Origin of the sequence: Methanosarcina sp. Kolksee (genome assembly GCF_000969945.1) — an archaeon.
Classification (GTDB): Archaea; Halobacteriota; Methanosarcinia; order Methanosarcinales; family Methanosarcinaceae; genus Methanosarcina; species Methanosarcina vacuolata.
Map to the genome: position 1 here is coordinate 461,371 of NZ_CP009524.1, position 115,343 is coordinate 576,713.

Sequence of the window (115,343 nt, forward strand, 5' to 3'; positions counted from 1 at the left end):
CTTCAGCCTTATGTGTGTACAGCAGGTCTTCTTCATCATCTTCTGGATTATTTGTAGTTTCTTTTGGCAACGTATCTTTTTCTTTTGGCAACGTATCTTTTTCTTTTTTCAATTCCTTGTCTCCTTACTAATCAATTGTATTCTGTAAAAATGATATAATCGACATTAGAGATTCAGGTTTTAAAAACATGCATGATGAGTATCAAGAATAATTGATAGGTGTATAGTTGATAAATGTTAAAATGTCGGTTTAAGGAATCTCTCTGAAATCTCATATCAATCTTTTTTGATATTCAGCTCCCATGTTCTTATGAAGTAAGCTTCATATTGATTAGAAGATTCTATATTAATCCGAAGAACTGACTTCATTTTTGAGTAAAAATGTGGTCTTATAGTGGTAGCTCTCTGGAAAAATAATGGTTACATCTTAAGAAATTATATTCTATATAATAACAAGGGTGTGGAAATGCCTGGAAATCCGAATGAGATAAAACTTGTAAATAATGCTATGTCTAATGCCACCCGAAGGAAGATTATGAACTTTCTTGTAGATGGCGATAGAAGTACCGAAGAAGTCGCAGAAGCTGCAGGAAAGACAATGCTTGACTTCCATCTCAAGCTTCTTCAACAGGCAAGCCTGATTGAATTAACAGACGGAACAGTCAGATTAAGTGAATACGGCAGAAATTTTCTGAAGGGCAAGGAAGAAAAAGATACTCAAAAAAATGCCGATCTCTCTCAGGCAAAGCCTGTGGATATTGCAGAAATCCGGCAGCTTTTACCCTGTATAGCAGACTCCTCAAAATTCAGGGTAATTGCAAATATGACTCCCCCGCTTGGTGGAACCCTCAAAGTTCTTGAACCTCTCTTTCCCAGAGGCAGATACTCGGAAAAGATCAGCGCCCTGATATTGCAAAAAGGAGAAGTGCTTACAACGGTTTACGGTACTGGAAAAGTTACCATGACAATGATTAAAAACGAGGCAGAGGCCAGGGAAGCGCTTGAAAGTCTTAGAAGTACCATCAATGAGGCTATTGCAAAGGGTGTTGCTCCTGCTCCCCGGGAAAAGGTTAGGGTCGAACCCATGGAGCTTTACAAGTACCTGCCCCAGACCAATTGTGGTAAATGCGGCGAACAGAGCTGTTATACTTTTGCCATAAAACTCATGAGCGGAGAAGCTTCCCTTGATAAGTGTACATCGCTCAAGGAGCCGGAGTACGCAACTAACCAGGAACATTTGCAGGTTCTCAGTGCGTACATTTGAGCCTAATAATTTAAAGAATATTTCAGAGCCTATCGAAAAGTACGGTTCCCTGGTGTATCATTCCATGCTGAATGAAATACTAGCAAAGTAATTTCCAGGTTTCTGCAAAGTCTCTATCTACTAAATGGACAAAATTTCTTTGAGTAGGCAACTATAACAATTTTGTAGCTATCAACTTTGTAACTATACAGACTTTGTAATTCTAATGACTTTGTAGTTATATGACATTAGTTGTCAAAGACTTTACAGAATCCTCCTCTAACTCAGCAGGATCCAGGGTACAGGGGCCAGTGGTGCACTTTCCACAGCCATGTTGATTGAGTTCAGGGTAAGCTTTTATGTCTTCTTGAAGCTGCATAAAGCACTTCTCTTTATCAAACCCAGTTGAACTAAGAGCGCCGGATTGACATCTATCCACACATATAAGGCATTTTTCTCCTCTTTTGTGCCTGCAGAACTCTTCTTTTGGACGTGGAGTAGGGGGGATTTCGGCAGAAATCAGAAGAGATCCAATTCGACCTGCGCATCCGGCTTTTGTAATCAACATTTGGTTTACTCCGAAAGTTCCAATTCCGGCAGCATAAGCGGCGCTCTTGTGAGACCATGAAACATTAAAACCATTATTCTTATAATCGAAAATAATTTTAGGTACAATTGCTGTGATACCCTCTTTTGCCAGTTCAGTTTTAATTCTTTCATTGATTTCTCCGATAAGGTGAGAAGTATCTACACTAGCCTGAATAGATTCCTTTACCACGCCTGATTTCAAGTTCTGTTTCACAAGCTCTTTGTCAAATGGCAAGAAGAAAGAGACAACGGTCTTTGCTTCAGGAAAGATTTCTTTTGGATTTAAGTGATGAAAACCTACGATTTGTTTAATTTCCATAAAAATAGGATCGGTAGTAGAAGCAAAACCTATGATGGGTTCACGATATCTTGTTTTAGTATCTGAATTTGCTACAGTGTTCTTTATTATGGTCTCAATCTTGTTTTTTAGTTCCATATTAGGATCTCCTAAAATATATGAGAGACTTTTGCCTCAACTTAATAGTCGGGCAGATCTTCTTTAATTATAACCGTTTAAATGTTTACGTATCAATCTTTTTTGATATTTGGCTTTTGTGTTTTTATTGATATAACGTCATAACTAATTGTAGGAATAGCTTGAAAAAGTTAGGTTTTGCTTTTAGACATCTTTGCTGATACTGTTTAATTGATCTAAACGGAATTAAACTCCAATAGTACCTGAGAGGTGTAAAATGTCAGGAGGTTCGAGTGAAACAAAGTTGGTGAATTTTGCTATGGGCAATAAGACCCGAAGGAAAATAATAAACTTCCTTGCAAACGGCAATAGAAATGTTGAGGAAATTGAAGCTCTAGTCGGGAATAAAACGATTGATTTCCATCTGAAGATTTTACAAGATGCGGACCTTATTGAGTTAACAGAAAGAACTGCGAAAATCAGTGAACATGGCAAAAATTTCTTGAAAAGTGACAAAAAAAGCAACACTGAAGAACTTAAAGACCTTTCTCAGGCAAAGCCTGTGGAGATTGCGGAAGTTCGACAGCTTTTGCCCTGTATAGCGGATTCCACAAAGTTCAGAGTAATTGCAAATATGGCTCCTCCGCTGGGTGGGGTCTTAAAAATTCTTGAACCAATCTTTCCCAGAGGGAATTATTCAGATAAAAAAGATAGTCTCATAATTCAAAAAGGAGAAATCATTACAACTATTTATGGTAGCGGCAAAGTAGTCATGAGAATGGTTAAAAATGAGAATGAAGCTAAAGAAGAGCTCGAAAATCTAAAAAACACTATTAATGAAACTATCAAAAAAGGAATAGTTCCGCCTCCCAGAGAAAAAGTCAGGGTAGAACTTATGGACATATATAAACACCTGCCCCAGACAAACTGTCGAGACTGCGGTGAACAGGGCTGCTACAGCTTTGCCATAAGGCTAATGGCAGGACAGGTAAGTTTAGATCAGTGTACGCAACTTAAAGAGCCAGGTTATGAACCCAATCTCGAACGGCTACAGTTTCTGGCTGCGTATATTTAAGTCACAATCATTAACGTATCAATTAGTTGGAGGAAGCTTTGAAGACACTAACAATAGTTCTCACTGATGGTCCTTACATCTCTGAGTACGCTGACATTGCCTACAAACTCGCTGAGACTGCACTTGAAAATCATAAAGTAAACATGTTTCTGTACCTGGATGCGGTGCATATTCCAAAAAAAGGCCAGGAACCGTCCTTCTTTACCAATGCAGGACAACTGTTTTCCGGACTTGTGGAAAAAGGGGTCGTTATTCGAGCCTGTGCGCGATGTGCCGGTGCAAGAGGCTACATTCCAGAAGAAGAAATTATACAGGGAAGTAACTGCAGAGATTATCTCCCTGGAATAAGAATTACTAGCCTTTATGAACTGTCGGAAATGCTGGGTAAGAGTGATAGAGTAATTTCATTGTCAAGATAAGTTAGCAGAAACGAGGTCTAAACGATGAAATCAGTTTTCTATCTGCTGGATACAGCTCCATATGGCAGTGAAAAAGCATTTGGAGCGTTGAATGCAGCCGCAGTAAGCCTTAGCGAGATGGATGTGACTCTTGGCCTTTATGGTGATGGAGTTTATCTTGCAGTTGCAGGTCAAGATAGCCGAAAACTTGGATTACCAAACCTTGCAGATATTCTATATGCATACGGGGAGTTGAGAGTGCTTGTGCACGAGCCTTCGCTTGTAGAAAGAGGGCTTTTCGGGGAAACCTTCATCGAAACTCTGGAACTGACCGACGAAGAAGAATTTTTTGAAGCAATGGAAAGCTCGGACTGCGTTCTCTCATTTTAATACTGGTTGCTGATTAAGGATTTGGATGATAATATGAAAAAAGAACAATTGGATGTGTTTCTGCTGACAAAGCCTCCTTTCAGCCCGAGATCGGAGTTATGCCTCAAACTGGCTGCACGTTCCGGGAAGGTCAGAATCTACCTTGCAGGAGACGGAGTCTATCACCTGCTTACCAGGATAGAGGAACAGCCAGAGTTTAAAATTTATGCATGTAAAGAAGACCTCGAAGCCAGAGCCGTCAGGGCAGGAGACAAAGTGACAGTCCCGGATGACTTTTACCTGGATTTTATAGAGGATATAATGGAGCACTGCAGGCATGAGTATGCATTTTAAAATACTGGCCTTAAAAATGAGATTATACTTTTTGATTTACAGTTAAATGTTCCAGATTTTACTCTCTCATATTTTATTTTCCCAGATTTTGCTCTGCCGAATTTTACTTTTATACTTTCAATTGCTTCTTAAAATTACTGAAAATAAATGCTAACCGGGTTGAGTCCTATGGTCGAGAATATCCCGAGAGAAATAATAAAAGATCTGCAATCGGTATGCCAGTTGCATGAGGAGGCTGTCTGTAACCATGACAAATGTAGGGAGTTCAGCGAAAACTTGTCCGCACTTTTGATCCGGCTTGAAGATCTTAAGTTCTACCGGATGGCCGACAGACTGATGAGCATTCTCCTTAACTGCAAACCAAAAGAGGCTTCTCACTGTGAAAAAGCAAACCTTGTAGGAGAAATGATGAAAGAAATAACAAAAGAGGCAAAGAATGCAGGTGACAGCTCCCGCCAATGAATTGACGGGCACCTACGAAATTTCAACCGATGCCATACTGCCCCAGGGCAATTGTTATTCCGGTTCTCGCCATCAACGTTCAAACTTTTACTTACGGAACTACTCTGTAGAACCTTATAGTTTAAGTCCAGTAGCAAAGTTAAGCGGCTCTTGTAGCATTTCCAGCTTCCAAGACAAAACTTAATAAAATATATAAAACTTAATAAAATATATAAAACTTACCGATATATATAAAACTTAATAAAATATATAAAACTTAATAAAATATATAAAACTTAAGAATATTTATATATTATTAGAGTTAAAACCGTGATGTTGAGACAGATTATGCATTCATCCCACGTTTGAAAACGCGGGGATTCTACTTCGATGTTCTAAAGTGGCCTGCCCTATTTGCAGTACTAATTTACAGCTTCCGACCAGATCTCCCAGAGCAAGAGAAGCAATCCACAAAACTTTGAGGGTTCTGCTTCGGCTGTGGGATCAGATGAAGGGAAGCTCAAAATCTTCCGGCAGGTCAGAGATGAGATAAAAGACTGAATCTCTAGTGTTGAGTCAACAACAAAATGTCGTATTAAATCGATTGCAGTTATTCGGAATTATTGAATCCTTTATAATTGACTCGACACCAGGACATTTGGTAAAAATGCCAGGTTTTTGATTTGTCTGCACGGCATCATTCTGGTTCTTTCATTGATTGCTTTCACAATGCCAGCAGATTGGCAAGATATCCTGCAGTCACAGCTATGATAAAGATGGTCACTACGAAGGCTGACAATAATCTTTTCTTGAATATGGCTGAAAGAAGGGTCAGTTCTGGTATGCTAGCTCCTGCTCCGCCAATTATCAGTGCAAGTACTGCTCCCACGCTCATCCCTTTTCCAATTAGCGCCAGTCCTATAGGGATCATAGTCTCAGCCCGGATATAGAGAGGGATGCCAACAATTACAGCCACAGGAACTGCCAGAGGATTGCTCGGCCCTGCGAGGCGGGAGACAATGTCCGTTGGTACGAATCCGTGAATGAATGCACCAATGCCTGCTCCTAAGAGGAGATAGGGCATGAGCTGACGGAATAGGCTGAACGCGAATCCTGCAGATCTCTGTATCCTGGATTTTGCGTCCGTTGATTGCTGACAGTCACAGCTGTTTCGTACAACAGCGGCTGGCTTAACATATCTTGAGAAGCCCAGTCCATCAAGCAAAAGGCCGATGACAACTGCAGCTATGAAGACTACAACAAAGTAAAGAGCAGCCACCTTCCAGCCCAGTAAAATGACAAATAGAGATATTATCACCGGGTTTAGCAAAGGCGATGAGAACAGGAATGCCATTGCTGCAGCAAAAGGGGCACCAGCCTTGAGCATTCCAAGTAGAAGTGGTATGGTTGAACAGGAGCAGAAAGGAGTTAGAGCACCAAATCCTGCCCCAAGGATGCTTCCTATTATCTTGTTCCTCCCACCAAGTGCCTTTTTTATGGTCTCGTCTGGCACATACTCCTGAATCAGCCCCACGAGAAAGGTTATTCCTATAAATAAAACAGCAAGTTCGACTGCTATTTCAACGAAGTAATTAACCGCCACAGTTAAATTATTCCAGAACATTTCGATCTTCCTTCAAAATTTACTTTTTATTCAACCGTCGAAAGCTACAGCTATTGGAAATTTGAATACACAGTATTCTCTCCAGAACCCAACATTTTCGAAGCTTAAACCGTTTTTGAAGGGTCCAAATTTGTCCCTATATCCTACTTTCAAAAAGAGAACTTTACTGGAAGCTCACTTGTCATGAAGCAGCTTTGCCTGGTTAAGTATTTCAATAACCGCTCCATCCGAGAGACGAAAGTAAGACCATTTACCTTCTTTCCGTTCTTTGATAAGGCCCGCATTTTTCAATACTGAAAGATGATGAGAAACAGTCGATTGAGAATTGGAAAGGGCAATCGTTAGTTCGCAGGCACAGAGTTCTCCTTCCTTCAATAGTTTTAATATTTTCAGACGATTCGTATCGGCAAGAGCCTTAAAAACCCTTGTTTCCGAATTTAGTACTTCTTCGTCCAGCATATTTACCAGAGAACTGAGCTTTTGAGTTCTTACTTCTAACTGATCCCGATCAAAAATAAAACGCTTCAACCTTTCGATTTCCACTTCACTCTTTCTTTTATTCGTATCTGATTTCTTTTCGGTTCCCATGAATTACCTGCAGCAGCTACCTCCACCTTCTAAAGGGAGCAGCTTGTTTTTACTCTGTTCTTTTGACCAGCATTTCACACATAGTTTTATAGTTCCTAAGTCCACGTGATTGGCTCGGAGTAACGAATCTTCTTCTTTTCCGCAAATCGAGCACTTAAAATTCATTTCCAGGGCCTCATCACAAAATTCTCCTCATGATTGGCAATGTTTCATATTCATATGTATAAATATGATTATATTTTTTTCTTCTGCCAGTATGTTTCATATTCTTTCAACACTGCGACTTTGAATTTCTCCAGTTCTTCTTCAGAAATTTCATTTATCTTTGCAAGTTTTCGAGTAAGTTCTTCGCAGTCTATATTCTCTGGAGTCTTGCCTATATCATTCTGTTTTTCGAATTCTTCATCCAATCCGGCAATTTCCATTTCTTTATTGCCAACTTTTATCTTTCTGACACTTACAATAGAAGGCCCGCAACAGCAGCAACTTTTGTTATTTCCTGTGAGTTTCCCAAGTAAATTTTTTCCGAGTTTACTCATCTAAAAATGTCTCCTTTTATAATCCGCATATATATCAAAGAATATTGATATCTAGATTTGTCGATATGATATATAAGGGTGGCGACCATAATATACCGTGCCTCAAAATAACCATCGAAAGCGCCCGACAAAACGTGTACCCGAAAGATGTAACTGGCAGGTTTCAAGGTTGATCGCCAGATTGTAATTTCCAAATTAGGAATCAAAAAGAGCAAGAAAAGAAATGTCAAGGATTCAAAAGTGTAACTGAAATTTTTAGAAAGGCTATCAGATCATTCAATTCAAGTGTCTTCCTTTCTTCAGATCAGAAACAGTAGGTTCAACTTCTAGCCTTAGATAAATATATATAGTTTCACGGATTCAATGAATATTGATATGATTAATGAAGAAAATCTACAACTTTTCAAAGCCCTCAGTGAAGACACAAGGTATAGAATTATCAAGGCTCTAATCGAATCTGAGTGTAACTGCGGAGAACATAAGTACGGTAATAACGGAGAAATATGCGCCTGTGAAATTCCAGAAATCATTGGCAAAACGCAGTCCAATACCTCAATGCACCTTGCAAAATTACAGGATTGGGGGATAATAAAAGTAAGAAAAGAAGGGAAAAAGAGGCTATATTCTATACAAAACGAAAAAATTAGGAAAATTTTAGAAGTCCTTGAAGAATAATTTGTGCCATTACCTCAGTTAAAACTACAAACCTATCAAGTATGAATAACCATAATATTTACTCTTTAAGGCAGTTACTTATCTTTTTCAAGATTCGCTCTTTCTTGAAAGGTTAAAAAACCGTAGTGTTGATCTTTTAGAGCACAGATCAGGGTTTTAAGGTTGTTAAGGGCGTTTTCTCCAGTATTGAACTTGCAGTCCAGGCGTATAGATGTGTTTGACATATCCACAAATTCCCAGGGGTGGACAAAAATAACAGGAGATTCCCAGCGCTTGAGTAGCGGGATAAAAACTCCCGGAGGCAGCCTTATAAATGAAGAAGTAATCGTCGCAGGAATTCTTATTATTTTGCCTTCAACTCTGCTCCGGGGAAACGGAGGCTTATACGCTGCAATGGATGAATCATATCTGAAACCCTCATCTTCCAGAAGTCCAAGATAATTTTTCGGGAACTGCAGGTTTGGGGCCCTGAAAGAAACCAGTTTCCTTTCAAACTGCCTCAGAACTTTTCCAGCCTGTTTAAGAGCAGTTCTGGCTTCTTCTTTATCCATCCGGTCAAAACGCGTATGGGTATATCCATGGCATCCAAGTTCATGTCCTTCTTTCGGAATTCTGGATATAACGTCAGGATATTGCTCAGCCATCATCCCGGTAACAAAAAAGGTTGCTTTTATCCTTTCTTTTTTGAAAAGGTTCAGTAACTCAGGCAGTCCTTCTTCCATGCCTCTCGTACTTGTAAGCATAGGGGGACAGTCTTCTTCCACATCAACGGTTATTGTGATATTTTTCATAAATGACACTTGTATATACCTTGCTTGTCTGTTTACAGATCCGGTTCCAGTCATAATTTGAAAGACCTCTTAAAGCCTCCCTGGCAAAGGAAGTTCTCAGGGCCGGTTTTTCTATAAGGTCCTCGAGATAGTATGAAAATTCGGTAAGGCTGTCTGCAAGATAACCATTTACCCCGTTCCTGACAATATCCGAAACCCCACTATTATTCATTGCTACGACAGGAACTTCTTTTGACATTGCCTCCAGAATCGAAATTCCAAAAGCCTCATTACTCGAAGGAAGGGCAAAGATATCTGCCTGTTCCAGATATCCCAGCACTTTTTCTCTGGACACTTCCCCTGTAAAGTAGAAATTTCCGGATAAACCTGCCTCCTCCACTGTGTTTTCAAGCTTTTCCCTTAGCGGGCCGTCTCCTATCATTACAAACAGCAAATTTTCATGCTTTTCCAGAAGTGAAGGAGCTAGATCTACAATGTTTTGAACACCCTTTTTCTTTGTCATGCGTGCAACGGTGGCAATTATGAGTTTTCCTTCAGTATTTACAGGAAAAGGGACTGTGATGATTCTATCCTCAGAATCTACCCCATTGAAAATCCGGTAAATTGGTTTTTTTGTCATCAGCTTTGAGTCTTTTTCAACTGCCGAACTAACTGCAATTACAGCGTCGGCATTCTTTAAAAGCAATTTTCCTGCAAGATATAAAAGCGAACTATATGGCGTATCTCCTACCAGGGAGTGATTGGTGACTACTACGGGAATGCCGAGTTTTCTGGAAACAATAAGAGCAATCATACCTATGGGAGAATCCAGCCCATGGCAATTGACAATCTGATAATTCCCGTTTTTCAAAAGGCTGAATAGTTCTTTATATGCACCGGGCATGAGAAATCGACTCTGTCCGGGTAAAGGTTTACCTTTGACCCTTATTACTGATACTCCATCCCTTTTACTGTACTCGGGAACACCTGGGTAGCTCCTTGTAATAACGCTTACCTCATATCCATGCCTGCTCAGGGTTTTAGCAAGGGTGTGCATTGAATACTCGATTCCTCCTACCTTTGGAAAATACCAATCACTGATCATTGCAATTTTATATTTTTCCATATCTCAGATCCTCCGTAATAAAACAGGTATAGGAATCCTATCAGGCTGCTCAGTCCGAAAGAGATAAAACGTTCAAGAAAAACAAAACTTCCTGAAGAAGCAAGCGATAACCCAAAATATAGAAGCAGGGAGACCAGTCCTCCTTCAACTATTCCAAGACCTCCTGGAGTTATTGGCAGGAGTCCGAGCAGGAGATACAAGATTGAAACTGATGCGATAATGTACAGAGAAAGATTAAGATTTAGAGCCAGGGCGATCAGTTGAAGTCGCACTATGTCAAGAATCCAGACCCCGGAAGATAATAGGAGAGCAGGAATAAAAGATTTATGAAGTTTTTTCCAGTTTTGTTTTATATCTTTAAGAAGGACAGTAAATCTTTCCCGGAAAATCCATATGAGTATTCCGGTTGCAAGGGAGGCAAAGAGCAATAGATACGTTGAATTTAAGGTCAGGATATTTTTCTGAGGCAGGAATTTAATCTCTAGAGAAGGAACGAAATATAGCACATAGAATAAGAGCAGGATAATTGGAATCACTTCAACGAGCCTTTCAAAGAGGATCGTTATGAAAGCGTCGGTATAACTTATCCCGAAACGTTTGTTAACCCATAACATCCGCAGGGGTTCGCCTCCTGTCCTGTTCGCCGGAGTTAGATTATTCACAAAAATTGCTCCGAAAAGAATGGGAAGAAGGTCTGTGGCTTTAAGGTCGTGGCCAATGCTGGAAAGTACCTGTTGCCAGCGGACTGCAAATAAGTACACACTCAACAGGTAAACTAAGAACGCCAGAATGGCATATCGAATCCGTGTTTTGGTGAGCATTTTCAAGCTCTCTCCAAGAACAGATACAATCTCCGTCCAGTAGGCATGGACCAGAAATACTCCAACTGTAAGCAGTAAGAGGATCACAATGGCTTTCTTCAATATTCCCTGATTCAAAAATACACCTTCATAGGGATTCAGAGTGGAATTTCTGTGTATATTTTTTATAATTCAAATCTGTTCCGATCTGGATTTTCCATCCATTGAGATTGATCAAACTCTGGATTTTGTACTTTTCCAGATTGAAAAAGACATATTTAAAATATTCTTTTTTACGTATGTTTTATCCCAAAATTATTTTGCTTTTTAAATATCTTTTATTATATTTGTATATCGTGTACAGGTGACCATTATTTTACTCCAACTTTGAATTTGTTTCATATTACGTAATCATTCCACAATACCAGAATGGAATTGGAATTTATTCAACGTTTAACCTTTTGTGTCGCCTGCTGTTGTATTATGAATTAGACTTCCAAACGGGTTTGAGTCCGCTAAATCATTTCAGGATACAACATTTTTTACGTATCAAAGACCAAATCTCTACATGCCCGAAGCTATAACTCATTAAAAAGTATTTCTTATCTCCTACCCGGTCCCATTCTTATTTTTAGATTCTTTTTATATAATACCTGTCATCATCGTTTTTTCCAGATTCAACTCTATATTTTTAGTTTCAAATTGAAACCTAACATTTCTAATATAGTTTTCTATTACTATTTTTTTCTGAATTTATTCTTTTATCAAATTTCTTTTGCTGATTTATATTGTTCGTAGTCTCACAAAGTATCGTCTCCTACTCTGATGAAAAAGCAGTAAGAATTTCTTTCGGGGTGGATTTTCCTTTTAAAATAAAGGATAAATATATATGCTATATCGAAAACCTGGTCATAAAGGCAAACAGTGTCTCAGTATTTGGATTCGGCCCCATATTGCTTCCTACTCTTGGGTGACGACTCAAAAATTGATGAAGAAAAAGCTGTATATATGACTCGTTATACTATAGATCAGGGCGTCAGTTTTATCGATACTGCCTAGCGCGAAACAGAGATTATGAGCAAAGATTACTGAGCAGAGATTAATGAGCAAAGATTACCGAGCAGAGATTACCGAGCAGAGATTACTGAGCAGAGATTACTGAGCAGAGATTACTGAGCAGAGATTACTGAGCAGAGATTACTGAGCAGAGATTACTGAGCAGAGATTACTAAAAATTTTAAGCCCCGCAACAATGCTGAGATATTTGAGTAAGTAGAAGAAGAGAAGCTTTTATAAAGTGGCCTTAGAGGCATGGCTTCAAAATGTACGGAGTGCGGGCAATGTGAAAATAAATGCCCTCAGCAAACCCTATAAGGGATATGTTAAAAATATTGTAGATATTTTTGAGAAATAATTGTTACTTATCTCTCTAACTATCCCCTTGTTTACTTAATTCTTGCTTATACCGGCTGATTTCACTCATGAACTAAATTAATAAACCCTACTACCGTACATCTTTTTTAAATCTCTTTATATTTGCGTAGGTGACAAATTTTTCGGTGTTTAATTGGTTTTCCTGATGTGGATTTTTTATTTTGAATTTTTCCAACTTTTTTTGTTAAAATATATCGTTTTTACCTTACTACTACAGTAGTTTTTGCTTCTGGAACTCCTTCCAGGCTGAATGTGTAAGTCCCTGAATTTTCAAACGTATATGAAAAAGCTTTTCCGTAGTTAATAGTTTGTTTTTCCCACAAACCATCCTCACTTACAAGCACTGAGGATCCTTTTGGCTTTTTGTAGTTTACCCACGAAACCGTGCTTCCTTTTTCAATTTCCAGGAGACTTGGAGTAAGCGTCGTTGAATATATTGCTATCTTTTCTTCACGAGTGACGTTTTCTTTATTCGTGGTCTCTATAACTTTCACAGAGGACTCTGGTTTTGACTGAACCTGTGCTTTTTCTGCGGTGACTGTTGTTCCCACAGATTTTTCTGAATTTTCGTTTTGTGATTCACCAGCAAGTACGGTTACTGTTCCTTTTATGTCAGGATTATCTTTAAGAGTAAAAGAATAGGTTCCGGGGTTTTCAAAAGTAAAGGAAAAGGCTTTTCCATAGCCCAATGTTGTCTCTTTCCAAAGCTCGTCAGCGCTTGCAAGCACTACTGGGGCTTTTGGTTTCTTGAAGTTAATCCAGGTAACACTTTCACCGGAGTGGATCTCAATTTTCTCGGGTGAAAAGGCACTGAAAATGGCTACCCTGTTAGCAGTGGTATCAGCACTTTTTACAACTATTGTTGACTCTTTTGCCGCTGCAAAACCTGTCGACGTAATAAGAAGCGCTACTATTAGCAGGGCAAAGATTATAGATTTATTACGGTTTTCCATCTTAAAACCTCCAGTTTTCCAGCTTTGTATCTAACTCCTTTTTGGAATTGCCACTCTAAACTTTGATATGCATTTCATATAGCCAAAACGGTATGATTTTTATTCTTGTGGTGGGAATAATCCAGAAGCTTTTGCCAGACAAACCACTTTGGAATAAGCAAAAAGTCTTGGTTATTCTAACTGGCTATTCTAAACTGGCTATTCTAAACTGGCTATTCTAAACTGGCTATTCTAACTGGTTATTCAAAATGAACTGTAAATGTTGCCACCTTAACACTTTGATTATCTTTTTTATCTTAAAGATTATAAGTGAAAAAAGTTAGATTTCTGTTCCTTCTTCTTGAAAATAAGAATTTTTTTCATTGAATTTATATAGTCCCTTCATGTATTAATTAAGTAAGATGAAATCAAAAGCACATACCAGAGTAGAAACCAAATCTTCGCTTCTGGATACTATTTTCCTTTCTGAAAAGAGAAAGAATCTTCTTTTGCTCCTTAAAGAAGAAGGTTCAAAAAGTAGTGAGGATATCAAAGATGTGCTTGATTTTCCATGGAAATCAATCACCCCCCAAATTAAAAAATTAACTGATTGGGGCCTTGTTCTCGAAGATCATGGAATATACTCCCTCTCAGATATGGGTGTGGTGATTGCTTCAAATGCAGAGTTTTTCCTGAATACGCTTTCAGTCTATGAAGAAAATCTGGACTTCTGGTCTGACCATGATGTAAGCCCTATTCCTCCCCATATTCTTAATAAAATAGGAGAGCTTGGTCACGTTAAAATTATAGAACAGGATTTCTCAAACGTTTTCCGGCTTCCAGAAGAGATTATGACAAATTTAATGAGTTCCAGGAGTATAATGTCTTTTATTTCGATAGTTCATCCTTTTTCTCTTTTACTTCTTTTTGAGTATCTTCAAAAGGACATCGAAGCTACAACAATTGTTACAGGAAAAGTTCTAGAGGCTTTCCAGACTGAATATCATTCCGATATTCCACTTTTAAAAACAAGCAATCCCATCATTAACAAAGCTCTGATCGAATACAAAAAAGAAATAAAAAATGTCTTTCGCAGCAAAGTTTCTGATTTTCTTGTATACGAAGGTGACTTAAAACCCATATCATTGATTGTAACTGATAAGATCTTTTTCCTCTCTCTACTTGACAAAAAAGGGAGAGTGACTACACGATTTCTAATTGCCTTTGAGCCTCAGGCTTTAAAATGGGGAGAGGAACTTTTCATGTATTATAAGGAAAGGTCAAAGCCCGTACCTTCATCTTTGTCTACCTTATGAAATTTATCTATTTTTCAATTTATTCATGGGCCGTTTGGTTTTTGCACTTTCATTGTCATCTTCTTTCGTATCTCAACACAGAATTGACTATCCTGGACGAATTCTGAGAATACAAAGCAAGCATTGGAATCAGAAAATAAGAAACCTATTCCATGGACTTATTTGAACTAAAATCATTTGAGAGGAGAAAATACTCTCCTCCCTTCATATTGAATGGATCCCACCTGAGAGTCAGGCCGTAAACACTACATCAACTCTTTCGACATCCCATAAAGACCCCAGTTTTTCCATAACATCCTCTTTTATTGCTGGAGCAAACTGATGGTTTGCAGGCAGGTCTACAACCACTCTCACCACTCCATCTTCCACGCTCGTTTTCAGGATAAGGTTTGTACGAATTATGTCAAGGCCGGTCAGGGGGTTCATAACGTGCTTTAGCCTGCTCCTGACAATCTCTTCGGTGGTAGGCTCTTTCTCGGTTATAAGCCCGTGTTTTTCTTCATAGTCTTTGATTGCGGCCCGCAGGCCCTCAACTGCAAGTACTGAGCAGTGGGCTTTGATCGGAGGGAGCCCTCCAAGTTCTTCCGAAGCCTGTTTCCATGTTATTTTCTTTGCCTCATCAAGGGTCTTTCCTCTTGCGATATCTGTAATAACCGAGCCTGTAGCAATGTTTGAGGCGCAGCCATAAGATTCGAATTTTATATCTTCAATAATCTTGGTATCAGGATTGACCTTAATGTAAACCGCTACCATGTCTCCGCAAGCCGGGCTTCCTTCAAGACCTTTCCCATCAGGGTTCTCGATCTTTCCCACGTTGTGCGGGTTCTTGAAATGCTCCAGTACTTTTTGGCTGTAAGGAAACTTCATTATCTCACCTTATATTTTCTGACTATATTTTCTGACTATGTTTTCTGACTATGTTTTCTGACTATGTTTTCTGGCTGTGTTTTCTGGCTGTGTTTTCTGGTTGTGTTTTCTGGTTGTGTTTTCTGGTTGTGTTTTCTGACTGTATTCTCTGACTTGTATTCTCTGATTTACTTATGTGATCGCCTGGATTCTGCTTCACCTTGCTATTTTTTTACCTTTTTCCCATTCATTTCCTTGCAAGGGGGCTTATTTCCCGGAGCCTTGCCACTATCTCACTCATTGCTTCAATTGCTGCATCAGCATCCTCAATATGATTATAGCGCCCAAAGGTAAAACGCACTGAGCCATGCGCTCTCTCATGATCTCCTCCTATACCCCTGATTACATGGCTGGCTTCAAGGGAGCGGCTAAAACAGGCTGAACCCGTGCTTACTGCAAAACCCCTCATGTCCATATGCAGAGTTACGGATTCGCCTTCTACATAATGGAAAGTCAGGTTTGCATTCTGAGGCAGGCGTCTTTCCCGGCTGCCATTGAGTGTAACGTCCGGAATCTCGGAAAGTGCTTTATCAATTACGCGGTCTCTCATTGCTTTGAGCCTTCGGTTTTCCTCTTCAGTTACGAGCTCTACAGCTTTTGCAAAACCGACGGCTGATGGAATATTTTCTACTCCTGCCCTCAGGTTAAACTCCTGGAAACCTCCGTCCATGAGTTTGGTTATTGGGGTGTCTTTCCTGATGTAAAGCGCACCTATTCCTCTTGGGCCGTGGATGGTATGGGCGGACATTGTGATCAGGTCTACAGGCAGTTCCTTAACATTGAGAGGGAGCCGAGTAAAGCTATGAGTAGCATCCGTATGCAGGAGCACATCTTTTTCTTCACATATTTCCGAGATAGCTTTCAAATCCTGCACTGTTCCTATTTCCTGGTTCCCCTGTTGGATTGAGACAAGAAACGTTTCCTTTGTAATAGCGTTTTTAAGCCCTTCGAGATCTACAAACCCTTCAGCGTCAACATCCAGAAAAGTCGCATTAAACCCCTGTCTCTCGAGAGCTTTTGCTGTATTCAGCACAGGAAAATCTTCTATCTTCGAGACAACAAAATGTTTTCCTTTCTTTTCTTTAAGAGCCAGAGCAACGCCTTTAAGCGCTGTGTTGCTTGACTCAGTGGACCCTGAAGTAAAGATAACCTCCTCTGAATCTGCACCGAGCTTTGAAGCTATGCTTTCGCGGGACCTTTGGAGTGCTTCTTTTGCGTCAATACCCATGGAATAGCCAAATTCTGATGTTGCTACTGCATATATATCAAAAAAATATGGCTTCATTGCTTCAAGTACACGTTCATCCAATCGTGTGCATGCGGCATTGTCAAGGTATATTACATTCTCAAATATTTATTCTCCCCCCCATTTGAAATAATCAAATTTTAGATTTTACAGTTAAATTTTAGATTTTACAGTTAAATTTTAGATTTTACAGTTAAATTTTAGATTTTACAGTTAAATTTTAGATTTTACAGTTAAATTTTAGATTTTACAGTTAAATTTCAGATTCTCCAGTAAGTTCCTGGGCTTTTAATACGATAAATTCCTGGCAATAATCTCCTGGATACTAATAGTTGAATATCAAGCATCTAAATCAGGTAAGTATCTAAATCAGGTCAAATCCGGAAAATCCAAATTATTGTGACACTTTAAGCTCCAGTTCAAATTCTCAGATTTCTCCAGGCCTTAGATAAATAGGGTTACGTTTGCATTCCGTGCTTCTTGAATATATGAGCCTACAGCTCCCCATTCATCTATCCACTCCGTTCGGAGCTCCTCTTTACTCAAGCCCATAATTTCCATGGTCATCTCGCAGGCGATTATTTTTCCGCCAAGTTCCTTGAAATCATTCATCAGTCTTTCAAGTGAAGCAACATTGGCTTTGTTCATTCTTTGTTTAATCATCTGCCTGCCAAGCCCAAGCATATTCATCTTGGAGAGTGGCCCCTTATCAAGCTCTCCTTTCTTCAAGCGCATTAACCCCCAGAAGGTAAAGTATATGGATGCTTCCATACCCATTGCCAGAGCTCCGTTCGCAATTATAAGTGCACTGTATACCTTATCCATATCGCCACTATGCAGTATAATGACCGTCTTTTCCCCCATTTTCATTCCTCTTCCGGCTTATCTCTGGATTTTTATCTCCCACTCTTTTCCTCCTTCTTTATCTTCAATCTCCAGCACTTTGAGCCCCATTGCTTCACAGGCCATAGGAATTTCCTTTTTTGACGCTGGATGTGTCCCTTTCACAATAACAAGATCCCCTGGAGAGGCTTTCTTTAAGGCTTTTCTACACTCTACCAGCGGAACCGGACAAGTCTGCCCTCTAACATCGATTTCCATTTCTGCCATTATTCTTACCCCCCAAAGTAAGAGAAACGGAAGGATTTTGACAACAGTTCTGTTTGTTGTCTTTCCCCAAATCCATTAAATTTAAAAAAATATATTATCGAAAAATATATTATCGTTTCATATTGAAAACTCTATCTGGGAAATATTCTGTCTAGAAAATATTCTGTCTGGGAAATATTTTGTATGGGAATACTTCTGTCTAGAAAATATTCTGTCTGGGAAATATTTTGTATGGGAATACTTCTGTCTAGAAAATATTCTGTCTGGAAAATATTCTGTCTGGGAATACTTCTCTTGTTGTGAGAAGTCTTTCTTTTCAGAGCGCTCTCCTTATCTTTTCCGCAACTTCTTTTAAATTGGCAGTATCAGGCTCAGTCCATACTACGGATTTTATCCCTCTCCCGCCGTCTCCTTTTCTCCTGGGAATAACGTGTACATGTACATGGGGAACCTCCTGTCCGGCAACTTTTCCATCATTGATTCCTATGTTTGATCCTTCTGCCGAAAATGCCTTCTCAACTGCAGCCGTAATCTTCCTTGCAGCTTCAAAAAGCAAAGCGACACTTTCCGCATCCATATCCGTAAATCTGCTAAAATGTTTTTTTGGAGCTACTAGAGTATGCCCTTCGCTTGCCGGAAAAACATCCAAAAATGCAAAAACGGCAGCGTCTTCATATACCTTCTCCGAAGGAAGTTTTCCTTCTATTATTTTACAAAAAAGGCAATCTTCCATCATAACTATATCCCAGTAGAGTTTTAGGGAATACGCTTATATCAGGGTTATGTTTCTTCCGCAAATTTTATATGTGTATAAAAAAATTATTTAAGTAATCATTCCTTAATTGATTGATTGATTGATCCGAGAGTCTTAACCCTCTTAAGCTAAGCGAAAGGGCCCTGTTATCCCAATACGAAACTAGGGTTACAGAGCCCCAACTTTGACGAAAAGGGTATGGTTCTGTTGCTATTACATCGCAACTCCCAGAAAATTTCCTATTTTCTGTGATCCTTTAACGAAACTCTGGAAGTGAAACCCAATGATTGGTTATATCGCAGGTGCACTGACAACTGTAGCTTTTGCTCCACAGCTTCTAAGAGCTTTGACTACGAAGTCTACAAAAGATGTATCTCTTATGATGCTAATTTGCTCTACTTCAGGCATGCTTCTCTGGATGCTTCACGGTATCCTGGTAAATGATTCCGCCCTGATCGCTGCAAATAGTATTTCTTTCATACTTGCTTTCTTGCTGCTGGGGCTCAAGATTAAGAATGACTATTCGGGTTTTGTTCTTAATTTTTGTAGCAAGTATGGAGGATCTGGAAAGGACGTATTTTTATCTAAAAAACGCACATGAAATTCTCTAATCACAGGCACAAAGAAATGAAAGTACCTGAAAGAACTTTTATGCCACATAATAATGACTGTCCAGCTATATATTTATGAATAATTAAACCAATTTTGTTATAATAACCACAATTTGTACTTTCTTTACTGTGGAGGTGAGATAATAGCTAGAGTTTTGGGTGGAGCACTCATAGGCATGGTCTGTACTTTTGTCTTCTATTTTATTCCATTAGTAAATTCCATAGCTCCTTTTCTTGGAGGTTTTTTAGGTGGCTATTATGCAGATGGAGGTTCTAGAGGAGGACTTAAAGCCGGAGTTCTGATGACCGTTTTCATGATTATTCCGGGTTTTCTTCTTGGGGGATTTCTTGGATCGATACTCAGAGACATTCCTGTTCTTGGGGGACTTGTAGCTGCCTCTGCATTTATAATTACCATTGTCATCGTAGCTCATACTGCTGTGATAGGTATAATTGGCTCGGTAATTGGGGCTGTTCTAGCTGAAAAGGGAGAATTTTGATAGTAGGGTCTTGCTTGTGATATCTCCCGCCGGTAAAACGGCAGGCATCTATGGTATTTCAATCGGGGCTAACTTCCCCGGAGTTTGACAATAATATATAGCTGAAAGTAAAAAACCTAGATTCGGCAGGTCGATATTTCATATTCGATCATTTTTGTTGATATCGATTTTAAAATGATGATCCCTCATGTGTGCAGTTGTGAGGTTTGCATATGATCAAAACATAATTTCTCATACAGAACTTTACTGGAAAAATAATTCAGTGTTTATATGTGTCATGGGAGTTAAGCTACAAGTTAACCAGGTTTAAATTTAATGTAAACTTATCAAATGTTCAAAAACGATATCAATAAAAATATTCAAATTCCTTATGTCAACATGCCAAATATAGAAAAAAACATTATCAGTAAATCTATTCTGGTACATTCTAGACCCTGAGCCTCTGGCACATGCATAAAACATAAAGGACTTTCTGCTGGTGTTAATGTTTTTCATAAGAAAATGAGGTTTAATTGAAATAAAATTCTGAAGAAAAAGTTTTTCAAATCTTTTTCTTCATCACAAAGTACTCTACAAGAATTAAGAACAGAGGCAGAGAAATTGCCATAAGTATTTTGGCTTTTCCCATAGGATTTTTAATCATGCCATTTGTTTCTGCGCTTCCGTTGAAGGTACTTGTGTTTGTTTCACCGTTCCAGTCTCTCAACACTTCTTCTTCTGCTAGTCCACTGCCTCCCGCTATCTTTTCCGTATCTTTGGAATAACTGGTTATTGCAAAGCAGGAGAAGCCAGATGTTTTCGATTTAAAATAAACGTAATCCGTATCTTCTTTAACTTTTTCGGTTTCTAGCGGTTCCCAGCCTTCGTTATACCATTGAAGAATTATCTGGGACTGACTAATATTATTCTCTTCAAGCCATGACTTTTCAACTTTGAACTCTATAAACCCATTTTCAAAATAATTGGCGACTCCTGCTCCATAATTTCCTACCCAGATATTCACATATTTATATATCTTACCAGAAGGGGCTCCTGAGACAAAAGTAGATTTATCTTTGAGCATTTCTACAGTTGTAATTGTCTTCTTTAATGTCTTTAGTGGGTCAAATTCGATATATGTAATGCATGTGACACCTTCCAGAAAATCGAACTTGATATGATAACCACTTTGAACGTTCCCGGTGGCAAGCTCCTTTGCCTCTACATTGCTTACTGGTTCTTTAGAAAGACTGACGCCTCCTGAACTGCTACTGGAGGACCCTGAACTCTTACTTCCTGAGCTGCTGCTGGAGGACCCTGAACTTTCACTTCCTCCGTCATCGCTTGAAACTGTTTCTTTATATACGGTTGCTGTTTTTGTGAACTCATTATTGGTTTCATCGCTTTCAGATACAATGCTTCCTGAATCTGCGGTTGCTTTTATTTCAATTTGCCCTTCGTTTCCTGGAGTCCAGGAAAAAGTGCCTGTTCCGGTTTCACCTGCTGCAAGGGATGGTATCGATGCAACTCCAGTATAATTTTCATTGTTTCCCTTAATATCATACTTAATTTCACTGCTCTCAGCAGCGGCAGAACCATTATTCTTTACTGTTGCCGTAAAGGCTATATTCTCCCCAGGATGCGGTTCTTCAGGACTCAGAGAAATCGATTCTATTTTCAGGTCTGGAAGCTCACGTTTTACGTTTATGGTTTTTGACATTTCATTGTTGTCTTCATTACTTTCACTAATGATATTCCCAGAATCTGCGACCACTGTTACACTCAAGTTTTCTTCGTTTCCAGGGGTAAACGAAAATCCTGTAATTGTACTTTCTCCCGCTGAAAGTTCAGGGATAGAAATTTCTCCTTCTGAAGCTCCATTAAAACTATATTTTGCAGTACTACTATTGGCAGTTGCCTCTCCCTCGTTCTTTATTTTCAGGGTAAAGTTCAAAGTTTTTCCGGCTTCAGGCTGTGTTGATGATTCTGTGTCCAGGCTTTCAATTACCAGATCCGGAAGCGACCCTCCTTCTATTTTCACAGAAATTTCTTTCTCACTATTCTCTATATCTTCTAAAGCTGCCTTTATTGTTACAGTTCCTTCATTGTCAGGAGTTGTCCACGTGTGAGAAATCGGTTTATCTAATCCAGCCCCTATTGCAGGAACTTCTTCTTTTATTTCAGTTCCATCAATTGTATATATTATATTCGTTGGTTCTGAGGTTTTGGTTCCATCGTTCTTGACCAATGCTTTTATAGTGACTTCACTATTGGTTCCCGGGTTTTCAGGGTCAATGGAGAGACTTTCTATTTTGAGATCCGAAGATGTTTCTTTTGCCACTACTACTTTAATCGTTTTTTCGCGATCTTCCACTGCTGCCTTTACCGTCACTGTGCCTTCTTCTTCCGGAGTCCAGGTAAATGAGACTAACGAGCTATCTCCCGGATCTATTTCCGGTATTTTTACCGTTTTTGAGTCTGCATCCCCAATTTTGTACGTTAATTTTGTCTCCTCAGAGGATTCGGTTCCCGTGTTCTTGACTAATGCATTGACAGTTACCTCACTATCAGGTTCCGGATTTTCAGGGATTGCCGTGAGGCTTTCTATTACGAGATCTGCAGATTTTTCTTTTGCCACTGCGACTTCAATTGTTTTTGTACTATCTCCCAGCGTTGCCGTTATTTCCAATGTACCCTCTTCTTCCGGAGTCCAGGTAAATGAGACTATCAAGGTATTTCCCGGGGTTATTTCTATTATTGGTACATCTATCGGATCTTTATTTCCTATTTTGCACACTGCCTCTGTTTGCTCCGAGACTTCAGTTCCCCGGTTTAGTACTGCTATTCTAATGGTTGCAGCTCCTCCGAGTTCTGGATTCTCTGGACTACAAGAAATACTCTCAATTGTCAGATCACTGGTTGGATCTGTGGGGTTTGTGTTAGTTTCATCTGCAGCAGATGCCATGCCTGGGATCATCCCAGAAATTGTCATTATTATTAATAATACAGAAATTACAGAACTAAAAAAATCGGCTTTCATTTTCATAGGCCTCCACCCCTACATCTGTAAACCAAAATTTCCGGTACGTCAGTAGCTTATTGATTTGTAATCATACAATTCATAGAGACAAAATTCCTAATCTTTCATTTGGCATGAAAATTCTTTCAAGTACTTTCATTTTTTGTGTCTGCTATTTGGAAAATTTCATGTGCGTTTTCAGTGAGTGTTCCAATATAATGTTAGTAGGAATCAAGGACATTTTTGTTCCACATAAATTCTTTACGATGCCATTTTTTGATGATTTTATAAAAAGTTTAAGTTTTTTAATTTATGTTTTTCTCCAAAATTGCTATTAATAATTATAAATACCATTTAATCTAATTGTTCTCAAAATGCTTTTACCCAAAGTTTAAGATTTTTAATTTGTGTTTTCCCTAATATTACTATATAATTATATTCAAAATTTAATCTAATTGCTCTTTATATATTACAATTTATTCTTCAGACAAAAATCTCTATTTTTACCCCCTACGTCAGTTCCCTATAATTAGATTTCTATTTTTTTTCATGTATTCATTTTTATTTATAGTTACTTTATTCTTCATTTGTAGAATACTTACTATCTATTAACACGCGTAACTATCTAATTTGTTCTTAGATGTATTTGGGGAAACTATTATAAATGTTAATAATTGCAGTGAAGTCATCAAAACAGTAACAACTATTGAAATCTAAAACTTAAAAAAATTAGAAAATAATTAAAAAATATCTAAAAGCAATATCATGAATATTATAATATTAAACTTTCAAGAGTTTGCCTAACTTTAAAATAATATTTAAATCTCCAAAAATATAATACACGAAATGTTTAAACAATCAGGTATTTCTTGTCTTTGATTTGAGTTCTACTGTCAACACCAAGTATTCCGGCAATCTCAATACCTTCACTTCCGACCTCTGCCAGTAGGGTGTAGATTTCGGTCTTTGTTATGTATTTCTCAGTCCGTGTGCCATCAGCTTCTTCCATTTTGATGGTTATCTCTTCTTTATTGTGTCCTTTTGCCAGACATTCCTGAACGATTACTCCATACTGCTCTGCAATAACTTTCAGGCAATCGAAGATCTGATTAGTAGAAATAGCATCCTCTTCATCAAGGAGGACTTTTGAAAGGTTATAAGTGTGGATATTTGCCCTGAAATAATCCTTAACTTTTTCAGGAATTCTTGCCAGTTTTTCCATATCAATGAAATCCCCAAGCTCTTTATCCGAGGTGATTTCCTTATCATCTTCATATACAAAATACCTGTGCTCTCCGCCTTCAATCCTGAATTTCCGGTTTGCTTTTTTGTTTTCCAGGGCTATACGCACGTTTTTCTGAGTGTCATACTCCAGAAAAGTTACAAGAAATTCGGAAAGGTTCTGCATTTTTATTTTTTCTTCTTTTCTCAGGATGCCTGCCCGCGCCCATCCTGGCAGGCTTAAGTTTCCAAGTAGTTTTTCTACTGTCAGAGTCTCTTCTGTAAAAGTGAGTGTGTAATGATACTGCAAACCAGAGACCCAACCTTCCATTTCTCCTGAAATGCCATTTGTATTGCTGGAAAGTTCAAATCTCTTTTCAGCTCCGTAAACTCCTGTAATTAAAAACCTGCTAAGAACTTCAAGTATATTTTCTTCAATTTTTTTATATTCTTCGGGAGTCCCATTTTCTATTTTTGTATACTCGGCTTTGAGGATTTCTCTTCTTTTCCCGAGATTTTCACTGCAGGTTTGCAGGATTGCATTAGTACAGGGTATAATATCCTCTATATCAACTTCGTTTACTAATTTTCTGAGTAAAGTCTCAAGCTTCTCTTCAAAATAATTCATTCCTTCTATTTTACTCTTCAATTCATGAAGCGCTTCTTTCTGCTTGCACTTTATCTCTATTATGGAGTTTTCCAGAGGGATTACTCGGGAAGTTATATCTAAAAAAGTTCTCAGATCCTCAATGAAATCCCGCTGTACAGGCAGTTCCGTAGAGTCCTGGTAAATATATTTCATAAAAGCACCCTGAATAACTAGATGACCCTTTAAATATTCTATGATCTATAGCTATATAACGTTTTATCCAGAAGCTTCCTTAATTTCTAAAATAAGTCCCGTATTTTAAGCAACGAGTTTTACAGAACCTATATCTTATACTTTGGATATAGATTCTGTACTTATATTTTTCTATGAAGTGGCCGAGAAGAGCCCGGCCATACCATAATTTAAAGCAGAACTTTTCTGACAGTGTCAAGAATCTCATTTATATACTTTGCGGCTGAATTTTTCAGGTCCATTGGATGAACACTTTCTGCTACAAAAGCATTTTCCATTTCTTCGTAACTCATATATGTTATATTTCCACCGAATTTCTCAGGTCTCTCTATGACAACAGTTTCGTATCTCGGAAATATATGGTAGCGGAAAAGAGCGAGAATTGGGTTTTCTTCCGTGTCTCCTATCTTGCAGTAGGCTTTCTTAAGCTTTTTGTAGATCTCTTCTTCAGTGTCATCCACCGAAATAAAATTCTCCTTTGATGAAGCCATCTTGGTTCCATCTAATCCCAGAAGAATTGGGGTATGAATGCAGATCGGAGTTTCGAATCCGAGATTCTTTAGATTTTCACGGGCAAGCATATGGATTTTTCTCTGGTCAATACCTCCAACTGCGATGTCAACTCCGAGCATAGCGATATCAATAGCCTGCATCAGTGGATATACCATCTGAGAAACGGTTGGGTCATCCATAGCACGCCCGACTTCATCCATGCTCCTGCGAGCCCTGTTCAGAGTTACTGCCCTTGAAAGTTTGAGAACATTTAACATGTACTCTGCTCCAAGCTGATAGTCAGACCCATAAACAAAATTAGTTTTTTCTTTGTCAAGCCCGAGGGCAATAAAGCAGCGCTTGTTATAATCTGCAATCTTTCGGACTTCTTCAAGCGTGCCTTTCCGATTAAGATAAGCATGCACGTCCGCAAGCAGGACAGTAATTTCGAATCCGGCTTTTTGGAGATCAATTAGTTTATTTACTGTAAGAACGTGCCCCATGTGGATTTTTCCGCTAGGCTCGTATCCTACGTAGGCACGGGGAGCTTCTTTTTTGTTAAGAAGTTCTTCAAGTTCTCCTTCAGTTACGATTTCCTGAACATTTCTTTTTATAAGTTCGAGTCTGTCCATTGCCTCTACGTTCCTTTTATTTTCTTATTCTCAAAACCTTAATTCCTATTAATAAGTTTCTGTAAAAACGCCATACCTTCTTCGGATTTAAAATTCGGGGTTTCCCAGTTTTGAATGACCCTTCTACGCAAAGATTTTGTCTCCTTGTCAAGTACGGGATTAAAGCCCGAGATTTCGTATTCTTCTTTTGAAATAATGACTCCTCTCCTCTGCCATGGAGGAAGCGTTGCAAGATTGATTCCTCTCTCAAAAAGCATTTCATGGATTTCCCATTCTTTTTTTCCTCTGAGACATTTCGAAGCTTCAATCTTACTTATTCCTTCATTCCTCAACGTATAATATCCCCAGGCTGCCACAAAATTGCGCCAGGCTTCAAGTTGCCTCCAGTGAAAATACGCAGGAATCTCCTCTTTTTGAAGAACTACTATTCTAGAATCAAAAGCCACAGGTTTTTCAAGCTGCAAATTTATCGTAAGTGCACTTCCCAGAAAGCTTGCCGTGACAGAGTCAATTTTTTCTACTCTTCCCTCAAAGGGAAGTTCCATAAAGAGAAAACTAACTTCATCCGAAAAAGTGTAAGCAAAGAGAGGGCTTAAACCACTTTTCTTAATAAAAAGTTCAGCAGTATCCGCCATTGCCCTGGCGAAAGTTTGGTCATAGGGTTTTCCAAAGCCCAGGTCCGTAAGTGTATTTTTAAAATTCCTGCCGTCCGCGCGCACAACCACCGGAGGGATACAGCGCATCTCAGCATAAATTTCCCGGTCTTTCATGTACTTTTCAGATTAACTTAATCTTCTTTTCTCTTTTTGTATCTCTGGATAACATCTCTTACTATTATGATATCTGCTGCCGTTATAACCCATCGGTAAGGAATAATTACGCCCCTGGTAGTCAGGTCAAAAAGTTCCCTATTAATATCCGAAATAGCAAGTCCGGTAATTTTCTGATCTTCTATATCAATTACGAGATCCTGCAACTTCCCTACATAAACACCAGCGTTTGTGTATACGTTTAAACCAAAAAGTGATGTAAGTTCTGCGCGCATTATATCCCTGCTTTGTAAATTAATTTAAATCTTTATCCTAATCTTATATGAAAAACATACTTATATATCTTACAGTTTTGCCAACTTATATCATTGTCAGTTTTATCTCGCATTTTCAGGTAAAATGGAATCTAAGTCATTATTATAATAAATTCTCTTATTTAAACTAGCGAGAGATAAAAGTGGTCTCGTTAAATTCTTTGTCCAATGTTTGAACTAAGAAGAGGAAGTTCTAAAAGTGTTAAGCTGCTTTTACTCTTATAGACCCACAGCTTACTTACCTTTTTCCTGTAACTGTCCAGAATGAGAAGATACCTTTTTGAGAATTTTTCTGGTTCACAGGTAAATTTCTGAATTACCTGTGATCAGAACTCTTCAGTCTTTTATATAACCTTTCTTTTTATTCCGATTAATCATCTTTGAATCTCAGTTTATCTCTTATTCCAGATTTCTTTATACTTCTAGCTGTGAAATCACGTTTCGAATGGTTTCTGAGGATTTTCTGAGAATCTCGTACTGGCTTTCATCGAGCTTGAGTTCTAGGATTTCTTCTACTCCGGATGCCCCAAGCTTTACGGGTACACCGAAGTAAATACCTTCCTGTCCATACTGTCCTTCAAGGTAAGCCGAAGCAGGCAAAATTCGCTTTGTATTTTTAATCACGGCTTCCGCCATTGAGACAATAGCCGCGGAAGGTGCATAAAAAGCACTGCCCTGTTTAAGGAGCTCCACGATCTCGGCTCCTCCATTTACTGTCCTTTCTACCAGCCTGGCAATTCTATCTCCTGAAAGCAGGTCCGTTAGTGGAACTCCTGATACTGTTGTATATTGGGGAAGAGGAACCATCAGATCTCCATGCCCTCCTATAACCATTGCCTGCACATCTTTTTTAGAGCACTTCAGTTCTTCTGCAATAAAGCTTGCAAAGCGCCCTGAATCCAGAACTCCGCTCATTCCGAATACTTTCTTTGTCTCAAATCCTGTTGATTTCATAGCTATGTAAGTTATAATGTCAAGCGGATTTGTGACATTAATTACTATGGATTCTGGAGCATACTTTGCAATATTTCTGGAAACCTCTGCTATTATTTTAGAATTTGTTTTAATCAGATCTTCCCGGGTCATTCCGGGTTTTCTTGCAATCCCTGCTGTAATTATTACAAGATCGGAGTCCACGATATCTGCATAATCATTGGTCCCAATTATTGAAGTATCATAACCTGTTATTGCTCCTGCCTGCATAAGGTCAAGGGCTTTTCCTTGCGGTAGTCCTTCCACAATATCCGTCATGACAATTTCGCCAAGTTCAAGTTCAGCTAGTCGCTGGACTGTAGTTGCCCCTACGTTTCCTGCACCAATCACGGAAATTTTAGCCATTAACTGCACACCTGTATTAAGTAATTTATTTTGATAGTTTTGGAACTTCTATCTTTAAAAATTTATCTTGTAACGCGACTCTTTATTATCGGTCAGCTACTATTGTTATATTTATCTGTGTTCGCACTTTATACTATATCTAGTTCTTGAATTTGTTGTTTTTCTCTTTTGAACACTTTCAGCTTTCATGCAGTATTTTTATTAAATATTACCCCCAAATGGTTCAGGGGAAACATGCTGAATAATACATACATTCATATTCCAGGTGTAGGGAAGGGCCTTGAGCGAAAAATCTGGGCTCAAGGCATACATACATGGAAAGAATTTCTTGAAATGGAAGATCAAATCTCTATACCTTCATCACGAAAGGCCAGAATTTGCGAAGAGGTGAGAAAATCTTCTGAACATCTTGCAGCAAAAGATTATTGTTTTTTCTCACAATGTCTTCCGTCTGCCGAACACTGGAGGGCATATTCCTTATTTTCCGATTCTGCCGCATTTGTAGACATTGAAACAACGGGACTTTCTAAATCTCGGGATAAAATCACTATTGTGGGAATCTACAACGGAAAAGAATCAAAAACGTATATAAAAGATATTAACCTTGATGACATTGTAGAAGAGTTCTCAAAATACAGACTACTTGTATCCTTCAATGGTGCCCGTTTTGATTTACCGTTCATAAAATCAGAATTTCCAGAAATTGAATTCAATCAGCTTCATATCGATCTAATGTACCCCTTAAAGCGAATAGGGTACAATGGAGGTTTAAAGAGCATTGAAAAACTACTCGGGATCACCCGAAGCGACAGTACTGAGGGCATAACAGGTTTTGATGCTGTGAGACTCTGGTACAAATATGAAAAAGGAGATCGTGAAGCTCTGGATACACTTATTAAATACAACAGAGAAGATACAGTTAATCTGAAAACTATTATAGAGCTTACTTACCCTAAAATGGTTGAAAATGCTCTGAATGCCTGAGAGGTATATCTTTCAGGTTCCGAATGGTAAGATATAAAAAATCAGGCTGCAATAATATTTCCTTCAATTACTTTATTATACTTATATTGCTGTTTCTGATAGTCTACTCTGGTAATGTATTGGCACGTTTATAATAAATTCTTGTTTGTAATCTGAATATCATCTATATGCTCTGGTAGGAAAGGGGAACTCGATGGAAGTTACAATGAAGTTCGGGGATAAAGTCACTGTTGCAGATGTCCGAAAACTCCATGATATGGAAGATGTAGTGTTTGATAGGGAGTGGTTTGAAGAAACGGAGGTACGAAATCAGGATGTGTACTACATGTTCAGAGACCTTGCGAAAAGCGATTCTGAACTTGAAGCAATTAAAGCCCATCACCTGAGGTATGATATTACTGTAATTCCTCCAGCAATGCTTGGATCAGAATATATTAAAACCGTAGGTCACTATCACCCGCGTGTTCCAGGAACAAAAATCTACTATCCTGAAATTTATCAGGTACTCGAAGGTTCTGCTACCTATCTTCTACAAAAGGTAAAAAGTGGAGAGGAAGATTTTGTTATGGATGTCGTAGTCATAACAGCAGAAAAAGGAGATTTAGTACTTGTTCCTCCTGGATATGGGCATGTGACTATAAATGCTTCCGATAAAACTCTCGAAATGGCAAATTGGGTTTGCCGCGACTTTTCTTCGGTTTATGAGCCTATAAAAAGACTTTCCGGAGCTTCTTATTTCCTGCTTAAAGATGGTTATGTCAAAAATCCCCTTTACAGGAATATACCACCTATCCGCCACCTAAAACCCCTTACATACGATGATATAGGGCTCGGTTCCGGAGAATGTATGTATGAGCTTGTGCATAAAATTGAAAAACTGAGATTTTTAACAGCTCCACAGGATTTTACAGGATTCTTAACAGGAGTGCTCTGAGAAACAGGCTATTTTCCAGCTTAAACAGACTGGACTTTTATTTTTCCTTTTTAAGGTCGTTCTCTCAGAAAACTTCTACTCTTATTTCCTGCTCTATAGTAAGCTCGTTTCTATGGGCAGGTGAGAGCGCAAAAAATAAGTGATAAGGGTCAAAGCATATATTTATGGTTATTAGTACATAATTAGTACCTAGTACACATAACACATAACACATAACTTATAATAAGTATAAATACCTTCAACTACTGGAGGTTCGAAATGCAAAAAAATGGATACCGTGTTCAATTTACATCATCCAGAATAAAGGATCTTATGTACAGGACTACATTTGATCCTAAGAAAATGGATGGAGATATCATTCTTAATCTTTCACTTATTGATAAAAAAGATCTTGACGACGTGCTTGGGATCTTTAAAATGGTAATCTCAAGCGGGCTTTCTGTAACTCCATATGTTAAGATAATCTCCGAGGGAGAATCTATCGGAGATCTGACTATCGAAAAGGGAAAGGTAGGTATCGGGACAGTATGCAGCATTACGATTGACGGCGTACTTCTCAAGGCAGGAATTCCTGTAAACCCTAAACTTGGAGGAGTTGTTCAGATCCGAAATGGAGTTCCAGTTCGTTTCACTGATGTGCTGACCTATGTAAGTACGACTGTAGATCCGCTTGAAATCCTTATGTCACAGGGGATTACTTCTGTGTCGGAAATGCTCAGGACAGGCTCAGGTAAGGTTCTTGCAAATCTCAGGGAAGCTCCTATGGTTGCAAGAGATGAAATTGAAAGCTGCCTTTCTGACCTTCTGGATGCCGGCTTTAGTGGAATCTTGGAAGTTGGGGAACCAAACACACGGGTTCTGGATGTTCCAATAGAGAGAGACCATCTCGGAATAGTCGTCATAGGAGGGACAAACCCTATGGCTGTTGTACAGGAATATGGGATTGCTATAGATACCAGTGCAATGTCAAGACTAATTTCGTTCAAAGAGATGAGCAGGATTGAAGACCTGGTTTAAGGCTCAACAGTAAATCTTATTCTAAAATTTCTTATCCTAAAATTTCTTTGTTTTTATTTAGATTACTTACTACTCAGTTCAGTTTCTCAGAGTATGTTTCTCAGAGTATACTTCTGAAGGCTGGCTTCTTTACTTTGAATGTGCCTTTCTTTGTAGTTGTTCTCCTATAAACAGATCCAGTTTTCTTGCGAACTCTTCCTTTTTACCATTAGGAATAGTTGCTCCTGCTGCAATATCGTGCCCGCCGCCTGCACCTCCAACTTCCGACGAGATCATCGACATTGCTTCCGAAAGGTTAACTCCCCTGCGAATAAGGTCCTGTGTTCCCCTGGCTGAGACTTTAATCCCTCCTTCGGCTTTTGCAAAAGCAATAATGGGGAGATTTCTGTTTTCAACTAGTGTAGAACTCATGCCTGCAATAATCCCCACGATAGTTTCTTTTATCTCTGAGCCTGCATCGAAGTACTGGATATTTTCAAGTTGAATGACTCCATTTTCTTTAACATACATGAGCCCGTTAACAAGGTTCTGTCTATGTTCGGCAAGCAGTTTACGGGCATCTTCATACGCTTTCTCTCTATCTCCCATGCAAACTGCAAGTCCTATCTCAGCATGGTCATAACGTGCAGTGGCATTAAGAAGGGTGGAAAACTCTGAAGCATCTCTCATTTCCGTACCTTCTTTTTCTCCCAGAAGGACATAAACCTCACCTACCAGGCGCTCGATTTTATAAGAAGGTATGCCTGATTTCAGGCAATACTGAATGAGTCCTGAAACAATCTTCTGTTTTTCCGGGTTTTCAAGGTCAATCCAGCGCCTCCAGCGTTCTTCCTGGTTGAAGTGAATGTTGAGAGTATGAATAAACTCGATGCAAGCTTCTTCATTTCCTGTAAGTCCGGGAAGATAAGGGTCTGAGGAATATTGTATCAATTTATAAATCGGGCGGGTTTGCTTTCCAAATAGGGTCAGGTCCTTTTTGAACTGGAGAGTGCCTTCTTTAACTCCTTCTTCCAGAATTTCCCTGTTGATCCCAACAAGTTGCCCCATTTTCAGATGTTGCATGTCCCCAACTGCTCCTACTATGGCCAGCGAGGAAAGATCCTGATTTTTTCCAAGGGCTGAAGCCAGCAGGTAAGTACTTCCAGAGCCGCTCAGTTCATATGAGCCATTTGCTCCGAAAAGGTGAGGATTCAGGTGAAATTGATAGCTTCCCTGAGGCTGGTGGTGGTCTGAGATCACTGCATGAATGCCGTGGGATTTTATTTGTTCGCACATCCCGCTTCCTAGATCCGTAAAAATGACAATATTATGATTTTCATCTGCGATGGCATCAAGAGCCTTTTCATCAAGCTGCTTGACAAAACGTGTTGTATATTCAAAATTGCCACGTTCAAGGGCAGTACAGATAATCCCTGCAGAAGTCAGTCCATCAGCATCAATATGTGATACAACGTGGACTGATTTATGTTTTTTAATCTCTTCGGCACACTTTGTTGCCTCTTTATAAAGTATTTTCATTGTCTCAGACATTATTCTCTCCACGGTTTTCTACTTGCCTCAGTTTAAGCGTTTTTTCATACTTTATTTTCTTTCCCACTCCGTGGGGTCAACCCTATAATCTTTTCCTTGTCTTTTGATTTCTGGAAAATTCCGGATCTCCTGTAATGTAAGTTTGAGATCTTTATCAAAGTATTTTTTTGCGAGTTCATTCCAGGGAATCATGTATGCTTCTCTGCCGTGCCCGGGACCCAGGCGAAGCTCCACTGCAAGAAAGCCACGTCTTCCTGATTTGTTCAGGTAGTTCGAAATTCTTTCTATCTGATGAAGTCCATTTTTATCCACGGTAAAATGTTGAGAGAAGTAAAGTGCGTTTGCTCCCTTGTCCACTGAGATGCTCTTGCATTCAATTCCCAGGTATAGATCTGGATTAAGAGAGTCCACAAGTACATCAAGAAACTGCGGAGTAAATCTATGTTGCTTAAGCCTGTAAGAAATAGCTCTTATTCCGTTTTCTTCAATGTATGCATTAAATGAGTTTACAAGCATGTGTTCAAACTCGGTCATGAAATCCTGTTAAATCTTTTCGCTATTTTACTTAAGCTTTTTACTCAGGATGAAATTCTTTTTACTTGAGTGAACAGGAACAGATACGCCAGTCTGAATAAAATTTCAGAATCAGAGGACTGTATTCACGATCTTTGAAACTTCTATTGATCACCTAAAACTAAGCTCATTATCTTAAACTAATGTCCTGTCTCTGAAACTAACATTGATTCTTTATAACTACTGCTCAACTAACTGCTCAACTAACTGCTCAACTAACTGTTAAACTAACTGCTCAACTAACTGCTCAACTAACTGCTCAACTAACTGCTCAACTAACTGCTCAACTAACTGCTCAACTAACTGCTCAACTAACTGCTCAACTAACTGCTAAACTAACTGCCAAACTAACTGTAATGAGTCATACTCAGGTTTTTTGCTAGAGATCTGTAGAAGATAATGCTGGAGCCGATTATTTTGGAGTCCGGCAGGAAGGTACGAAAGTTATCTCTCAGAGAGGTTTCAGAGAAGTCCACTCAAAGGTCAAAAAAGTTTGAATAGAGTAATTGTTTTATCAGCGCGCTCAATTTGAGCAACGAATTCTATAAAAAACAGATGCCGATCAGAATCTGATCGGCTTATGTGGTTTTTTAGTTTGATATGATGAAACTTACAAAGTCGGGGCTGAGTCTTGTTTCCCTTACGAGTTTCTCAATAGTATCTTCGTCGGAAAGCCCTTCTTTCTTTAGTTCCTGTATGCGGTCGAAAACACGCTGGGAGATTTCGGAGTACTCATTAATATCTTTTCTGTGGCCCCACACATCGCCCTCAAGTAAAGCAATGTTCTGCATGGACAGATACATTTGCGCGGAACTGGAAATTGTTTTCTTGTATGAGCTCGGGATGTGGATCGCTTTCACTTCTGGACACTTCAGGATGAGTTTAAAAATATCCTTGTTAGATGGTCTGAATGCAAGATGGATAATTTCCTCATCAAGTTTTAAAGTGTCTATCTCTTCTTTTGAACTTACAACTCTAATTTTCATTTTTATCACCATTTATTTCAAGGCATTTTAAGGTGTTTTAGAGCCTTTTAGGGTTTCTTTAGGGTATTTAGGGTTTTTCCTTAGAGTCTCGCCAGAATTCTTCAAGATTGTTTAGAGTTCATTGAGCCTCTTCAGGGTTTCTTTAGGTTTCAGGGTTTCAGGAGTCCTTTCAGAACTTGTAGAATCTTCAGGTCTCCTTAATATTTTTACTTTTTATGGAACTTACTTTAAGTCTTTTGATTTTTATGTTTATCGAATTTACTCGATTATTTGTTTTTTAATTTTTGAATTCATCAGTTCTAAATTTCAGTTAGTTTTGTTTTAAAAACTCTTTGAAATTCTAGATTTTACAAATCGTTTTTCAAAACCTAACATTTAAACTTAAGGTTTTTCCTATGTTAGGAACATATAGTATTTAATTTTTTACTAACGTTTTTTATCTTCTTTCTAATTCCGAAATTTTATTTTAAAAAGTTGGTCTTGGAAAAAACTAACTTTTTTTCTTTCTGTTTTGTATAATCTGTTAACAAGTGCTTTTTTTCTTTAAACCTAATTTCTTCGGGAAATTTTGAAAAGCAGTTTAGTATGATAAGGCCTTTAATCTTACTAATTTTACATTATCATATTTTATATATATGAAAACAGATATATGATATTATACAATACTATTTAATATTTTTCTGTACTAAACTCTTTCAGTAATATCTTTTGTTTTATATAAATCTCTTTTAACCCTAAACTTGACCATTAAAATTTATTTTTCAGCTCAAGGTACCAGGTTATTAAATCTGAGACTTTCTCTTATACCACAGGTTTTGACAGTTTACTAAAGCTTTAAGTTGGTGACTCCAAGCATATTTTTAGTTGTATAATCTAATAATACACAACACTGGTTTCAGAATTTAAAGTTAAGTTAGTGACAAGATTCAGTTAGCGACAAAATTAAAATTAGTGACCTGCTTGGGGGCTGCAGGTCTTAATCTTTCAAAACCTTTGACATGTATACGTTATCAAGGACATACCCGAATTTTCTATAATACTCTCTGGCTCCTATCCCGCTGATAATGGCAAGTTTCCGGTATCCATTTTCACATGCTATCTTCTCTGCATATTCCAGAAGTTCCTTTCCATATCCTCTATGCTGCCACTCCTTTTGCTTTGCTTCTTTTCCTATGGGTACCATAGAACCGTAAACGTGCAGTTCTCTTATCAGGGCAGCATCCTGCAGTTCCGGGCGATGAGGTGCAGCAGGGAAGCGCAGACGGGTAAATCCTATTAAAACATCTGCGGCAAGGTCTTCAAATGCAATGAAATGCTCTGTGCCTCCACAAGCGTCATAACTCTCTACAGTCAGTTCGATGTCTTTTGGATTTATTTTTCTTCCTTTCAGGCTGGTATGTCCTACTTCCCTGCAGCGAATACAGTGGCACTTTCCTCCTCTTTTTCTCAGCTTTTCTTCTGCAAGCTGCCTCAGATTACTCTTTTTGACTCCGGCAATGATCTGGTAAGCTGGAATATCCCGCTGAATACGCTGGAGTCTTACCCATTTAGGCAGGATTTCTTTTATATCTGCAATTAGTTCAGCAGCTTCTTCGTCAGAAAGAGCATCGTAATCTCCTGATTCCCAAAGCCTGTAAAGAGGAGTTCCTTCAGTTACCAGGGTAGGATAAATTTTGAGGTAATCGGGCCTGAAGCGAGAATCTTCGAAGAGCTTTTTGAAACCTTTGAGATCCAGTTTTGAATCCGAGCCAGGCAGATGAGGCATCATATGGAACCCAACCTTGAATGCACTGTCCCTTAATACCTGATTAGCCCTGACAATTTCTGCAACTCCATGTCCTCTCTGCATGCGGGCAAGCACAAAATCATAAACGCTCTGAACCCCGAGCTCTACTTTAGTTCCTCCAAGTTTGAGGAATTCGTCCACATGTTTCTCTCCTGCCCAGTCAGGACGTGTTTCAAATGTGATTCCTACGTTTCGAATCTCAGCTTTTTCATTTGCTTTCTGCACTTCTTCAAGAGGAATATAAGGTAAAGTTTTTCCAATTCTCCAGGCGGTTTCTCTCCACTCTTTACCTGTGAAATCGTTCATTGCCTCAAGGCAGCGTTTAATAAACCATTCCTGGTAATCGAGACTACGTGCAGAAAACGTGCCTCCCATCACTATTAGTTCCACTTTCTCCACATCATGGCCGATCTCTTTAAGCTGGGAAAGCCTGGATTCAACCTGGGTATAAGGGTCAAATCCATGCTGGATCGCCCGCATAGCCGCAGGCTCCCTTCCCATATAACTCTGAGGTGATTTGAAAGTGGAGTTAGGTCCTCCAGGACAGGGAAGACAAACTCCGTGCGGGCATGGAGCTGGAGATGTCATTACAGCAATTACCGCAACTCCAGAAATCGTTCTTACAGGTTTCCGTCTCAAAAAATCTCTAATTATTGCCTGTTCTTCGGCCGATCCCCGGGTTATGACATCTCCGTTTCTGGGGAGGCTGTCCAGATGATAATGTTTACTGACATCTTTTTTTGCCTTATTTAACTGGTTTTCGTTTTCTATCTCGCCGACAAGTACTTTTTCAAGTATTTCCCTGCAGGCCTTATTATAATCATCTTCTTTCATCTCAAGTTCCGTCTTTCCGGTTTCTGGGTTTCAATTTTTTATTCTTATGGCAGTTCTAAATAAAAATCAGTTTTGAGAGCTTCAAAAAGATTTTATAATTCTAAAAAAGCTACTTAAATTTGGAGTTTATGGTAATATTGAGCTGATCTCAAAGCTCAAAATGATTTACTAAATCAAATTATGAATAATCAGTCGGAGCTTCGGATCACGAGGTAGGTTTGAAAACTCACATTAATGTACTCACACTGATGTATCCACATTGATGTACTCACATGATATAATAATTTTATTGGTTTCAGGATTAGCTATCTGCTTAATGCGGGCATGAAGGCAATCCAGTATTTGCTGTGGAGAGCCTGCTTCATTTTTAATCCATAAGTTTTTACGGCCAATTGCTTAACAAAGATCAAAGCCAATAATGAAGGTTCCGAGTCCTGCTGCCGGTTTGAGGCCCATTATAGACCTGATATACTCATCTGATGGAGTAGATGGAGAGGCAAGTACAACATTGGTCACACCTTCTACACATTCCAAATCCTGGCATTTCTGGGGTGGAAGTACTACAGTTATGGGTTCTTTCTTTGCATCTTTTGGCTTAGGCACGGAGCTCTTGTAAATTACAAAGTTTCCCATAACCAGCATATCGTTACATTTTTTACACTCTTCAAGTTTCTCGGGATCGTAAACATCCTCACCAACTTTTTCTCCATATTGCATAAGTACTACATTGGGTCCTTCAGGCCAGACATAGTTCATATTAGTTGTAAAGGCTATGATTACCTGGCGTTTGAAGACTTCTTTTATTCCCTGATTGTCTCCGACACCAAGCCCCATAAGGACAGCTCCTTCAGCCTTTTTCTCAAGCTCAAAAATACTTTCTTTGTCTTCTTCACTCAAGACATATGTATCTTCCACACCTTTCATGGCTTTTATCGTGCATATGACGTCCTGAATAACAGTTTTACATTCCACAGTGAATTCCCCTTCGTGTTTTTAGACCTATGTTATATTACTGGATTACAGGTATGATCTTATTGAATTTCTCAATTTTATTTAGTCTCTTCTTATATTAATAATGTGTCAGGCTTTTTTGCCTTCTTTTAAATTCGCCTATATCATATAATGTTTTTTATATTTTTCTATTTATATCGTCAATTTCTAATATGACTCTATTTTTTCTCTTGCAAGTAACTTATATAAGGGTTTTAAACATTTTTATATAAATCACAAAAAGCGCTTACTATAAATATTTAAAGTTATTTAAAAATTGCATTAGATCTTTTCCAAATTCTTAAGTGCATTCTTATATTGAATTCCTCAGGCTTAATCTTTAGTAATTTGTGCAGATTTGTATCCTCTTCAAATTGTATAGGTATAAGTAAATTTCATGTATTTGCTGAAAATTTAAGTATTTAATCAAGTCTAAAAACAATGTCAAGCAATGCGTTCAATTTTATAATTATATGATTAAATTGTTGCACATTTCTCAAGTTGGGATATTCTCCATTGAATTTGAAGAGGATACGATAATAAGGTTGATGGGAATAAATCGTGAAAAATACTACTTTTGAGTGGAGATCTGCGGAAAGACAGTAACTTTAAAAGTAGTGCAGGATAAGCTTGCCTGGTGGATTTTTGAAATTAGTTATGACTTACTCGGTTGAACTAATAAATCAACAGCATCAAACTGTTTACTGTCTAAAATACGACTTTAATCCACAGTCTTTGCCGTAATTGAGTTTGTTCCTCAGGTGCGTAGGGTCCTATTATTATAATATAAAATTGTTTAGCTTAAGAGTTTCTATGTATTAATTATCTTTTTTCCATAGTCTTTTATAAGTATTTCGAATTTATCTTTTAATTTAACTCCTGACGAATATACTACCTGAGTTCTTTCGACATTTACCGTCATTTGTATCGTTGTTTTGCGCTTTTCCTCTTTAATTTCCCTGAAATAGACCACAAAAGATTTAATAGGGCAATTATTTTATAGAACACTTGTAATCCAATTTAGAGGGATAAGGAGGGAATGAAATCCTCTTCGGCAATAGACGAAATTTAAAAGTCTGAGTTGGTGAAGAATGGTGAAACCCTTAAAGTGTTGATCCCGACACTTCTTCTTACATACGATGTATCTTAACAAACATGGAGGAACAATAAATGAAGAGATTCGCAGCAGTGACACTGGCTGCTCTCATGCTTCTGACTGTATTTGCATCCGCCGCAAGTGCAGCAGACTCAGTTGAGATCCGCGGTCCGGTGTTTAACGGCTCTAATATCGACGACATTGTCGGCGATGGTGTTACAATTGATGCTACTCAATTCGCAGCATTCTACTACGATATTGACGATAACGTCACAACTGAAACTCTTTCCATTAAAAATGTCAGTGGAAACAGTGGCAATGTAATTGGAGAGGGTGGAATTGTATACTCTACCACAATCCAGCAGGTTGACTACGAATATGAAAAGCCAAGCCTCGGCTGGGACAACTACAGCTTACTTGGTTTCTTTGCAGACAAGTATATCCCACTGAAATCCAACAGTGCTGACAAACTCGCCAAGCTTGTTCTTGACAGCGATGACAAGTACACCGTTAGAACCGGCGAAACCCTTGACCTCGGACAGGGCTACTCTCTCCAGGCTAAGCAGGTCGATGTTGACGGTGAGAAAGTCTGGCTCGAATTCGACAAGGACGGAGAATACGTAGATGACGAAATCATCGATGTTGGAACCGGTGACAGCACCTGGGACGTCGAACTTGATGACATCCAGGATGAAGATGATGTTGTTGTCCTGAAAGTCCATGTAAACCAGGTCTTCCAGGGTGCAGTCGACAGCATTGCTCAGATCGAAGGTATCTGGCTCATTGACTACGCAAACGCCATAAAGATCGAATCTGATGATGAGTTCGGCGACCTCAACGATGTTTCCATTAACGGTGACACCCTTAACATTACCAATGAAGATACTTTCACTCTGACCAGGGACTCCATAAATGAACTCGCTGAAGGCCTGTCTTTCAAAGTTGCTGACACTCCAAGCAATGTGCTCAGGTTCTATCTCGCAAAGGAAATCACTGAACCCGGAACCTATGAAGTAAGAGGTAGTGTTGCCTCCGGAGAAGCTAGCTGGGACGCAAGCAACTTTGCAGGTTTCTACTACGACCTTAATGACAATGTTGAAACAGAAAGCCTCAGTGTCTCTGACCTTGACGGCAATGTAATTGGAGATGGCGGCCTTGTCTACCAGACCTCCATTAAGGAAGTTGCCTACGAGTACGAAAACGACGACCTTGGCTGGGAACAGTATCCAGTTATTGGTTTCTTTGCAGAGGAATACATCCCATTGAAAGCCAACAGTGCTGACAAACTTGCCAAGCTTGTTCTTGACAGCGATGACAAGTACACCGTTAGAACCGGCGAAACCCTTGACCTCGGACAGGGCTACTCTCTCCAGGCTAAGCAGGTCGATGTTGACGGTGAGAAAGTCTGGCTCGAATTCGACAAGGACGGAGAATACGTAGATGACGAAATCATCGATGTTGGAACCGGTGACAGCACCTGGGACGTCGAACTTGATGACATCCAGGATGAAGATGATGTTGTTGTCCTGAAAGTCCATGTAAACCAGGTCTTCCAGGGTGCAGTCGACAGCATTGCCCAGATTGAAGGTATCTGGCTCATTGACTACGCAAACGCCATGAAGATTGAATCTGATGATGAGTTTGGCGAGCTTGACGATGTTTCCATTAGCGGTGACACCCTCAAGATCAGCAATTCAGACACCTTCACCCTGACCAGAGATTCCGATCAGGAAATTGCTGAGGGCATGTCCTTCAAGATCGCAGACACTTCAGCATCCGACCTCAGGTACTACCCATTCGTCGAGAGGACTGCCGGTAACGAAACCACCAATGTAACTGGACCAAGTGTAGGTGGCAACGTAACCGTTGGTGAGAATGTAACCACACCTACTGACAATGTAACAACCCCTGAAACTCCGGAAGATTTGAACGCAACCACTCCGGAAGCGACTACTCCAGAAGAACCAACCGAAGCTACTAACGCAACCGGTGAAGAAAAAGAAGACTCCCCAGGATTTGGAGTTGTTCTTGGACTTGTCGGACTCCTTGGAGTTGTCTACCTCGTCAGGAGAAACAACTAAAATTTCTGATTGAAGGGTTTTTCTAACCCTTCTCTCTTTTAATTCTTTTTTAAATTCCTTTTGCAGATAACTTTTTATCTACTTGTTTCTTAATTCAAGCGATCTTTCAACTTTGAAATCCCGGTTTAAACTTGTAGTTATTTCCAGGATTATACAGATTTTAGGTGAAGCTTATGAAAAAAATGGTGGCTTTAATATCTGCACTTGTGGTTTTAATGGTCGCATTTTCAGGATGTGTTGGCGACAATAAATCCGCAGTTAATGGAACAGAGCCCAATAGTTCGGGAGAAAATGTCAATCCTGCCGAAAGTACGGCTAACGTTAGCGAGCTTAATGAGTCTGCAGTTAATGTAACAGAACCAAGTAACTCAGGAGCGAATGTAGGTTCTGCTGATAGTACAGCTAACACTAGCGAGGTTAACAAGCCTTCAGGTAGTGGAACAGATTCGAGTAACTCGGGATCAAGTACAAATACAAATTCCGCTGAAAATGCGGCTGACATTAGCAAACTTGAAACACTTCCCGAAGGTTTCACATATGTTGGGCATGTCTCTCTTAATGCAGCTGATATCAAAATCGATTACAACGCAGATAATGTTTCAGAAGTCGTTGGAGGGTCGGAAGGCATGTACAAATACAATGAGTCCGACTTCTACATAGATGTAATCGAGCTTGAGAATTCTGAGGCTACAACTAATCTAATAGATGCATACAAATCTTCTTTCAAGCCATTAACAGAAGGTTCCCGTTTTGTCGATGAGTCATTTAATGGGCATTCAGCTGTAAGAATTGCAGACTACGTCACAGCCGGAGGAACCGAGGTTCCCAGATATACCTATATCTGGAGCAATGAAAACCATGTATTTGTGGTTACCGGAAGTACTGCTGATGATTCTCTGGTCAAGCAGCTAGCAGAAGCCACAGGATACTGATATTTTTAAAAGAGTAAAACCTTTTTTATCTTTTCTTTTTTTTAATTCTTTTTTAATTTTTTAAGATTTATATCTACCCATTAAATTGATTTTGAGGATTTTAATGATATAACTACTCAGAGAGCAATTTTTATTTTGAAAGTACCCCTTTTCCGCCGATGTTAATATCGCCAATTAACTTTCGGCGGATAACTTTTTCAACTTATTCGGTTTCTTCTGATTTGTCGGATAGTAAATACTGAATACCTCACCTTTAATGATGACCGTATCACTCTTCTATATCCTTAAACTGGTGCTTCTGGTCGTCGCGGCGAGTTCGTAGAAATCCAGTTCCCTGTCGATTTCTGACAGTGCTATTCTTTCAGGATCTCTGACTTTCAGACAACTTTTTCGTCTATATCTTTACGAAAAAATCCGGTTTTTCGGTATTCCGATCGTTAGCCTTTAATATATCTTTGTACATTTGTGTGTTGCAAGCCCGGATAGCCTAGATGGTTGGGGCGCCAGACTCATAGGGACAATTATATGAGGCGTCTTTAATCTCCTGAGATATCTGGAGGTCGCGTGTTCGAGTCACGCTCCGGGCACCTAATTTTTTTGTTCATAGCATTCTTAACTCATTTTTTATGCATCTTCAGTTTTCGTGATAATGTTCTCGTTCTTTGAAACTGTGTTGCCTGAGGTTCATTATTTTTCAAGGTAGTAACGAAATAGTAAGAACCTATCCGAAAAATCAAAAATGGAACGTTTTAACGGTTAAAATTCAGATATAATAAAGTCTTAGCTTCCCTGTTTTTGATTCTAAATAATAGTGTCATGGCAATTTAATTATGATCCGTTAATTTATAGATAACACTTCTTAAGTAGTTCTTTTCTTAATTCTACTGATTCATAACTAAATTGCTTAGACGCTAGTATACTTGAGTGTTGTAATACAATTTCTTACTTGTGTATTACGTAAAAATAGAAAAGTGGTCTATTTTTAAGGGTTCTATTGTGGGCTATCTAGAAATAAGGCAGTGTCTCAAATTTGCTGTAAATTTGAAGTCAAATTTTTGCGTACTATGCCGATAATTGATCTGCCAATATGAAATTTCTACTCAATACCTTCTTGAGATTCATGATTTTACAGAAAAATTGACACACTGCCGAAAATAATGTATAACATAATATCCTTATTTAAAATACTTATCAATGTTCAAGTTATAAAGTTCTATGCAAATATACTTTGTTAATAATTCTGGATATATTAGTTATGAGTTAATAAAACTCAAAATTGAAGCTCACTATTCAAAAGATAAATCAGACTCTCGATAATGAAAAAAGTATGAAACTTTTATTGACGGAAAAGTAAAATTGGTTTTTATGAGCTTAAAATCTATAATTTACGCCAAAAGGGAAGTTTAATATGAATTCTGAGAAGATAAAGTCTGAAATATCATCGAAGATAAAAAAGATCGAATCTGAATTGCCATTGAATATAATTATTTATTTATCCGTTTTTTTGATTACATTGGCAGTAGTCATACAAAACAAAATAAACATAGGAAATTCTAATTTAGATCACTTGGTAGGTAACTTATATCCCTTAGGAGTATTTGCACTCATTTCTCTTGCTTCCTTATTATGTGGTTTATTGGTAGGTTTCGTCTTTGGGCTACCACGTGTCATATCAGAGAATACCTCAATTTATTCTAATATGTATGGGGATAATTCAAATCTTGATCAAATCTCCGACTGGTTATTAAAAATCCTAATTGGTGTTGGACTAGCCCAGTTAAGTAAATTACCAGGTATCTTAAGTAAATTCGAAGATTTTATTGAAGGCACATTAAATTTTCATGGTAGTGGTATAGTTGGAGTTTTACTACTAATTATTTTCTCAGTTAGTGGTTTTCTAGGTGGTTATCTTTACACAAGGCGCTATGTAGCGCTTATGTTTATGGAAGGATTATCAAAACAGCACAATATTGAAGAATCAATGGACAATGATAAAGAAGAAATTAAAAATAAAACTAAAGAAATGGTTTCTGAAAATAGAAAGATAATTGAAAGCATACAAAATAATCAAGAAAATTTTTGTAAATGGATGGAAAAAATCACAAAACAAATGAACTTATTTGAAGAAAACCAAAAAAAATTTAATACACTGAATGCGATGGACTCTTCATTGCAAGCAGTATTAGACTATACGTATCCTGTAGATGGAAAAGAGTGTTTAGAGCAAGTAAAAAAATTGAAAAGTGAAATTAAAAGCCCATTCAAAGAGGTATCAACAAAAGATCCTTTAATTCAAGATTCTTCAAATACCTGCCCAAATACAGAAGTTGAGTCCAAACTCCAAATGAAAATGAAAAATAACAAAAATGAAATTACAGAATACACAAATAAACTTTCTAATGAAAACAAAGAAATAATGAAAAACATAGAAAATAACCAGAAAAAATTTGCCATCTGGATGGGCACATTTGAAGACCGCCTAAAAGCGATCACAAATAACCAGGTATACCTAAATAATTTTTGTATGATAAATAAACAAAGGAATTCAAAATCTGGGGAAAATTAAGGCTGCTTCTCTTGAAAAGGATGGAATTCTTAGCGTGTTCAAATACAAAGTTGGGAAGTAAAAACCGGTTTTGCTCATAATCTCTGAAGATATGATCCAGGAATGGAAACCTCACAAAGTGGACACAAAAAGTTGAAAATTCAGACTTTCATTCCTGCTATAGGACAGGTGAGACGGCATGGCTGGAAAAGGGTGATATTTTTCCGGAATGTGAAGTGCTATCTGAATAGTATCTGAAGAGGTATAAAAAAATCCCTACTTTTGAATCATTTACTTTAAGCAATTTACTTTTAAAAACACTTAATATATATATATATACACTTTTAAAAAACACATATTTAAATTGTTTGCTTTTAACAATCTTATTAGCTTCTCTTTATTGACGTATTGTTTCTTTAGCTATATACATAACCTTACTATGTATACTCTATTTCTGTATAATCTACAACTGAGTTACTTAAAAAAGAAGCCTTTGGGGAAACCTTAGTTCTCATAAATCTGAATTTCTATCCAATCATGCTTTTATGGACTCAGTACCAAAACAAACATGAAATTCTTCGAATAACAGGCACAAAGAAATGAAAGTACCTTTACCTTACCTTTTTTGACTATTGATTTCATCATTACCTTGGGCAGGAAGGTTGTACTAGATTTGGTTTTAAAAACCTTTCCAAAACTAATCAGTGAATTGTCATCGAAGGCTTAAATGTGACTTTGATCACGGATGCAAAATTGCCTTTTAGGCAATTCCACTGCCCAAAAAATGGGGTGATTTAAGTTGATTGGAATTGTAAACAAATCTTGTGGTTTAGATATCCATAAACGTTTTTTAATTGCTACTATTCTTAGTAAGTCGGGTGAAAAACAGCAACAACGTTTTGATAGGAATGATGAAGGAATTTTAGCTCTTAAAAATTGGGTTGTATCAGAAGAATGTGATGTTGTTGCATGCGAATCAACCAGTGACTTTTGGGTACCTATTCATGATTCATTGATAAAGCATCTACCTGTTATAATTGGAAATGCTCGAGATATGAAGGCATTTACACACAAAAAAACAGATAAAATTGACTCAGAAGTTATTGCACAACTTGCACTTAATAATATGATTCAGCCATCAAGAGTTTTCCCAAAAGATCAGAGGGAATTTCGTTCATACATTCGACTTCGTTTAGCACTTGTTAGAAAAAGAACAGATATAAAAAATGAAGCTCATGCTATTCTTACATCTGAAATGTTTAATTTACATGATGTACTGGCAGATATTTTTGGTAAAAATGGCGTAGCAATTCTATCAGGAATCTCTTCAGGTAAAACTGTTGACCAAATTATAGAAAGCCTTTCTCCAAACGTTCGTAAAAAAAGTTCTCAGATAAGAGAGACTCTGGATAGAGAAATATCTCAAAGTGCAGCAATAAGGCTTCAAATATGTCTTAAATTAATAAAGCACCTTGACGATGAAATAGAAGTTTTGGAAAAAGAAATCTTCATTTAAATCTTCATTTATTCTTATGGAAAGCATAAGCGTGAAATGGATATTTTGATGTCAATTCCAGGTATTGGAGAAATAGGTGCAGCAACTCTAATTTCTGAAATTGGAAATTTAAGAGATTTTCCTTCAGGAGATAAACTTGCTTCATGGCTTGGAATAGTTCCAAATGTGTATCAATCTGCTGATAAATACTACAAAGGGAGAATCACAAAGAGAGGGTCGAAAGTAGCAAGGTGGATTCTAACACAGATAGCTCAGGCAGCAGCAAGAAAGAAAAATAGCAGATTAAAAGAGTTTTTTAACCGGAAAATGAAGTCTATTGGGTATGCTAAGGCAATTATTGCGTTGGCAAGAAAAATAGTTACGATAATTTGGCACCTTATCACAAACGATGAGATGTATCAAGATGAAACAGGGTATCAAAAAGGAGAAGTTCATAAGAGGAAAATTGTTGAGACTGAAATCTTTTCGGTTGATGAACGCATAAAAATTATTAGTGGGATAATCGCGATTATGGAAAAAAAGGAAGAAGAGAGTACTTGAGGAAGATGTCCTCATGTACTTTCATGCAAAATCTAGTGATGAATGTAAAATTCAAAATCACTAGATTTTGTAATTGGTCACAATCCTTGTAATACAACTTAGGGATTGACGTCTTTAGATACCGAATATTGATTTTAGTGAAAACCGAATTTTTCTTGCTAATTCAGATTTTCAATCAAAAAATGCAAAAATCACTGGATTTTGGACCAGAGTCCTTTTATGTATTCTTTTATTAATTACTTATTTATACTTTTGAATATATCTTCATACACTAAATACAGGGGGAAATTATGGAAACCATTTATGATATTCTTAAAGAAGAGCATGAGCAGATGTCTGACCTTCTCCGGCAAGCATTGCAGGATGGCTCAAAGGTAAGTTTTTTTAAAGTAAAGCTTAAAGCTGATCCTCATATGATGGGAGAAGAGAGAATCTTCTATCCTGTGCTTGAAGAAATAAATGAATTACGTGAGCTTATGAGTCAAGCTCATAAGGAACACGATGAGGCAAAAACCCTGATCTTTGAAATAGAAGGAATGGACGAGATTAATGAAAAATGGACCTCTAAAATCAATGAACTGAAACAAAGCATAGAGCATCACATTGAAGAAGAGGAAAGTAAGGTTTTTGAAAAAGCCCGAAATATCCTGAGCCAGGAGAAGGCAGAAGAGATGGCTCAACAATACATTGAGTTCAAAAGGAGTTACATGAACAGAATAGAGACTGGGGGACCCTTTGTATAACAAAATATCAGATATTGTACTTGAGGCCAATTTCTTGTTAATTTGTTCTCTTTTTTTATCTTTTTTGCTTGTCTGATATCTCTTTAACCTTTTTTCTTTATTTCTTATACTCCTTACTCCCCTGATCTCTTAATAATTATTTTTTATTTATCATGAAAGTTCTTTCAAGTACTTTCGTTTTTTGTGCCTGCTATTTGGAAAATTTCATGTGCGTTTATCATGAAAGTTCTTTCAAGTACTTTCATTTTTTTGTGCCTGTTATTCGAAGAATTTCATGTGTGTTTTTTATCCTACTTGCTTTTCTAATCTCTTATTAATTAGTTATTTTGTTCTTTACTCGAAGGTGATTAATATAGTATTTACCGAATTATCTTGTGACTGTTGCAAAAGAGTTTTGCGGAAAAAAATACCTTTCAGAAAACTAGTTTTATATACTTTTATATCGTATTTTCACTGTAACTCTATGTTTTTCTATAATTCGATAACTGATCCTATATACCATAATTAGACATAGCTATCATGTTTTGTTTCTATTTTTAGTGTTCTATTTCCAAGATACCTTTATATATTACTTTTCTCTATATAGTTCCTTTAATAATTATTAGAATGCCCTAGGGGGTTTATTTATCACCAAAGATAAAAGAAAAGTTCAGTTTACCGGAAATTCAACCTATATTGTGTCCCTCCCCATAAAATGGGTCCGGGATATAGGGCTTGAGGCCGGAGACACCCTTACACTCACACCCATGCCTAATAAAACTCTGCTTGTTTCTTCCAGTGCGGTTTCAAAGGAACACTCCTCCCTTAATGCAACTATCGATTATATTCACTCCGACAGTGCAGAAAATAATCTCAGGATTCTTATTTCTCATTATCTTGTGGGCTATGATGTTATCAGACTGACTACCAAAAAAGGTTTTAGTGCCTATGATCGCAAGTTCATCAAAGATTCCGTGCGTCAGAAGCTGATAGGGCTTGAACTTATAGAAGAGTCTAGAAACGAGCTGGTCTTCCAGTGCCTTCTGAACTACAATGACCTTCCACTTACCAGAGTAATTAGAAACATGTATGGACTTGTGCTTTCCATGCTTGAAGACTCCATGACTGCTCTCAGGGACCATAATGTGGAGATCGCTGAAGATGTCGTTCAGAGAGATGACGATGTGGATCGCTTTTATCTTCTTGCTGTCCGCCAGCTCAAGGCTTCAATTGAAGATATCGAGCTCTCTGAAAAGATTGGAATCAGGCATCCCAGAGAATGTTTGGGATACAGACTTATTACGAAAAGCATCGAGCGTGTAGGAGATCACGCTGTAAAGATAGCAAAAAGTGTCATGAAAATGGACTCCGGAGTCAATGCTGATGACCCTATCTTTAAGATGGCTGACCTCTCCTGCAAGGTTTTTGAAAGCTCAATAGGCTCAATGGCCGAGGAAGATCCGCAGGCTATTAATAAAATCGTCGTAGAAGCGAAGAAAGCTTCCCAGTTCGGGGTTTCTCTGGAACCACAGAACTGCGAAGGTCCAGGTAATATTGAACTTAGCATGATCCTGGAAAGCCTTAGAAGGGTCTCGGAATACAGTGCTGACATTGCAGAAGTTGCAATCAATATGAACATTAAGCGGGTCTGAACCTCAACGGTTTGGACTTTTATTTCTTTTTTCATATAACTTATATACTCTATTTTGTACTCAGCGGCATTTAATGGTGCAATTTTTAAGGCACTATATATAATTTTTTTGATCAAATAAGCAATTTTAGATTCTTTTTTACATTTAACGCATTTTTGTCAGTTTTGGCGAAACCTTAATTCTGATTATTATGCGCTTGTTAACTATTTTTCTAACTGGAAGATTCATCGGAAAATCAGAGTTCTGAACTTAGGAATCCGAGTCGACGTAAAAAATTCATTATGTCTAGCTGGACATATCGGTATTATATAATAAGTCGTTTGTTAAAATATAGCTAGGATATTAATTCATATAATAAACCAAAAATAAAAATGTAACTTCGTTCGATCACTGAAAAATTGACCACAAGAACGCGATTCTATGCTTTCATCTCAAGATAATGAAGGAATTCAGATTAATTATCAACTTAACTAAAAGTCTGAATTTGGAACTCAAATAACTGCTATATAGAAAACGATTTTGATATTTCACATAAGTGACCCCGCTTACTGAACTTGATTAATCCCAGATGAGGAATTCCCATGAAAATAAAAGTCAATCTCATATCCGGAAGAACTGCCAAACAGGGTGCAAATCTGGAAGCAAAGACATATAAAGCTTATTTTGAAGCCTGCAGTTACTGCGAGCTTAACGCAGTAGATCTTGAAAAATTGGGGGCATCCGAAGGAAACAGCCTGAAAGTCACATCCGAGTTTGGAGACGTTGTGGTATTTGCAAAAGCAAACGATGGAAACCCAAAAGGGCTTGCTTTTATTCCGATGGGCCCCTGGGCAAACGCAGTGCTAAATCCTGATACTCACGGTTGCGGAATGCCCGGTTTAAAAGGTGTGCCTGCAGAAATTGAAATTACGGATAAAATGCCCCTGGACATGAAGTCCCTGATGAAGAAGTATCTGGAAAACTAAAGTCCAGAAAACAAGTAGTTCACATTTTCACTCAAATCCGGAGAAACTTGAAAAATTCGGAGGAAAAATATGCCCATAATCAAAGACGCAGTATGTTCTCTTTGCGGATGTCTCTGCGATGATATATCAGTCACAGTTGAGGATAACAAAATAACGGGTGTAAGGAATGCCTGCATTCTCGGCCACAGTAAGACCGTTGGAGTACAGACTCATGATCGAATCAAAACACCCATGATTAGAAAAGACGGGGAACTCGTCGAAGTAACATACGAGGAGGCAATCGATACTGCTGCAAGGATCCTGGCAAACTCAAGAAGGACTCTTTCTTACGGTTGGTGCTCCACCTCCTGCGAAGCGATAAGCAAAGCGATCCAGTTAGCTGAGGAGACCGGGTCCGTGATTGACTCGACTGCTAACGTTTGCCATGGCCCTTCAGCCCTTGCTACTCAGGAAAAAGGAAATCCTGGAGCAACTCTTGGAGAGATCAAAAACAGATCAGACCTGATCATCTTCTGGGGCTGCAACCCCATACATGCCCACCCTCGCCACATGACTCGCTACTCAAGTTTTTCCAGGGGCTTTTTTACTCCAAATGGGCGAAAAGACCGGAAGATGGTGGTAATCGACGTGCGAAAAACCGATACTGCAAAACGTGCCGATAAATATATTGAAATAGAACAGGGTTCGGACCTCCTGCTGGTAACAGCACTTCGCTCAGCAATCAATGGGCATGAAACTGCTATTCCGAAAAACGTGGCCGGGGTTTCAAAAACCGAAATTTTAGAACTTGCCGAACTCATGAAAAACTCCAGTTTTGTCTCCATTTTATTCGGCATGGGCATAACACAATCCCGTTCCAAATACAAGAATGGGGATGCAGTATCCTCCCTTATCTCAGACCTGACCCAGCACACAAAAGCAATCATGATGGGAATGAGAGGTCATTATAATGTATCAGGTTTCGGGGAAGTCGCAACCTGGGAGACCGGTTATCCGATGGCAATTGACTTTTCAAAAGGTTATCCCTACTACAATCCTGGAGAGACGGGGGCAAACGACGTTCTTGTCAGGGAAGAGGTTGATGCAGCAATTGTCGGAGCTGCGGACCCAGGAGCACACTTCCCACAAAAGGCAGTCCGGCACCTTGCCAGAATTCCCCTGATTCAAATTGACCCTTATCCAAACCCAACAACTGAACTTGCCGATGTAGTGATCCCTGCAGCAGTCGTGGGTATTGAAGCCGAAGGCACAGCCTACCGTATGGATGCAATCCCAATTAGGATGAAGAAACTTATCGATACCAGGTTCAAAACCGATGAAGAGATCTTAAAGGACCTGATTGCAAAAGTAAGAGAACTGAAGCGAGGTGAAGGAACATGTCAGAGTTATTGATTGAAAATACAGTTGTCTGCGACCCGATTCAGGGAATAAACTGTGAAAAAATGGACCTGTGCATAAAAGACGGCAAGATCGTAGAAAGCGTTTCCTCAAATGCAAAGGTTATCGACGCTGAAGGCAGACTCACGATGGCAGGAGGCTTTGACGGGCATACTCACAGCGCTGGTAAAATCAATGTGGGACGATCGATGAACCCTAACGATGCCAGAAGAAATCTGGTCCCGGGCCTCTCAGGGTTTGAGCCCCACACTGAAAAGACTAGGGCTCAGGTAGGGTACAACACCCCGAACACTTATGCAATCGGGTACAGGTATGCAAAACTGGGTTACACCACTATATGCGAGGCTGCAATGCCTCCTCTTACAGCAAGGCATACCCACGAGGAATTTAAAGAAATCCCAATTCTGGACAAAATGGGGCTCACTCTCTTTGGGAGCAACTGGCAGGTTATGGAATATATCCGGGACAAAGAGCCCGAAAAACTTGCAGCTTACATTGCCTGGGGTCTGAAAGCCTCTAGAGGTTACGGCATAAAGATTGTAAATGCAGGTGGCGGAGAAGCATGGGGCTGGGGCAAGAATGTTAGCGGGCTCTATGACCCCGTGCCTAACTTTGATGTAACTCCTGCAGAAATTCTGCTGGGCCTGGGAGAGGCAAATGAAAAACTGGGTCTTCCTCATTCAGTTCATGTTCACTGTAACAATCTGGGGCACCCTGGAAATTATAAGACTACCATCGAGACTATGAAGCTTTTTGAGAAAGTGAAACCCAGGCGCAACAGGCAGAGTTTGCACGTAACTCATGTCCAGTTTAATGCCTATGCCGGCACTTCCTGGCGTGACTTTGAGACCGGAGCTCCAATGATTGCAGACTACGTGAACGGAGTTAATCACCTGACCTTTGATCTCGGGCAGCTCATTTTCGGGCCTGCCGTTACCATGACTGCCGACGGCCCGGTTGAATACGCAAACTCAAGGATGTTAAAGGAGAAATGGAGCAACCAGGATGTGGAGCTGGAAGACGCATCCGGAGTGGTGCCACTGGTATATTCCCCAAAGAGCTTTGTAAATGCAGTCCAGTGGGCAATAGGGATTGAACTGGCCCTGCTTGTAAAAGATCCGTGGAAGGTCATGTTCACAACGGATAGCCCTAACGGAGGATCTTTTGTTAACTATCCTGAAGCATACACCTACCTTATGAGTGAAAAGAAGAGGCAGGAGATCATTTCGGGCTTTCCGGAGATGGCCCTTGGCAGAATGGTTTTGCCTGGCCTCGATAGGGAACTAAGTTTTTATGAACTGGCAACCATGACCAGAAGCACTCAGTCCAGGATTTACAGCAGGCCTGAGAAAGGAAACCTTGCAGTAGGAGCTGATGCAGACATTGCCATATATGACATTTTACCGGATGCAATTGATCCCTCCGTAGAGCATGAAAAAGTAAAGAAAGCCTTCAGTGCTACGGCTTATACCATTAAGGGAGGAACAATCGTTGTTAAGGGCGGAAATATTGAAAACACACCCATGGGGAGGACTTACTGGGTAAATGCAAAGGTTCCGTCAGATATTGAAAGCGCAATGCATGAAGACCTTGACGTGAAGTTCCAGAAATATTATACTGTGAGCAAGTCCAACTACATGGTAGAGGATGCATACGTCCCAAAACCTGTTGAAATCGCAACGGAGGGATTCTTAAAATGCAGATAATTACTCTTTCCTTAAAAGCACAGAATAAAATCCCTATCGTAGCTGATACCGTAAACCCGGACAACTTTGCCGGAAAAACGGAGGACGAAATCAAAGCTGTCCAGGTCTGGTATGGAAATATGCAGTGCTCTCTTAGCGAGCTATTCAATGTAAAAGTTGAAGGCAAGGACAGCGCAGAAAACACAAAAATTGTGATCAACGGTGATGCCTCTAGAGTAAAGCGCATTGGACAGGGTATGAGCACCGGTGAAATCGAAATTAATGGGAATGTGGATATGCACTGTGGCTCGAACATGAAAGGCGGAAAGATCACGATCAACGGAGATGCAGATAGCTGGCTAGGCTGTGAAATGAAAGGGGGAGAAATCATCCTTAATGGAAACGGCGGCTATTATGTAGGCGGTGGCTACCGGGGAGAAGCCTGTGGCATGAAGGGAGGTAAAATCACAGTCAACGGAAATGTCAGGGACTTTCTGGGAGAACACATGTGCGGAGGAGAAATCCATGTACTGGGCAATGCTGGGCTCCTTCCAGCAATCCTGAACAACGGTGGGACGATCATCATCGAAGGCAGCACCGAAATGCCTGCAAGCGAAATGAAAAAAGGCACTGTCATCATAAGAGGCAAAGTTAAGGATTTGCTGCCCTCCTATGTAGAGGAAGGGACCGAAGAAGTGGATGGCGTTCTCTACCAGCGGTTCGCAGGAGATGTCAACGTCAGCGGCAAAGGCGTACTCCTTATGAAACAATGTGAAAGTCATTAAGTAGAATGAAATTTAGAGAAAGAAAGGCGCGTGAAGAACGCGCTTATTTTTATTTATCAGTTAGGTTATGAAGATTAGCTGGTTTAAATTTACCCAGCTTTTGATACAACGTTCACTCAGTTTTTATTCATTGGTATTAGGACTTACGCAGTTGAACTGAAGAATCAACAGCATTAGAGCGTCAACTGTCTAAAACATTACTTTAGTCCACAGTCTTTGTCGTAATTGATTTTGTTCCTCAAGTGCGTAAGTCCTAGGCATAAAAAGTGCTTTCAAGTACTTTCCATTATTTGTGCCTGTTATTCTATAAATCTCATGTTCTTTTTCTTAGCATGAAAGTCATGTTAATCTGCAAGTACTTTCATCTGTTTGTACCGCTTATTCAAAGAACATCATATCCATTTTTCACACAAATCCTTTTTTCACACAAATCCCTTTTTTACACAAATGCCTTCCTGAACTGATACGTCCCGAGAAGTACCATAACTCCGGCCCCGATGACCAGGCTTATAAGCCCGTGAACAGGTATTCCTCCTTCAAACAGAGTTCTTGTACTGTCTATTGCATAACTTACCGGATTGAGCCTGGCCAGAAACCTCAACCATTCAGGCATGACGTCATAGGGCATGAGTGCACTGCTGGTGAAAAATAAAGGCATACTGATCATGCTGTTAACAGCTGCATAGCTGTCATGGTCACTTAAGTACATTCCTATCATAGTTGAGAGAGCAGAAAAAAATACTGAAAACAAAAACAGTGTGAAATATATTAACATTAACTGCACAGGGTTCAATATCCTTATCCCAAGAAGAGTAGCTATTATGAGTATCACAGTTGCCTGCATCAAGCCTCTTACGCTGATAAATAAGATTTTTCCATAAAGCATGCTTTCTCGTGGCGAGGGCATGGCAAGGAACTTATTCAAAAAACCCAATATCTTGTCGAAAATCATAAGAGATCCTCCCTGCAGGGAAGAAAAAAGCATAGTCATGACAAGAATGCCAGGGGTTATATATTCAAGATAATTATCAGTGAACTTCGTAGGCAGGGCCAGCCCTACAAATACCAACCAGGCTGCAGGCATTACTAGGGAAGAAATAACGGTAACCCTTCCTCTTAGCCATTTTACAAGATCCCTCTCAAAATAGTAGTATACTGCTTTCATCATCTTCGCCTCAGAAGGTTTCTAAACTGGGTCGAATTAAATCCTACCTGCTCTTCAGGGGTTTTAACGTTTTCAAGGAAAACGTCATTAAGGGAGGCATGTTCCCCTATGGAGCTTGTAAGATTTTCAGGAGAGCCAATAACTGCGATTCGTCCTTTATCGATAATAGCAACCCTGTTGCAATATTTTTCTGCCTCTTCAAGGTAATGCGTAGTCATGAAGATGGTCATCCCTTCGGCCTTAAGCATCCTGATATGCTCCCATATCTTCTTTCTGCCGCTTACATCCAGTCCAAGGGTCGGCTCATCCAGAAACAGAACCTCAGGTTCGTGCACAAGCGCCTGGGCAAGTTCAAGGCGCCTTCTCATTCCTCCGGAGTATGTTGCTACAAGGTCGCCGGCACGATCTGAAAGCCCCATCATTTCAATCACTTCATCTACCTTTGAATTTCTATTAGGGATGCCATAGAGCTTTGCATAAAGCTGTACATTTTCCCTTCCTGTGAGTTTTCGGTCAACTGCCATATCCTGAGGGACATAACTTATCTTTGACCTTACTTTTTTTGACTCTTTTACTATATCGTATCCACAGACTTTTGCAGTACCGCTGCTGGGTTTTAGTAGAGTTGTAAGCATCATAACTGTCGTACTCTTGCCTGCTCCATTAGGGCCGAGAAGGCCAAAGATCTCGTTTTCAACTTCGAGATCTAGATTATCCACAGCAACCAGGTTTCCAAAGGATCTGGATAATTTTTTTATTTCTATCACAGGTATCCCCCTGCAATTGCATAAACAGGCCTTAAACCTGAAGTGTAATAAATCCCGCTTGTATACATATTGTAAATAATCTTCATGATCACAATACTTATGGCTGCAAAAACACAGACTGCAACCGCTATCTTATCAATGTCTGAACACTCTAGCTTTTTCAGAGATGTCCTGTCAAGGTTTGCCCGAAAAGCCCGACTCTGAATTGAAACTGCAAGGGTTCCGGTTCTCCGTACACAGTTTGCAAGAGTAGGGGTTAATATATTGAGTAATGTTTTTATGATTCCTGACCCGAACTTTTTCGGATTAAATCCCCTGAGCCGCTGGACTGTTATCACGGTGGCTACTTCAGTGATTATTATTGGTAAAAATCTTACTGCTGTGATCACCATAAAAGCTACGCTGTAAGGAACCCTGAGTCCGACCAAACCATTTAACATATCTCTTGAGTCCGTGGTCCAGCACATCAACAGTCCAAGAGAAAGGATTGAAGCCGATCTAAGGCCCTGAACTGCGCCGTGATGTAGCCCTTCTTCATACACGAACAGCCCGCCGCCTGTCAACCAGCCCAGAACCGGAAAATTAGGACTGATTATGGTAAAAATCACAGTTCTCGGTAGTTGAGAATAAAAGAGAGACTGTGAGTAAATAGTTCCCCAGATCAAAAGTACGAGCAATATAACAAGTGTCTTGATCTTTATTGCCGGCATTCTTGCAAGTGCGAATCCTGAGAGTACGAGCAGAAACAACAATAACATCGTTTTCTGGTTGTCCAGGGACACAGCGACAAAAACAGTGGAAATCAGGATAAGGATCTTAGCTCTTGGGTCCATCCTGTGAATAACTGTATCTTTAATTGTCGGTTCTGCAATTGATCTTGCACCTATCATGCTATCATCCCGTATCCCTTTAACATTTTATATCATCCAGCACACTTCAACGCCTTATATTATCAGCACACTTCAACGCCTTATATTATCAGCACACTTCAACGCCTTATATTATCCAGCACACTTCAACGCCTTATATTATCCGGCACACTTCAACACTTTATCCCTTCAACACTTCTGGAGGTCAGCGTTTTTACAAGTTCTTTAACTGAAAAGGCATTGACTCCCAGATAATTTGCAATCTCAACAACCGGGGGCTGGGTCAGCGAGGCTTTCCTGAGGCTTTCAGTGTCTTTTATAACTTCTTTTCCTTTCCCGTCTGCTATGATCTGCCCATCATTCATCACGAGGATTCTTGTAGCATAAGACATGGCTACCTCAATGTCGTGTGTGCAGAAAATCAGTGTCGAATTGTTATTTTTGAAAAAGTCCATCATCTGTTCTATATTCACTCTATCCTGCCCTGTTGTGGGTTCATCAAGAAGAATAAGTTCGGGAGTTATGGAAAGTACCGAGGCAACGGCTGTCCTGAGTCTTTGCCCCCGGCTCAGGGCCTGTGGGAGGTCGTGCCTGAGAGGCAGAATTGACATGGCTTCAAGAGAGTTTCTTACCCTTTCCTCAATATTACTGTATTTTAATTGAACAGGTCCAAACCTTGCTTCTTCCTCAGCTGAATCACAGAAGAGCATAAGGTCAGGGTTCTGGAACACAAATCCTACCTTGCCTGCAAAGGAGTATGGGTTTCTGGACTTTGTGTCCTCCCCAAAAACCTTCACATTTCCTTTATCTGGTTTGAGAATAGCTGCAAGGTGTAAAAGCAGGGTTGATTTTCCCGAGCCGTTTGTGCCCATAATCGCAACCCTCTCACCTTTACGGATTTCCAGATTTATTCCCTTCAATACCATCTTGTTTTTCTCATATCCTGACCATAGATCCTGAATGGAAATAATCGAAGCATTGTTTTCAGAAACATTGTTCTCAAAAGCATTATTTTCGTGAGCATTATTTCCATGAGTATTATTTTCGTGAGCATTATTTCCATGAGTATTATTTTCAACGGAATCTTTCCTTGAACTGTTCTTGATTACAGTATTTTCTTCTGGATTTGAGGGGAGTTGAGACCTCCTGATATTTTCTTTAAAATTTTCCCTATCCAGTACAGCAAGAGCTCCGCTGACACTCAAAGGGCTGGCTTTGATTCCAAGTCTATGGCAAAGTTCTACGGGTTCTGGAATTCTTAGCCCAAGCCTGTAAAAGACTTCAAGATGATCAAAAGCTTTTGAGGCGGGTTGATCAAAGACTATTTTTCCGTCGTCCATTATGACAATTCTGTCTACAAAGGGTGCAAGCTCGTGCAGTCTATGTTCAACCAGCAGAATAGTCGTTTTCAGTTTCCTGTTGAGTTCTCTGACTGTATTCAGGACTTCATGCGTACCCATGGGGTCCATCTGGCTTACAGGTTCATCCATAGCAAGGACTTCAGGCGCCATTGCAAGCATACTTGCAATGCAGATTCTCTGTTTCTGTCCTCCGGAAAGTGAGTTTGTGGAATCCAGCCTGTGGCCGGACATCCCTACGATTTGCAGGGCTTCTTTTACTTTTCTATCAATTTCTTCTCTCTCGAAGCAGAGGTTTTCAGGCCCAAAGGCTACTTCGTCTTCAACAGTTGTAGAAAAGATCTGGTCATCTGGGTTCTGAAACACAAGGCCTACTTCTTTCGAGATTTCCATCTGGTTTGATTCAGTGGTTTCCATCCCTTTGACTTTCACACTGCCTGAAAATATTCCTCCGGATTCATGAGGGATGATCCCATTTAAGGTTTTTAATAAAGTACTTTTTCCACATCCGGTAGGTCCTGTGAGGAGGACAAATTCTCCTTTTTCGACTCTAAGGTTAATTCCCTTTAAAGTCGGTTCCGATCTTCCTGGATAAGTGTACCATAAGTCTTTGATTTCTATCATTGTACCACGACCACAAACCTATTGTACCACGACCACAAACCTTTTCAAAAAAGGTTTACTTGCAAGCCTTTTGAGAAAAGGCTTGAGTGAAAACGCCAATTAATGGCGCAAACCTTTCCGAGGGAAAGCTTGACCAGAGGCCAGGAAAACTGGCCAAAGTTCGCGTCATTCTGCCACCTTTTTTAGTCTATTTCCAAGGCTTATTCCAAACCAGGTTCCTATGAAGGTGTAGAGGAACCCGTCGATCAGGATATTTGCAGCTATATACCAGTCACTGTAGAAAAGTCTGTAGAGGACCATCCAGACACTGAAGGATACATAGCTGCCGGCCATATCAGCAAACCCGCAAAGAATTCCCATCCTGAGCCTGTTATCTGGAGCTGGATTTTTACCGGTTATACCTGCAGTATACAGCAAAAGTTCCAGAAGTACCGCATTGACTGACAGTGTTATAAAAGTTATAGGGGTGAAACTCCCTGTTATGAAACCTCCAAGTAGAAACCTGACCATCATAAAAAGGCTTATAACTCCTGGTTTTGGGATAAGGACCACAAGAGAGGCAATGAGCATGTAAAGAAGAATCTCATTGAAGAGCCCTGTGAACAGGAAACTAAATGGCCCGAAGATTGCATGGGATAACTCCCACAGGATGGTCATAGGCAGGTTTATGGCTGCAAAAGAAACGGTTCCGAAAAGAGCAATTAATACAAGGTTCCGGGTTTTAAACCTGTCCATTATCTCCCTGGGCCTTGAGAGGAAAAAGCCCAGAGCAGTAATCCCGAGCAAAGAGGCGGTAAACGTAGTTATTATAGGCCCCCAGCGCCTTGAGATTGCAGCAATTTTTTGCTCTTTTGTTACTGCAATCCAGTCGCTGCCTGTGAGTTTTACCTTGACCCTTAAAAGGTAGTCTCCTCCCATGGCATCCGGAGATATATACATTGGAAGGCTTATCAGCGAACTTGAACCTGGAGAGAGGGTTACGGTGGCATAACACACGGTATCTGCTTTCATTCCCATAATCTCGGGCTTAAATGCTTTTACAGGTTCACCGGTTTTTGCGTCAAGAATATCATATGTGACTATGACAGGAATTGTACTATTTCCGGCATTTGTAAGCTCTATCCCCATGTAGGTTGAAGTGAGGTCGTCTTTCTCTACTTTCAGGTCTGTAACCGTTAGCAGCTTTTTGAGTGCAGGGGACGTTTCCTGGACAACCAGGGTGTTGGAGGGATGGCTGGGATCTCCATATCCGTCTTCATCTGAAGGTACGATTAGCTGGGACACCGAAACTTCATTTGCGACTTCTTCTTTTGAAGCAACTTTAAGCTGGGTTGTACGCACAATAGTATGTTTTGTTCCTTCCACATCAACAACTGCTTTTGCAGTTATGTTATAAACCCCGCAGGGCGTGTCCGCAGGTATATAAAAATCAATAAGCCTGTACCAGTCATCATACTCGGTCTGAAGTGAGAATGAATGAACTGGAGTCTCGCGAAGCACAAAACCCTTAGGTAAGTTAAGCTCCACTGTCACATTCATATTCCCGTCATAATAGCTTTCAAAGAAAAGATATGCAGAGAGTGTGCTGTTCCCAACTGCAAGGCCATTCCCTTCTACCCCATGGGGGACCTGAATTATGAATGTAGTCATATCTTCAGGTTTGAAGTCCTCCTGCTGAACCTGTGCAGCTACGGGCTGTACGATTAGCACAAGTACGAGGAGGAAAAAACCTATATTTTTCATTCCGCTACCTTTTTTCTTATTTGAGGATTTTTCGGATTTCCTTCATTTTTGCGTCCCAGTCAGGGACATCTTCAGAACTAATTATATCAACAGCTCCACCCTGAAATTCTCCTTCTCCTGCCAGTTCTTCCATCCAGCTTTCGATCTCAAGATAGGATTTTTTTAACTCTTCAAGAAGCTCGGGGTCAGGGTCCCAGAGTCCTCTTGACTGCGCTTCAAGGAGCCGTCTGGACATTTCCTCGAGGGCATAGGGATTGTTCTCTTCAAAGAAGCGACGCATTTCTTCATCAAGCACGAAGGTTTTTGTGATATCATCAAAAATCCAGTCGTCCACTTCCTGGGTGGAGGCTTCCCAGCCATAGACTCTTCCCACTCTTTTTGAAATGTCCTGTGCGCCTTTATATCCATGCTGTTTCATGCCTTCGATCCATTTCGGATTTAAGAGCCTGGTTCTTACAACTCTTCGCATTTCGTCAGCCATGTCCCTGACTTCAACATGCTGCGGCTCTCTTGTATCTCCAAAGTAGACTTTTACATCCTTTCCGGAAGCCTGCCTGGCTGCAGCTGTAAGGCCCCCATGAACTCCATAGTAACAGCAGCATCCTAAAAGGTCGTACTCGTCACTTACCACTTTATTAAAGGTGGCATCCACAGTCTTAAGGCTTGATGCAAGCTGAGTGTGAGCTTCCTTGCCTTTTGCGTCTTTTCCGTAGGCGTACCCATTCCAGTAAAGGAAGATATCTGCCAGGTCCTTTTCGTCTTTCCAGGCACTCGCATAGATTGCAAGCTGGACCCCGGCTGAATAAGTTCCGGGTTTGCTCGAAAAGATCCTTAAAGTAGCATCCCTGGAATCCACTCCTTCTTCAACCATCTGAAGGCTGTGTTTTCTTGGATAATTCATCTCTTCAGGTTCATTAAGGGAAGCCACTGCCTGGATTGCTTCGTCTATAACCTCAAGACAGTTTGGAAAATTATCCCGCAGAATTCCGGAAACCCGGATCGTAATGTCTATCCTGGGCCTGCCCAGTTCTTCAAGGGGGATCACAGAGAACCCTTTCAGGTGCCCATTGCTGAGCCAGATTGGTTCAACCCCGAGCAAGCTCATAATCTGGGCCATTCCCTCTCCGTCAGCCCACATTACATCGTTTGCCATCCAGTAAAATCCCACATTCTCAGGATACCGGCCTTCGTCTTCTATGTGCTTATTAAGCAGAACCTCTGAGAGTTGCCGTCCCACTCTCCAGGCAGCTTTTGTCGGAATTTTTTTTGGGTCAAGTGAATAGAAATTTCTGCCTGTTGGCAGCACATCGTCTCTTCCGCGCATGATAAGGCCTGAAGGGCCGGCAGGGATGTATCCTCCATCAAAACCGTGTAAAAGGGCTTCAATTTCAAGAGAGTCGTCTATTCTGGATTCAAGGTCAAGAATCCTGCTGCAGACCGAAGCCGCATCCTGAAGAAGTGAGGAATTTATACCCGGATCTTTGCGATTCTGTTCTTCAGAGCTTTTTTCTTTGTTATTCTGTTCTTCAGAGCTTTTTTCTTTGTTATTCTGTTCTTCAAAGCTTTTTTCTTTGTTATTCTGTTCTTCAGAGCTTTTTCCTTTAAAAATCTCTTTGATTATCAGTGCTGGCTCTTTTTCCGGGTTATTTATAAATATTCTTATAAAGTCTTTAGAAAGAGAATCTATTTCTTCAAGTAACTGGCCATTTGATTTTCCGTTATCGGATATCCGGCTCTGGTCAGATATCAGTTCATCAAGGTCAAGTTCCAGAAGTTCTGCGATCAACCTTCTAATCGAGACTTTGTTTCCCACACTTCCCTTGTCATCGTACCTTAAAATCGAATTTATGAATTCAACTTTTTTCTCGCCTTCAGGGACCTGTCCAAAGATGTGCATTCCATCGTGGATCTGGCTGTTTCTTATTTTTCCAAGAGCTTCGTGAGCTTTTCTTATTATTTCTTCAAAAGGAGTCTGATGATCGGCTTTTATCTCGGAGTCCAGATTAGATTTTTTGATTTCGTCAAGGATCAGGTGCTTCAGGGCATGTTCGCGTCCTTTGTCGTGTTTCACCTGTTCGTATTCTCCAAGCAGCCTATCAAGTTCCGCCAGATCATCATAAAGCCCCCCCGAGGTCATGACAGTCTGCATATGGTCTATCAGGCAAGCGAGGCTTCTGCGTTTGGCAATTGTACCTTCCGGGGGATTGTCCGAATTATAAATATAAAGATGGGGGATAGTCCCGATACTTATGTCAGGATAACAATCTTCTGAAAGCCCAACTCCTTTTCCAGGCAGGAACTCAAGATTCCCATGGGTCCCCACATGTACGAGCACATCAGCTCCAAAGGTGTTTTCAAGATACCTGTAAGTTGCAAGGTACTGATGGGTTGGGGGGACATCTGGATCATGCAGGATCCTGCAGACTTTTCCATCACACCTGGAACCTGCACATCCTCGCTTTGGCTGCACGCAAACAACGGCATTTCCATACTGCACTCCTGTCACAACGATCTTATTATCATAGACCATGGCGGCAGGAATGCCGTCTACCTCTTCTCCGGGAGGTTTTCCCCAGCTATTAATTACCCTTTGCCTTACTTTTGGGCTCAGGGTGTTGAAAAATTTCTCATATTCTTCTTTTTCCACAAAAGCCAGAGCCCCGCCGTTCTTTACTATCTCATTAATGGGAGTCCACCTGAACTCGGAAATTGCTTTTCTCTCGAGAATGGTCTCAATAAGGTCTTTTCCGTCTCCAGGGGGATTGACGGCATAGCCTTCTTCCTGCATTCGGTTCAGTATTCTTGCCACGCTTTCGAGAGAATCAAGGTTTGCAGCGCCCCCTACAGAACCTTCAACACCTGAACAGGGGTAGTTGTGAAGGATAAAGGCAACTTTCCTCTGGTTGACCGGCTTTTTCCTGAGTTCGGCCCATTTAAAAATTCTGGATGAAAGTTTTGAGCAGCGGTCTTCGATAGGAAAACGTCCCATGTAATTTCCTTCTCTTTTGCCTGCTCCTATTATGATGGGTTCGATTCCGCCTTCAAATTCGGGAAGAGCCACATTCCATCCAATCTCAGTGCTTAACCCCATTGATTCCTGCCATTCTTCAACAGTCATATAATGTGAAATTACAGGCTGGAAAACAGGAACGTCAAGTTTTCTCAGCACTTCTATACCTTTTGCTGCACACGATGTATTCCTTTTTTCAGTTTTGCTGCTTGCAATAAAAAAAGGAGAAAGTTTTATAAGACAATCTATTATGGGTCTGCCGTTTTCTATGACATAGTCCTCTATGACCTCATCCATGCCCCTGCTTCCAAGTTCCTCGTCTTTCAAAGAATATGCAAAAATAGGGATAACTGATAGGTCGAGGTTTTCTAACTTTTTTATCAGGTTTTTCTCTATCTCAAGTTCATTATTTACCCAGGAAGTTCTGGAGATGAGCAGACCCACGGTTTTATCTTTCAAAGGCCCGTACCAGTTAAGATATTCTTCAATGTTTGAGAATGTTTTCTCTGCCTCTGGATGATATAACCCATCCCATGGTATCTTTTCAGGAGGTCTTGTTTCAATCTCACATCCTAATACTTCCTTTAAGATATAGCGCAGCATATTGGCAAAGTTTTCCAATCCTCCATATATTATGTAAGAAAAACATGTAGCTGCAATTTCAAGTTTCACCGAAGAGAGGGTAAATGAGGAGGGATCACTCCCTACACAGATTACAGGTACCCTCGTTTTTAACGGTTCAAGCTTTTCATAGAACTCTTCCCAGAAAGGGTTTGATATATAGTATAGAAAGATTGCATCCGCATGTTCGCATTCAAGAAGAACTTTCTCAGCTTCTTCCGGATTATCTTCCAGAATCTTTGAATAGTGGGCTTTAAGCTCTATGCCAAGGTCTCCTGCAGCTTTGAGGAGAGTAGGGATATAGGAATTCCACGTTATTGAAACAATTTTCATGTTTTTTCCTCTTACGTAAGAACATGCACTTTATACTCTCCCAGCACTGTGCCGTCATCAAGCCTTGCAGGGGCTTCCAGGGCTGCAATATATTTTCCATCAGGTGAGACATCAGCTGCTACTGTAATCCCTTTGGTGTTATAAACCTGGACAAGTTTAGAGTTTGAACCTCCACTTTTTGATATATCAAAGACGTACACTCCGTGGACATTTCTATCCTCGGTCACCAGGTTCTGGGCTATAGGAATAACTAGATACCTGTCATTCAGTGCACATTCCCCTGCATAGCCATCCAATCTCCATTTCCATAGCAGGTTTCCGCCAGTATCATAGGCAAAGAGGCTGTTTCCGTTGGGGTGTTCTATAGGAGCATCGTTGTTTTTGTCTTTAGAGAAAGTGCTGCCTATTGAGAAAATAAGGGTATTGTTGATAATATAGGCGTAATTCGAACTGCCGTAAATTGGGACTCCGCTTACTAAAATCGGGGTTGAAATGTTTGTCTCCCATTTTACTTCGGGTACACCGGTTTCCATGATTTTGGAATTGTCAAATAAAAAGGCTCGTCCATCACTGGTCATTGTTATTATGTTTGCTCCATCAGGAGTAATCTGGGTACTGTACCATATTGCAGAATAGTCAAAAAATGGCTCAAGGGGCGGGATTGAATAGTTCCAGTACTCTTTTCCGGTGGTCCCATCCAGAACATGCACAGTTCCATCTTTCCATTTGTCGGCTTTTGCAAAGCAGGTTGTCCCGAATACAGCATATTTTCCGTCAGGGGTGTTATCTATCCATGTAACTCCGGAGTCCATAGATTCGGATTCAGGGAATTTCCAGCGCAAATTGCCTTTGGAGTCAAAAGAATAAACCTTACCCAGGTACTTGTATTTCTCTCCTATGTAGCCGCAGGCTCTACTGGCAGCAACATAGATATTCCCCTCAGAATCCAGTTTTATTTTTTTCATGGCTGGCAGATGGTCAAGGTCTGAACCCAGGTCTTGTCCTGCTCCATATTTCCAGATTTCCGTGCCATTTAAATCAAAACAATAGATAAAAGCATCAGGGCTTTCTTCTCCCACAATCAGGCTTTTTCCGTCCTCGGAGAATTCTATATCCGCAATTCTTGCATCAGCTATGCCTTCAACAAGCTGTTTTTCCCATACTTTTTTACCTGTTGCAAGTTCTATAAGTTTTAGAGATCCTCCATTAGTTCCTATGGCAAGGTATTTGCTGTCAGGAGAAAACTTTGTCACACCCTCTACATTTGCTGAGGTTTTATCGATAGGTCCGGGAGTTACATCCTCAAGTGTTATAGCATACTCTTCTTTCAAAGCAGGTTTTTCAGGTGCATACACTTCCAGATCACTTTTTGCCCCGTCGCCTGTGATAACTTCAAACTTATATTGAGTGTCGGGTTCCCAGTCAAAAGCTGCAAAAACCTGTTTCTCCGTTTTTTCAATATCTATTGACTCGGTAGAGTTATTGGCAGAAGAAATTTTTACCTGTGAAATGTCTGCCTCTTCTTTTAGAGTAATCATAGCTCCGGTCCTGGAAAATACTATTGAATCTATAGGTGCCCCAGCCTCGGAATTGCCACTTTCATCCCCGCTCTGGACACCTTCGGAAACCTGAGCAATTTTACTGTTCTCGGACTCCTGGCTTTTTTCAGTGCATCCGGCAGTAATTACAGTTAGGATAAGCAGGACTATCAAAATTTTCCATTTCATTTTCTCACCTGACAATTATTAACCTGTGTTTTCCAATCACATCCCCATTTTCAAGCTTTAGAGGGGCTTCAACTGCAGCAACTGTGCAGTTGGAAGAAATCGCAGCATCTACAATAACGCCTTCTGTATTATATTTCCAGATTAACCTTGAATGTCCGTTTCCGGATTTTTGGCTGTCAAAAACATGAATTCCTTGAACCTGAGTATTGCCTGAGGACGAATCTTTCCCTACTGGCAGGACAAAGAATCTGGTATCCGGAGAAAAGAAAATCCCTGCACAGCGTCCTCCAAGGGAATAAGTCCAGGACGTGTTTCCTTTCTCAACCTCACTTGATACAAGAGTGTTCTCAAGGGGATGTGCCACCGATATGTTGTCGGGATAATATGCAGGAAGTGTGGCTCCTGTAAGGTAAAGCGTCTCATTTTTACTGGAAATTTTAGCTTCTTCCCCGTAGGCATAGATGTAGCTTCCCTCAACCTCTTCTGGAACTGTTACATTGGATTGCCAATCATAGGTGTCCCGTGAGTTCCTCCCGTCTCCCGGGGTTTTCATGTCCCATGCGGTTTTTCCGTTTCCGGGGTTCATCATCTCGGAATCATAAAACAGGTATTTTCTTCCATCCCCAGTATAGGCAGTTACCATGGACCCGTCATCTGAAATATCAAGTCCGTGCCAGATGGCTGCAGAAACAAAGTAAGGTTTGAGAGGCGTAATTTCGTATTTCCAACGGAGATTTCCGCTGTCATCTACTGAATAGACGACTGCATCAAGTCCAAGGGAATTTGTCCAGTCTCCGGTTGAAAAAACCACATTTTTCCCGTCCTGGCTTGAGTCGATCCAGTTTACGCTCTGGGCGTAGTTTTCTGTTGACGGTAATTTCCATGAAAGAGTTCCATCCGGGTTAAACCTGTACACTCTTGAAGCCAGACTATAACCAGATTCTTTCCAGTATCGGCCTGCTGCAATATACACATCATCGTCAGCAGCCGTTATTTTGTATATGCAGGGTTGATATTTTGGATTCGTACTGGTTCCCAGGTCATCGGCACTTCTATAGCTGTGGATTTCAGCTCCTGTACCAGCATCCAGAGAATAAATGTATCCGTCAGTACTCTTTTCCCCTGCGAGCAGATACTTTCCGTCTTTCGAGAACGAAATGTCTGAAACATTTCCTTTTAAGGCCTTTTCCCATAGCAGTTTTTTGTTTGGCACATCAATAACTGTCAGTTTTTTCCCGGTCCCAACAGCTACATATTTTCCGTCCTCGGAGTAAGCCACACAGTCCTGGACATTTGATCTTCCTTCACTGAGATTTTCTGGATTTATGTCTCCAAGTTCATACTCCCAGTAAAGGCAAGGAGAAGATTTTTCAGAATAAGTTAGATTTTTCTGACTCAGCTGGCTGCTTTCCTGAACACTGTCATTTTTCAATATCTCTTCACTACTGTTATTTCCCTGTTCATCGGAGGCTACAATATGTGAAGAGGTGCATCCTGAACAGATCAGAAATATAAATGAAAATATAAGTATCAGCACAACACTATTCTTTTTCATTTTCAGACTCCTTTGATTACCTTTTATTGTTATCCGTATATCTTCAGGTCTGAGATACTCAGAATATTCTGATGTTGCGTACTGTTGTCTCCAAAACCTGCACTCAATTTTTCAATCTTTATATTTTCAGCAGGCCCGCAGTATTGTTTATAATCTTCAACGAGATCTCTTTCAACTGTACTCCTTGGGATTCCTGAGATTATAATCGATGGTGAAAATCGCCTTCGGTTTTCCTGATCCCTATAATATTCACCTTCGGATTGCGGGTTCATGCTTCCTGCTGCAACATAGTAAATAGATTTATGATCACTGAATGTCACTTTTAACCAGAGACTGAATTTATCCAGATCCTGTCCTTCCCAGTTCCAGGAAATTTTTCCTGGAGATATGCTCACATTTTTACTCCAGACCCCTCCCCCTGTCTGTGCTGAATTTGTTGTCTTAAAATACAGTGCCCCATCTTCGCATTTTAGAAACTCGCCTTCAAAATTGCAGTTTTTGAAGTCTTCCTGATACACAGTTTTTTTTTCTGGCGCTATTTGAAAATAAATTATCAAGCCTGCAAGGCTCAGGACTATAAATCCGAATATTATAGTCTTTCTGGAGATCATAATTGACCCATATAATAAGTGATTAATAAACATTTCGAAAATATTCTATATTTCTCTCATATAGTAATAATAAAATAAAAATTATGGCTACTATATTTGAACAAATTTTTATCAAATACAAACTAACTACCCTTTAATTATTCAATTTTCTGTTTCTAATTAGTTAATTTTGATATATTTATCTCAGTTCAAAATACGATTTATACTAAAAGTATTACTTTTATCGCTATTTATGTATGCATATATGTGACTCTAGATGCGCAGTCAATTGAAGTAGTCATTTTAACGTAACCGATCACTTAGCCTACTATATGCGAATTTGATGTATTTTTATATTCCAATCTAGATAAGGCCAATTAATTATTTTATTTTGGCTTTGTATTCTAGGAAGGAAATCTCATTTACTTTATATTTCCTTTGATCTTGGGGATCTTTGTAATATATAATTTTTATACGCTTTAAAAAAACGAAATTGATATATATTGCTACAATATTTTTCACATTTATGATTAATGGTAACAAAAAAAACCGAATTTCTGTCAGTTTTTATATTATTTTGTTTATTTTAGCAATTTTAATTGCTATTACTCCTGTGAAAGGTGCTATTGAACAACGAGGCCCTATTATAAGTATTTCAGCCGGAGAACATACAATTCTTAATGGGGAAAATTGCCCTGGATTTTATTATTCAACTTCTACTGGCACATACTATGAGTCGTTGGAGCTTAATTTCTCTGAAGACGGGCTTATTGATACGGGAAATGCAACTTATACCTCAAAAATCAGTTATGGTTCAACGGCTTTCTTTGGGAAGAAATACAAGGTCTTTGAAGATGGTTTGATCACTGAAAACCTGGTTAGTTTTGGAAGCCGTGATCTTCAACGGGGGAATGATTATGACCTGGGAAATGGCTACAAACTGGTGCTTCAGGGGGTAAACAATGATTCTGCTCTCCTTGAACTTCAGCAAAACTCCGTTCCAGTTACTACGAAATCTCTTGAAGAAGGTTCAAAGTTCAACTTCAATGCTACAATAAACGGCACTAAATATACAGTTCTTGAAGGAACTCTTAGCCGGGTTCTTGACAGTGAGGACCCAATTGTGAGTCTCTCAAGTGTAAACCAGTATTCGACTGCACCTATTGAGATTAACGTTGGGGACCAGTATGGTAATTTCGAGGTCACTGAGGCTACAGATAAAAAGATCGAATTGAAAAACAGAGTGCCTATAAGGATGCAGCCTGGAGATTATGTTCCAATCCTTGAAGATTTGATCGATTTCAGAGTGGCTGATAATGTATACAGGGCATGTTCTTACAATATGACTAAAGACGTTATCAAGTCATATCAAATAAAAGGTACATCTTTAACTGTAAACCGCTCGGATTCTTCTCCGGACTCCTGTGTCTGGACAGCTGATTCTTTTGGTATGCTCTATTATGACCTTGAAAACAATTTCAGTACAGAAAGACTTGAACTTAATCTTAATGCTGAAGACAACTGGATTCCTGAAGGAGGTCTGGTTTATGAATCCTCGCCTGTCAAGGTTCCATACAAAAACCCGGAGATGAGGAATTATGGGGAAAGCGCCTTTGATGGCGGATATTCTGTACTTGGATGGGATGGTGAGAAATATGCATATCTTGGAAACGATCAGGGGCTCATAAATGTCCTTCTGGATGATGACAATAGCAGAAGCCTCTATTCCGGGGAAGAGTGGAACCTTGGAGAAGGGTACACCCTGAGAGTAGATGGCATAGACTCGGATAAAGTCCACCTGGCGGTTTTGAGAAATAATATTTCTGTTTACTCAAGTATAATATCTCCCGGGAAGTCCGCTGACCTGGGTACACATACTCTCCTGTACAATAAGACAATAAATGGTATTGAAGTCCCCCTCTTTTCCGTATATGTGGATAATGTCCTGGAAGGAAACGGAAGCTCTGGTGTAAGCCTAAAATATCCTCTACACTTTTCCGAAAGTCCTCTTGAAATAAAGGTCGGGGATATGTTCGGGGCACTTACTGTTGTTGAAACTTCCCCTAAAATCCGGCTTGAAAATGAAAATGCTCTCAATTTTGGTTCGGACCTTGAGGTTACAGAAGAAATCCACCTTGGATCTTTTGAAAAGAAGACAGAAACGAATCTCAATGTTACCTTTTTCCCCTTCATGAATAAGGTGGAAAAGGTGGATTCTGTTCTTCCCACAGTCACTCAGCGTGCTATCCCGACCATGAGTGTTGAAGAATACCTTCTCGGAAACTGAAAGATATAGTGAGGTTAAATCATGAAAAATCATAACATTACTATTTACCCTTTTACTGCAATAGTCGGACAGGAGAAAATGAAGAAAGCCCTGATCCTGAACGCTATAAATCCTAAAGTAGGAGGGGTTCTGGTCAGGGGTGAAAAAGGTACTGCCAAGTCAACGGCCGTCCGGGCACTGGCTAATCTCCTTCCTGAAATCGAGGTAGTTGAAGGCTGTAAATTCCGCTGTAATCCTCATGACATAAATGCAATGTGTGAAGAATGCCTGGAAAAGGTAAAAGCTGGGGCTCTTAAGAGCTCTTCTATAAAAATGAAAGTTGTGGATCTGCCTGTAAGTGCTACCGAAGACCGGGTTGTAGGGACTCTTGATATAGAGCATGCTATTAAAAAAGGGGAAAAGCGCTTTGAACCCGGGGTACTTGCCCATGCTCACAGGGGTATCCTGTATGTGGATGAGATTAATCTTCTGGATGACCATCTTGTAGATGTGCTCCTCGACTCTGCAGCAATGGGGGTAAACACTGTTGAAAGAGAAGGAATTTCCTTTTCTCACCCTGCAAATTTTGTGCTTGTAGGCACCATGAACCCTGAAGAAGGAGAACTGCGACCCCAGTTACTTGACCGTTTTGGTTTATGCGTAGATATAAAGGGTATAATGGATGTAGCCAGACGAGTGGAACTTATCAAATACAGGCTCAGTTATGAGACCGATCCCGAAGCTTTTGCAGCAAGCTGGCAGGCTGCAGAGTCCGAGCTTTGCGGGCAGATTCTTCTTGCTCAGAAATTACTTACTGAAGTAAAAATCTCAGATAACATGCTTGAGTTAATCAGCCAGATCTGCGTTGATATGGGAGTCGATGGGCACAGGGCAGACATCACAATGATGAAAACCTCAATCACGCTTGCAGCTTTCAATGGCAGGACTGAGGTTCTTGAAGAGGATGTAAAAGAAGCTGCAGAATTAGTCCTTCCCCACCGTATGCGCAGAAAACCGTTTGATAACCACTCTGATAAGCAGGATAAACTCAACGAGAGTATAGAAAAACAAAGGGAAAAAGAAAAGGAAAAAGAAAAAAATAAACACGAACAGCAAAAAAAAGAGCATAACGAGCAGTCAGGAAAAGAACAGGCCCATCCCGAAGAGCAGAAATCAGATAACCCAGAGGACAGCACCGGTGAACAACCGGATGCTTCCTCCGAAACTATTTTTGCAACAGGAGAGAGTTACCAGGTAAAGCAGTTTTCTCCCGATTTTCTCCGAAATAACCGAAATGGATCAGGTCGGCGCAGCAAAACCCTGACGAAGTCCAAACAGGGCAGGTATATAAAGAGTAAAATTCCCGAGGAAAAAATCACGGATCTTGCTTTTGATGCTACCCTGAGGGCAGCTGCACCTTACCAGCTTTTAAGGGAAAAACACGGAAACTCCATAGTAATTCATGACTCGGATTTCAGGCAAAAAGTCCGTGAGAAAAAGATAGGAAATCTTGTACTCTTTGTTGTGGATGCCAGTGGTTCTATGGGAGCTCAACAGCGGATGGTAGCTTCTAAAGGTGCAGTTCTTTCAATGTTGATGGACGCTTACCAGAAACGTGATAAGGTGGGGCTTATTGCTTTTAAGGGAGCAGGGGCAGAGTTGTTGCTGCCGCCAACATCCAGTGTGGAAATGGCACAAAAGTGTCTGGAGGAGCTGCCAACCGGAGGAAAGACTCCCCTCTCCCATGGGCTTATGAAAGGATATGAAACCATACAGGCAGAACTCCGACGCGATCCTGATACCTGTCCGTTTATGGTTCTGATCTCTGATGGAAGGGCAAATGTCAGTATGAATGGTGAACCTCCTCTCCAGGAGACAAAAACAATAGCTTCCATGTTCAGAAAAGAATGTATACAATCGGCAGTTATTGATACGGAAAGCAGCATTATTAAATTCGGGCTTGCTCAGGAAATTTCCAGTGCGCTTGGAGCCAGGTATCTTGCACTTGAGGACCTGAAGGCAGATTCAATAGTTGAAGCTGTTCGGTCTTCAGCTCCTTTTGAATTTTCGGTTCTTTCTGGAAGCTTTTCAAGTTGAAGGTCTTCTTTTCTTGAAACTTTTAGCTTGAAGATTTCATACTTTTCATATTAAATTTTACAGCTTTCTCAAAAATAGAATCCTGTTTTTCAAAAACACAACAAAAGATATATGTCTATCTAAAAACCTAAACCATGCCTATGGATTTCCAGATCTTGGATGCAGACTATGAAGTCGTTAATGACAGCAGCCCCGTAATCCGTCTCTTTGGCAGGGGAGCGGACGGGAAGAGCGTTTGCTGTTTTGTTCCCGATTTTGAACCTTATTTTTATCTCAAGGCGTCTGGAGACCTTAATACCGCAGCCAGGCTTATCGAAGATACTTTCACGCAAGTTAAAAAAGTAGAAATTGTAGAAAAATTCGAGCCTATTGGGTATCAGAAAACAAAAACAAAGATGCTCAGGGTTACTACCCACCTGCCCAGAGAGGTTCCCGAGATCAGGGACGATATTCTGAAGCTCCAGGAAGTGCTGAAGGCTGAAGGCAAATGGGAAGTCTATGAGACTGACATTCTCTTCAGAAATCGTTTTTTAATTGACAGAGATCTCGGAGGTATGGTCTGGGTATCCACAGAAGGAGAAGCCGTTGACCCTGCAAAATATATCCGTACAAATGGTTCAGGCAGTTCTCGTTGTGATAAGTTTACATGCGATGCTTCAATCCTTGCGTCCGGGTTCAATAAAGTTGAAAATCTTACTCTAGCCCCACTGAAGTATCTGGCTTTTGATATTGAATGTCTGCCTCTTGATGGAGGAATGCCTTCTCCTGAGGTTTCGCCTATAATCATGATCAGCTTTTCTTTCGAGCCTGAGTATAAAGGACATAAAACCCTTGTGCTTCTGGCAAAATCTGTGAAGGATCTGAATTCCGATGTTTGGTCTTACACGGACGAGACTGAAATGCTAAATCAGTTTTTCGAGATCTTCTGTGAGTACGACCCTGACATTGTAATTGGATATAATCACCAGGATTTCGATATTCCTTACATAACGGATAGAGTAAAAACTCTGGTTTCAGAAGGAAAATTAATAAACCCTGTTGTCGGCCGGGATGGCAGCAAAATAGGTTACAGAAAATTCGGGCTTATTACCCGCACCGAAATGAAAGGCCGGGTGGTTGTGGATGCACTTCCTCTGGTAAGAAGGGCTTTCAGTCTGAAGCAGTACACCCTGCGAGCGGTTTCAAAGGAACTTCTGAGCCGTGAAAAGCTGGATGTTCCCCCTCTTGAAATGGAAGAGTACTGGCTCGATACAGGGGAAAAATTCAAAAAATTCATTGACTACTCACGCAGGGACGCAGAGCTTGCCCTGGAACTTATCCTTAATTTGAAACTCCTTGACAAATATGTCGCCCTTGCCCAGGTAAGCGGAAGTCTGCTTCAGGAAGTTGTTGATGGAGGCCAGACTTCAATGGTTGAAACGCTTCTTCTCAAAGAATTCGGGCTCCGCGACAGAGTTCTCCTTCCAAAGCCTGATGACGGAGTTTCGGCTGAGAGATATGAAATGAGTTCCGATCTCAAGGGCGGTGAAGTCCTGGAGCCTAAGAAGGGCCTTCTGGAAAATGTGCTTATTCTTGACTACAAGTCTCTTTACCCAACTATAATGATGGCACATAACCTGTGCTATACTACAGTAGTTACGGGTGACAGGCCAGATGATGTGACCATTAGACCTCCGTCGGGAGGAGAGTTTGTGCCTTCCGAGGTTTACAAGGGAATCGTGCCTTCTATCCTTGAAGATTTGCTTAACAAGAGGACACAGACAAAGAAAAGGATGAGAGGGGCCTCTAATGAAAATGAGTATAGAGTACTCGATGCTACTCAACTCGCTTTGAAAATCCTGTTAAACAGCTTTTATGGTTATTCCGGGTATGCCCGGGCAAGGCTTTACAGCCTGACTCTTGCAAACGCCGTAACCAGCTTTGGAAGAAACAATATCATCAATACGCGGGAAATTATTAACAGCACTATAGGAAAAATAATTCTCAGAAATAAAACAGCTCTACTCCTTGATGAAGCAGGAGAACTCTCTCCCCAGGATAGGGTAGTTGAACTGTCGGTTGCCTACGGAGATACTGACAGTGTCTTTGTCCACTGTAAATCCAGAGGAGATCTTTCTCTTGAAGAGGTCAGCCTTATAGGTAACAGGCTTGCAAATATCGTTTCTGCATCCTTGCCCGACCCGATGGAACTTGAATTTGAGTCGATTGCGAAGCGTGCCCTTCTTATCGCAAAGAAACGCTATGCTCTCTGGTTTTTTGAGCCAAAAAATTCAGGTTGGGAAGACAAGATTAAGGTCAAAGGCATGGAAACCGTCCGAAGAGACTGGTGTGAATTAACCTCGATAACTCTCAACAGGGTGCTTGAGCTTGTGCTTATAAAAGGTGATGTTGACCAGGCTGTAGAGCATGTCCGCCAGATAGTCAGCAAGGTGAGGAATCTCGATCCGGCAAAGGACTCGGATATTATCGAAAGCCTTGTTCTCACACGCACCCTTACAAGGAAAATTGAGAGTTATAAAAACAAGCAGCCTCACCTTACGGTTGCTGAAAATCTGAAAAAAAGGACTGGGGTCGTACCTTCTATAGGAACAAGAATACCTTTTGTCATTACCGCAGGAAAAGGACTCTTTGTTGATCGGGCTGAAGATCCTGATTATGTAAGGGAGAAAAACATCCCGATAGATGTCGATTACTATATTAAGAAGCAGATACTCCCTCCGGTGGAACGTATTCTTGAGGTTTTCGGGGTTAAGATGTCTTCACTTGACTTTGATTCCAAACAAAAAGGACTATTTGATTTTGAAGTTAAGAAGCCTGAAGTAAAAACACAGGAAAAAGAAAAGGTTTCATCTCAACGGAAAAGCAAAGGAATAACACAGGAAGAGAAAGTCCAGTGCCCGGAGAACGGGCGTGCGGAGCAGCGTTCCTTATTCGATTGGACTTAAATTAAAACAGGAACTTCCTGTACTCGTTTTTGCATGATGGATTCCATTGCTTCGGGCTCTATACCTTTGCATTCTGTCGAGAAAACACAGCTTGCCTGATTATAACATTTTACCTGATTATAACATTATTTTTTGCCGGACCAATTCTGATGTATTTGACCTAAATCCCCTGAACTCTTAAATCCTTTTTATAACCATTTACATTCTGGGCAAGTCCTCAAAATTGTCTACTTAGGTAGTTGTGCATCCCCATCCAGGTAATGTTTCATATTCTGCTTCAACCTGATCCAATATTTTTGTTTCCGGAAAAACCGATAATGTCTGATCGTTGTAACGGTGGGAGCGTCGCAAAAGTCCAAAATTAACTAAAATTCAGAGTAATTCTCCAAAAAGGATAGCAAGAAAAATGTTATTTTATTCATAAAATCAAAAATCTTGACCATGCTTTTGTTAGCAGGCATTTTGACTTTTTTGCATAAGAAATTCTTGAATAACAATGGAAATATCAGGAAAGAAAGTCTATAAAACCTGAATCTCTAAATCAGAAACTTCTTAATCATAATAAAGTGGGCCCGCTGGAATTCGAATCCAGGACCTCTTCTTTGTGAAAATTTTAATTCAACAGTAAGGTGTTATACTCCCTCTAAAAGACACTTCCTCAAACAGTTGACTTGCGAATTAATGTCATACAAATGATATTTGCATGGTCTATGTGGAAGGATTATTGTCATTATCTAGGTGGCTTGTTCAACTTGAATAAGTGAGTTTTACAACATACAATAACATGAGTTTTCACGTATCGTTTAGTCAAATATTTATAATATGTTCGCTTTTTTTATGTAGTTGCTCTCAGTTCTTATTTAGAATTAACTCTGTTGGAGAGTTATGTTTGGTGTTACACCATGCAAATGTCATACTTGGCAAAAGGTAAACCTTTGAACTAAAAAATATATGGAATCCTTCACTTCGCTACGTATTCCATATTCAGAAAACGCTTGGCGTTTTGTGAGAGCAACTACACTAATATTTATCCTCCTCTGATAGTTTTAAGGTTTACTCGCTTCGAATTATATTTAATTTTTAAAAATTATATCACTAGTGGGCAGTATGACAAAGAAATTATCCAAAGATGAAAAATTAAAGGTTTTATTTGATGACTGTGTTGACGAAGGTATAATTCCAATACTAACCTTAACTCTGCTCATTTAGGGAATAACTTCAAGTTTAACTTTTTTTCCATTTCGCCAATCTTCTTAGGTACTTCTGTAAAAATCATTTTGCCATCTAAATCCATCATGTAAACTTTACGGAATTGCTCTATAAGGTCTCTCGGAGAATACTTACTCGTTAGATTAGCTTTTCTTATACAGTTTTGAATTTTTACGTAGCCATAAAGGGACAAAAATGAGATGAAAATATGACCGAAAAGTGACTCATTATCCTGTAGATAAAGTTTGTCTGCTTCGAGTATACTCTTATAAGTGTCATAATGTTTTTCTACTGTATCTCTTTTTTTGTACATAAGAAAAACATTTTCAGGTGCCAAATCTACATTTGATACCAGCAAGATTTTTCCCGCTTTTTCCAGACCCTTGTTGAACGTCTTACTGGTAATTTTATTTTCATCATGTTGCTTATAGAGGGTGTATTCCTCTTCTTTTTTCATTTCACTATCCTCAAAAAGATACAGGATATTCCCCCCATACTCTTTCTTCCCACATTTTATGAGTCTTTCATGATAGAAGAAATGTTCAGAGAGGTTAATTTGTTCATTGTACAGTGTACTGTTTCTTTTTGTGGGGATAACAAAAGATAATTTGTGTTCATTCAGGGTTTTAATAGAACCCTGAGAATAAAACCCTCTATCAAGTATCAGAGTCTTGTTTTCAACTCCAATCTCCTGGACTGAAAGTGCAAGTGACTTAACGTCTCTTACAGATCCGGGAAGAATTCTTACCATTGTTGGCAAATTATCATTAGCTGTACAGAAAAGTGCAAAGTTTACTTGTGGAATGTGGAAATGTTCTTTGTTGTACCCCTTTTCAGCGAAATTGATAGCTTCTGAACGGGTAAAGATAGCACTGAGATCATAAACAAGTTGCTTATCTTCACTGTTTAATCCACTGAATACATGGTTCTGCCCTTTACGATTAATTCCAACTTCCTTCAGCACTTTGGATAAGTTTTTTGGGTTCATTGATGGAGTAATCTCTTCTATCGGGTAGAGTTTCTCCCAGGCAAGATTTGCTCTTTTCAAGGGAACATAGCCAGCAATACGTATTAATGCAAGAGCATACACCTCTTCCCAGATTTCACCAAAAGCTGTTTGAAGAAGAGGTTTTAGGTCTTGAATTGCGTAATTAAGTAAGGCAGCATTTCCATATTCCCAGATAGAACGAACTCTTTTGCTTGAGATCACCGTTTTCTGACTTTCAATTAGCCCTTTATTTATGTCAAGTTTACCAATGTAAACTGATTTTTTTCTTCGCTTCTTTAGCTCTTTGTCCCAGTAAGTGGTGGATCGATATACATAGTGTCCATTACTGAATTTTTTGATTTCGAGACCCTTTTCACCAAGCTCACGTTGCTTAGCTAACCAGTTATTTACCCATTCTTCCATTATACCCTATAGGGTATAAGTTTTATATAAATTTTTTGGTTTGATGCGATTACAGCATTTCAATGGCAGAAGAGGGGAAAGATAAAAGTTTACATTGGATCAATAGAAAAAGTATAAATATATAATGAATTTTATTATAAAGTGGAGGGACTAAAAAGATAGTGGAAGACAGCTCAGTTGGAGCAGTTATCCCCTATTTGTGGCAGAGTTAAGGTACTAAACGAAGCAGATTACAATAACGAATTTCAATACTTTAAACAACTGAAATCAAAGAAGTTGCCTTATATTTATGATATTGATCATTTTTGCAAGCTTATACATTTGTCATCAAATCAAGTCAAGTTTTTTTTATCTCACAAAGAGAAAGCTTATGTCACATTCAGGGTCCCTAAAAAAAATGGAGATTTTAGGGAAATAAATGCTCCATCTAAGAAAATGAAATATATCCAACGATGGATTTTGGACGAAATTTTATATAAATTAAACCCAGGAGAGTATGCTCACGGGTTTATTCCTGGAAAAACAGTTTATACAAATGCGGAGTCTCATGTAAATAAGGACTTAGTTCTTGGAATTGACATAAAAGATTTTTTTCCTAGCATAAAATTTGTTTCCGTATATAATGTTTTTAAATCTGCTGGGTACACCGAGAAAGTTGCAAGACAGCTGGCTGATCTTTGTACCTATCATTGGAAACTACCTCAAGGTGCGCCCACAAGTCCAATGTTAGCGAATTTGGTTGCTTTAGACCTTGACAAAAAGATATCTCAATACTGCAAAAGAGCAAATTTCGGATACTCTAGATACGCAGATGACATCACTATTTCTGGATCTTACGATCTCGCAATACATAAGGAAACAATAGTCAGGATCATTAATGGGGCTGGTTTTGAAGTAAATAATCAAAAAGTTAGAATGGTCTCCAAGGGGTCGAGACAGAAGGTAACAGGATTAGTAGTCAACCATAAAGTTAGCATTGGTAGAACCAAGAAAAAGACTATAAGAGCAATAGTTCATAACATTTTAATGAATGGTCCTGTTTTAGAAAATAGATGTAATGATCCTTTCTTTAGAGAAAGGATATTTGGGCACTTAGGATGTGCTAGTGCTATTGATCCCGAATTTGCTTTACCTCTAATAGATTCGCTTAAGAAAATTGATTGGTCTGAATACTGCGAGCATATAAAAGAAGTAAAAGAGAGTGAAATAAATAAAAATCGTATCAAAAGAATCAATAAAGTACTTATTGTTAAATTTGATGAGCTGGGATTTTTTAGGAAAATTGGAGAGGTCCCTAGAGATGCATTTACAGAAGAATTTAAAATTAAATTGGGTACTTTACAGGAGATGTGTAGTAAAGAAATACATGGTGTGGTGGCTTGTAGCAACTGCTTAAATGTGAAAAATGAAATTTATAAAAGTTGCATGAAATACATTTTAGGTCAATATACTGGAACAACAGGTGGACATCATCATGGCCATGAAATATATGATATGAAAGCTGTAACGGACTATAATGGAGAAAACATAGTTGTTGCGTTCCTCATGAAATCAGGAACAAACTCACCTACTAAAGAAAATAGTGTTTTTACACAGGCTTTTGACTGTGCAGGGTATAATGAAAATATAGATTTAATTTCACTAGTATCAAATCATAACTTAAGTAATAAATTATGTGAGCGTCTGGAAATAATGATAAGGGATAAAAACAGGGGGAAAGAAAAAGAACAGCTATATTGTCTAATCATGAAAAGCGAAATGGAAAGGATACTATACGATTTCAATAAAAATAAAGATTGTTGAACTTGTGGAAATCCTTGATTAGAGTGATAATTAATTCAAAATTGATTTTATTAAAGTTCAACCGGCATTGTTTTTACGTTTTTGCGATAATAAATTTAGTGATACTATTTTATTTTAGGCTAGCGAAATTATTTGTTCCAAGATAGTTAAAAAATATGCAGTATTCTATGAGATTTTGAGGAGAGAAATAAGAAACAGAGAGTGGGCCCGCTGAGATTCGAACTCAGGACCTCCGCCGTGTGAAGGCGACGTCATAACCGTCTAGACCACGAGCCCATGTTGTTTTTGAAACCTAAAAAGGAATAAGCACCATAAAATAGAACTTCTTATGTATAAGCTTATCGCTTGTTAACGATGGTAGGGGCTGCCCCGCCGCGTTATGAAATTGTTATTCTATTTTGCTTGGTCTGGATTTCAGTTTTTTTCGATCTCTTTATCAAGCCCTTTTCAGCCTTTTGTCACTCTGCTGAATACTTTATATAGGGAGTGAAATCTTCAGTTTCTCTACAGGAAATTTTCGAACACATACCCAATAAATTAAATAAGTTACAGGTGTATATAACTCTATAAACTAATTTAATTGTAGGGTTGAAATGATAGAAATCCTCAAAATACTCTTCAGCATTCCCTTCTTACTGTACTCGTGTTATTCTGACCTTAATTCCCGCAGGGTCTCAAATAAGGTCTGGAAATATATGCTTGCATCGGGTTCAGGGTTCGTTTTTTATGAAATTTTCACAGACGGACTTTCCTACCTTATGCCTCTTCTTTTATCAGGAGTTCTTGTTTTTACAGCCGTCTATCTCCTTTTCCAGTTTGGGGCTTTCGGAGGCGGGGATGCAAAGGGGTTGATCGTGCTTTCCATCCTTTTTCCTTCTTATCCGGTGTTTAGCTATTCAGGAAATACATATCCCCTGCTCGGGGTTCCACCAATCGGGATTTTCGCCTTTACGGTACTGGGAAATGCTCTCCTGATGACAACGCTTGTCCCTCTCGGGATGTTCTGCCACAATCTCCTGCATTTCTCGCCTGAGATGATCAAAAATCCACTTTACATGTTTATAGGATACCGGACAGAAATTTCTTCCCTGAAGTACAAGAAACACCTTGGCCTGCTTGAAAAATTTGAGCTTGACGAAAGTGGAAGCCTCAAAAAAACATTTGCCCGTAGAGGCCTCAACTTCGATGCGGACCAGAAACCGGAACTTGAGGAGTATCTGAAAAAAGGTTTGATTGAAAAAAATATCTGGGTTACTCCCGGCCTGCCGTTCATGCTTTCAATTACAGCCGGGTTTATTACTGCTGTTTTTTTTGGAGATTTGATATTTTATACGGTCATGCGCCTCATTGTAAGTTAAACTTCGTGGTGTGTTTTGATAAAATTGAAAACCTTGATGTTTTGAAAACACATCTTATTGAGTAAGTGTTAATATGGTAGGCATTTCTATTCCTATTGGTTCTTTGTTTAATCGCGGTGGTAAAGAAAATAATTCCTTGAGAGAGGAATTATTTTTCACACCTGGATATCTAACTCTTTACAAAGCGTTTTATGATAAGGATGGTCAGGCTTTGGAATAAAACTAATCATCACCGCGCCCTTCTATGACATCAATGATACGCTGGCCGATCAGTGGAGCGGCGGTAGCGGCAAAAGTGGAATTAGGGTGAGAATTCGAAGTGGATACGGCATTTTCCGGCAAGAGGTATAGCTCGCCTCCGGTTTCCAGCTCGCGGAAATCCCAGATATAGATATTATCCCCGGGTTCATCCCAGGTCGTCTTGACCCAGTTTGCAAAGTTTCTTGCTCTTTTTGCTTCTTCGACATTGGTCTCACTTTCGACTAGAACTGGACCGGTCCAAACGATAAAGCGGTTATTCGGAAACTCATGCATCTTTGCTTTCAGGGCGTTGTATTGCAGCTTATAATTCTCTTCACTTTTGACACTGGAAGTTATATCCGGAGAACCGGTATCGGCAACAACGCTGCTGACCGGGAAGCAGTGCTTCCAGACGATGACATCATAAGTCTGAGTCAGCATCTCCAGGGTCGGTTCTTTCTTATAGGCAGAAGCACCGGCATGGTTTACCCAGATGTTCCAATAATCGTAAGGATAGTTATTCCATCCATAAGGGCGTGATTTCGGGAATTCCATTTGTGTTATACTGTAGTTTGTGCCGTGATTGGTGTTGTAATTCGCAATCTTAGTGTCTACCCCACCGTCCCAGATGACCCCGCCGGTGCTGTGATGGAGATAAATGACCTTTGCCGATTTCGACATCGGGTCGTCATTTTCAATTTTCGCGGCTATAATATTGTTGTTTGGGTCAGTTACATTTGATTTTGTAGTCGTATTATTTGCAAATACTACTAATTGTGAATTTTCACTGGCGTTTGAATTATCCGCATCCGAGTTTGAACTACACCCCGATGTCGAGATGAATAAAATAGTAGTTAACAATCCTATCAATTTAATTCCAGAAATTTTACTGGCAAGGCTCATGATACTCCCCCATGCATTACTTATTATTCTTTTGTACCTTATTTCCACATTTTTAAGCACATAACTATCGCCTGATATCGATGCATGTGCTTAAACTTAAGCACATCATATGCAAGGTAACATTTCTAAATAGCAATCATCTGACCTCACAGAGATATGGAAAAGCATATCTGCGCCTAAAAAGCCGGAAGTTAGGTTTGTAAGATGACGTTACTATCGGAAAAAGTGAATTTACTCAACACTTTATTAAATTATTAATTATGTCTATTACAATAAGAACATTGCCTTGCTATTTAATTATACAAAAATAGTAAAGGAATTTATTAGTAAAAAGTAATAATATTTTTTTAAGAAGTAATATTTTTAAGAGTTAATCTCGACATTGTTTATACCACGCCGCGATGCTCTTTGCTCTTCAAAGAATTACCTTTTTTGCACAACAAGCAGCCCGTAAAGAATCGTTTCCGGAAACGGCGGATTTTCAGGCGTGCCTTTTACAATTCTTTCTTCAGGATAGCCGAGGTTTTCGCAGGTATAAAGTTCAGCTTCAATACCCATTTCTTTAAGGATTTCTGCAACCTCAAGTGAGCCAAAGTTTTCTTCCGGCAGGAGGAAGATATTTCTTCCGTTCTTTAATTCCTGGATCAATTCGGCTTTTGCAGGCTCCGAGTCCCTGCCATGGGCTGTGATTGCGCAGAGGTTGGTCAGGTTCACTTTTGTACGCGCACAGGCCACCTGCATCGAGGAAATCCCGGGTATGACTGTGTCTTTCTCTCCTGCGAATTTTCCGAGCCCTGAAAACATAGGATCGCCTGTAGACAGGACGACTGCATCGGCTGGTAGTAGATGAAGCGACTTATAGTCCTTAATCGGTTTTGCTTCACATTCAATATACTCCCGGGCAATCTCAAGGGCTCTTTTCGCGCCATAAACCACAGAAGCTTTCCTTATAGCCTTTATTCCTTCTTCCGTAAGCATTCCGGGCCCTACTCCGACTCCTACGACAATCATTATTTTTCTTCCCCTTTTCCTGTCTTAATTAACTTTCATTCTTACTGTCCATCAGGACAGATCCATCCCTGTCGATTACCACGATTCTTGCGCCTTTTCCTTTCTCGATTGCCATCTCGAAGGCCTCTTTCAGGCGCATATGTTCAGGCGCTTTTTTAAGCATCTCGACAACGGTTGCATATCCGCTGCCTTCAAGCATCTCAGGGTTTCCCCATTTAAGGACAAGGCCTGGAAGCCCGCAGATAATTATATCACCAGAAGCGTAATCAAGCCCTTCCGAAATCCTGCTTCCGATCATAACGACTGTATAATCAGGAAAAAGCATATGAGAGTAACGCATTCCTATCCGGCCTGTCGTCAGGACCACTCTGTCCGTGCAGCGTATCAGGTCTCCTCTCATTTCTCCAAGGTGGTCATTCCAGGGCTCAACAAAACCTGTGCTTCCAAGTACGGAAATTCCGCCTTCAACCCCTATCCTGCTGTTCAGGGTTTCTTTTCCGGTCTTCTCTCCGTCCGGAATTGAGATTGTAACCTCGGCTCCTCTCAAGCCCAGTTCTTCTATGGCTTCCTGCACTGCGGCCTTTATCTGTTCCATTGGTTTTGGGTTAATAGCTGGCTGGCCTTTTGGAACCTGTAGCCCGTCCCTTCTGACAATTCCTATGCCTCTTCCTCCGAGAATTCGGATTCCTTCAGCTTCCCTGGCTTCTCCCACAAATTCAAGCCCCCGGGTAATATCGGATTCGTGGTCGTTTTGAATCTTTTTCACAACTGCACGCCCCTGCGAGGCTTCGCTGACCTCAAGCTGTGCTCTCAATCCCACAGGAGTCGGAACAGATACGCTATGAACCGTTTTCTTAAGGGAAAGGACCGCGGCTTTTGCAGCAGCACTTGCTGTGGTTCCTGTAGTGTATCCTCGTTTGAGGATAGACCCGTCACTCAGAACCACAATCATCCCGGATGCTACTTTTGTTTCAAGTTCTTCCCTGGCAAGCCCGGTACGGACAATCCATTCTTCAGGGATCTTGAAATTGTTAACAGGATCTATCATGGAAGAATACTCGGAGGTTTTTTATTATAAATGTATTGACATCAATTACCAACGGCTAAAGCACTTTGGCTTTCGCTTCTATGCCTTAGTTACCTATATCGGAAAAACCCGATTGGTTTTTTGTATAAGCCTTGCCATATTTTCTGGTTTTACTGCACATGATAAAAGTAACTGACATCAAAGGTATAGATAAAAGATAGAAAAGAGGTAGAAAAAAGATCGAAAAAAGATAGAAAAGAGGTGGCATCATTCCAGGAGTGGGGATTTGTTTTTTGGAAATGGGGTTTTTCCTGGATTCTGGAACGATTGGGGATTCGTTCTTCCTATGGGGTGTTGGGGTTGGTGTGTGAAAAATATTCTCGGGAATGATGCCTTTTCAGATGCCGGCACTTGCCTGGCACACTACTACATCTTAAGTTCTATTATATAAATATATAGGAAACTAAGGATGATCTTTCAATATAGAAATATATTGATTGATTACGAATATGCCAGTTATATATCTCTATAATATTTCCATAGAATCCTCATATTTTTGTCTCCCAACTGCATTTTCTAACTTCGCTGAAACAAATCTCTCTTTGGATTATATATTCACCACTCTAACACAATCAGGTTAAATGGAAAGGGCACTATCAGACTTAATTCTGAAAATCTAGGTAGAATTAAACTCCAATATATAAATAAAAACCGAAACACTGGTTTTTCAGGTTACAGCCCTTTTTACTGGATTCTTGCAAACATGCGGTCCAGTTCCCCTTTAGTAAATGTGATCACAGTGGGCCTGCCGTGTGGACAGGAGTAAGGATTTTCAGCTTTCTTAAGCTGTTCTATTAGCTCTTCCATCTGTCTGGTGCTGCAGGCAGCTCCACCTTTGATTGCAGCTCTGCATGCGAGGGTCTTGCAGATCTTTTCCGAAATTCCTGTATCTTTTTTAACTTTTCCTGAAGCTAAAAGGTCCGAAACTATGTCATGGATAACCTCAGGGTCTTCAAGCCGTCCGAAGACCTCAGGTACGAAGGTGACTACGTATGTATTGTCCCCGAATTCTGAAATCCCGAAGCCGTAATCTTCCAGATAAGGAATGTACTCTTCCATAAGCACTTTTTCTTTAGGTGTAAGGTCTATGGTTATAGGTGTGATCAACTCCTGCACCCTGGATTTTTTCATTTTCAAGACCTGTTCGTAAAGAATTCTCTCGTGAGCAGCATGCTGGTCGATAAGCACAAGGTCTTCTCCCCTTTCGGCAAGGATATATAGCTTAGATACCTGCCCTATAATCCTCAGGTTATCAAAAGAATCCGTGTTCGGTTTTTGTATCGGCTTTTGCATCTTTTCGGCATTTATACCCTCAAATTTCTTCTCTTCCGAACCTGTTTTTTCAATTTCATTTTCTTGAACATCTGTTACTTTTCTTTTAGTATCTCCTTCTTTCTCCCTTTCCTTCTCTATTTTATTATCCAGCTTTTTATCACCTGAGATTTCCTGTGTTCTTCCTTCTGCGGTAAAGTCCAGAAGGCGCTCGGAGCGTTTTAGCCTCCTCTCGGTATCTTTTACCGGATAAACATAGTTCTCAGCCTTATCTCTCATACTTTTGGCTCTTTCAGGAAGGTCAGTTTCCAGAATCCCGTTCTCCTGAATCCCTTTTTCCCGAATCCTGCTCTCCTGACTCCCTTTCTCCCGAATCCCGGTGGCCTTTCCAGCGTCCTTCCTTCCAAAAATTTCCGCAGCTTCGGAGACCTGCAATCTATCTGAAGAACCTGAAACATCGAATGTTTTCTGAAAAGCCCGGTCTTTTTTTTCCCGAATTTCAGGAGCCAGAGCATTTTCGGAGAGTACTTTTTCGATTGCAAATGTGACCGCATCCCCAAGCTCTTTCTCCCGGCTGAAACGCACCTCGGCTTTTCGGGGGTGTACATTAACGTCTACTTCCCCAGGATCAACAATAAGAGAGAGCACCGCCACAGGATAGCGCTCTTTTGGAATTTTGGTATAATATCCTTCTCGAATAGCTTTATTGACGGCTCTTGAGGTTACCGGGCGGGTATTTACAAACAGGAAAATCTGGTCGCTTTCTCTTCGAGTGTTTTCAGGCTTTGAAATGTACCCAAAGATTTCAAAATCTTCGGTCCTGTACTCCAGGGGGAGCATTGAACGAGCAGTATCCGGGCCCAGAAGATTTACAATACTTTTAAAAGACTCACTTGAGCCCGCATTTCTTATGACTGGCTTTTCTTCACTGAGCAGAGTAAAGGAAATATGCGGATTTGCCAGAGCAAGCTGCGTTACCGTCTCTGTAATATGGGCAAGCTCGGTACGGTCACTTTTGAGGTATTTCTGCCTTGCCGGAGTATTGTAAAACAGGTCTTTTACATGCACAGACGTACCTGGGGCCGTGCCTGCATCCGAAGTTTCCAGAACTTTTCCCCCATTGATTACTATTCTGGTACCTGTAATTTCTTCCGGAGGCCGGGTAAGTATCTCCACCTTTGCAACCGCTGTAATAGACGAAAGAGCCTCTCCCCTGAAGCCCATTGTAGAAATAGTATCGAGATCTTCAATCCGTGTGAGCTTGCTAGTTGCATGCTTTTTATATGCAAGCAAGGCATCTTCCCTGCCCATCCCGCACCCGTTGTCCCGGACAAGAATGGAGCGTTTTCCACCTTTTTCGACTTCGATGCGGATGTCCGTAGCTCCTGCATCGATTGAGTTGTCTATCAGCTCTTTTACTACGGATGCAGGTCGTTCAATTACCTCTCCGGCCGCGATTTTGTTTATCGTATCTTTATCAAGGAGCCGAATTTTATTTCCCTTATCTTTTTTCTTCCCTTCAATATGTTCTTCCATCATTCCTTTACTCCGTCCAGACCCGAAAAATATTCATTGGACATACTTTACTCGACCTTTAATCCAGCAATTAATTGATCCCTAATCGACCCTTAGCCCAGTCAATCCAGCAGCCTTTTGAGCTCATGAAGCTTGTTCAGGGCTTCTATTGGCGTCATTTCTTCCACATTCAGTTTTCTAAGAGCTGTTTCTACAGGGCTGGGCCTGTCTACCTTTGCTGCATTTCCGCCGCTGTCTCCAGGGTCAAAAAGCATCATCTGGGTATAACGCGCTGTAGCCTTGCTTTTTCTCTTTTTTCCGTTCTTGCCGTCTTCAACCTCTTCGAGCACGTTCTCTCTTTCGAGTTCTTTAAGAATTTCATTTGCCCTTTCTATTACCTTTTCCGGGACGCCTGCAAGTCTTGCAACCTGGATTCCATAACTCCTGTCTGTTGCACCCGGCACGATCTTTCGCAGGAAAACTAACTCATGACCTTCTTCTTTTACTGCAACATGATAATTTTTGACCCTTTTTAATTTCTCTTCAAGGGCTGTGAGCTGGTGGTAATGAGTTGCAAATAGAGCCCTTACTCCTACTTTTCCTCTGTTATGCAGGAATTCCACAACAGCTTTTGCAATGCTATACCCATCATAGGTACTCGTTCCCCTGCCGATCTCATCAAGAAGTACAAGGCTTCTTGGGCTTGCATTATTCAGGATATTTGCAAGCTCAACCATTTCTACCATAAAGGTGCTCTGTCCACTTGCGAGGTCGTCAAATGCCCCAATTCTTGTAAAGACCTGGTCAATAATCCCTATTGAAGCATAGAATGCAGGAACAAAAGAACCGACCTGAGCCATAATAGCTATAAGCGCAGTCTGGCGCATGTAAGTGGACTTGCCTGCCATATTCGGTCCTGTTACCAGCAAAAACTGGTTTTCCTTGCAGTCAATTTCTGTATCGTTCGGGACAAAGCCGCCATGTACGGTGTTTTCAACTACCGGATGCCTTCCATCCCGGATAAGAATCTTGCAGTCATCCGTAAGCTGGGGCCTGATATAATTGTTATTTTCTGCGATTTCAGCGAGATCTGCAAGGACATCAAGCGTGCCTATTCTTTCGGCTGTTTCCTGAAGTTCTCTTGAATGGGTTGAAAGTGTCCGCACAATTTCTGTAAAGATTTCATACTCGAGAGCTATAGCTTTTTCATTGGCTGTCAGGATAAGGCTCTCTTTTTCCTTGAGTTCAGGGGTAAAAAAGCGCTCGGCATTTGACATGGTTTGTTTTCTGATATAATCGTCAGGAACCTGGCTACTGTTGGCATTGGTTACCTCTATATAATACCCAAAAACCTTATTATATCCCACTTTCAGGGACTTTATGCCACTTCTTTCTCTTTCCTTCTGCTGAAAATTTGCAATCCACTGCTTGCTGTTGCTCGCAATATCCTTGAGTTCAGCGAGTTCTGCACTATATTCTGACTTTATCATGCCTCCTTCCCGAACTGAGATCGGCGGCTCGTCAACTATTGCTCTATCTATCATTTCAGCCAGGTTTTCAAGCTCGGAAAACGATGCAAGCCCTACTGCAATATCATTTAAAATTGTGGATTCAATGTTTTCTATAAGGGAATCCCGGACAGGAGGCAGAGCTTCAAGGGATTTTTTCAGGGCTACAAGGTCCCTTGCGTTTGAGTTCCCATATACTACCCTGCCTACGAGGCGTTCTATATCCCTGACATCTGAAAGCCAGTTCCGGAGATCGTAGCGGAGCAGAGGCTTTGCTGTCAGTTCTTCAACAGCATCTAGACGATGGTTGATTTTTTCTACGGAAAGTAGGGGTTTCAAAAGCCATTTTTTCAGGGTACGGCTTCCCATCGGCGTTTTCGTGCTATTCAGAATGCGGTATAGGGAATTTTCGTCTCCTTCATCTCGCACGTTTTTAACAATTTCGAGATTCCGCAGGGTTACGGAATCAAGGATCATAAATTCGGAATTTGAATAGGTTCTCAGAGTATTGATATGGGTAAGTTCCCGCAGCTGCGTAGTCTGTGCATATTCCAGGGCAGCCCACGCCGAGTACACTGCAAAATCCAGGTTCTCACAACCCATGCCTTCAAGAGTTGCAACTCTAAAATGGATTTTCAATTTTTCTCCGGCTTCCTTTGCTCCTGAAATATCGGGGGCAAATTCCTGCACAATAGTTTGGGCTCTCAGCCGTTCAGTAAGGTCTGGATTTCTATACAGGGATGAAGGCAGAATGCATTCGGACGGCCGCATGCGAGCAAGCTCGCTTAGAAGCTTTTCAAAATTTTCCGAGTCTCTGAACTGCGTTGTAAGGAATTCACCTGTGGAAATATCGAGAAACGACACTCCAATTTCAAATTCGGTTTCGGCATTCTTTCCGGAGTTTCCGATTTCTCGCCCAGCGACTGCCATGAGGTAATTGTTTGAGGCATCTGAAAACATGGACGAATCAATCGCTGTTCCGGGTGTGACTACCCTTACAACCCCTCGCTTTACAATTCCCTTCGCCTTTTTCGGGTCTTCAAGCTGTTCGCAAATTGCCACTTTATACCCTTTATTTATGAGCCTCGGCAGGTAAGTGTCAATTGCATGGTAGGGTATTCCTGCAAGCGGCATTCTCTCTCCTGATTTGTCTTTGCCACGGGCTGTAAGCGTGATCTCCAGTTCTTTTGCAATAGTTTTTGCGTCTTCCCCAAAGGATTCATAAAAGTCTCCCATACGGAAGAAGATAAGTGTGTCAGGATATGCCTGCTTGGCTTCGTAGTACTGGCGCATTGCAGGGGTCATCATTTCAGTCATTTTTTACTCACTGTAGGCCTTGAATTGTTCTGTTAATACAATTGAGAAAATAAAATTGAGATTTTTATTGGAAATTCCGGGTTTTTCAGGATTCCTCAGATACTGGGTAATGTCTATATCAGGATTCTCTAAATACTGGCTAATAACTTTAGATATTGATTAGTAGATACAACATCTTTATTAAAATCATCCTTCTTATATATATTTAACAATTCGATATTGAAAGCCATTTTAAAGGAGGAATTGGTCTGGGCCAGGAAAAACTTATAGAAGTTTGTCCTGTCTGCGGAAACGCAGATTTATATTATGAAGTTGGCGGGTATGCAGGTTCGGTTTACCACTGCAAGGAATGTGGGTATATAGGTGCTTTTGTTATTGAAGCTAATGAGGAAATGATCGAGAAAATACGGGAAAATTACAGACGTGAAAGAATGAGTCAAAGTAATAAGGTAAGCGATGGTGAATGAAAGTAAATGGGCCAATGAAAGTGAATGGGACAATGAATGCAAATGAGACAATGAAAGTAAATGAGACAATGAAATTCCAATGAAACTAATATATTTTTGCATATATCGTTTCGTGATTTCGTGACTCTTCAAAGATTTCTAGGACACGCCTGTCCAGATCTGGAAGAAAAAAGTAAAGGATTAACAAGAGGAAAATAACTCAAAGAGCGAAGCGTTGAAACATTTTCATCAAAGGCTTTTCCAGAAGTTGGGGGCCTATAATTACTGACATAAAATCATAGTAAAAATTCCGCGTTTTTAAGCGCATAAATATCGCTTGGTATCGATACATGCGCTTAAATTTAAGTATCAGACAACAGCAATATTATTAAATTGCAATCGTCTGATCTCACAGAGATACAGCATGGCATATATGTGCCTAAAAAGGTTGAAGTTTAAGATAGTAATCTAGGTGATTTTCCAGGTGCAAACTTTCACATATTAAACAAAATCGAATTTTATATAACTGTATATCACTTCCCTTTGTAATCTCTATAAACAATTTTGATTTATAACGATACCGAACCCGCTAGTAAAAATACCCCGACACCCAGCGAAAACTTTTACGTATCGTAATTTTTTTGACACAGTTTTTCCATCAACGACTCAGGACGACTTTACCAATTTTAACTCTGAGTATATAAGTCGTATAATTGTATATTGGAAGTATAAGCATATATAATTTTTTATCGACTAGATATCCAATATATACAAGCAGATTATTATTTTTTCTTTAACCTGATAATTTAATATTATATATAACAAGTAGAAACCAAACGTACAAAATACAATAGATTATTTCTGTTCTAATACAATGAAAAAACGACGAGAGAATCTAAATTGAACCAGAAAACAAAAACAAGTAAAGCCCTAGAGATAGATGCAACAACGTTTAAAGTCTATCAAAATTAGCATATAAATTAAATTTTGGTGGGGCCGCTGAGATTTGGACTCAGGTCGCAAGACCCCCAGTCTTGCAGGATGGACCAGGCTACCCTACGGCCCCGCAGAGCAGATTGTACTTTCTCAATGGCAAATCTCCTTTTTGTTTACCATCGTCAACTATTGTAATCAAATATGTAGTATAAATGAGTATCGGTAGAAGAGAGTAGGGCAATTCTTTATATTATATTTTATACAGTAGTTCATTAATCATAGACGTCATCCTTATCTGGATTTCTTAGCAGGATCGGAACTATTACGGTTTTTGGAGATCAGCTTCGGAAGGCGTACTCAATATGCTTTTTGCCCGAAGGACTCGCTGGATAATAGTGATGTGGGAAAACACAGCTACAAGTACCAGAGCCCAGCTTAGAAAACCTGAAATTCCGCCCAGGGCCAGGAGAACCATTCTTTCCGTACGTTCGGCAATTCCGACTGACAGTTTCCGGCAGCCTGCGGATTCCGCACGGGCGCGAGTGTAGCTTACCAGGAAGGAGCCTATCAGGGCAAAGCCTGCCCAGAGCCAGCCTTCGATTTGCACAATCGGGGAAAGGACAAGCTTGCCATTAACCGCGCCTGCGATTATTCCGAGAAACATTAGACCATCAGAGTACCGGTCGCAAACCGAATCGAGCACACCTCCAAAAGGCGTCATCCGGTCTTTTGCCCTTGCAACTCCTCCGTCAAGGATATCAAAGACCCCGCTAAAAAGAATAAGAAGACCGCCTGCAAAAGGTTTTCCCAGCGCAAATGCTGCCCCTGCAGCGATGCTTACGGCGAAACCCAGCAACGTGAGGGTATTCGGAGATAAGGGAATCAGGCGGGCAATGGGAATTATCAGCTTTCTTGCGCTGTTTTTGAGTTCGTCGAAGATATTTAACCCCTTCCATTTACTGGCTGCGTGTATAGCTACATATAGATGATAGTATGGTTGAACATTAGCTTATCTTTTTTGGAAAAAAACCTGCCCATACTTTTAATCTGTTATTAAGGGCTTCCTGAAGTTTTGGGATGTTTCTCCAGACAGAATGTAGGCAGGGACAATAAAAGAGTTTTTGTCAAAAAGGAAGTTTTTAAAGATTTTCTGGTGATTTTAAAGTATTTTTTAGTTAGTTACTAACTTGACAGTGACTTCTGAGTAGTTTTATGATATATCAGTAATTTATAAGTGATTTTCATGACTTTTATGGCTTCTGAGTGGCTTCTCATCAAGAACGAACTTATAAAAATTCACATCAAGGGGGAACTTTTAAGGATTTCCTGTCAAAAAGGAAGATTTATTGATCCCTATTAAAAATACCTGTTAAAAATACCTGTTAAAAATACCTGTTAAAAATACCTGTTAAAAATACCTGTTAAAAATACCTGTTAAAAATACCTGTTAAAAATACCTGTTAAAAATACCTGTTAAAAATACCTGTTAAAAATACCTGTTAAAAATACCTGTTAAAAATACCTGTTAAAAATACCTGTTAAAAATACCTGTTAAAAAACACCTGTTAAAAAACGAATAAGTCGCATGAATTTAAAATGATATGGAGTTAAAAAATGGAAATCGTAGAAAAGCACAGATCAGAGTGTAAAGAATGTGGACAATGCCTTAAGGTTTGCCCTCGCTACAATGACCTGGGTTTGTTTAACCGGTTGTACGGATATCTGGAAGGAAATTCGGAAATTGATGCCGGCTCTCTGCTGCGCTGCCTGACCTGTGGGCTCTGTACAAATGCATGTCCCGTGGGGCTGGGAATAAAAACACTTATTTCTCCTGCAAGGCAAAAGTGGGTCCGTGAACATGGCCTTACCGACAGGCAGACAATGGTAGACCCTGAAGCTGAGAATAATCTTTTTAAGAAGATTGCCGAGCTGGACGAAACTCCTGCGTACAAAGAAAGTTCAGGTTCAGTAGTTTATTTTCCTGGCTGCGCAGGAACATATATCAACAAAATCATGGCACAGTCTGCAATTGCACTGTTGGATAAAGCAGCAGTCGATTACACTGTCCTGAGTGGGGTCGAATACTGCTGCGGAGCCGTATCTGCGGGTGCTGGAGATCCAGGGCCTATCCACAGGAACGGACAGCGAAATATTGAAGAAATCCGAAAAAGGGGGGCTAAAACTCTTATTACAGCCTGTCCTGGCTGTTTTAAGGCATTTAAAGATATCTACCCTCGAATTTTTGGGAAACTTGATTTTCAGGTGTTGCACGTTTCCCAGTACCTTGAGCTTCTTATAAAGGAAGGAAAACTCACTCCTGAGGCTGTGCTCAAGCATAAAGTCTTTTATCATGACCCCTGTCATCTGACCAGGTCAATGGGAGTATATCAAGAAGCAAGAGACGTGCTTGAGCAAATTCCGGGCACCGAGCTTGCCAATGGAACTCCTAAAAACTCGGCTTGCTGTGGCTTTGGAGGTGGAGTAAGGGTCAATTACCCATCTGAGTCCCTGGATGTGGCCTCTGACCGCTACAGAGCTGCCGAAAAACTGGGCTGTGATATAATTATCACTAACTGCGGGGGCTGTATGCAGAATCTTATTGAAGCCGGGCAGGACGAAAAAATAAAAGTTTTTGACCTTGCCGAATACCTGTCCCTCGCCTGCGGAATAAAAATCGAGAGGGAAGATTCCAGAATGCTGGAACTCGTCAACAGGGCTTATAGGCTCTGCATTTCGGGATATGGAGAATCCGAGGGCTTGTAATCTTACCTTGTAATCCTCATATCCTTTTTGTTTTCATTACTTTTTTTGTCAAAAGAAACTTCGTTATTTGCAACATACAGGATAGATGTGTAACTAGCAGGATCTGTAACTCGCTACGATTACATGATAAAAGGTCTCGTGGCTCATGAAAGGCTCTTTCTGTAGTTTATTTCAGCTTTGCAATTAAGGGCCTATTTTACTAATCCGTTCCCTTTACGAATTTTTTCCCGAAGCTTTCAAATAAAGGTAACTATGGGTAACATACTTTTTTAAGTAGTAATAAGATATATATATTATTACATAGTACAACGGTTGCCGGTTTCATGGTTTGAAAGGACGCAAATAGAGAAAAAGGTAAAAAGCTGAGACATCTGGCAATCTATGGAAAAGGTGGTTGGAAAATCCACTACAATGCAAAATCTTATCCCGGCTTTTTCGACCATGGGCAACAAAATTTTGCTTTTGGGGCGCAACCTGAAGGCAGACTCCCCAGAATGCTACTGGAAGTCTTAACCAGAAAAAACTTTCTAAAAATCCATTTTGAATATTTAATATTTATATTTTTTGATATATGAATTTTATTTTCTTCCTCAATATACAAATAAAACTCAAAAAACCAAAAACTATAAATACTACCCCTGAATTCACTACAGAATTTTTAGAAAAATATATATATGCGAATAACCAACAAAGTATTGGAGACATCTGAGAGATGAGTTATCAGACGGGATTAAAATGGCACGAAAAACACCCCATCTGCTAAAACACTCATGAACCCCAATCAGCGTAATCATGAACTCTTCATGGTTTCATTGTCTCGCTTGAGGTGATCATGGCTTCCCACCCATGGTGATCGTGAGTTTCTTCCTGTACATTCATCGCTTCATCCAGAAGCATGAGCTTACAGCCTGGATGTTCACGAATAATCGTGATAATTGCAGGATAGAAGTCTCTATAGTTCTAAAACTAAAACGGAGGATGCAACATTAGCAAAGAAGAATTGCTTCAGGAACTTGCAGATGCTATAATTTCCTGCAAGAAGGATACAGTACTCGCTGTAGTTGAAAAAGCGAAAGGAGAACTGGAACCTTCTGAAATAATTGATAAAGGGCTTGCAGCAGGCATGAACGAGGTTGGTGTCCGTTTCGAGAGAGGAAAACTGTTTCTGCCACACGTAATGATGGCTGCCGATGCGATGACTGCAGGAGTTGCAGCGCTTAAGGATCTTATGCCTGAAGGAGCTTCCGGCTCAAAGCTCGGTGTTATTGTGAACGGTACCGTTGAAGGTGATGTTCATGATATCGGAAAGGCAATCGTGTCCACAATGCTTCAATCTGCCGGCTTTGAAGTCCATGACATCGGTCGTGATGTTCCAATCAGGAACTTTATTGAGAAGGCAAAGGAAGTCAATGCCAATATGATTGGAATTTCCGCCCTTATGACCACAACTCTCCAGGGACAGAAAGGTGTAATTGAGCTCCTCAAAGAAGAAGGGCTCAGAGACAAAGTAAAAGTCATGGTAGGCGGTGCGCCTGCAACCCAGGCCTGGGCTGACAAAATCGGTGCAGACTGCTATGCTGAAAACGCAACCGAGGCTGTTGCAAAAGCAAAAGAACTGCTGGCTTAAATCATTCTTATTCGGAGGTTATAAAAATGGCAAAAAATAATGCAGTTGCTGGATTTAATGCACTTAATGGCGTAGAATTAAACCTTTTTACTAATGATGAACTTAAGGCAATTCACTATGCAACCATGGAAGTTCTGATGGAACCAGGAATTCAGGTTTCTGATCCAGAGGCAAGGCAGATCTTCAAGGAAAATGGCTGCGAAGTTAACGAAAAGACCAACGTCGTAAAGATCCCTGAATATCTTGTAAGAAAAGCTCTTCAGCTAGCCCCATCCAGATTTGTACTCTGGGGCCGTGACAAAAAGTTTAATACCGTTCAGGAATGCGGTGGCAAAGTTCACTGGACCTGTTTCGGTACCGGTGTTAAGGTCTGCAGATACCAGGACGGCAAGTATGTAACAGTCGACTCCGTCGAAAAAGACATTGCAGACATTGCAAAACTCTGTGACTGGGCAGAAAACATTGACTATTTCTCTCTGCCAGTCTCTGCAAGGGACATTGCAGGTCAGGGCGCTCAGGATGTTCACGAAACACTTACCCCTCTTGCAAACACCGCAAAACACTACCACCACATTGACCCTGTTGGCGAAAATGTCGAGTACTACCGGGACATTGTAAAGGCCTACTACGGCGGCGACGAAGAAGAAGCAAGAAAGAAACCTATTTTCTCCATGCTGCTCTGCCCTACCAGTCCGCTTGAGCTCAGTGTAAACGCCTGTCAGGTCATCATCAAGGGCGCTCGCTTTGGAATTCCTGTAAATGTCCTGAGTATGGCAATGTCAGGTGGTTCTTCTCCTGTATATCTTGCAGGCACTCTTGTAACCCACAATGCCGAAGTTCTTTCAGGAATCGTCCTTGCTCAGTTGACAGTGCCTGGATCTAAGGTCTGGTATGGAAGTTCCACAACCACCTTCGACCTCAAGAAAGGTACAGCACCTGTAGGATCTCCTGAACTCGGTCTTATCAGTGCTGCAGTCGCAAAGCTTGCCCAGTTCTACGGCCTTCCCTCCTATGTGGCAGGTTCCTAGTCTGATTCCAAGGTTCCGGACAACCAGGCAGGCCACGAAAAAACCATGACCACCCTTCTGCCTGCCCTTGCTGGTGCCAACACCATCTACGGAGCCGGAATGCTTGAGCTCGGAATGACATTCTCAATGGAACAGCTTGTTATTGACAATGATATCTTCAGTATGGTTAAGAAAGCCATGCAGGGAATTCCTGTCTCGGAAGAAACTCTTGCAGTTGAATCTATCCAGAAAGTAGGCATCGGAAACAATTTCCTGGCCCTTAAACAGACCAGGCAGCTTGTGGATTACCCGTCGAACCCAATGCTCATTGACAGACACATGTTTGGAGATTGGGCTGCAGCAGGCTCAAAAGACCTTGCAACAGTTGCACACGAAAAGGTAGAGGACGTTCTTAAAAACCACCAGGTAACCCCAATCGATGCAGACATTCTCAAGGACATGCAGGCAATCGTGGACAAGGCTGACAAAGCCTTCAGAGGCATGTAATTAATATCCAGATATTCAGGAGATCTAAAAATGGCAAACAAAGAAGAAATCATTGCAAAAGCAAAAGAAGCAATCACTGACTTTGACGACGAACTTGCAGAAGAAGTGGCAAATGAAGCCCTTGCCGCAGGAGTAGACCCTGTAGAGCTTATTGAGAAAGGCTTTACCGCAGGCATGGAAGAAGTAGGAGAAAAATTCGGTCAGGGTGAACTTTTCCTGCCCCACGTACTTGCAGCTGCCGAGGCAATGAATGCCGGTATAAAAGTTATCACCCCTGAAATGGAAAGGCGCAAGTCTCAGACCAAGAGCCTCGGAACCGTTGCTATCGGGACCATTGAAGGCGACATCCATTCCATCGGAAAGGACATTGTAGCTTCCATGCTTAACATTGCAGGTTTCAAAGTAGTGGACCTCGGAAGAGATGTCCCAATTAAGACTTTTGTAGAAAAAGTGAAAGAACTCAAACCCCAGGTTGTTGCATCCTCCGCACTTATGACAACCACGATGGTCAACCAGATCCAGATTGAGGAACAGCTGAAAGAAGCAGGTGTCCGTGACCAGGTAAAGACTATGGTCGGTGGCGCTCCTGTTACCCAGGACTGGGCAGACAAGATCGGCGCAGATATCTACGGCGAAAGCGCTAATGACGCAGTTGCCAAAGTAAAAGCAGCCCTGAGCGTCTGATAAAGCAGCCTTATAAAACGGTTTAACTGCAGAAAATGTATTCAAGCGTACATTTTCTGCAACACTCTATTTTGTGCATTTTTGTGAGAATGTATCCCAGGATATAGCTGGAACAGTTCTTGCAAGTCATACCACTCAAGGGAATATTACAAAAATGGCTGAAATGATTGTAAAAACGGAAAACTTAGATGCAGTCTCAAAAACAGCTAAAAACAGCAGTTGAAAGCAGCTAAAAACAGCAGTTGAAAGCAGCTAAAAACAAGCAGCTAAAGCAGCTAAAAACAAGCAGCTAAAAACAGCAGTTGAAAAGAAGTTTGAATCTAAAAAGAACTTGAAACATATTCCCAGGGTGTGAAAGCCGCAAAAGGAGTTTTTGGGCTGCACTTTCAGGTTGTGGAGATGGACTGGAGATTACGTCCTGAGGGAACTCCACAGCGTTCTGAAAAATGGAGGGATTTTCCGTGGATTTAAAAGCTTTAAAAAAACAGGAAAGCAAAAGAAAAATCAGTAAAGGGTATATGTGGGCCCTTTTCTGTGCTGTGTTCTGGGGTATCTGGTATCTTCCAGGGACTGTTGTGTGGGTGCTGAACCCCTTTGATGAAATGTATAATACTGTTGCGAAAACCGGAGGTGACGGCACAGCTCTTGTTGTAACGGCTATTCTTATTACGGCCTTCAACGCTCTTACTGTCATGCTGGCGCTTATGCTCTGGAATGGAGTGCTTGGCAAATACGGGGAACTTGTCCGGACAATTAAGGAATTCCACCCATGTTCCAAGTGGTTCTTCCTTGCCTCTATCTTTGGAGGGCCGATGGCAATTCTCGGTTCTTTCATTGCTATGGGCTTTATTGGTGGAGCATTCGCAGCTGTTGCAGCTCTTCTTTACCCTGTGGTGGGCTCGATTCTTGCTTACTACTGGTATGGAGAAAAGATCTCTAAAAGAGCGGCAATGGGTATAGGAGTCATCATTTTAGGGGGCATTACGATCTTCGGTGGCGGGCTTCTGACCGAGCTTTCTTCAGGAAACGTCCAGTGGATCGGATATCTCGGTGGCTTGATGGCTGCTGCCGGCTGGGGTATTGAAGGTGCAATCGCAGGTAAGGGACTTGACATTTCAGAGCCGGACGTAGGGCTGACCCTCAGGTTCGTAGGTGAAAACCTGATCTGGTGGGTTATTATTGTTCCGATACTCGCAATTTTCGGCTACCCGATGTATTCCTTTGCACTTCAGGCCTTTGAACCCCTGACCCTGCTCGTCCTTATCTTTGCAGGGATTACGTTTGGTTTCTGTTATGTCTGCTGGTACAAGTCCTTCCCGCTGATCGGGGTTGGAAGAGGCCAGGGTATAGGAAACCTCTACGGGCTATTTGCTATCATTTTCATTTTCCTCTTCTTCGGGGATGTCCCACAGTGGACCATCCTTGTCGGAGGCACTCTCTGTGTTATTGGTAGTTTCGTTATGTTTACAGAAGACACAAGTGCACTTGAAACTCTGAGAGGTGAGTGAAATGAGCGGAAATCGTCCTATTAAATTCAGGATTCTGGAAATCTTGCTGGATGGAAAAGAACATTGGAATTATGAGATAGTTCCTCAGATCCAGGAAGAATATGGCATGAAGAGTGATTTCTATAGGGACAGCATCAACTTTGACATCCTGGAACTGGCTTCCGGAGGAATGCTGAAGGATGTGGAGCAGAAAATCGACGAAGAGGGAATCTATAAAAAAGGCTTCCTTCTGCACAGGTACGTGATCACAGACTTCGGCAGAGTTCGAGGTTCTGATGCCTGCCTCAGATATGTTTGATTCAATGGAGGATAGAAAATATGACGCAAACAGCAGTGGCTCTAGCAGCTTATAATGCATATTGGGCAGATTCCTTCATACCGGAAGCAAAGATACTGTGGATGGTTTTGGTCCTTATTCTGGCGATAATAGCTCTCTGGCAAGCCAGAAACTTTGTATCCCAATTTTGAACCCCAGAATATAGTTTTTCGAAATCTGAATTAAAGACAAATAGAACGGAGGATAAAAATGGCAACTGAATACGCTTTGCGTATGGGAGACGGTAAACGTGTCTACCTTACCAAAGAAAAGATAATTGCAGAGATCGAAGCCGGAACTGCAAATGCTGCCGATCTTGGTGAGATTTCTGCTCTGAATGGCAATGAAATGGACAAGCTTGCAGAGATCCTTATGATGCCAGGCAAGGCTGTTAGTGTCGAACAGGGCATGGAAATTCCTGTAACACACGACATCGGCACAATCAGACTTGACGGTGACCAGGGCAACAGTGGTGTCGGTATTCCTTCCAGTCGCCTTGTAGGCTGCATGACTCACGAGCGTGCTTTTGGTGCTGACACAATGGAACTCGGGCATATTGATTACAGTTTCAAGCCTGTCAAGCCTGTCGTATCAAATGAATGTCAGGCAATGGAAGTCTGTCAGCAGAACATGATTGTTCCACTGTTTTACGGCGCAATGCCAAACATGGGACTGTATTATACTCCTGATGGGCCTTTCGAGAATCCTGGTGACCTTATGAAGGCTTTTAAGATTCAGGAAGCCTGGGAATCAATGGAACATGCTGCCGAACACCTTACAAGAGACACGGTCTGGGTCATGCAGAAACTCTTTGCCTCCGGTGCCGATGGGGTCAACTTCGACACAACCGGTGCAGCAGGCGACGGTGACATGTATGGTACACTCCATGCAATCGAGGCTCTTAGGAAAGAGTTCCCTGATATGTATATTGAAGCAGGCATGGCAGGAGAATGTGTCCTTGGTATGCACGGAAACCTTCAGTATGATGGCGTTACCCTTGCAGGTCTCTGGCCTCACCAGCAGGCTCCTCTTATTGCAAAGGCAGGAGCAAATGTTTTCGGACCAGTATGCAACACTAATACCAGCAAGACCTCAGCCTGGAACCTTGCCCGTGCAGTTACTTTCATGAAAGCAGCTGTCGAAGCGTCTCCAATCCCCTGTCACGTTGACATGGGAATGGGTGTGGGCGGAATACCGATGCTTGAAACTCCTCCTATTGATGCCGTTACAAGGGCAAGCAAAGCAATGGTAGAAATTGCAGGCGTAGATGGCATATAGGTCGGGGTCGGCGACCCTCTGGGTATGCCGATCGCACACATAATGGCTTCAGGTATGACAGGAATGAGAGCTGCAGGAGACCTTGTTGCAAGGATGGAGTTCTCTAAGAATATGCGCATAGGAGAAGCAAAAGAATACGTTGCAAAGAAACTCGGGGTCGACAAGATGGACCTCGCAGACGAGCACGTTATGCGTGAGCTGCGTGAAGAACTCGACATCGGAGTTATAACGTCAGTACCAGGCGCTGCAAAAGGTATTGCTGCAAAAATGAACATTGAAAAGTTGCTCGATATTAAGATTAATTCCTGCAATCTCTTCAGAAAGCAGATAGCTTAAGGAAATAATTCAGGTAGAATCCTGAATGTTCCTCCACAGCAGGGATAAACAAGATCCAGACTGGACTGCTCCGGGCCTGCCAAAAAACAGCAGTAAAATAACTATAAATTCTTCAGCAGGTCTGAAAAGTTCTTCCTTGGAAAATAGCGACCACCTTCCCTGCTGTCTTTTTTATTTTTTTGAGAGCTTACTTCTATCCTGATACAATCATTGGATCCTCAACTATAACCTGCTTCCCTGTAGCCATTGCTATATCTAGCGAAGTATCTTCATCTTTTGAGGTCTTTCATCTGGTAAGATATCTTCATCTGGCGAGGTATTTGCGCCTGGAGAAAAAGTAGCATTTACAATGTTAATGGTCAGCCTATTGGCAATCAGCGTTGCTGGCTGTAAGTCTGCAGAGGATGCGCCACTCAGTAACACCAATGAAGCAGTATCCTTTTTTCCTGCAATTTCTGGAACCTCGTCGGTGAATAAAACTGCCACCAGAACGGGTAATATTACCACGGATAATGTTACTGCAGACCGAACAACAGAAATTGCTCTTGCCCATGCTGGACTTACAAAAATCGAGGTTACTTTGTTAAAGCAAAACTTGACACAGATGATAGTGGACAAGAATATTGTTAATCCGTACTATCTTGTTAATCCATACTATCTTGTTAATCCGTACTATCTTGTTAATCCATACTATCTTGTTAATCCGTACTATCTTGTTAATCCATACTATCTTGTTAATCCATACTATCTTGTTAATCCGTACTATCTTGTTAATCAGTAATATCTTATTAATCAGTACTATCCTATTTTTCAGAGTTTCGCATCTATTCCTTTCTTTCTTAATATTTTTCGTATGGGTTTATAAGTTTACATTGTTTTCACTCCACTTGTCTTGATATTCTTATTATTTATTCCCCAATTCGTCCCATTCCGAAATATTTATATATTTTTACGTGCTTTTATTTATTGGCAAATAAAGTTTACTTGATTTGTTTACTAGAGTGCCATATTAAATCTCCGTAAATCTGCAGACTCCTGAATTAATTTGCCTTTGAACCTCCATTAATTTTTCTCCTTTTTTATTTTTTACATCTGGGCTCTCTTTTCGGTTTCATTTCTATCTTTTATTGCCAAAAACGCAAAATAGAAACAGACTCTGGTTCCTTGCCTTCTAGCCCAAGGTTTATTAGTTGAAACGATAATTATGCAGGGAATTCAAAGTTTTTCGTTCAAACCTTTTTTGAAAAGGCTTGCAATAACTACTCAGGGATTCAATAGTTTTCCAGAGGTTTTCGATCAAACCTTTTTGAAAAGGGTTGTTACCATGCTTTTTAGAGGGGTTTTCGCTCAAGCCTTTACAAAAAAGGCTTGATTCTGGTGAGAAATATGGCTGACACAATTCAATGGGCAGACGTCATAGCTGAAGACGTGTTAAAAAAGAATGGCAAACATCTTGTTGCTACAGGCATCACTCCGTCGGGGAGCATCCATATAGGCAACATGAGAGAAGTCGTAACTGCCGATGCTGTTTACAGGGCTCTGGTTGATAAAAGAGCAAATGCTGACTTTATCTATATTGCTGACAATTATGATCCCCTGCGCAAGGTTTACCCATTCCTTCCCGAGAGTTACGTCGAACATGTGGGGAAGCCCATCTCCGAAATCCCCTGTCCCTGTGGAAACTGCGCAAACTATGCCGAGCATTTCTTGAAACCTTTCATGGAAGCCCTCAGGCGACTGGGCATTAATCCTCAGGTTTACAGGGCAGATGAGATGTATAAGACAGGCAAATACACCGAAGCAATAAAAACTGCCCTTGTTAAAAGAGATGCCATTGCAAAAATCCTGGAAGAAATCTCGGGGAAAACCGTAGCTCCGGATTGGAGCCCTTTCAATCCCAGATGCAATCAATGCGGAAGGATCACAACAACGAAGGTAACAGGTTTTGATCTGGAAGCCGAAACCGTGGACTATGTATGTGAATGCGGGCACTCCGGGACCGTACCCATGGCAGGGGGAGGAAAACTTACCTGGCGCGTTGACTGGCCTGCCCGCTGGTCAGTTTTAGGAGTGACTGTCGAACCTTTCGGGAAAGACCATGCTTCGAAAGGTGGTTCTTACGATACCGGAAAGAGAATAGTAAGAGAAATTTTCGGGCACGAACCTCCATATCCAATTGTCTATGAGTGGATAATGCTTGGTAAACAGGGAGCGATGTCTTCTTCTACAGGGGTCGTTGTCTCGATTTCGGACATGCTGGAAATCGTACCACCCGAAGTTCTTCGCTATCTGATCATCCGCACAAAACCTGAAAAACACATTCAATTCGATCCTGGACAGCCTCTCCTCTCCCTTGTGGACGAATACGAACGACTCCGGACGCAGTTCAGGGAAAATGATCCTTCACTTGTAGCTTTTCAGAAAAGAGTGTATGAACTTTCCAGGGCAACCGGTATTTGCCAGTCAGAAATTCCCTTCAAGCAGATGGTAACTATATATCAGGTAGCAAGAGGAGATTTTGACCAGATCCTGAAAATAGTAAAACGTTCAGGTTTTTCAACTGAAGATAAAAAGTGCATAAAAGAACTGGCAGACAACGTGTCTAAATGGCTAAAGCTCTATGCCCCACCCTTTGCCAGGTTTAAAGTGAAAGAAAAAGTGCCTGTACAGGCAGCAACCCTATCCGAGCTTCAAAGAGCCTTTCTTTCAGCCTTTGCAGCCCTTATTGAGTCCAGAGGCAAAATCAGTGGAGAAGAATACCATATGCTGGTCTATTCTGCAAAAGACGAGGGTTCCGAACTGAACCGAAAAATTGCAGAAAAGCTGAATACTCCTGTTCCTCAGATGGACCCCAGGGAGCTTTTCAAGGCAATCTATATTTCATTACTTGGGCAGAGTTCAGGCCCCAAAGCCGGTTGGTTCTTATCTTCGTTTGAGAAGGAATTTCTGGTAGAAAGATTTGAAGAAGCTTCAAACTACAGCCCTGAAAAACAGGCATAAACACTGTAAGTCACATAAGTGGATAAATTGCAAAAATGGATAAATCGCAAACGTGGATGACAGCAAACATGGATAAATTGCAAAAATGGATAAATCGGATACTTTTAAGCTTGCAAATTCACAGGCAAATCCCACGAAAAATCATTTCTTGGCCTGGGATAAAGAATACACCCACCTGAAATGGGGTGGGCCTGCCCCTGTCCGGGATATACAGGCTTATCTTCTGCCCGGGTCTTCGGTTCTTGATGCAGGTTCGGGAAATGGTAGATACCTTGGGGAACTTTCAAGGTATTACAATGCAGTAGGAATTGACATTTCTTTAACGGCTCTTAATGGTTCCAGAGCTCAGCTTGCAAGGAGCGGCAGGTTTGCCGAACACCTTGGTGCAAGTATCTCGGACCTGCCCTTCAAAGCCCAGGTTTTTGACGGAATTCTCTGTTACGGGGTACTTCAGCATCTCTTTATAAAAGAAAGGGAATCCGCTGTAAAAGAGTTCAGTTATATACTCAGGAAAGGTGGTTTTTTCTTTTTCGAGGCCTTCGGCTATAAGGATATGCGCTGTGGAGGGGAAGCTTCAATCCCTTTTGAAGAGAAGACTTTTGCCCGGCAAAACGGAATAATCTACCACTATTTTACTATAGAAGAGGTTAGAGCACTTTTCAAAGGATTTGAGGTTATAAAGCTGGAAGATGTAATAAAAGAAAAAGTTTTCAAAGGGAATGTTTACAGAAGGCATTTGATAAAAGGTGTCTTTCGAAAAATTTGAATTTCTTTTCTCAAACTTTTGAAAAAATATTATCAAAAAACAATTTAGGAAAAAGCTTTATCAAAGACTTTTAAAAAAAGTTTTATCAAAAACAATTTAGGGAAAACTTCATCCAACACTTTTTAAAAAAGTTTTATCAAAAGTTCTCCATGTAGCTTTCAATCTTCCGTATAGTTTTTTTGTCTATTTACTTTTATATGAAAGCTATTTTCAAATAATTCAGTACAATTATAACAAGCGCTCCAAAAATACCCCCTATTGCGCAGATAAGGACTGCTATCCAGGTAATTGCGATTTCAAGTCCGAACAAGAGTTTTGCCGCCATAAGGACTAAGACCCCAAGTACTGCATTTATTGCAAGGCTAGTTGCGGTCTTCAGGACTTTATACAGGAGAAAGGCCACTACGATTGCCAGAATCAGTACTAAAACTTCTATAATTCCAACTACCATGAATCATACATAGTTATTCAACTTATTTATAATTATCACCGAGTTTTATAATAAGATTATGAGCCATAATGATTACAATCCTGACTTGTCCAGGCTTACAATGACGTTTTTTTCAAAAATAAGGATTACACAAGGCTTTTATTTTCAGAAAGCCCGGATAAACTCAGTAATAATTTTTTTGAGCGAGGTTTTGTCCGTATACGCTCTTGCCTCAAGTAAATGGTCGGAATTTCCCAGTACCATTGCCGAGACTGCGGCATCAGGGCTGTAAAGACAGAGCACGGGAATTCCCTGTACAAGCGCCCTGCAGATTTCGTAACCCACACCTGTGGAAGGTACTGTTACTTCTGCAATCAAAGCATCACTTTTTACAAGCAAACCCATATCCCTGGCATAGATCTCTTCTTCTGTCATTTTCATTTCGGTTTTTTCCAGCTCAGGATCTGCAACATGCCAGCTCAACACTTCAGCCCCAGCTTCTTCGAGAGTATCAAACATAAACCTGTACGTCTCAAGCAGTTGCCTCCCTCCACGGATCGAACCCGACAAAAAGATTTTTGGGCTTTTTTTTTCCGAAATCTCCATTTTCTCCAGTTTTTCCATAGTTTTTTCCACCCTTTAGTCCATTTTTCCGTCAATTCCGTCTTTTACTGTACACTTTTTCCAGTAATTCCGTCTTTTACTGTACACTTTTTCCGGGAATTCCGTCTTTTACTGTACACCTCTGAAATAATGTCCTGTAGTAAAACCCTTTCCAAGTTTTTCGCAGTTTTCCGGCCCCTGTTTCCCGGTTTCAAGATAAGTATCAATTGCTTTTCTGTAGGCTCTGGTCACTTTTCGGATTTCGTCCGGATTATCCATTCCGAGGGTTTCTACCCTGAGGCTTGAAACTCCGTTTTCGAGAATTTCAGGAACGTATTCAAGCATGCAGAGTGATCTTGAGTTAAGGAGGTGCATTCTGCATTCATAGTCCATGAGCAAGGGAAACTCATAGTTTTTCTCATCTACCAGTGTAAACTTTCCTGACCTGCATGGAGCGCTACACTGCCCTTTGTTGTTCCCGAGAAGCCCGCCTGTAAGGCAATGTTCGGATTCCATCAGTTCAAGCCTGCCGTAAACAATACACTCTGCAGGCCCACGAGACGCAATGCTTTTTAATTCCTCAAGGGTTAGCTCCGGAGAAATCACAGCCATCTGAGCCCCTTCCTGCAATATAAAAGCGAAGGTACGGCTGTTAAATATGTTCAGAGGACTGTCCGCAATAAAAGGGATTTTCTCAGCTTTTGCGAGGCCAAGGGTTCCCAAGTTTGAAACAAGGACCCCGTCAGCCCCCAGTTCCCTTACACGAGAAAATATTTTTTCTACAGACTCCATTCTGGGATCTTTAACAAGCTTTGGAGTAATGAAATAGATATTCTTGCCTGCCTTTTGAGTCTCAGAGACAGCTTTTTCAAAAACTGCGTCAGATCCTTTTCCCTTTTCCGAGCCCTTTTCTTGCCCTGTAGTTACCGGTCTTCTGAAAAGCCCTTCGCCGAAATAAATCCTATCTGCTCCGCCTGCAAGTGCCCCTTCGAGCCCTTCAAGAGAATACACCGAAACCGAGAGCATCGGATGTATAGGAAGGCACTCTTGAACAGTTTTTTCGGCTTCTTGGCCTACCTTTTCTACTGATTCTCTTGTTGTTGATTCATTTTCGACTTGTGCTCTGTCTACTGGTACTCTATCTACTGATCCCTTTTCTCCAGATTCGTAGGACTGTAGAGTATCAAGAGGTTTTCGTTTCCACCTGGAAATCCGCAGATTTTCAAGCTGTTCTATTGCTTTTGTCCTCAGCTCGTTCAACTGCCCTACAGGAATGAAAATATCTTCTTCCACAGTGACATGGAGTTCAGCAGCCTCAAAAATCGTGTTTCCGAGTTTTGAAAGTTGTTTTTCGATGCGGGCTTTTGAAGTTGGTTGCTTTTTGGCGTTCTCAACCAGATATTCAGACTCAATTGTTACTGCATTTGAGTCTCTGTCTTTTACCTCAAGCCTGATAGTTTTCCCTGATGCAACGGCTGCCGTGATAGATACAGGAATTTTAGGCCTCAGGCTCCCGGATTCGCTTTCTTTTTTTAGGGAATCCATAAGCATTTTGTCATGTGTCCTGTATACTGTGCTTCCTGAGGGTGCCCTTGAATCAAAAGGAATTTCTACCGTATCTCCGACTCCTGCACTGTATACTGGGCCTTTTCCGGCATACATTGAGGATATGATTTTTCCTTTATCTTCGGGCCTGGTCTCTGCATTTTCAACCATTATCCCGTCTCCGAGACGAAGAAGTCGGGAAAGTTTTACCCGGATACGGTTTAAACGACTGTCATACCCTGTAACTGTACCCGCCGGAACTCCACGGTTGTGTGGGTTCTCACGGCTCATGAGCTCCTGACGTGGGTTTTCAAAAAAGTAACCCTGAGTAAAACCCCTGTTAAAGAGCTGGGTTAGTATTTCCTGCTCTTCTTCGGAAACGTAATACTCTGCAGGGTTTGCAATGTACCTGTCAATCAGGCGGCGGTAAATCCTGACGACCCCTGCAACATATTCCGGCCTTTTCATCCGGCCTTCGATTTTGAAAGATTCAATCCCGGCTTCTATAAGAGCTCCCAGGCCTGAGGTTGTGTTAAGGTCTTTTGGGCTTAAGAGGTAACTGCCTGTTGTTTTGATTTGTTTCCCTTCGCAATACAGCCTGTATTTTTTACGGCACGGCTGGGCACAGAAACCCCGGTTTCCGCTTCTTCCCCCTATAAGGCTGCTCAGGAGACACTGGCCGGAATAGGAAATACAGAGAGCCCCATGTATGAAAACCTCGATTTCAGTCCCAGTTTTCTCTTTAATCATTTTTATTTCTTCAAGCGAGCATTCCCTTGAGAGCACGACCCTCTCTATTCCCATTTTTTTTGCGAATTCAGCCCCTCCGCTATTATGTAAAGTCATTTGGGTGCTCGCATGCAGCGGAAGGTCAGGCAGATATTGCCTTGAAAGCGAGATAAGTCCAAGATCTTGAATTATGATTGCATCGGTCCCTATTTCTCTCAGCCAGGAAAGCAGCTTGAGGGCGTTTTCTACTTCTTCTTCCTTGAGTAGCGTATTTACGGTTACGTATACTTTCACGCCTCTCAGGTGAGCATAATCGATGGCTTCTTCAAGCTCTTTCTCTGAAAAGTTTGAGGCATACCCCCGAGCACTGAAAGCCCGAGCTCCGAGGTATACGGCATCCGCTCCATTTTCGACGGCTGCAATAAAAGCTTCCATGCTTCCTGCCGGGGCAAGCAGTTCCGGTTTTTCAGGCTTCATCAGATGGGATTAGAGATCCTGTCCTTAATTAAACTTTGGCATACTTTTCTTGCCTGCAGGACCAATAGTTAAAGGATTCAATAGTTAAAATTCATGAAAAAATAATATTAAAAAGGATAAAAATAGATAAGAATGAATGAGGTCCAGCCTGAGGGACACTTGCCGGACAGGCCGGTGATATACTCTGTATTATGCTTTCGGCCCTATTATAAAGCTCACAGTTCTCCCGGCTTTCTCATCTTTTGAAGCCTCGCAGAGCATCTTTCCATCGTGCATGTGACATTCACAGGAGTAATCGAGTTTATCTGTTTTTTCCACATATCTGAAGTGTATTTTGCAGTACCCTTCCGCACACCCCAGCCCATATTTAACCCAGCCTTCAATGTTCGCTCCACCTTCGCAGCTCCCTTCGCATGCAATGAGCTCAAAGCTCTTTTCCTCATAAGATTCAATTTTAGCTGGAGCCTGGTGACCTTTTTTGAATTTCCCTTTCTCAATTCTCTCAGCTTGGAGCACAAGATCCTCGCCAGTGTTGTTAAGAATCTTCAACTGCAAACCCTCAAGAAGTTCCATGGTTTCGGCTTCTGACATATATATCCCCCGATAAATGGAGAATCCAAATAAGAATTCCACATAAGAGATTGCCTCTAATAAATAAAAAAGTATCTCAAAATATATATGAAAGCAAATATGAAAAAAGTCTCCGAAAGGACGAAAACCAGATAATCAAGATCCAGAGAACAAATTCTGAAAATCAGCCTTTTGAAAATCAGTCTCTACAAACAAGATACTTAACATACTCAGTCCGTACAGATACAGGGCTTCCGTTTGCAGGTAGGGCACATACCAGAATACTTCTTAAGGAAGGCTTCCTCGAGATTCACACCGTAAAGATTGGCAAGCGCCCCTATCCAGGCGAAGCAATCTGCAAGTTCCTCTTCTATATTTTCTGGCTCTTCCCTGCGTATGGCTTCGGCAAGTTCTTCAATTTCCTCAACCAGCCAGAGCATGGTAGCCTTACCTCCCCTCTTCCTGTCATTATGTGCATACATTTCAGACATTAGCTTCTGGAATTCTGAGATCTCCATTGTTTTTCCCCACTCCCATTTGTTTCTGTTTTTTCCTGAATTTAAAGCCTTACAGGAATTTCCCTTTCCCTAAGGTATTCTTTGACTTCCTTGATTGAGTACTCTCTGAAGTGGAAGATACTTGCTGCAAGTGCGGCATCAGCTTTTCCAATTGAAAAACCTTCGTAGATGTGCTGAGGGTTTCCTACTCCTCCAGAAGCTATAATCGGAACATCGAGCTCTTCTGAGAGCTTTCTCGTAATTGGCAGGTCATAACCTGCACATGTGCCGTCCCGGTCCATGCTTGTGAGCAGGATTTCTCCGGAACCCAATTCTTCTGCTTTTCTTGCCCATTGCACAGCATCGATTCCTGTAGCTTCCCTGCCTCCGTAAATTACAACCTCATACCAGACAGGCGTTCCGTCTTCGAGCTCCAGAATAGTTTTATTGGGATTATTCTTTATGTCGGTATTTCGCCTGCAGTCGATAGCAGTGACGATACACTGGGCTCCAAATATATCTGAGGACTCTTTTATGAAGTCAGGATTCTTGACCGCAGAAGTGTTAACTGAGACTTTATCTGCCCCAGCTCTGAGGATCTGGCGAATTGCATCAATGGAGTTTATTCCTCCTCCAATCGTAAGAGGAATGAAAACCTCGTCTGCAGTTCTTTCGATCACATCGATCATAGTTTTCCTGCCGTGAGCCGAAGCTGTAATGTCCAGAAAAACAAGTTCGTCTGCGCCCTCTTCATTGTAGCGCTTGGCGAGTTCTACAGGATCTCCGGCCTCTTTCAGGTCCACAAACTCAACACCCTTAACAACACAGCCGCCTGCTCTGTCAAGGGTCACATCAAGGCATGGTATTATTCTTTTGGTGAGCATCTATGGGATAATAAATTTAACTTTTATTAAAAGCTTGTTGAAATTAAGCCAATGCCAATCTTAGTGCCAGTCCCGGATTAACGGCAGTCTTAGATCAATGGTAGTCTTAGACAGTAGTCTCCAGCAAAAATAGTCCTGTTTTATCGACCGAAAATTACAGATAATAATAACCCTGGATAGTATTCGCTAAAGAATATTTTTATTTAAGTTTTTTAAAGGAAAGAGAGATGCCGAAAAATCGTTAAAGATAAAATTCTAAACTCATTTTTTCGCAGACTTAAAAAGCAGGATTAAGAGAAGTAAGATCTGAACACGAAGTCTGCCTGTTCCAGTAGAATCTAGCCGAAAATATTTATCACTCGGGCACCTTCAAGCCTTGACATCTCGACTTCAGAATTTTCAAGCACATTTTTTCTGACTCTTATCGGGGCTCCAACGCGCAGGGCAAGGGCAATGCAGTCGCTTGGTCTTGCGTCAAACTGCATGATTGCGTTGTCTTTTTTTATCAGGAGCCGGGCATAATAGATTTTATCCACTTTTTCGTCAATCAAAACTCCCTCGATTTTTACGTCGAGCCTCTCAAAAATAGTGAGCATAAGGTCATGAGCCAGAGGCCTGGGAGGAGAAATATTTTTAATTACATTTCCTATTGAGAGAGCTTCGAGATGCCCTATGTATATAGGTAGCATATTCCCCTGCAGATCTTCAAGAAGCACTACAGGAGTTGGGTCTGTAAAAACATCGACTATATAAACATCCCTGACTCGAATTTCCTTAAAATCTTCATAAGTGTCGATGTCCATATTTAATGAATGATTTTAAACTTATTAATACCTAATTTAATTTTTATAAATATATTAAAAATGCTACCTAAAGATCGGATTCAACTTCTTTTGTCAGAACTTTCAGCCTGATTTTGTTTTCGAGGCAGCAATCAGGAATTCAATTTAGACCTAATTCAATTTAGACTTAATTCAATTTATACCTTATTCTTACAAGAACCTTTAACATTCCAGGCTTTTTCGGAAGCCATGTTTACCAATCAGGGGTACAAAAACGACTCCACCTTTTTTCTTTTTATGTATGTGCCCTTTCCCGTCTTTTTTAATTTTATAAAGTTCTTGAAAATAATCCCCCACAGGAATCAGCATTATGCCTCCAGGCTTCAACTGTTCCAACAAAGGCTCAGGGATATAGGGAGCTGCGCATGTCACGGCTATCCTGTCATAAGGAGCATACTAAGAACAACCCATTGAGCCGTCTTCAAGTAGCACTGTGACATTGTTATACCCTGTTTTTTTCAGGTTATCCCTTGCAAAATTCGCAAGGGATTCTATACGTTCAACAGTGTACACGTGCCCGCTTTTTCCGACGAGCTCCCCCATAACTGCAGCATTATACCCTGAACCTGACCCTATTTCCAGGACTTTATGCCCTTTCGAAAGTTCAAGGAGTTCACACATCATCGCAACCATGTGCGGGGCAGAGATTGTTTGCCCGTGGCCGATCTCAAGGGGTCTGTCGATATAAGCTGCTTTTTGCTCATATTCCGGAACAAACTTATGCCTTGGAACACGGAGCATAGCATCGCGGATGTTCTCTTTCAGCAGCAGGTAAGCCTCAAGGTTGTCTACTAGGTGCCTGCGCATTGCTTCGAGCTTTTCTTCCTCTTCTTTTTCTTTTTTATCTTTTTCTTTACCACGGCCCTCTTCGGAATTCACGCTGACCCGAACCTTCCCATTTCTTTCTCGCAAAAATCCGTTTTACGTATTTAGCAAGCACAACATCGCCTTTTCTGGATCGGAATGCTCCATCCCTCACCTTGATTTTATTGATGAAAAGGCTTTTATTTCCCACTCTTTCTTCGGCTCCTACGACAAATTCATACTCGCCAGGCACACGTTTTTCAAGGACTTCGGTTTTTTCAGTCCCTGCCTGTGCGGAAAATTTTACAGTTACCTCATCAATAGCTCTGCCCCAGATTGTCTCGGTATCTTCTGCCCGAGCAATATGAACTCGTTTTCCTCCTGCATCAAGAGCAGTAATCAGAATAGGCACTACCATCCCTGTTTCCTCGTCATCTACAACCAGCTCATCGTCCACCTGAAGGACAGTCTCGGAATCCAGTTCAGTTTTGTAAGTGTTTGAAATGTCCATCTTACTGACTATCACTTTCAATCTGGCGGATTTGGGGGTTTTAAGCTTCACTGCATGCACCTGACCGCACTCCAGACAGCGGACAAGCGGACTCTGCCCCTCTTTCAGAACCTCGTGCCCTACCTCTTCTTCAGGGGAGCATGAAGGGCATTTAACTTCAATTTCTCTTGTCATGGTATAATCACTAGATGGATTCAAGATACTAAATACTTAACTTCTCCGGCGACGTTTTCCCTGGAGGTAAGTCTTTTTAATATTTTTCAGGCTCATTTTGAAAGGTCACTAAAATACACAAACAAAAATTTGATACAAAATTATGACGCTTAACTATATTAATATATACTACAATCATTTTGGTTGTGATATTATGGTAAAATTAGATGAAAAGATGAAAACCGCCTTTTCAAAGGTGAAGATCTTTCCTGTAGCTACGGCCTCAAAGGATGGAGTTCCAAACGTAGTACCTATAGGATTCTGCCAGCTTGTGGATGATGAAACAATCTGGATTGCAGATAATTTCATGCTTAAGTCCCTGGCAAACCTGAAAGAGAATCCGAATGTTGCAGTTTACGTTTGGGGTCCTGATACAGGTGGCTGCTTCCAGATAAAAGGTAAAGCGGATATTATTGATTCTGGGGAAAAGTTTGAAAAAATGCAGTCAATTGTGCATGCAGCAAAACCCGGGCTTCCTGCAAAAACTCTCATAGAAGTCGAGATTACCGAGGTATTCCAGTGTGCTCTTGGCCCGGATGCAGGAAAGAAATTGCTCTGATCGAAACTCAAATTATGCTCTGTAGAAATCCTGATTTGAGATTACTATAAGGTTTTGTATAGTCTTCGGGAAATGAATATTTTATAGGCACTTCACTAACTAAAAATATTTTAAGTTCTCGAATACTTTACATTTTCCGAATGCTTTACAACTACCGAATACTTTGCATCTACCAAATACTTTACGTCTACCAAATACTTTACATCTACCAAATACTTTACATCTACCGATATATTGTCAGGCGATTCGAGTTACTGGTGATGGAAGAAAAACGGACAAAGAAACCCATGTGCTCGTCTCAAGTACATCGGCTGAAACTTATTACGGATAAGCTTACTAATGGCTATGAAATCATCAAGACAGTATCTTTTCACCCAAATGTGCATTCTTTTAAAAATTTGTTTCTGCAGAGAATTCGGAAATATGAAAAGAATGGCGTAAATTTTGAGCTGCTTTAACTCGATATGGTTGAAACTATATGATACGGGTAACCTCCAATTTTCAGACAAAAAGGACTTTAAGAGAGTAAAAAAGAATTTCTCTTTAAATTCTCCCTTTGGTTCTTTTTATATATTTCTGTATTGCGTTCCTGTAATTACTGAAAATATGAGGAGTTAAAAAGAATGGTAGATAACAAATTTGAACATTCTAGACCTCTAGATCCCAATACTCTCAACTATCTAAGAATAAAAATGTTAGAACGAATCAGGCATGCAGTTGATGAAGGACTCGCAAATACTTCTGATTCTGATTTAACCGAAGTTATGATTGATCTCAAAACTTTGCTCAAAGATGTAGAAACCGAAATGACTAATAGAGGCATGAAGTTAACAAAAATGAGTTCAAAACCTTCATCTGGGCCAGGCAAAATGCAGAAACCTATGCATCAATAAAAACGATAAATCTGGTTTTTGTGTTAAAAAGAATAAAAAGTCAATTTGAATTTGTGTAGTTTTCGGGACACACTATTTTCCAAGTTTTTGATTTATTGCTGTTAGTTGCCAGTGAAATTGATTGTAAACTTTGACAATTTCAGAAAATACTAAAAAGTTTCCTGGAAAGGCATCAGGTGGAATTTGCTATCAAAAGTTTTATTATAACGGAACGCATTGTATAACATCTCATAATTGAGATGCATCTCGATATTAGGGTAGGTGCCGACAGTGCCTGATATTGAATACCTTAAAAAACTCGCACTTATAGGAGCAATAAATAAAATCATCAAGGTCT

92 protein-coding genes, 3 tRNA genes and 4 pseudogenes (2 of these 99 only partly in view) are annotated in these 115,343 nt (G+C 40.5%); 47 read left to right on the forward strand and 52 right to left on the reverse strand.

Annotated elements, in window-relative coordinates; all coding sequences use genetic code 11:
• Nucleotides 1-112, reverse strand: the 5' portion of a protein-coding gene (locus MSKOL_RS19705; RefSeq protein ID WP_156150933.1) for a hypothetical protein. Its footprint begins 56 nt before the window's first position; only the first 112 of its 168 coding nucleotides appear in the window; it begins with the start codon at nucleotides 110-112; the stop codon falls past the left edge of the window.
• A gap of 354 nt (nucleotides 113-466) precedes the next feature.
• On the opposite strand from MSKOL_RS19705, the gene MSKOL_RS02090 reads away from it, so the two are divergent.
• Nucleotides 467-1,264 (forward strand): (Fe-S)-binding protein, encoded by a 798-nt coding sequence (locus MSKOL_RS02090; protein WP_048153404.1) that lies wholly within the window; start codon nucleotides 467-469, stop codon nucleotides 1,262-1,264.
• A 217-nt stretch (nucleotides 1,265-1,481) separates the two neighbouring features.
• Here the strand turns inward: MSKOL_RS02090 and MSKOL_RS02095 are convergent, their stop codons facing one another.
• Nucleotides 1,482-2,267 (reverse strand): epoxyqueuosine reductase, encoded by a 786-nt coding sequence (locus MSKOL_RS02095; RefSeq protein ID WP_048153411.1) that lies wholly within the window; start codon nucleotides 2,265-2,267, stop codon nucleotides 1,482-1,484.
• 256 nt (nucleotides 2,268-2,523) lie between these two features.
• Between MSKOL_RS02095 and MSKOL_RS02100 the strand changes: the two genes are divergently transcribed.
• From MSKOL_RS02100 to MSKOL_RS02120, 5 genes are all read left to right on the forward strand, one after another.
• Nucleotides 2,524-3,321, forward strand: coding sequence for a (Fe-S)-binding protein (locus MSKOL_RS02100; protein WP_048117472.1), 798 nt, complete (start codon nucleotides 2,524-2,526; stop codon nucleotides 3,319-3,321).
• Nucleotides 3,322-3,359: 38 nt separating this feature from the next.
• The gene (locus tag MSKOL_RS02105; protein ID WP_052725308.1) at nucleotides 3,360-3,740 is read left to right on the forward strand and encodes a DsrE/DsrF/TusD sulfur relay family protein; all 381 of its coding nucleotides are present in this window, start codon (nucleotides 3,360-3,362) and stop codon (nucleotides 3,738-3,740) included.
• Nucleotides 3,741-3,764: 24 nt separating this feature from the next.
• Nucleotides 3,765-4,109: a DsrE family protein gene (locus MSKOL_RS02110; protein ID WP_048117477.1), complete on the forward strand. Its 345-nt coding sequence runs from the start codon at nucleotides 3,765-3,767 to the stop codon at nucleotides 4,107-4,109.
• Between the two features lie 33 nt (nucleotides 4,110-4,142).
• Nucleotides 4,143-4,442, forward strand: a complete 300-nt coding sequence (gene tusB, locus MSKOL_RS02115; RefSeq protein ID WP_048117485.1) for a sulfurtransferase complex subunit TusB — start codon at nucleotides 4,143-4,145, stop codon at nucleotides 4,440-4,442.
• Between the two features lie 147 nt (nucleotides 4,443-4,589).
• Entirely contained in the window at nucleotides 4,590-4,904 is a 315-nt protein-coding gene (locus MSKOL_RS02120; RefSeq protein WP_231592375.1) for a hypothetical protein, read from the forward strand.
• Nucleotides 4,905-5,607: 703 nt separating this feature from the next.
• On the opposite strand, the gene MSKOL_RS02125 is transcribed toward MSKOL_RS02120, so the two are convergent.
• From MSKOL_RS02125 to MSKOL_RS02135, 3 genes are all read right to left on the reverse strand, one after another.
• The gene (locus tag MSKOL_RS02125; RefSeq protein ID WP_048153416.1) at nucleotides 5,608-6,507 is read right to left on the reverse strand and encodes a permease; all 900 of its coding nucleotides are present in this window, start codon (nucleotides 6,505-6,507) and stop codon (nucleotides 5,608-5,610) included.
• A gap of 174 nt (nucleotides 6,508-6,681) precedes the next feature.
• Nucleotides 6,682-7,095, reverse strand: a complete 414-nt coding sequence (locus tag MSKOL_RS02130) for a helix-turn-helix transcriptional regulator (protein WP_048117492.1) — start codon at nucleotides 7,093-7,095, stop codon at nucleotides 6,682-6,684.
• 233 nt (nucleotides 7,096-7,328) lie between these two features.
• Nucleotides 7,329-7,634, reverse strand: coding sequence for a hypothetical protein (locus MSKOL_RS02135; RefSeq protein WP_048153422.1), 306 nt, complete (start codon nucleotides 7,632-7,634; stop codon nucleotides 7,329-7,331).
• 375 nt (nucleotides 7,635-8,009) lie between these two features.
• Between MSKOL_RS02135 and MSKOL_RS02140 the strand changes: the two genes are divergently transcribed.
• Entirely contained in the window at nucleotides 8,010-8,309 is a 300-nt protein-coding gene (locus MSKOL_RS02140; protein ID WP_229393808.1) for a helix-turn-helix transcriptional regulator, read from the forward strand.
• 74 nt (nucleotides 8,310-8,383) lie between these two features.
• Here the strand turns inward: MSKOL_RS02140 and MSKOL_RS02145 are convergent, their stop codons facing one another.
• From MSKOL_RS02145 to MSKOL_RS02155, 3 genes are read right to left on the reverse strand one after another with little or no spacing between them, the layout of a single operon-like run.
• A complete protein-coding gene (locus MSKOL_RS02145; protein WP_048117501.1) occupies nucleotides 8,384-9,100 on the reverse strand; it encodes a polysaccharide deacetylase family protein in 717 nt (238 codons plus the stop codon).
• On the reverse strand, nucleotides 9,075-10,205 hold the full coding sequence (locus MSKOL_RS02150; RefSeq protein WP_048153426.1) for a glycosyltransferase family 4 protein: 1,131 nt from the start codon (nucleotides 10,203-10,205) through the stop codon (nucleotides 9,075-9,077). The genes MSKOL_RS02145 and MSKOL_RS02150 overlap by 26 nt, the downstream gene beginning before the upstream one ends.
• Nucleotides 10,181-11,143: a YbhN family protein gene (locus MSKOL_RS02155; RefSeq protein ID WP_048153427.1), complete on the reverse strand. Its 963-nt coding sequence runs from the start codon at nucleotides 11,141-11,143 to the stop codon at nucleotides 10,181-10,183. Before MSKOL_RS02155 ends, MSKOL_RS02150 begins: the two co-directional genes overlap by 25 nt.
• A 1,173-nt stretch (nucleotides 11,144-12,316) precedes the next feature.
• On the opposite strand from MSKOL_RS02155, the gene MSKOL_RS21515 reads away from it, so the two are divergent.
• Entirely contained in the window at nucleotides 12,317-12,379 is a 63-nt protein-coding gene (locus MSKOL_RS21515) for a 4Fe-4S binding protein (protein ID WP_082091207.1), read from the forward strand.
• Nucleotides 12,380-12,639: 260 nt separating this feature from the next.
• On the opposite strand, the gene MSKOL_RS02165 is transcribed toward MSKOL_RS21515, so the two are convergent.
• Nucleotides 12,640-13,392 (reverse strand): cupredoxin domain-containing protein, encoded by a 753-nt coding sequence (locus tag MSKOL_RS02165; RefSeq protein WP_231592377.1) that lies wholly within the window; start codon nucleotides 13,390-13,392, stop codon nucleotides 12,640-12,642.
• A gap of 401 nt (nucleotides 13,393-13,793) precedes the next feature.
• Here MSKOL_RS02165 and MSKOL_RS02170 point away from each other — a divergent pair, with 401 nt between their 5' ends.
• A complete protein-coding gene (locus MSKOL_RS02170; protein WP_048117511.1) occupies nucleotides 13,794-14,687 on the forward strand; it encodes a winged helix-turn-helix domain-containing protein in 894 nt (297 codons plus the stop codon).
• 231 nt (nucleotides 14,688-14,918) lie between these two features.
• On the opposite strand, the gene MSKOL_RS02175 is transcribed toward MSKOL_RS02170, so the two are convergent.
• The 5 genes from MSKOL_RS02175 to MSKOL_RS02195 form a co-directional block, all read right to left on the reverse strand.
• Nucleotides 14,919-15,554, reverse strand: coding sequence for an iron-sulfur cluster assembly scaffold protein (locus tag MSKOL_RS02175; RefSeq protein ID WP_048153429.1), 636 nt, complete (start codon nucleotides 15,552-15,554; stop codon nucleotides 14,919-14,921).
• A 226-nt stretch (nucleotides 15,555-15,780) separates the two neighbouring features.
• Entirely contained in the window at nucleotides 15,781-16,947 is a 1,167-nt protein-coding gene (locus MSKOL_RS02180) for a cysteine desulfurase family protein (RefSeq protein ID WP_048153431.1), read from the reverse strand.
• A 336-nt stretch (nucleotides 16,948-17,283) separates the two neighbouring features.
• Nucleotides 17,284-17,703, reverse strand: coding sequence for a DsrE/DsrF/DrsH-like family protein (locus tag MSKOL_RS02185; RefSeq protein ID WP_048123572.1), 420 nt, complete (start codon nucleotides 17,701-17,703; stop codon nucleotides 17,284-17,286).
• Nucleotides 17,704-17,721: 18 nt separating this feature from the next.
• Nucleotides 17,722-17,949, reverse strand: a complete 228-nt coding sequence (locus MSKOL_RS02190) for a sulfurtransferase TusA family protein (protein WP_048117519.1) — start codon at nucleotides 17,947-17,949, stop codon at nucleotides 17,722-17,724.
• A 316-nt stretch (nucleotides 17,950-18,265) separates the two neighbouring features.
• A complete protein-coding gene (locus tag MSKOL_RS02195) occupies nucleotides 18,266-18,685 on the reverse strand; it encodes an HIT family protein (RefSeq protein ID WP_048117522.1) in 420 nt (139 codons plus the stop codon).
• Nucleotides 18,686-18,986: 301 nt separating this feature from the next.
• On the opposite strand from MSKOL_RS02195, the gene MSKOL_RS02200 reads away from it, so the two are divergent.
• Both MSKOL_RS02200 and MSKOL_RS02205 read left to right on the forward strand, forming a co-directional pair.
• The gene (locus MSKOL_RS02200) at nucleotides 18,987-19,304 is read left to right on the forward strand and encodes a SemiSWEET family sugar transporter (RefSeq protein WP_048117527.1); all 318 of its coding nucleotides are present in this window, start codon (nucleotides 18,987-18,989) and stop codon (nucleotides 19,302-19,304) included.
• Between the two features lie 123 nt (nucleotides 19,305-19,427).
• The gene (locus tag MSKOL_RS02205) at nucleotides 19,428-19,814 is read left to right on the forward strand and encodes a DUF5518 domain-containing protein (protein WP_231592380.1); all 387 of its coding nucleotides are present in this window, start codon (nucleotides 19,428-19,430) and stop codon (nucleotides 19,812-19,814) included.
• 541 nt (nucleotides 19,815-20,355) lie between these two features.
• Here the strand turns inward: MSKOL_RS02205 and MSKOL_RS02210 are convergent.
• From MSKOL_RS02210 to mdh, 6 genes are all read right to left on the reverse strand, one after another.
• Nucleotides 20,356-22,839 carry a CARDB domain-containing protein gene (locus MSKOL_RS02210; RefSeq protein ID WP_052725309.1) on the reverse strand — a complete coding sequence of 828 codons (2,484 nt, stop codon included), beginning with the start codon at nucleotides 22,837-22,839 and terminating at the stop codon, nucleotides 20,356-20,358.
• 823 nt (nucleotides 22,840-23,662) lie between these two features.
• On the reverse strand, nucleotides 23,663-24,835 hold the full coding sequence (locus tag MSKOL_RS02215; RefSeq protein WP_048153432.1) for a hypothetical protein: 1,173 nt from the start codon (nucleotides 24,833-24,835) through the stop codon (nucleotides 23,663-23,665).
• 209 nt (nucleotides 24,836-25,044) lie between these two features.
• Nucleotides 25,045-25,998: a tyrosine--tRNA ligase gene (locus MSKOL_RS02220; protein WP_048117531.1), complete on the reverse strand. Its 954-nt coding sequence runs from the start codon at nucleotides 25,996-25,998 to the stop codon at nucleotides 25,045-25,047.
• 38 nt (nucleotides 25,999-26,036) lie between these two features.
• Entirely contained in the window at nucleotides 26,037-26,768 is a 732-nt protein-coding gene (locus MSKOL_RS02225) for a tRNA(His) guanylyltransferase Thg1 family protein (RefSeq protein ID WP_048153433.1), read from the reverse strand.
• A 17-nt stretch (nucleotides 26,769-26,785) separates the two neighbouring features.
• On the reverse strand, nucleotides 26,786-27,043 hold the full coding sequence (locus tag MSKOL_RS02230; RefSeq protein WP_011306735.1) for a PRC-barrel domain-containing protein: 258 nt from the start codon (nucleotides 27,041-27,043) through the stop codon (nucleotides 26,786-26,788).
• Nucleotides 27,044-27,496: 453 nt separating this feature from the next.
• A complete protein-coding gene (mdh, locus tag MSKOL_RS02235) occupies nucleotides 27,497-28,420 on the reverse strand; it encodes a malate dehydrogenase (protein ID WP_048153434.1) in 924 nt (307 codons plus the stop codon).
• Nucleotides 28,421-28,654: 234 nt separating this feature from the next.
• Here mdh and MSKOL_RS02240 point away from each other — a divergent pair, with 234 nt between their 5' ends.
• The 3 genes from MSKOL_RS02240 (at nucleotide 28,655) to nrpRII (ending at nucleotide 31,355) form a co-directional block, all read left to right on the forward strand.
• Nucleotides 28,655-29,404 carry a ribonuclease H-like domain-containing protein gene (locus tag MSKOL_RS02240; RefSeq protein WP_048153435.1) on the forward strand — a complete coding sequence of 250 codons (750 nt, stop codon included), beginning with the start codon at nucleotides 28,655-28,657 and terminating at the stop codon, nucleotides 29,402-29,404.
• Between the two features lie 193 nt (nucleotides 29,405-29,597).
• The gene (locus tag MSKOL_RS02245; protein WP_048117536.1) at nucleotides 29,598-30,338 is read left to right on the forward strand and encodes a glucose-6-phosphate isomerase family protein; all 741 of its coding nucleotides are present in this window, start codon (nucleotides 29,598-29,600) and stop codon (nucleotides 30,336-30,338) included.
• A gap of 258 nt (nucleotides 30,339-30,596) precedes the next feature.
• Nucleotides 30,597-31,355 carry a global nitrogen regulator NrpRII gene (gene nrpRII / locus MSKOL_RS02250; RefSeq protein WP_048117539.1) on the forward strand — a complete coding sequence of 253 codons (759 nt, stop codon included), beginning with the start codon at nucleotides 30,597-30,599 and terminating at the stop codon, nucleotides 31,353-31,355.
• 129 nt (nucleotides 31,356-31,484) lie between these two features.
• Here nrpRII and MSKOL_RS02255 read toward each other — a convergent pair whose 3' ends face one another.
• The 5 genes from MSKOL_RS02255 to MSKOL_RS02275 all read right to left on the reverse strand — a co-directional run bounded on the left by MSKOL_RS02255 (nucleotide 31,485) and on the right by MSKOL_RS02275 (nucleotide 38,036).
• Nucleotides 31,485-32,885 carry a DHH family phosphoesterase gene (locus MSKOL_RS02255; protein WP_048153436.1) on the reverse strand — a complete coding sequence of 467 codons (1,401 nt, stop codon included), beginning with the start codon at nucleotides 32,883-32,885 and terminating at the stop codon, nucleotides 31,485-31,487.
• 51 nt (nucleotides 32,886-32,936) lie between these two features.
• Nucleotides 32,937-33,419, reverse strand: a complete 483-nt coding sequence (locus MSKOL_RS02260; RefSeq protein WP_048117543.1) for a hypothetical protein — start codon at nucleotides 33,417-33,419, stop codon at nucleotides 32,937-32,939.
• Between the two features lie 629 nt (nucleotides 33,420-34,048).
• Nucleotides 34,049-34,444 (reverse strand): DUF1699 family protein, encoded by a 396-nt coding sequence (locus MSKOL_RS02265; protein ID WP_011306742.1) that lies wholly within the window; start codon nucleotides 34,442-34,444, stop codon nucleotides 34,049-34,051.
• A gap of 976 nt (nucleotides 34,445-35,420) precedes the next feature.
• Entirely contained in the window at nucleotides 35,421-37,064 is a 1,644-nt protein-coding gene (locus tag MSKOL_RS02270) for a tRNA uridine(34) 5-carboxymethylaminomethyl modification radical SAM/GNAT enzyme Elp3 (RefSeq protein ID WP_048153437.1), read from the reverse strand.
• Between the two features lie 396 nt (nucleotides 37,065-37,460).
• Nucleotides 37,461-38,036, reverse strand: a complete 576-nt coding sequence (locus MSKOL_RS02275; protein WP_048117550.1) for a hypothetical protein — start codon at nucleotides 38,034-38,036, stop codon at nucleotides 37,461-37,463.
• Nucleotides 38,037-39,224: 1,188 nt separating this feature from the next.
• On the opposite strand from MSKOL_RS02275, the gene MSKOL_RS02280 reads away from it, so the two are divergent.
• The 11 genes and pseudogenes from MSKOL_RS02280 to MSKOL_RS02330 all read left to right on the forward strand — a co-directional run bounded on the left by MSKOL_RS02280 (nucleotide 39,225) and on the right by MSKOL_RS02330 (nucleotide 53,971).
• Nucleotides 39,225-41,231, forward strand: a complete 2,007-nt coding sequence (locus MSKOL_RS02280; protein WP_048153438.1) for an S-layer protein domain-containing protein — start codon at nucleotides 39,225-39,227, stop codon at nucleotides 41,229-41,231.
• 173 nt (nucleotides 41,232-41,404) lie between these two features.
• Entirely contained in the window at nucleotides 41,405-42,163 is a 759-nt protein-coding gene (locus MSKOL_RS02285) for a hypothetical protein (RefSeq protein ID WP_156150934.1), read from the forward strand.
• 476 nt (nucleotides 42,164-42,639) lie between these two features.
• A tRNA-Met gene (locus MSKOL_RS02290) sits at nucleotides 42,640-42,750 on the forward strand.
• Nucleotides 42,751-43,676: 926 nt separating this feature from the next.
• Nucleotides 43,677-44,729 (forward strand): hypothetical protein, encoded by a 1,053-nt coding sequence (locus MSKOL_RS02295; protein ID WP_156150935.1) that lies wholly within the window; start codon nucleotides 43,677-43,679, stop codon nucleotides 44,727-44,729.
• A gap of 778 nt (nucleotides 44,730-45,507) precedes the next feature.
• A pseudogene (locus MSKOL_RS02300) lies at nucleotides 45,508-46,764 on the forward strand (IS110 family transposase).
• A 290-nt stretch (nucleotides 46,765-47,054) separates the two neighbouring features.
• A complete protein-coding gene (locus tag MSKOL_RS02305) occupies nucleotides 47,055-47,507 on the forward strand; it encodes a hemerythrin domain-containing protein (protein ID WP_048153441.1) in 453 nt (150 codons plus the stop codon).
• Between the two features lie 626 nt (nucleotides 47,508-48,133).
• A complete protein-coding gene (locus tag MSKOL_RS02310) occupies nucleotides 48,134-49,138 on the forward strand; it encodes a phosphate uptake regulator PhoU (protein WP_082091011.1) in 1,005 nt (334 codons plus the stop codon).
• A 581-nt stretch (nucleotides 49,139-49,719) separates the two neighbouring features.
• Entirely contained in the window at nucleotides 49,720-50,103 is a 384-nt protein-coding gene (locus tag MSKOL_RS02315) for a molybdopterin dinucleotide binding domain-containing protein (RefSeq protein WP_048117564.1), read from the forward strand.
• Nucleotides 50,104-50,172: 69 nt separating this feature from the next.
• Complete coding sequence (locus tag MSKOL_RS02320; RefSeq protein WP_048117567.1) at nucleotides 50,173-51,495, forward strand: formylmethanofuran dehydrogenase subunit B; 1,323 nt, start codon at nucleotides 50,173-50,175, stop codon at nucleotides 51,493-51,495.
• Complete coding sequence (locus MSKOL_RS02325) at nucleotides 51,480-53,207, forward strand: formylmethanofuran dehydrogenase subunit A (protein WP_048153443.1); 1,728 nt, start codon at nucleotides 51,480-51,482, stop codon at nucleotides 53,205-53,207. Before MSKOL_RS02320 ends, MSKOL_RS02325 begins: the two co-directional genes overlap by 16 nt.
• A complete protein-coding gene (locus MSKOL_RS02330) occupies nucleotides 53,198-53,971 on the forward strand; it encodes a formylmethanofuran dehydrogenase subunit C (protein WP_048153445.1) in 774 nt (257 codons plus the stop codon). Before MSKOL_RS02325 ends, MSKOL_RS02330 begins: the two co-directional genes overlap by 10 nt.
• 439 nt (nucleotides 53,972-54,410) lie before the next feature.
• On the opposite strand, the gene MSKOL_RS02335 is transcribed toward MSKOL_RS02330, so the two are convergent.
• The 9 genes from MSKOL_RS02335 to MSKOL_RS02375 all read right to left on the reverse strand — a co-directional run bounded on the left by MSKOL_RS02335 (nucleotide 54,411) and on the right by MSKOL_RS02375 (nucleotide 68,354).
• Nucleotides 54,411-55,139, reverse strand: a complete 729-nt coding sequence (locus tag MSKOL_RS02335; RefSeq protein ID WP_082091012.1) for an ABC transporter permease — start codon at nucleotides 55,137-55,139, stop codon at nucleotides 54,411-54,413.
• The gene (locus MSKOL_RS02340; protein WP_048117577.1) at nucleotides 55,136-55,903 is read right to left on the reverse strand and encodes an ABC transporter ATP-binding protein; all 768 of its coding nucleotides are present in this window, start codon (nucleotides 55,901-55,903) and stop codon (nucleotides 55,136-55,138) included. The genes MSKOL_RS02335 and MSKOL_RS02340 overlap by 4 nt, the downstream gene beginning before the upstream one ends.
• The gene (locus MSKOL_RS02345; RefSeq protein ID WP_048117584.1) at nucleotides 55,900-56,793 is read right to left on the reverse strand and encodes an energy-coupling factor transporter transmembrane protein EcfT; all 894 of its coding nucleotides are present in this window, start codon (nucleotides 56,791-56,793) and stop codon (nucleotides 55,900-55,902) included. The genes MSKOL_RS02340 and MSKOL_RS02345 overlap by 4 nt, the downstream gene beginning before the upstream one ends.
• 152 nt (nucleotides 56,794-56,945) lie before the next feature.
• Nucleotides 56,946-58,754, reverse strand: coding sequence for an ABC transporter ATP-binding protein (locus tag MSKOL_RS02350; protein WP_048117587.1), 1,809 nt, complete (start codon nucleotides 58,752-58,754; stop codon nucleotides 56,946-56,948).
• A gap of 165 nt (nucleotides 58,755-58,919) precedes the next feature.
• Nucleotides 58,920-60,497, reverse strand: a complete 1,578-nt coding sequence (locus tag MSKOL_RS02355; protein WP_048153448.1) for a hypothetical protein — start codon at nucleotides 60,495-60,497, stop codon at nucleotides 58,920-58,922.
• Nucleotides 60,498-60,513: 16 nt separating this feature from the next.
• Entirely contained in the window at nucleotides 60,514-64,461 is a 3,948-nt protein-coding gene (gene cobN, locus MSKOL_RS02360) for a cobaltochelatase subunit CobN (protein ID WP_048153450.1), read from the reverse strand.
• 11 nt (nucleotides 64,462-64,472) lie between these two features.
• A complete protein-coding gene (locus MSKOL_RS02365; protein WP_048117597.1) occupies nucleotides 64,473-66,188 on the reverse strand; it encodes a PQQ-binding-like beta-propeller repeat protein in 1,716 nt (571 codons plus the stop codon).
• Between the two features lie 4 nt (nucleotides 66,189-66,192).
• A complete protein-coding gene (locus MSKOL_RS02370; protein ID WP_048153451.1) occupies nucleotides 66,193-67,743 on the reverse strand; it encodes a WD40 repeat domain-containing protein in 1,551 nt (516 codons plus the stop codon).
• Nucleotides 67,744-67,772: 29 nt separating this feature from the next.
• Nucleotides 67,773-68,354, reverse strand: coding sequence for a hypothetical protein (locus tag MSKOL_RS02375; RefSeq protein WP_048153454.1), 582 nt, complete (start codon nucleotides 68,352-68,354; stop codon nucleotides 67,773-67,775).
• Between the two features lie 556 nt (nucleotides 68,355-68,910).
• Between MSKOL_RS02375 and MSKOL_RS02380 the strand changes: the two genes are divergently transcribed.
• From MSKOL_RS02380 to MSKOL_RS02390, 3 genes are all read left to right on the forward strand, one after another.
• On the forward strand, nucleotides 68,911-70,620 hold the full coding sequence (locus MSKOL_RS02380; protein WP_231592382.1) for an S-layer protein domain-containing protein: 1,710 nt from the start codon (nucleotides 68,911-68,913) through the stop codon (nucleotides 70,618-70,620).
• Between the two features lie 21 nt (nucleotides 70,621-70,641).
• Nucleotides 70,642-72,696 (forward strand): putative cobaltochelatase, encoded by a 2,055-nt coding sequence (locus MSKOL_RS02385; RefSeq protein WP_048153457.1) that lies wholly within the window; start codon nucleotides 70,642-70,644, stop codon nucleotides 72,694-72,696.
• Between the two features lie 134 nt (nucleotides 72,697-72,830).
• On the forward strand, nucleotides 72,831-75,641 hold the full coding sequence (locus MSKOL_RS02390; protein WP_048153459.1) for a DNA-directed DNA polymerase: 2,811 nt from the start codon (nucleotides 72,831-72,833) through the stop codon (nucleotides 75,639-75,641).
• A 1,201-nt stretch (nucleotides 75,642-76,842) separates the two neighbouring features.
• Here MSKOL_RS02390 and MSKOL_RS02395 read toward each other — a convergent pair.
• Complete coding sequence (locus MSKOL_RS02395) at nucleotides 76,843-78,261, reverse strand: transposase (RefSeq protein ID WP_048153461.1); 1,419 nt, start codon at nucleotides 78,259-78,261, stop codon at nucleotides 76,843-76,845.
• A gap of 177 nt (nucleotides 78,262-78,438) precedes the next feature.
• Between MSKOL_RS02395 and MSKOL_RS18590 the strand changes: the two genes are divergently transcribed.
• On the forward strand, nucleotides 78,439-80,064 hold the full coding sequence (locus MSKOL_RS18590) for a retron St85 family RNA-directed DNA polymerase (RefSeq protein ID WP_052725310.1): 1,626 nt from the start codon (nucleotides 78,439-78,441) through the stop codon (nucleotides 80,062-80,064).
• Nucleotides 80,065-80,266: 202 nt separating this feature from the next.
• Here the strand turns inward: MSKOL_RS18590 and MSKOL_RS02405 are convergent.
• Nucleotides 80,267-80,340, reverse strand: a tRNA-Val gene (locus MSKOL_RS02405).
• Nucleotides 80,341-80,657: 317 nt separating this feature from the next.
• Between MSKOL_RS02405 and MSKOL_RS02410 the strand changes: the two genes are divergently transcribed.
• Together MSKOL_RS02410 and MSKOL_RS19710 are read left to right on the forward strand one after the other, a co-directional pair.
• Nucleotides 80,658-81,422 (forward strand): A24 family peptidase C-terminal domain-containing protein, encoded by a 765-nt coding sequence (locus MSKOL_RS02410; RefSeq protein WP_048153463.1) that lies wholly within the window; start codon nucleotides 80,658-80,660, stop codon nucleotides 81,420-81,422.
• Nucleotides 81,423-81,495: 73 nt separating this feature from the next.
• Entirely contained in the window at nucleotides 81,496-81,642 is a 147-nt protein-coding gene (locus MSKOL_RS19710) for a hypothetical protein (RefSeq protein ID WP_156150936.1), read from the forward strand.
• 2 nt (nucleotides 81,643-81,644) lie between these two features.
• Here MSKOL_RS19710 and MSKOL_RS02415 read toward each other — a convergent pair whose 3' ends face one another.
• The 3 genes from MSKOL_RS02415 to MSKOL_RS02425 form a co-directional block, all read right to left on the reverse strand.
• On the reverse strand, nucleotides 81,645-82,565 hold the full coding sequence (locus tag MSKOL_RS02415; RefSeq protein ID WP_197078809.1) for a hypothetical protein: 921 nt from the start codon (nucleotides 82,563-82,565) through the stop codon (nucleotides 81,645-81,647).
• 423 nt (nucleotides 82,566-82,988) lie between these two features.
• A complete protein-coding gene (locus MSKOL_RS02420) occupies nucleotides 82,989-83,576 on the reverse strand; it encodes a cobalt-precorrin-7 (C(5))-methyltransferase (RefSeq protein WP_048117627.1) in 588 nt (195 codons plus the stop codon).
• A gap of 28 nt (nucleotides 83,577-83,604) precedes the next feature.
• Complete coding sequence (locus MSKOL_RS02425; RefSeq protein WP_048153465.1) at nucleotides 83,605-84,624, reverse strand: cobalt-precorrin-5B (C(1))-methyltransferase; 1,020 nt, start codon at nucleotides 84,622-84,624, stop codon at nucleotides 83,605-83,607.
• Between the two features lie 265 nt (nucleotides 84,625-84,889).
• Between MSKOL_RS02425 and MSKOL_RS19715 the strand changes: the two genes are divergently transcribed.
• A complete protein-coding gene (locus tag MSKOL_RS19715) occupies nucleotides 84,890-85,054 on the forward strand; it encodes a hypothetical protein (RefSeq protein WP_156150937.1) in 165 nt (54 codons plus the stop codon).
• 293 nt (nucleotides 85,055-85,347) lie between these two features.
• Here MSKOL_RS19715 and mutL read toward each other — a convergent pair whose 3' ends face one another.
• The 4 genes from mutL to MSKOL_RS02445 all read right to left on the reverse strand — a co-directional run bounded on the left by mutL (nucleotide 85,348) and on the right by MSKOL_RS02445 (nucleotide 92,543).
• Nucleotides 85,348-87,474, reverse strand: coding sequence for a DNA mismatch repair endonuclease MutL (gene mutL, locus MSKOL_RS02430; protein ID WP_048153467.1), 2,127 nt, complete (start codon nucleotides 87,472-87,474; stop codon nucleotides 85,348-85,350).
• 98 nt (nucleotides 87,475-87,572) lie between these two features.
• Entirely contained in the window at nucleotides 87,573-90,275 is a 2,703-nt protein-coding gene (gene mutS, locus MSKOL_RS02435) for a DNA mismatch repair protein MutS (protein WP_048153469.1), read from the reverse strand.
• Nucleotides 90,276-91,709: 1,434 nt separating this feature from the next.
• Nucleotides 91,710-91,787, reverse strand: a tRNA-Pro gene (locus MSKOL_RS02440).
• 192 nt (nucleotides 91,788-91,979) lie between these two features.
• Nucleotides 91,980-92,543: a CDP-alcohol phosphatidyltransferase family protein gene (locus MSKOL_RS02445; protein WP_197078872.1), complete on the reverse strand. Its 564-nt coding sequence runs from the start codon at nucleotides 92,541-92,543 to the stop codon at nucleotides 91,980-91,982.
• Nucleotides 92,544-93,271: 728 nt separating this feature from the next.
• Here MSKOL_RS02445 and MSKOL_RS02450 point away from each other — a divergent pair.
• From MSKOL_RS02450 to MSKOL_RS02505, 12 genes and pseudogenes are all read left to right on the forward strand, one after another.
• The gene (locus tag MSKOL_RS02450) at nucleotides 93,272-94,420 is read left to right on the forward strand and encodes a (Fe-S)-binding protein (RefSeq protein ID WP_048153471.1); all 1,149 of its coding nucleotides are present in this window, start codon (nucleotides 93,272-93,274) and stop codon (nucleotides 94,418-94,420) included.
• 381 nt (nucleotides 94,421-94,801) lie between these two features.
• Nucleotides 94,802-94,933 (forward strand): hypothetical protein, encoded by a 132-nt coding sequence (locus MSKOL_RS20855; RefSeq protein ID WP_231592386.1) that lies wholly within the window; start codon nucleotides 94,802-94,804, stop codon nucleotides 94,931-94,933.
• Between the two features lie 472 nt (nucleotides 94,934-95,405).
• On the forward strand, nucleotides 95,406-96,047 hold the full coding sequence (gene mtbC, locus MSKOL_RS02455) for a dimethylamine corrinoid protein MtbC (protein WP_048117644.1): 642 nt from the start codon (nucleotides 95,406-95,408) through the stop codon (nucleotides 96,045-96,047).
• Between the two features lie 26 nt (nucleotides 96,048-96,073).
• A pseudogene (mttB, locus tag MSKOL_RS02460) lies at nucleotides 96,074-97,561 on the forward strand ([trimethylamine--corrinoid protein] Co-methyltransferase).
• A gap of 30 nt (nucleotides 97,562-97,591) precedes the next feature.
• Complete coding sequence (locus tag MSKOL_RS02470; RefSeq protein ID WP_048117652.1) at nucleotides 97,592-98,245, forward strand: methyltransferase cognate corrinoid protein; 654 nt, start codon at nucleotides 97,592-97,594, stop codon at nucleotides 98,243-98,245.
• 446 nt (nucleotides 98,246-98,691) lie between these two features.
• Entirely contained in the window at nucleotides 98,692-99,753 is a 1,062-nt protein-coding gene (locus tag MSKOL_RS02475; RefSeq protein ID WP_197078810.1) for a DMT family transporter, read from the forward strand.
• 1 nt (nucleotide 99,754) lies between these two features.
• The gene (locus tag MSKOL_RS02480; protein WP_048153475.1) at nucleotides 99,755-100,051 is read left to right on the forward strand and encodes a hypothetical protein; all 297 of its coding nucleotides are present in this window, start codon (nucleotides 99,755-99,757) and stop codon (nucleotides 100,049-100,051) included.
• A gap of 20 nt (nucleotides 100,052-100,071) precedes the next feature.
• Complete coding sequence (locus MSKOL_RS20605) at nucleotides 100,072-100,221, forward strand: hypothetical protein (protein WP_197078811.1); 150 nt, start codon at nucleotides 100,072-100,074, stop codon at nucleotides 100,219-100,221.
• A gap of 58 nt (nucleotides 100,222-100,279) precedes the next feature.
• Nucleotides 100,280-101,683: pseudogene (gene mtbB, locus MSKOL_RS02485) on the forward strand ([dimethylamine--corrinoid protein] Co-methyltransferase).
• Nucleotides 101,684-102,050: 367 nt separating this feature from the next.
• On the forward strand, nucleotides 102,051-102,464 hold the full coding sequence (locus MSKOL_RS02495; RefSeq protein ID WP_156150938.1) for a hypothetical protein: 414 nt from the start codon (nucleotides 102,051-102,053) through the stop codon (nucleotides 102,462-102,464).
• A gap of 605 nt (nucleotides 102,465-103,069) precedes the next feature.
• Nucleotides 103,070-104,683, forward strand: coding sequence for a lysine--tRNA ligase (gene lysS, locus MSKOL_RS02500; RefSeq protein WP_048153479.1), 1,614 nt, complete (start codon nucleotides 103,070-103,072; stop codon nucleotides 104,681-104,683).
• 85 nt (nucleotides 104,684-104,768) lie between these two features.
• Nucleotides 104,769-105,449 (forward strand): class I SAM-dependent methyltransferase, encoded by a 681-nt coding sequence (locus MSKOL_RS02505; RefSeq protein ID WP_048153481.1) that lies wholly within the window; start codon nucleotides 104,769-104,771, stop codon nucleotides 105,447-105,449.
• 193 nt (nucleotides 105,450-105,642) lie between these two features.
• Here MSKOL_RS02505 and MSKOL_RS02510 read toward each other — a convergent pair whose 3' ends face one another.
• From MSKOL_RS02510 to MSKOL_RS02550, 9 genes and pseudogenes are all read right to left on the reverse strand, one after another.
• Nucleotides 105,643-105,900: a pro-sigmaK processing inhibitor BofA family protein gene (locus tag MSKOL_RS02510; protein WP_048153484.1), complete on the reverse strand. Its 258-nt coding sequence runs from the start codon at nucleotides 105,898-105,900 to the stop codon at nucleotides 105,643-105,645.
• Nucleotides 105,901-106,044: 144 nt separating this feature from the next.
• On the reverse strand, nucleotides 106,045-106,503 hold the full coding sequence (locus MSKOL_RS02515) for a nucleoside 2-deoxyribosyltransferase (RefSeq protein WP_048153486.1): 459 nt from the start codon (nucleotides 106,501-106,503) through the stop codon (nucleotides 106,045-106,047).
• A gap of 108 nt (nucleotides 106,504-106,611) precedes the next feature.
• Nucleotides 106,612-109,233: a DUF3656 domain-containing protein gene (locus MSKOL_RS02520; RefSeq protein ID WP_048153488.1), complete on the reverse strand. Its 2,622-nt coding sequence runs from the start codon at nucleotides 109,231-109,233 to the stop codon at nucleotides 106,612-106,614.
• A gap of 189 nt (nucleotides 109,234-109,422) precedes the next feature.
• Nucleotides 109,423-109,824 (reverse strand): hypothetical protein, encoded by a 402-nt coding sequence (locus tag MSKOL_RS02525; RefSeq protein ID WP_048117685.1) that lies wholly within the window; start codon nucleotides 109,822-109,824, stop codon nucleotides 109,423-109,425.
• Between the two features lie 209 nt (nucleotides 109,825-110,033).
• Complete coding sequence (locus MSKOL_RS02530; protein WP_048153490.1) at nucleotides 110,034-110,321, reverse strand: MazG nucleotide pyrophosphohydrolase domain-containing protein; 288 nt, start codon at nucleotides 110,319-110,321, stop codon at nucleotides 110,034-110,036.
• A 41-nt stretch (nucleotides 110,322-110,362) separates the two neighbouring features.
• A complete protein-coding gene (gene hisF / locus MSKOL_RS02535) occupies nucleotides 110,363-111,184 on the reverse strand; it encodes an imidazole glycerol phosphate synthase subunit HisF (protein ID WP_048153491.1) in 822 nt (273 codons plus the stop codon).
• Nucleotides 111,185-111,522: 338 nt separating this feature from the next.
• Nucleotides 111,523-111,987: a bifunctional nuclease family protein gene (locus MSKOL_RS02540; RefSeq protein ID WP_048117696.1), complete on the reverse strand. Its 465-nt coding sequence runs from the start codon at nucleotides 111,985-111,987 to the stop codon at nucleotides 111,523-111,525.
• Nucleotides 111,988-112,188: 201 nt separating this feature from the next.
• Nucleotides 112,189-112,938 (reverse strand): annotated as a pseudogene (locus MSKOL_RS02545) (protein-L-isoaspartate O-methyltransferase).
• Nucleotides 112,880-113,515 (reverse strand): HVO_0476 family zinc finger protein, encoded by a 636-nt coding sequence (locus tag MSKOL_RS02550; RefSeq protein ID WP_048153493.1) that lies wholly within the window; start codon nucleotides 113,513-113,515, stop codon nucleotides 112,880-112,882. Before MSKOL_RS02550 ends, MSKOL_RS02545 begins: the two are co-directional and overlap by 59 nt.
• A gap of 193 nt (nucleotides 113,516-113,708) precedes the next feature.
• On the opposite strand from MSKOL_RS02550, the gene MSKOL_RS02555 reads away from it, so the two are divergent.
• The 3 genes from MSKOL_RS02555 to MSKOL_RS02570 all read left to right on the forward strand — a co-directional run.
• On the forward strand, nucleotides 113,709-114,113 hold the full coding sequence (locus tag MSKOL_RS02555) for a pyridoxamine 5'-phosphate oxidase family protein (RefSeq protein ID WP_048153494.1): 405 nt from the start codon (nucleotides 113,709-113,711) through the stop codon (nucleotides 114,111-114,113).
• A gap of 623 nt (nucleotides 114,114-114,736) precedes the next feature.
• The gene (locus MSKOL_RS02565; RefSeq protein WP_048117708.1) at nucleotides 114,737-115,006 is read left to right on the forward strand and encodes a hypothetical protein; all 270 of its coding nucleotides are present in this window, start codon (nucleotides 114,737-114,739) and stop codon (nucleotides 115,004-115,006) included.
• A 270-nt stretch (nucleotides 115,007-115,276) separates the two neighbouring features.
• Nucleotides 115,277-115,343, forward strand: the start of a protein-coding gene (locus MSKOL_RS02570; RefSeq protein WP_048117711.1) for a winged helix-turn-helix domain-containing protein/riboflavin kinase. It continues 611 nt past the right edge of the window; 67 of the gene's 678 nt are visible here — the first part of the coding sequence; the start codon lies at nucleotides 115,277-115,279; its stop codon lies off the right edge, out of view.

Coding starts and splice junctions, on each gene's coding strand:
- MSKOL_RS02090 (WP_048153404.1), top strand. CDS start 467: ATGCCTGGAAATCCGAATGAGATAAAACTTGTAAATAATGCTATGTCT.
- MSKOL_RS02095 (WP_048153411.1), bottom strand. CDS start 2,267: ATGGAACTAAAAAACAAGATTGAGACCATAATAAAGAACACTGTAGCA.
- MSKOL_RS02100 (WP_048117472.1), top strand. CDS start 2,524: ATGTCAGGAGGTTCGAGTGAAACAAAGTTGGTGAATTTTGCTATGGGC.
- MSKOL_RS02110 (WP_048117477.1), top strand. CDS start 3,765: ATGAAATCAGTTTTCTATCTGCTGGATACAGCTCCATATGGCAGTGAA.
- tusB (WP_048117485.1), top strand. CDS start 4,143: ATGAAAAAAGAACAATTGGATGTGTTTCTGCTGACAAAGCCTCCTTTC.
- MSKOL_RS02120 (WP_231592375.1), top strand. CDS start 4,590: ATGCTAACCGGGTTGAGTCCTATGGTCGAGAATATCCCGAGAGAAATA.
- MSKOL_RS02125 (WP_048153416.1), bottom strand. CDS start 6,507: ATGTTCTGGAATAATTTAACTGTGGCGGTTAATTACTTCGTTGAAATA.
- MSKOL_RS02130 (WP_048117492.1), bottom strand. CDS start 7,095: ATGGGAACCGAAAAGAAATCAGATACGAATAAAAGAAAGAGTGAAGTG.
- MSKOL_RS02135 (WP_048153422.1), bottom strand. CDS start 7,634: ATGAGTAAACTCGGAAAAAATTTACTTGGGAAACTCACAGGAAATAAC.
- MSKOL_RS02140 (WP_229393808.1), top strand. CDS start 8,010: ATGATTAATGAAGAAAATCTACAACTTTTCAAAGCCCTCAGTGAAGAC.
- MSKOL_RS02145 (WP_048117501.1), bottom strand. CDS start 9,100: ATGAAAAATATCACAATAACCGTTGATGTGGAAGAAGACTGTCCCCCT.
- MSKOL_RS02150 (WP_048153426.1), bottom strand. CDS start 10,205: ATGGAAAAATATAAAATTGCAATGATCAGTGATTGGTATTTTCCAAAG.
- MSKOL_RS02165 (WP_231592377.1), bottom strand. CDS start 13,392: ATGGAAAACCGTAATAAATCTATAATCTTTGCCCTGCTAATAGTAGCG.
- MSKOL_RS02170 (WP_048117511.1), top strand. CDS start 13,794: ATGAAATCAAAAGCACATACCAGAGTAGAAACCAAATCTTCGCTTCTG.
- MSKOL_RS02175 (WP_048153429.1), bottom strand. CDS start 15,554: ATGAAGTTTCCTTACAGCCAAAAAGTACTGGAGCATTTCAAGAACCCG.
- MSKOL_RS02185 (WP_048123572.1), bottom strand. CDS start 17,703: ATGGGGGAAAAGACGGTCATTATACTGCATAGTGGCGATATGGATAAG.
- MSKOL_RS02190 (WP_048117519.1), bottom strand. CDS start 17,949: ATGGCAGAAATGGAAATCGATGTTAGAGGGCAGACTTGTCCGGTTCCG.
- MSKOL_RS02195 (WP_048117522.1), bottom strand. CDS start 18,685: ATGATGGAAGATTGCCTTTTTTGTAAAATAATAGAAGGAAAACTTCCT.
- MSKOL_RS02200 (WP_048117527.1), top strand. CDS start 18,987: ATGATTGGTTATATCGCAGGTGCACTGACAACTGTAGCTTTTGCTCCA.
- MSKOL_RS02210 (WP_052725309.1), bottom strand. CDS start 22,839: ATGAAAATGAAAGCCGATTTTTTTAGTTCTGTAATTTCTGTATTATTA.
- MSKOL_RS02215 (WP_048153432.1), bottom strand. CDS start 24,835: ATGAAATATATTTACCAGGACTCTACGGAACTGCCTGTACAGCGGGAT.
- MSKOL_RS02220 (WP_048117531.1), bottom strand. CDS start 25,998: ATGGACAGACTCGAACTTATAAAAAGAAATGTTCAGGAAATCGTAACT.
- MSKOL_RS02225 (WP_048153433.1), bottom strand. CDS start 26,768: ATGAAAGACCGGGAAATTTATGCTGAGATGCGCTGTATCCCTCCGGTG.
- MSKOL_RS02230 (WP_011306735.1), bottom strand. CDS start 27,043: ATGCGCGCAGAACTTACATCACTTTTTGGTTTAAACGTATACACAAAC.
- mdh (WP_048153434.1), bottom strand. CDS start 28,420: ATGGCTAAAATTTCCGTGATTGGTGCAGGAAACGTAGGGGCAACTACA.
- MSKOL_RS02240 (WP_048153435.1), top strand. CDS start 28,655: ATGCTGAATAATACATACATTCATATTCCAGGTGTAGGGAAGGGCCTT.
- MSKOL_RS02245 (WP_048117536.1), top strand. CDS start 29,598: ATGGAAGTTACAATGAAGTTCGGGGATAAAGTCACTGTTGCAGATGTC.
- nrpRII (WP_048117539.1), top strand. CDS start 30,597: ATGCAAAAAAATGGATACCGTGTTCAATTTACATCATCCAGAATAAAG.
- MSKOL_RS02255 (WP_048153436.1), bottom strand. CDS start 32,885: ATGTCTGAGACAATGAAAATACTTTATAAAGAGGCAACAAAGTGTGCC.
- MSKOL_RS02260 (WP_048117543.1), bottom strand. CDS start 33,419: ATGACCGAGTTTGAACACATGCTTGTAAACTCATTTAATGCATACATT.
- MSKOL_RS02265 (WP_011306742.1), bottom strand. CDS start 34,444: ATGAAAATTAGAGTTGTAAGTTCAAAAGAAGAGATAGACACTTTAAAA.
- MSKOL_RS02270 (WP_048153437.1), bottom strand. CDS start 37,064: ATGAAAGAAGATGATTATAATAAGGCCTGCAGGGAAATACTTGAAAAA.
- MSKOL_RS02280 (WP_048153438.1), top strand. CDS start 39,225: ATGAAGAGATTCGCAGCAGTGACACTGGCTGCTCTCATGCTTCTGACT.
- MSKOL_RS02285 (WP_156150934.1), top strand. CDS start 41,405: ATGAAAAAAATGGTGGCTTTAATATCTGCACTTGTGGTTTTAATGGTC.
- MSKOL_RS02305 (WP_048153441.1), top strand. CDS start 47,055: ATGGAAACCATTTATGATATTCTTAAAGAAGAGCATGAGCAGATGTCT.
- MSKOL_RS02315 (WP_048117564.1), top strand. CDS start 49,720: ATGAAAATAAAAGTCAATCTCATATCCGGAAGAACTGCCAAACAGGGT.
- MSKOL_RS02320 (WP_048117567.1), top strand. CDS start 50,173: ATGCCCATAATCAAAGACGCAGTATGTTCTCTTTGCGGATGTCTCTGC.
- MSKOL_RS02325 (WP_048153443.1), top strand. CDS start 51,480: ATGTCAGAGTTATTGATTGAAAATACAGTTGTCTGCGACCCGATTCAG.
- MSKOL_RS02330 (WP_048153445.1), top strand. CDS start 53,198: ATGCAGATAATTACTCTTTCCTTAAAAGCACAGAATAAAATCCCTATC.
- MSKOL_RS02335 (WP_082091012.1), bottom strand. CDS start 55,139: ATGATGAAAGCAGTATACTACTATTTTGAGAGGGATCTTGTAAAATGG.
- MSKOL_RS02345 (WP_048117584.1), bottom strand. CDS start 56,793: ATGATAGGTGCAAGATCAATTGCAGAACCGACAATTAAAGATACAGTT.
- MSKOL_RS02350 (WP_048117587.1), bottom strand. CDS start 58,754: ATGATAGAAATCAAAGACTTATGGTACACTTATCCAGGAAGATCGGAA.
- MSKOL_RS02355 (WP_048153448.1), bottom strand. CDS start 60,497: ATGAAAAATATAGGTTTTTTCCTCCTCGTACTTGTGCTAATCGTACAG.
- cobN (WP_048153450.1), bottom strand. CDS start 64,461: ATGAAAATTGTTTCAATAACGTGGAATTCCTATATCCCTACTCTCCTC.
- MSKOL_RS02365 (WP_048117597.1), bottom strand. CDS start 66,188: ATGAAATGGAAAATTTTGATAGTCCTGCTTATCCTAACTGTAATTACT.
- MSKOL_RS02370 (WP_048153451.1), bottom strand. CDS start 67,743: ATGAAAAAGAATAGTGTTGTGCTGATACTTATATTTTCATTTATATTT.
- MSKOL_RS02375 (WP_048153454.1), bottom strand. CDS start 68,354: ATGATCTCCAGAAAGACTATAATATTCGGATTTATAGTCCTGAGCCTT.
- MSKOL_RS02385 (WP_048153457.1), top strand. CDS start 70,642: ATGAAAAATCATAACATTACTATTTACCCTTTTACTGCAATAGTCGGA.
- MSKOL_RS02390 (WP_048153459.1), top strand. CDS start 72,831: ATGCCTATGGATTTCCAGATCTTGGATGCAGACTATGAAGTCGTTAAT.
- MSKOL_RS02395 (WP_048153461.1), bottom strand. CDS start 78,261: ATGGAAGAATGGGTAAATAACTGGTTAGCTAAGCAACGTGAGCTTGGT.
- MSKOL_RS02410 (WP_048153463.1), top strand. CDS start 80,658: ATGATAGAAATCCTCAAAATACTCTTCAGCATTCCCTTCTTACTGTAC.
- MSKOL_RS19710 (WP_156150936.1), top strand. CDS start 81,496: ATGGTAGGCATTTCTATTCCTATTGGTTCTTTGTTTAATCGCGGTGGT.
- MSKOL_RS02415 (WP_197078809.1), bottom strand. CDS start 82,565: ATGAGCCTTGCCAGTAAAATTTCTGGAATTAAATTGATAGGATTGTTA.
- MSKOL_RS02420 (WP_048117627.1), bottom strand. CDS start 83,576: ATGATTGTCGTAGGAGTCGGAGTAGGGCCCGGAATGCTTACGGAAGAA.
- MSKOL_RS02425 (WP_048153465.1), bottom strand. CDS start 84,624: ATGATAGATCCTGTTAACAATTTCAAGATCCCTGAAGAATGGATTGTC.
- mutL (WP_048153467.1), bottom strand. CDS start 87,474: ATGATGGAAGAACATATTGAAGGGAAGAAAAAAGATAAGGGAAATAAA.
- mutS (WP_048153469.1), bottom strand. CDS start 90,275: ATGACTGAAATGATGACCCCTGCAATGCGCCAGTACTACGAAGCCAAG.
- MSKOL_RS02450 (WP_048153471.1), top strand. CDS start 93,272: ATGGAAATCGTAGAAAAGCACAGATCAGAGTGTAAAGAATGTGGACAA.
- MSKOL_RS20855 (WP_231592386.1), top strand. CDS start 94,802: ATGGAAAAGGTGGTTGGAAAATCCACTACAATGCAAAATCTTATCCCG.
- MSKOL_RS02470 (WP_048117652.1), top strand. CDS start 97,592: ATGGCAAACAAAGAAGAAATCATTGCAAAAGCAAAAGAAGCAATCACT.
- MSKOL_RS02475 (WP_197078810.1), top strand. CDS start 98,692: ATGGAGGGATTTTCCGTGGATTTAAAAGCTTTAAAAAAACAGGAAAGC.
- MSKOL_RS02480 (WP_048153475.1), top strand. CDS start 99,755: ATGAGCGGAAATCGTCCTATTAAATTCAGGATTCTGGAAATCTTGCTG.
- MSKOL_RS20605 (WP_197078811.1), top strand. CDS start 100,072: ATGACGCAAACAGCAGTGGCTCTAGCAGCTTATAATGCATATTGGGCA.
- lysS (WP_048153479.1), top strand. CDS start 103,070: ATGGCTGACACAATTCAATGGGCAGACGTCATAGCTGAAGACGTGTTA.
- MSKOL_RS02505 (WP_048153481.1), top strand. CDS start 104,769: ATGGATAAATCGGATACTTTTAAGCTTGCAAATTCACAGGCAAATCCC.
- MSKOL_RS02510 (WP_048153484.1), bottom strand. CDS start 105,900: ATGGTAGTTGGAATTATAGAAGTTTTAGTACTGATTCTGGCAATCGTA.
- MSKOL_RS02515 (WP_048153486.1), bottom strand. CDS start 106,503: ATGGAAAAACTGGAGAAAATGGAGATTTCGGAAAAAAAAAGCCCAAAA.
- MSKOL_RS02520 (WP_048153488.1), bottom strand. CDS start 109,233: ATGAAGCCTGAAAAACCGGAACTGCTTGCCCCGGCAGGAAGCATGGAA.
- MSKOL_RS02525 (WP_048117685.1), bottom strand. CDS start 109,824: ATGTCAGAAGCCGAAACCATGGAACTTCTTGAGGGTTTGCAGTTGAAG.
- MSKOL_RS02530 (WP_048153490.1), bottom strand. CDS start 110,321: ATGGAGATCTCAGAATTCCAGAAGCTAATGTCTGAAATGTATGCACAT.
- hisF (WP_048153491.1), bottom strand. CDS start 111,184: ATGCTCACCAAAAGAATAATACCATGCCTTGATGTGACCCTTGACAGA.
- MSKOL_RS02540 (WP_048117696.1), bottom strand. CDS start 111,987: ATGGACATCGACACTTATGAAGATTTTAAGGAAATTCGAGTCAGGGAT.
- MSKOL_RS02550 (WP_048153493.1), bottom strand. CDS start 113,515: ATGACAAGAGAAATTGAAGTTAAATGCCCTTCATGCTCCCCTGAAGAA.
- MSKOL_RS02555 (WP_048153494.1), top strand. CDS start 113,709: ATGGTAAAATTAGATGAAAAGATGAAAACCGCCTTTTCAAAGGTGAAG.
- MSKOL_RS02565 (WP_048117708.1), top strand. CDS start 114,737: ATGGTAGATAACAAATTTGAACATTCTAGACCTCTAGATCCCAATACT.